Consider the following 112,017-nt stretch of genomic DNA (forward strand, 5'->3'; position numbering starts at 1 on the left):
CCTGATGGTCGCTGGCGCGGAAGGTGAAGGGCCCGAACGGCCCGTCGACGGCGAGGCCCGAAAAGGCGGCGACCAGCTTCTCGGTATCGGTGCTGCCCGCCTTCTCGATGCCGGCGGCAATGGACTTGATGGTGGTGTAGCCGACGATGGAGCCGAGCCGGGGATGGTCGCCATAGGCGGCCTGATAGGCATCTAGGAAGGCTTTATGCTCGGGCGTGGGGATGGCGTACCAGGGATAGCCCGTCACCACCCAGCCGGCCGGGGTCTCGTCCTTGAGCGGGTCGAGATATTCCGGCTCACCCGACAGAAGGCTGACCACGAAGGCGCCATCGAGCGCGCCGCGCGTGTTGGCCTCGCGCACGAAGCGGGCGAGGTCGGGGCCGAACAGCACGTTGAACACGGCGTCGGGCTTCGCGTCGGCGATGGCCTGCGTCACTGCGCCGGCGTCGATCTTGCCGAGCGGGGTGGCCTGCTCGGCGACGATTTCGACATCGGGCTGGGCGGCCTTGAGGAGCGTCTTGAAGGTCTCGGCGGCGGACTGGCCGTATTCGTAATTGGGATAGACCAGCGCCCAGCGCTTGCGCTTGGCTGCGGTCGCGGCCGGCAGCAGCATCGCCACCTGCATGTAGGTGGAGGGTCGCAGGCGGAAGGTGTAGCGGTTGCCGTCGCTCCAGGTGAGCTTGTCGGTCAGCGGCTCGGCGGCGAGGAAGAACACCTTGCGCCGCTTGGCGTAGTCGGCGACGGCGAGACCGACATGCGACAGGAAGGTGCCGGTGATGAGGTCCACCTTCTCGCGCGTCACCAGCTCTTCCGCCGCGCGCACCGCATCGCCCGGGTTGCCGCCGTCGTCGCGCGCGATCAGCTCCAGCGGCCGGCCGAGCACGCCGCCGGCGGCGTTCACCTGATCGAGCGCGAGCTGCATTCCCTTGCGATAGGGGTCGAGGAAGGCGGGCTGCGATTTGTAGCTGTTGAGCTCGCCGATTCGGATCGGCTCGGCCGCCCGGCCCGGCACAGTGTCGACGAGCAGGCCCGCCACCAGCGCGGCCGCACCGAAAAGCGCCGTGCGGAAGAAGCGCGAACGGCTCAAGCTCGTGGGACGCATGCGGACTCTCCGGTGAACGCGGCCGGCGGGGAGGGGAGATGTTGTCGACAGCCTAGCGTCTCCGGCCCACCGGTCCAGCCCCGTCTTGCCGCACCGGCGCCCTCACGGGCCGATTTCGACCTCGGGCTCGGGCACGGAGGAAGCGCGGCGGGAGGCGACGAGCGCGCCCCCGACGATGAGCGCCGCGCCGAGCAGCGTGCCGGCGGAAGGGATTTCGCCGAAGGCCAGCAGCCCGATGCCCACCGCCCAGACGAAGGCGGTGTATTCCAGCACGCCCAGCCGGCTGGCGTCCGCCCGTCCATAGGCCCAGGCCATGCACAGGTGCCCCGCCGTGCCGAGCGCGCCGATGGTGAAGAACACCAGCACCTCACCGAGCGTCGGCAGGGTCCATTGCACGATGCCGAGCGGAGCGAGCAGCGTGCCGGCGAAGGCGTTCTGCAGCAGCACGATGGTCGGCAGCGGATCGCGCGCGGCGCGGCTCTTCAGCGTCACCATGGCGAGCGCGTAGGTGATCGCCGAGGCGATGGCGGCGGCGAGGCCGAGCGCGTTGGTGTCGCCCCCCGCGTGCGCGGCGGGCTCGATCTCGCTCCACAGCACCACCAGCACGCCGATGAAGCCGAGCCCGAGGGCGATGAGGATGGAGCGCCCCGGCCGCTCGCCCAGCAGCGCGGCGGCGAACAGGGCGATGAAGATCGGCGAGGTGAAGGACAGCGCCAGCGCCACCGCGAGCGGCAGCACCGCCAGCGAGTAGAAGAAGAAGAACGCGGTAGCCGCGACCACGACGGAGCGCCAGGCGTGCGGGCGCACGATCTCCATGGAGGGCAGGGCGGTGCGTGTCGCGCGGAACACCGCGAACGCCACCAGCGCGCCGAAGCCGTAGCGCATCAGCGCGATCTGGCCGATTCCATGCGTGCCGGCGGCGTATTTGATCAGCCCGTCCATGACCGACAGGATGCCGATGCCGGCCACCGCCACCATGGCGGGGCCGGCCTGAAACCTGGCCATGTTCTCAGCTTTCCATCGCGGGCAGGGGCATCGCAGGCGGCGCGAGGGCGCGAGCCGGCGTCAGCCGGTAGGGATATTCGAAGGTGGCGGACAGGTCATGGCACTCCCGCGCGCCCGGCCCGCGAACGAAGCCGCAGGCCTCGTAGAAGCGGTGGGCGTCGGTGAAGCGGGTGTCGGTCCACAGCCGCACCTCACCGGCGCCGGCGGCTTCCGCACGGGCGAGCGCGGTCGCCATCAGCGCGCGGGCGACGCCGCGCCGGCGGGCGATGCGGGCGACGTAGACTTTGACGATCTCCATCGCCCCCTCGGGCGCGTCGGCGTCGCGGGCCGGCAAGAGGCCGAGCGAGCCGATGACCGTGCCGCCGTCCTCGGCGACCCAGATCGTGCCGCCGCGCGCGGCGAAATGGCCGGCGATGGCGTCGAGCTCGGGGAATTCGGCCGCGCGGTCGAACACGCAGCCCTCATATTCGGCAAAGGCCGCAGCGATGAGGCCGGCGATGGCGTCGCCATCGGCGTCCGTCGCCGCGCGGATGAGGAAATCATTCACCTGGGACACTCCGGCCCGACGCTCGGCCCATTTTTCCGCCACAGCTTGCGGAAGGTTCGACGTCGGGGCGCGGCCGGACTATGTTCGGCTGGCCTTCTGGCGTAAAGCTCAATCATTATGCTGGAGTCAGATTCCGGAGGGCTGTCGCGTCCGCGTCGCGTCGCCGTCCGGCAGCCATCCGTTCCGGAGTGCTCAATGATCGCATCCTACCGTGTCGTCCGCCTGGCTTTTCTCGCGGCTCTCGCGGCCATCCTCGCGGGCTGCGCGAGTTCGCCGGCCCCGCAGCGCGTGGAGCCGGCCATGCCGCGCTACACCTCGCCGATCACGCCGCAGCAGGTCGTGGGCAAGTGGGGTCTGGCCGCCTATCACCGGCCGGAGGACGCGGCGCGCACGGAAGCCCAGGCCCGGCAGGGCTGCCGCCAGCCCTATGTGATCAATGCCGGCCCGTCCGGTGGCTTCATGATGTATCTGGCCGACGATTCGCAGCCTTCCGAGGTGGTGTCGAAGCAGGTCGGCACCGGGCCGATCTATATCGGCCTGCCGAACGAGCCGCCCGGCGCGCAGTCCGACCGCGAGGTGGTGCGCTTCGACGGTCAGGTGCTGGTGCTCAAATGGCTCGACCCCGAAGTGGCCGGCCGCTACGGCACCATGGTCTATGTCCGCTGCCCCTGACGGCGACGGATCGAACGCGTTGCCACGCCGGCGCGGCAGTCGCCTGACGCGCCGGATTTCCCTGCGCTCCTAAGGGTCCATTAACCATAGGGTATCACCCTACGGTCAATTCCCTGGGGGCTGCAGCGACATGCGCGGTGATTCGATTTCCGCCCGGTTCCGATCCGGCCTGAGCGCGGGCGCCTCGCGGCGCAGCGCTTTGGTTCTCGCCACCCTCGTCGTGACGGCCGGCCCGGCGGCGGCGCAGAGCGGCGGCGGCATTTACGGTTACCAGTCCTCCTACCAGCTTTATTCGCGCGCTGCGGCCTCGGGCGGTTCGGGCTGGCGGCCCGGCGCCGGCCTCGTCTATCCCGGCGGCAATGTCTATCCGCCCCCGCGCCCGAGCGTCGATGTCGGCGTGCCCGATTCCGGCGGCGTGTACGGCTATGCCGGTGCGCCGGACGGCTCTCCCGGGGGCTATGCCGCGAGCCCGGCGCCATCTCCCGCTCCCGCGCGGACGCCTCCGCCGGCGCGCCCCGCCGGCAGCCGCACGGCGGCGCTCGCCACCGGCTACGCCGAGGTCGAGCCGGATTATTACGAGGAGGACGCCGCCCCGATGCCGGTCTACCGGCGGGCGACCGGCGCCAAGGGCGTCGACCGCAAGTTCGACCGCAAGCTGGTGCGCTACACCAGCGCCGACCCGGCCGGCACCATCATCGTCGATACCGGGGCGCGCTATCTCTATCTCGTGCAGGGCAACGGCACGGCGGTGCGCTACGGTATCGGCGTCGGCAAGGAAGGCTTCCAGTGGTCCGGCAGCGAGCGCATCGCCCGCAAGGCCGAGTGGCCGGAATGGCGCCCGCCGGCCGAGATGATCCAGCGCCGGCCCGACCTGCCGCGCGTCATGGCCGGCGGCGAGGACAACCCGCTGGGCGCGCGCGCCCTGTATCTGGGCAAGACGCTCTACCGCATCCACGGCTCCAACGAGCCGGAGACCATCGGGCAGGCGGTGTCCTCCGGCTGCATCCGCATGCGCAACGAGGACATCATCGACCTCTACGATCGGGTGAACATTGGCACGCTGGTGCGGGTCATCTGACGCCGCGCACCTTTTCCCCGCCCGTAACCACATCGGCCGCGCCCGCTTGGATGCGCGCGGCCACTCCGCTATGGTCCGCGCCGACTTCGCCTCGAACGCGGGAGCCGTGAGCAGATGGCTCAGGACAGTTTGGCCGACGGCGGCCGCACCGACACCCATTTCGGCTACCGGACCGTGCCGCTGGACGACAAGCAGCGCATGGTCGACGAGGTGTTCCATTCGGTCGCCCGCCGCTACGACCTGATGAACGACCTCATGTCGCTCGGCCTCCACCGGGCATGGAAGGACCTTCTGGTCTCCCGTCTGCGCCCGCCGCGCGGCGCCCGCCCGTTCCACCTGCTGGACGTCGCCGGCGGCACCGGCGATGTTTCGTTCCGCACCGTCGAGGCGGGCGGGCCGACCACCCGCGCCACCGTCGCCGACATCAATGGCGGCATGCTGGCGGTAGGCCGCGAGCGCGCGGCCTCCCTCGGCCTCGCCGACCGGGTGGAGTTCGTCGAGGCCAATGCCGAGGAGCTGCCGTTCCCCGATAAGAGCTTCGACGCCGCCACCGTCGCCTTCGGCATCCGCAACGTGCCGCGCATGGACAAGGCGCTCTCCGAGATGCGGCGGGTGCTGAAGCCCGGCGGCACGTGCTTCGTGCTGGAATTCTCGCGCGTCGATGTGCCGGTGCTGGACGCGATCTACGACGCCTATTCGTTCAAGCTGATCCCCGGCATGGGCAAGCTCGTCACCGGCGACGCCGATTCCTATCAGTACCTCGTCGAATCGATCCGCAAATTCCCCCCGCCGGAGGTGTTCGCGGAGATGATGCGGACGGCCGGCCTGCGCCGCGTTGCCTGGACGCCGCTCACCGGCGGCGTCGTCGCGCTTCATTCCGGCGTGCGGATCTAGCGGCGTGGCCACTCCCCTCGGCGATTATCTGCGCCTCGCCCGCGCCGGCTTCGTGATGGCGCGCGAGGGCGTCGCCACGCAGATCGACCCCGCCATGCGCCCGCCCGGCTCCGAGCCGCTCTTCGCGTTGGCGGGCCTCATCGCGCGGCGCGGTCCGGCCTCCAGCGCGGCCCGCCTCGGCGCCGCGCTGTCGCAATTGGGCCCGTCCTATGTGAAGCTCGGCCAGTTCCTCGCCACCCGTCCCGACGTGGTGGGACCCCGGATGGCGCACGACCTCGAACTGCTGCAGGACCGCATGCCGGCCTTCCCGCAGGAGGTGGCCGAGGCGACCATCGCGCGCAATTTCGACCGGCCGGCGAGCGTGGTCTATACCCGGCTCGGCCCGCCGCTCGCCGCCGCCTCCATCGCGCAGGTGCATCAGGGCGAGGTCATCGACCCCGACGGCATGGCGCGCCGCGTCGCGGTGAAGGTGCTGCGCCCGGACGTGCAGCGCCGCTTTCGCGTCGACCTCTCCTCCTTCTACCGCGCCGCTCGGCTCGGCGAGAGCGTGACGCCCGAGGGGCGCCGCCTGCGCCTTGTCGCCGTGGTCGACACGCTCGCCCGCTCGGTGACGATGGAGATGGACCTGCGGCTGGAGGCGGCCGCGCTCTCCGAGCTGGCGCAGAACACCGAGGCGGACGACGAATTCCGCGTGCCGGCGGTCGACTGGGACCGCACGGGCCGCGAGGTGCTGACCACCGAGTGGATCGACGGCGTCAAGCTGAACGACCTCGACGGGCTGCGTGCCGCCGGCCACGACCTGCCGCGCCTCGGGCGCATCGTCATGCAGTCCTTCCTGCGCCACGCGCTGCGCGACGGCTTCTTCCATGCCGACATGCACCCGGGAAACCTGTTCGTCGATGCCGACGGGCGGCTGGTGGCGGTGGATTTCGGCATCATGGGCCGGCTCGGGCCGAAGGAGCGGCGCTTCCTCGCCGAAATCCTGTTCGGCTTCATCACCCGCGACTGGCTGCGCACCGCGCAGGTGCATTTCGAGGCCGGGTACGTGCCGCCGCACCATTCGGTGGAGGATTTCGCGCAGGCGATCCGCGCCATCGGCGAGCCGATCCATTCGCGCCGCGCCGACCAGATCTCCATGGCCAAGCTGCTCACCCTGCTGTTCGAGGTGACGGCGCTCTTCGACATGAAGACGCGGCCGGAACTGCTGCTGCTGCAGAAGACCATGGTCGTGGTGGAGGGTGTCGCCCGCAATCTCGACCCGCAACTCGACATGTGGAAGACCGCCGAGCCGGTGGTGCGAAGCTGGATCGAGCGCAATCTCGGCCCGGCCGGGCGGATCGAGGAGGCGGCGGCCGGCGTCGGCGCGCTCGGCCGCTCGCTGCAGGCGCTGCCGGAGCTGATCGCGCAAGGCCAGCGCATCGCCGCCCAGCTCGACCTTGCCACCCGCGACGGCCTCACCTTGTCGCCGGAGACCACCGATGCCATCGGCCGCGCCGAGGGGCGTGGCAACCGCTGGATGACCATCGGCCTGTGGGCCATCGCGGCGCTGCTGGCGGGGCATCTGCTGTTCTGAGCGGGGAGGCGCTGCGATGAGCCTCGTGCACAACGAGCGGACGAAGCTGTCCGCGACCTATCTGAACGGCGTCGCCATTGCCGTAATGGCGTCGGCGGGCTTGGTCCGGTTGTGTCGGTTCTGAACGGTGGCGCCGCACCTGTGCTGGGTATCGCCGCCGTCAGCGTGATTTGCCTCGCAGGCAGCGTCGCCCTACATTTCCTTGCGAGGCGTCTCCTCGGGAGTCTCTTGCCATGACCACCGCGGACTTCCTGCTGCTGCTTATCATGCCGGTCGGCGCCCTTGTCGTCGGCGGCATCGTCTATCTTGTCGCCTCGCGCGGCCATCATCCCCACGCCGGTCCGGCCGAATGATTCCGGTTCTTCGTCCGGCTGCCTCTGGGCTGCTCCGCACGGCTGAGCTATAGGCCACGCAGGCAACAACAAGGCGCAGGCAAACCCGCATGCTCGCCGGCAAGCGCATCCTGCTCGTCATAGGCGGCGGCATCGCCGCCTATAAGAGCCTCGACCTGATCCGCCGGCTCAAGGAGCGCGGCGCGGGCGTGCGTGTCGTCATGACCGCCGCCGCCCAGCATTTCGTCACCCCGCTCGCCGCCGGCGCGCTCAGCCACGACCGGGTGTTCACCGAGCTGTTCGACCGCGAGGCCGAGCACGACATCGGCCATATCCGCCTGTCCCGCGAGGCCGACCTGATCGTCGTGGCGCCCGCCACCGCCGATCTCATGGCGAAGATGGCGCATGGGCTGGCCGACGACCTCGCCACCGCGGTGCTGCTGGCGAGCGACCGGCCGGTCCTGCTCGCCCCGGCGATGAATCCGCTGATGTGGGCGAACCCCGCCACCCGGCGCAATGCCGCGCAGCTTGCCGCCGACGGAATCGCCTTCGTCGGGCCCAATGCCGGCGCCATGGCCGAGCGCGGCGAGGACGGGCCGGGCCGCATGGCCGAGCCGCTGGAGATCGCGGCGGCGGCCGAGCGGCTGTTGGCGCCGGCCGGGCCGCTGAAGGGCCGGCACCTGCTCGTCACCTCCGGCCCGACCCATGAGCCGATCGACCCGGTGCGCTACATCGCCAACCGTTCCTCCGGCAAGCAGGGCCACGCCATCGCCGCCGCCGCCGCCCGCGCGGGCGCGCAGGTCACCCTGGTCTCCGGCCCGGTGAGCCTGCCCGATCCCGCCGGCGTCGATGTCCGTCATGTGGAGAGCGCGCGCGAGATGCTGGCGGCGGTGGAAGCCGCGCTGCCGGCGGACGCGGCCGTCTTCGCCGCCGCCGTCGCAGACTGGCGCGCCGCCAGCGAGGCCGCCGAGAAGATGAAGAAGGACGGCGGCACCCTGCCGCCGCTGACCCTTACCGAGAACCCGGACATCCTCGCCACCATCGCGCATCTGTCGAACCGGCGCCCGCGCCTTGTGGTCGGCTTCGCGGCGGAGACGCAGAACGTCGTGACCTATGCCCAGGCCAAGCGCGCCCGCAAGGGCTGCGACTGGATCGTCGCCAACGACGTCTCCCAGCGCAGCGGCATTCCCGGCGGAGTCATGGGCGCCGACAGCAATGAGGTGCATCTGATTTCCGCCGAGGGCGTCGAGCACTGGCCGCAGGCTTCGAAGGCTGACGTGGCCGAGCGTCTGGTCGGCCGCATCGCCGCCGCGCTCGGTCCGCTGGAGGCAAGCGCGTGAGCGTCGAGGTTCCCGTCCGCGTGCTGGCGCATGGCGAAGGCCTGCCGCTGCCGGACTACGCCACACCCGGCGCTGCCGGTCTCGATCTGATCGCCGCCCTGCCCGAGGGCGAGCCGCTGACGCTCGCCCCGCTCGCCCGCGCGGCGGTGCCGACCGGGCTCTGCCTCGCCCTGCCGGACGGCTATGAGGCACAGGTGCGCCCGCGCTCGGGCCTTGCGCTGAAGCAGGGGCTGACCGTGCTCAACGCACCCGGCACGGTCGATTCCGACTATCGCGGCGAGGTGAAGGTGCTGCTGGTCAATCTGAGCGATGCGCCCGTCGTGCTGGAGCGCGGCCAGCGCATCGCGCAGATGGTGGTGGCGCCCGTCACCCGGATTCATCTGGCCGAAGCCGGTAATTTAACCGAAACAACACGGGGCGATGGTGGATTCGGTTCGACGGGGCTCGACGGCCGGCAAATATCGCGCTAGCCAAGGGGCATGCCGCGCCTCTCCGACAAAAGCCTCCTCGCCATCGCCGCCGTCGTGGACGTCGCGCTGCATGCCCGCGGCATGCCCGTTGCGGCCAAGGCGCTGGCCGCCCGCCACGAATTGCCGCCCCGCCATCTCGAACCCGTCCTTCAGGCGCTGGTGCATGCCGGCGTGCTCAAGGGCGTGCGCGGTCCGCGCGGCGGCTATGAGCTGGCGCGCGAGCGCCGGCGCATCACCGTCGCCGAAGTGGTCCGCGTCGTCGAGGCGGAGAGCGACGCGGCGCTCGACGGCTTCCCGCCCATCGTGCGCGACATCGTGCAGCCCGCCGTTGCCGAGGCCGAACGCGCCTTCGAGGCGGCGCTCGACGCGGTGACGGTCGAGGATCTGTGCCGTTCAGCGGCGCAGAACACGCTGCGCCGTGGATTGCCCGAAGGCATCGATTTCACAATTTAGTTTCGTTTAAATTTTGTTTTCTCGACTTACTGTCGTGAATATGGTAGCCGACAGGGCGAAAATCGTTCGCCAATAAGGGGCAGGGCCGCCATGCGCCCGCCCCATACATGCTGGAGGCACCCATGACCGAGACCGTCGCGAAGAACCCCGGGCGGGGCCGCATCTACGGGTCGATCACCGAGACCATCGGCGACACGCCGCTGGTGCAGCTCAACCGGCTGCCGGCCGAGCGCGGCGTGAAGGCGAAGATCCTCGCCAAGCTGGAATTCTTCAACCCGATCGGCAGCGTGAAGGACCGTATCGGCGTCTCGATGATCCAGTCTCTGGAAGAGGCGGGACTGATTCGCCCCGGCACCGTGCTGGTCGAGCCCACCTCCGGCAATACCGGTATCGCGCTCGCCTTCGTCGCCGCCGCCCATGGCTACCGCCTCATTCTGGTGATGCCGGAATCCATGTCGGTCGAGCGCCGCAAGATGCTCGCCCTGCTCGGCGCCGAGCTGGTGCTGACCCCGGCGGCGCAGGGCATGCGCGGCGCCGTCGCCCGCGCCGAGGAACTGGTGAAGGACCTGCCGGACGCCATCATCCCGCAGCAGTTCCGCAACCCGGCCAACCCGGCCATCCACCGCCGCACCACGGCGGAGGAAATCTGGAACGACACGAATGGCGAGGTCGACGTGGTGGTCTCGGGCGTCGGCACCGGCGGCACCATCACCGGCATCGGCCAGGTGTTGAAGCCCCGCAAGGCGAGCCTGCGGATGGTCGCGGTGGAGCCGGAGGACAGCCCCGTGCTTTCCGGCGGCCAGCCCGGCCCGCACAAGATCCAGGGCATCGGCGCCGGCTTCGTGCCGGAAGTGCTCGACCGCTCGGTGATCGACGAGGTGGTGACGGTCGGCAACCAGACCGCTTTCGAGACCGCGCGCGCCATAGCCCGGCTGGAAGGCATCCCGGTCGGCATCTCCTCCGGCGCGGCCATCGCGGCGGCGCTGGAGATCGGCGCGCGGCCGGAAAACGAGGGCAAGACCATCGTGGTCATCATTCCATCCTTCGCCGAGCGCTATCTTTCTACTGCCCTGTTCGAGGGGCTCTGACAGCTCCCGCGCGGCGTCGGCGCGCCGGCCCTTCTAGTGCGACTCCGGCTTCGGTAAAGTCTCGGTGATTCGGCGCGCCCTCGCGGGCGCCGCCGGCCGGGGGACGGCAGTCGGCAAGGGGAGGCGGGCGCGGATGGCGCATCCGGCCGGCATGGGCGGAACGGTAGGCAATGGGCGTCGGGCAGCATCCGCCCGGGGCCGGCGTCTCCGCCACCCGATGGCCGCTGCGGCCCTGTCCGGAGCGCTGCCGCTCACGCTCACCCCGGCCCATGCGCAATCCGACCTGCACGGCGTCACCGCCGGCGCCTTTTCCGTGCTGGCCGGGCAGGACCCGAGCGCGCTGATCGGGCTGGCGCTGGTCGTCGGGCTCATCGTCTTCGCCACCACCACCGCCATCGTGCATCTGCGCTACCGGCGCCAGTCGCTGCGCCGCGAGGCCGAGGCGTTCGGCGAGATTTCCCGGCTGGAGTCGCAGATCGAGGAAGCGCGGGCGCTGCTGATGGCGGAGCCGCAGATCGTCGTGGTCTGGCGCGACCCTTCGGCCGACCCCGAGATCATCGGCAACACGCCCGCCTTCACCGGCGTCGCCGCGCCCTTGCGCATCCTTGCCTTCGGCGCCTGGCTGACGCCCGGTTCGGCGCGCGAGATCGAGGCGGCGGTGGAGCGCCTGCGTGCCCGGGGCACCCCGCTCGCCGCCACCCTCGCCACGCAGGACGGGCGCTTCGTCGAGGCGGATGGCCGACCGGTCGGGGCGGCCGTTGTGCTGCGCCTACGCGACATCACCGGCGTCCGGCTGGAGCAGGCGCAGCTCCAGGAGGCCTATCGCGCGCTCGATGGCGAGAGCTCGGCGCTGCGCACCCTGCTCGACGCGCTGCCCGCCCCCGTGTGGGTGGGCGACGAGGACGGCCGGCTGCGCTGGAGCAACGCCGCCTATGCCCATGCGGTGGAGGCCCGCGACGGCCGCGACGCCGCCGTGCGCGACCTCTTCCTGCTCGACCGGCAGAGCCGCGAGCAGGCGAAGAAGGCGCATGGCGACGCCTTGCCGTTCAAATCCCGCCTGCCTGTCGTGGTCGCCGGCTCGCGCCGCGTGCTCGACGTGCTGGAAGTGCCGACCGGCGGCGGCGCGGCGGGCATCGCGCTCGACGCCACGGAGGCCGAGAGCGTGCGGGCGGAGCTCGCCCATGTGGTCGGCGCGCACCGGCGCACGCTCGACCAGCTCGCCACGGCGGTCGCCATCTTCGGCGCCGACCGGCGCCTCGTCTTTCACAATGCCGCCTATGCCGGCCTGTTCGAGCTCGATCCCGCCTTCCTCGACGACCGGCCGGACGACGGCGCCGTGCTCGACCGGCTGCGCGCCGCCCGCCGCCTGCCTGAGCAGGCGGATTTCCGTGTCTGGCGCGAGGACCTGCACGCGGCCTACCGCGCCATCGAGCCGCGCGAGCACTGGTGGCACCTGCCGGGCGGGCGCACGCTGCGCGTCGTCACCGCGCCGAACCCGGAAGGCGGCGTCACCTATCTGTTCGACGAGGTGACCGAGCGCCTCGCGCTGGAGAGCCGCTACATCTCGCTGACCCGCATCCAGAGCGAGACGCTGGACGCGCTGGCCGAGGCGGTTGCGGTGTTCGGCAGCGACGGGCGGCTCGGCCTGTTCAACTCCGCCTTCCGCCGGCTCTGGCACCTCGACGCGGCGATGCTCGATGCCCGCCCGCATGTCGACAACGTGGCGCAGGCCTGCCGCCGCCTCACCACGGATGCCGCCGTCTGGGGCCGGCTTTCCGCCGCCGTCACCGGCATCGAGGCACGCGTGCCGACCGAGTTCCGCATGGAGCGCAACGACGGCGCCATCATCGACGGCTCGACCCAGCCGCTGCCCGATGGCGGCACGCTGGTGACGCTGCGCGACGTCACCGACACCGCGCAGGTCGAGCGCGCGCTGGTGGAGCGTAACGACGCGCTGGTCGCCGCCGACCACCTCAAGAGCACCTTCGTCAGTCACGTTTCCTACGAGCTGCGCTCGCCGCTGACCACGATCATCGGCTTCGCCCAGCTTCTCGACGACACCGGCGTCGGCCCGCTCAACCCCAAGCAGCGCGCCTATGTGAACCACATCACGGAGTCGAGCGCGGCGCTGCTGGCGATCATCAACGACATTCTCGACCTCGCCACCATCGACGCCGGCGCGATGACGCTCGATCTCGCCGAGGTCGATGTGCGCGCCGCCATGGAGGCCGCCGCCGAGGGTGTGCGCGACCGTCTGGCCGAGGGCGATATCCGCCTGTCCATCGAGCTGCAGAACGCCGCCGGCAGCTTCCGCGCCGATGCCAAGCGGGTGCGGCAGATCCTCTACAACCTGCTCTCCAATGCGGTCGGCTTCGCCCCTGACGGCTCAGCCGTCACGCTGTCGGCCGAGCGCCACGAGGACAAGGTGGTGTTCCGCGTGCGCGACCACGGCCCGGGCATCCCGCCCGAGATCGGCACGCGGGTGTTCGACCGCTTCGAGAGCCACACCGCCGGCTCGCGCCATCGCGGCGTCGGGCTCGGCCTGTCCATCGTGCGCTCGCTGGTGGCGCTGCACGGGGGCACGGTGAGCATCGGCCCGGCGCAGGGCGGCGGTACGCTCGTCACCTGCACCTTCCCGCTGGAAACCGGCGCCAGCCGGGACGCGGCGGAGTAGCGGCATGATCGACAGCCGCAGCACCGGCTCTGTCCCGACCAACCCTGTCGCCCATTGGGACGTGACCCTGCCCGACGAGGGCGCCACCGGCCGCCTCGCCATGGACCTCGCCGCCATGCTGCGGCCGGGCGATCTGGTGACGCTCGACGGCGATCTCGGCGCCGGCAAGACGACGCTGGCGCGCGCGCTGATCCGCGAATTGGCCGGCGACCCGGAGCTGGAGGTGCCGAGCCCCACCTTCACGCTGATGCAGGGCTACGATCTGCCGCGCCTGCGCGTCGTGCATGCCGACCTCTACCGGCTGGGCGACGCGTCCGAGCTCGACGAGCTCGGCTGGTCCGAGCAGACCGACGGCGCGGTCACGCTGGTCGAATGGCCGGAGCGTGCGGGCGGCGCCATCCTCCAGCCCGACCGGCTGGAAGTGCACATCGCCCTGCCCGTCGGCGGTCCCGAGACCCTGCGGCGGCTGCGGCTGTTCGGCTTCGGCCGGCTCGCCGGCGCGCTGTTCCGCATGAAGTCGATCCGCGCGCTGATCGACCAGACCGGCTTCGGCCCGGCCCATCGCCGGCATCTGCAGGGCGACGCCTCGACCCGCAGCTATGAGCGCCTCGTCGGTGCGCGCCGCAACGCCGTACTGATGAACGCGCCGCGCCGGCCGGACGGGCCTCCGGTGCGCGGGGGCAGGCCCTACAGCCAGATCGCCCATCTCGCCGAGGACGTGAAGCCCTTCGTCGCCATGGCGCGCGGCCTGCGCGAGCGTGGCTTCTCGGCGCCGGCGATCTATGGCGGCGATCTCGAAGCGGGGCTGCTGATCATCGAGGATCTCGGCGAGGAGGGCGTGCTCGGCGGCACCCCGCCCGCACCGCTGCCCGAGCGCTACGAGGCGGCGGTCGACGTGCTGGCGGCGCTGCACGCCATGGAGCTGCCCGACACGTTGCCCGTGGCGCAGGGCATCGACCACCACATCCCGGCCTACGACCTGCAGGCGCTGCTGATCGAGGCCGAGCTGCTGCTCGACTGGTATCTGCCCCATTCCGGCGTCTCGCTGGCCGCCGATGCGCGCCAGTCCTTCCGCCAGCTCTGGACCGTGGCGCTTGCCCCGGCGCTGGCGCAGAAGCCCGTCTGGGTGCTGCGCGACTATCATTCACCCAACCTGATGTGGTTGCCCGACCGCGACGGGCTGGCCCGCGTCGGCCTGCTCGATTTCCAGGACGCGGTAATGGGCCCGGCGGCCTATGACGTCGCCTCGCTCGGGCAGGATGCCCGCATCGACGTGCCGGAGGCGCTGGAACTCGCCTTGCTTGGGCGTTACGCGAAGGCGCGGCGCGAGGCGGATCCCGCCTTCGACGTGCGCGGCTTCGCGGCCTCCTACGCGGTGATGGGCGCCCAGCGTGCCACCAAGATCCTCGGCATCTTCGCGCGGCTCAACCACCGCGACCGCAAGCCCGCCTATCTGCGCCACCTGCCGCGCATCTGGAACTATCTCCAGCGTTGCCTCGCCTTCACCGAGCTGGAGGCGCTGGCGAGCTGGTACAAGGACCATGTGCCGGCGCCCGGCGCGCGGCCGCGCTTCGAGGCGGGCGCTGCCGGCCTCGCGACCCGCACGCCTGCGCCCCCGCCTCCGGCGTCCCCCTTGCCGGAGCCGGCGGCGCCTTCCGCTGCTGCCGCCCCCTCCGCCGAGGTTACCGCCGACGCTCCCGCGCCATCGACGCCCGAAACGCCGAACGATTCCAGCTCCACATGACCGCGATCACGACCGCCATGGTGCTCGCTGCCGGCCTTGGCAAGCGCATGCGCCCGCTTACCGACCGCATTCCCAAGCCCATGGTCGAGGTGAACGGCCGCCCGCTGGTCGATCACGTGCTGGACCGGCTCGCCGCCGCCGGCGTGACGAAGGCGGTGGTGAACCTGCACTGGCATGCCGATGTGCTGGAGCGCCATCTCGCCGGGCGCAAGAACCCCCGCATCGTCTTCTCCGACGAGCGGGGCGAACTGCTGGAGACCGGCGGCGGCATCCGCAAGGCGCTGCCGGAACTGGGCACGGAGCCTTTCTTCGTCGTCAACGCCGACACCATCTGGATCGAGGGCATCCGCCCGAACCTCGCCACGCTGGCGCGCAAATTCGATGCCCGGCGGATGGATTTCCTGCTGCTGCTGGCCCCCGCCGCCACCTCGATCGGCTATGAAGGACGCGGCGATTTCCTGATGGACGGCGAGAGCCGGCTCACCCCGCGTCCCGAGCGCGAGATGGCGCCATTCGTCTATGCTGGAGCCGCCGTGGTGGCGCCGGATGTCTTCGCACAGACGCCGGAGGGTTCGTTCTCGCTGAGCCGGCTGTTCGTTCGGGCCGCCGAGGCGGGGCGGCTCTTCGGCGAGCGGATGGAAGGGGTGTGGATGCATGTCGGCACGCCGGAGGCCATCGACGAGGCCGAGGACGCCATTGCGCGCTCCAAGGACTGAACGCGCCTCCGCGCCGGCCGCCGCCCGCGCGGAGGGCCGCCGGTGAGCCGCGCCACGCCGAACCTCTTCACCATCCCGCCGTCGGCGCCCTTCGTCGCGACGCTCGCCGACGCGCTGCTCGACGGTCGGCTGATCGAGGGCTTCGCCCCGCGCGGCGATCCGATGGAGCTGGCGGGCGCGACGATCTTCCTGCCGACCCGCCGCGCCGGCCGTCTGCTCGCCGAGGCGCTGCGCGAGCGCGCCGGCTGCGGCGTGACGCTGCTGCCGCGCATCGTGCCGCTGGGCGATGTCGACGAGGACGCGCTCGCCTTCGCCGAGAGCTTCACCGATCCACCGCGCGCCGTGCCGCCGACCACCCGCCGCCTTGCTCTCGCCAATCTGACGCGGCGCTGGCGCCGGGCACTGCGCGGCGATGACGGGCGCGTGGCGGTGGCGGCCGGGCCGGGCGCCGAATTCGCTCTCGCCGACGCGCTTGCCAAGCTGATCGACGAGATGGCGGCGCAGGAGGTGCCGTGGGAGCGGCTCGACACGCTGGTGCCCGGCGAGCACGACCGCTACTGGGACATGGCGCTCGACTTCCTCAAGATCGCCCGCGACTTCTGGCCGGCCTTCCTCGACGGTGAGGGCCTCGTCGACGCCAGCGTGCGCCGCGACCGGCTGATCTATGCCGAGGCGCGCCGGCTCGCCGCCCTGCCCGATGCCGGTCCGGTCATCGCCGCCGGCTCGACCGGCTCCATGCCGGCGACCGCCCGGCTGCTCGCCGCCGTGGCGCACCTGCCGAAGGGGTGCGTGGTGCTGCCGGGCCTCGACCTTTATCTCGACGCCCGCTCCTGGGAGGCGTTGACCGACGACGAGGCGTCAGCGCCGAGCCATCCGCAATATGGCCTTGCCCTGTTGCTGAAAGCCCATATGCGCGCCGGCCGTGAGGCCGTGCGCGAGCTTGCCCCGCCGGCGCCGCACGGACGCGAGCGGCTGCTCTCCGAGGCGCTGCGCCCGGTCGCCTCCACCGAGGCGTGGGCCAGCCTCGGCGAGCGGCTGGGACCCCCCGCCATCGACGCGGCGCTCGACGGCGTGAGCGTGGTCGAGGCGGACGATTCGCGCGAAGAGGCGCTCGCCATCGCCGTCGCGCTGCGCGAGGTGCTGGAGCTGCCGGGCCGCACCGCCGCGCTCATCACGCCCGACCGCGATCTCGCCCGCCGCGTCACCGCCGAACTGCTGCGCTTCGAGGTGGGTATCGACGATTCCGCCGGCGAGCCCCTGTCGGAGAGCGTGCCGGGCCGCTTCGCCCGCCTCGTCGCCGATGTCTGCCACCAGCGGCTGGCGCCGGTACCGCTCTCCGCGCTCTTGCGCCACGCGCTGACCCGCTTCGGGCTGGAGCGGCCCGCGCTCGACGTCGCAGCTGACGCGCTGGAACTCACCGTGCTGCGGGGCCCGCGCCCGCGCGCCGGGGCGGACGGACTGGTGGCGGCCATCGCCGGCTTCGACGCGAAAGACCATCACCCAAGCGATGCACGGGCCTCCGTGAGCGAGGAAGACCGCGCCCGCGCCGCCGATCTCGCCGCCCGCCTGGCCGGGGCGCTCGCCCCGCTTCTGGCGCTGGGGGAGGGCGAGCACGCCTTCGCCGCCCTGCTGGAAGCGCACCGCGCTGCCATCGAGGCCGTCTGGAGCGGCCCGGATGCCGCCGCGCCGGAGGAGGAGCCGGCGCTCGCCACGCTGGCCCGTGCCTTCGCCGCCCTTTCCGAGGGCGCGCCGCTGGCGCCCGCGATGACGCTGGCCGACTATGCCGCCGCGCTGCCCTTGTTGCTGGCCGACCAGCCGGTGCGCCCGCCGCTGGTGCCCGGCGCGCGGCTGCGCATCCTCGGCCCGCTGGAAGCGCGCCTCATCGGCGTCGATCGGGTGGTGCTTGCCGGCCTTGTCGAGCAGACCTGGCCGAACGCGGTGCGGGCCGATCCCTGGCTCAGCCGGCCGATGCGCGCGGCGCTGGGGCTGGAGGCGCCGGAGCGGCGCATCGGCCTGTCCGCCCACGACTTCGTGCAGGGCTGCGGCGCGCCCGAGCTCGTGCTGTCCTATCCGCGCAAGCTCGGCGGCGCGCCGAGCGTGCCCTCGCGCTTCCTCCAGCGCCTCGCGGCGGTGAGCGGGGACGCGCGCTGGCGGGCGGTGGTGGCGCGCGGCGACCGCTTCCGCCGGTTGGCCGGGCTGATCGAGGAGGAGCCGGCGGCCGCGCGTATCGCACGGCCGGAGCCCGCCCCGCCGGTCGAACTTCGCCCGACGCGGCTGAGCGTCACCGAGATCGAGACCTGGCTGCGCGATCCCTACACCATCTACGCCCGCCACGTGCTGGGGCTGCGCCCGCTCGACCTGTTCGACGAGGCGCCCGGCGCCGGCGAGCGCGGCACGGCGATCCACGACGCGCTCGGCAGCTTTGCGCAGGCCTTCCCCGAGGCGCTGCCGGAAGAGGCCGAAGCGGCGCTGCGGACGCTGGGACGGCGCGCCTTCGCCCCGCTCGAAGCCTTCCCGGCCGAGCATGCCCTGTGGTGGGCGCGCTTCGAGCGGCTGGTGCCGCGCTTCATCGCGTGGGAGCGCGGGCGTCGCCGCGCCGCACGGCGGCTGTTCGCCGAGCAATATGGCCGGCTGTCGCTGGCCGGCGGGCGCTTCACCCTGACCGGCCGCGCCGACCGCATCGAGCAGCTGCGCGAGGGCGGGCTCGCCATACTCGATTTCAAGACCGGCGCGGTGCCGACGGCGAAGCAGACTGCGGCGCATTATTCGCCGCAGCTCCCGCTGGAAGCCGCCATGGCGGCGGCGGGCAGCTTTCCGGACCTGCCGGCCGAGGAGGCCGCCGCGCTCGCCTATGTGAAGCTCGGCACGGCGGAGCTGAAGGAGGTGAGCGCCGTCGACAGGGACCAGAGCGCCGCCGGCCTTGCCGCCTCCACGCTGGAGCGGCTGGAACAGCTCGTCGCCGCCTTCGAAAATCCCTCGCGCGGCTATGCCTCGCTGGCCCGGCCGATGTTCCGCGCCCGCTTCGGCAATTACGACCATCTGGCGCGGGTGAAGGAATGGTCGACCGGCGGGGAGGGCGAGGAATGAGCGACCCGAACGTACTCGCCCCCGGCCCGCTGCGTGCCGCCACGGCCTTGCAGACCACCGCCTCCGATCCGATGCTGTCCGCCTGGGTCTCGGCAAATGCCGGCTCGGGCAAGACCCATGTTCTGGCGCGGCGGGTGATCCGCCTCCTGATGCGCGGCGTGCCGCCCGGCCGCATCCTCTGCCTTACCTACACCAAGGCCGCCGCCGCCAACATGGCGAACCGCGTGCTCGGCGAGCTGCGCCGCTGGACGACGCTCGACGACGAGGCGCTGGACGCGGAGATCGTGCGCACCGATGGCGGCTCGCCCGGCGCGCTGCGGCGGGCGCAGGCGCGCCGGCTGTTCGCGCAGGCGCTGGAGACGCCGGGCGGGCTGAAGATCCAGACCATCCACGCCTTCTGCGGCGCGCTGCTGCACGCCTTCCCCTTCGAGGCCGGGGTGCCGGCGGGCTTCGGCGAGCTGGAGGAGGCAGCGCGCCTCGAACTACTCGCGCGCGTGCGCGAAGAAGTGGTGCTGGAGGCCACCGGCGCACCGGACAGCGATCTCGGCCGCGCGCTCGCCCTGCTGGTCGGCGTCGCCTCGGATGAGGGCATCGGCGAACTGATCCGCGAACTGGTAGCCGATGCCGCCGCGCTGGAGGCGGAGGAGGAAGACCTTGCCGCCGCCGTGGGGCTCGATGGGCCGGTCGCAGCCAGCGAGATCGAGCGCGCCATCGTCGAGGACGCGCTCATTGCGCGCGGCGCGTGGCGGGGGCTGGGCGAGGCGCTGGCTCTTGAGGCCGGCAATGCCGCCCGGCGCGGGCGGGCGCTGATGGACGCCGCCGCCGCCCCGCCGGATGCGGTCGCCGACGCCTATGCCGGCGTGTTCCTCAAGGACGATGGCGAGCCCTATGGCGACAGCCAGTTCGGCGCCGCGCCGGTGCGCGCAAAATTCCCCCAGCTTCTTGCCGAACGCGACCGCATCGCCCCGCTGGCCCGCCGCCTCGCCGCTGCCCGCGCCTTCGAGCGCAGCCGCGCGGTGCTGGCGCTGGGGCGCGAGGCGGCGCGGCGCTATGAGCGCGCCAAGGCCGCGCGCGGCGTGCTCGACTTCACCGATCTGATCGACGCGGCGCGGCGCCTGCTCGCCTCGGGCGCCTCGGCCTGGGTGCATTACAAGCTCGATCAGGGCATCGACCATGTGCTGCTCGACGAGGCGCAGGACACCAGCCCCGAGCAGTGGGAGGTGATCCGCCCTCTGGTCGCCGAGTTCTTCGCCGGCGAGGGCGCCCGCGATGGCGCCGCCAGCCTGCCGCGCACGCTGTTCGTGGTGGGTGACGAGAAGCAGTCGATCTTCTCCTTCCAGGGCGCCGACCCGCGCCGCTTCGATCTGGTGCGGCGCGAGTTCCACGCGGCGGCGGGCGCGCGTTTCACCCATGTCGAGCTGCAGCATTCCTTCCGCTCGGCGCCGGGCATTCTGGAGGCGGTGGACGAGGTGTTCGGCGCCGAGGCCGCCTATCGCGGGCTTTCCGCCGAGGGCAAGCCGCCCGTCCATGCGCCGATCCACGCCGCGCTGCCCTCGCTCGTCGAGATGTGGGAGCCGGAGGCGCCGAGCGAGAAGGTGGATGTCGACGCCTGGCAGCGCCCGCTCGACGCGCCCGCTTCCGACGACCCGAAGGGCCGGCTCGCCCGCAAGATCGCCGCCCATATCGCGGCACGCATCCGCGACGGCTTTCCCGTTGCCGGCCGGCACGGCGCGCGGCCGGCGCGGCCGGGCGATTTCCTCATCCTCGTGCGGCGGCGCGATTCGCTGTTCGAGGCGATCATCCGCGAGCTCAAGCATGCCCGCGTCGCGGTGGCCGGTGCCGACCGGCTGGTGGTGGCCGAGCACATCGCGGTGATGGACCTGATGGCGCTGGGAGATGCGCTGCTCTCCCCGGACGACGAGCTGGCGCTGGCCTGCGCGCTCAAGAGCCCGCTGTTCGGCTTCGACGACGCCGACCTGATGGCGCTGGCGCCGCGCCGGGCCGCGCGGCTCGAACGGGTGCTCGCCGCCCGCGCCGGCGAGAATCCGCGCTGGGCCTCGGCGGCCCAGCGGCTGGCGCGGCTGCGCGGCGAAGCGCGGCGGCTGAGGCCGTTCGACTTCTACGCCCGCGTGCTGGGGCGCGAGCGCGGCCGCGCCGCCATGCTCGCCCGGCTCGGCCCCGAAGCCGCCGACGCGCTCGACGAGATGCTGGCGCTGGCGCGGGCCTATGAGAACATCGAGGCGCCCTCGCTTGCCGGCTTCCTCGCCTTCCTGCGGCGGGGAGGGGCCGAGGCCAAACGCGACATGGAGGCCGGCCGCGACGAGGTGCGCGTGATGACCGTGCACGGCGCCAAGGGGCTGGAGGCGCCCTATGTCATCCTCGCCGACACCACGTCCGGGCCGATGACCCGCCGCAGCGCCGGCCTCTTGCGCGTCGAGCGCCCGGACGGGCGGCGCGTGCTGCTGCACGCGCCTTCCAAGACCGCCGATACACCGGCCATGGCACTCGCCCGGCAGGCGGGCGACGCGGCGCAGCAGGACGAATATCGCCGCCTGCTCTATGTCGCGCTCACCCGTGCCGAGACCGCCCTCGTGCTGTGCGGAGCGGACGGCGTGCGCCGGCGCCCGGCCGATTGCTGGTACGAACTCGTGCGCGGGGCGCTGGAGCCGCAGGCGGCCGAGCACCCCGCCGCCGGTTTCCCCGGCACCGTACTGCGCTGGCGCGGGGCGCAGCCCGGCGGCGGCGAGGCGGGCAGCGCTGCGCCGGCTCCCGTCCCCGCCGCTCCCGCCGATACGCAGGAACGCGCGCTTGCCCGCGCGCTCGCCCGCCCGCTCGCCGAGACGGCGGCGGCCCGCCCGCGTCTGCGCCCTTCCGCACCCGGTCCCGATAACGAGGGGTCGCCGGATGCCATCGCCGCCCGCGCTATCGAGCGCGGCGACCTCCTTCACCGCCTGATGGCGGCGCTCGCCGGCCTCCCGGCGGCGGAGCGCGGGGCGCCCGGCCGCCGCCTGCTCGCCGCCGCCTCGGACTGGCCGGAGGCGGCGCGCGAGGAACTCTTGGCGGAGGCGCTCGGCGTGCTCGGACTGGCCGGTCTCGACGCGCTGTTCGCGCCCGGCAGCCTCGCCGAGGTTCCGCTCGCCGGCACGCTGGAGGACGGCACGCCGGTGACGGGGCGCATCGACCGGCTGGTCGTCGGTTCCGATCGTGTGCTGGTCGCCGACTTCAAGACCGACCGCCACGTGCCGCGCGTGCCGTCGGCGGTGCCTCCGGCCCATCTGCGCCAGCTCGGCCTCTATGCCGCCCTGCTGGCCCGGCTGTTCCCCGGCCGGGAGATCGCTGCGCAGCTCGTCTACACCGCCGGCCCGCTCGTCCACGCGCTCGACGCGGGCACGCTGGCGCGCGCGGTGGAAAGCGTCACTTCGCCGTGACGCTGCCTTGACGCGCGGGGGGGCGGATACCTACCTTGGCTGCAACTTCCCCTGAATTCTCAAGATTCTCGAAAGGTGTCCAAATGGGCGTCGAAAAGGTGTCGGATCAGAGCTTCGAGTCCGACGTGATCAAGTCCGATGGTCCGGTCCTCGTGGATTTCTGGGCCGAATGGTGCGGCCCCTGCCGCATGGTCGCTCCGGTGCTCGACGAAGTGGCGGGCGAACTCGGTGACAAGCTGAAGATCGTCAAGCTCAACGTCGACGAGAACCCCGCGACCGCTTCCAAGTACGGCATCATGTCGATCCCGACCCTGCTGCTGTTCAAGGACGGCCAGCTCGCCTCGCGCCAGGTCGGTGCGGCGCCGAAGGCCAAGATGCTGCAGTGGATCAACAGCGCGATCTGAGCGCACGATGATTCGCATGAGCCGATAAACACGCCCCGGCCGGGTCTCCCGCGCCGGGGTTTTTCATTTTCCCGCCCGCGCCCGTCCGCCTTGCCGGCGGCGAGAAGGCGCGTGGCCGATTCCCCTTCTGGAGCCTTCCATGTCGCTTTCCATGTATGACGCCTCCGTTCCCGTCTTCCAGCGCGGGCTCGGCAATCTCGATGCCATTCTGCGCAAGGCCGAGGAGCACGCCGCCGCCACCGGTCTCGACCTCGCGGAGCTGGCCGGCGCGCGGCTCGCGCCGGACATGTTCCCGCTGACCGGCCAGATCCAGAGCGCCACCGATTCCGCCAAGTTCGGCGCGGCCCGCCTCACCGGTACCAGCGCGCCGAGCTTCGCCGATACCGAGACGACCTTCGAGGAACTGCACGCCCGCATCGCCAAAACGCTCGACTATCTCGCCAGCGTCGATCCCGCCGGCTTCGAGGGCGCGCAGACCCGTGAGATCGTGCAGAAGTCGCGGCGCGGCGAACGGCATTTCGTCGGCACAAGCTATCTCCTGACCTTTGCGCTGCCGAACTTCTTCTTCCACGTCACCACTGCCTACGACATCCTGCGCCACAAGGGCGTGCCGGTCGGCAAGGCGGATTATCTCGGCGCATTCTGATCCGTGGACATATGCACCCCGCCCCGGTGCGCAGCCGGGGCGGGGTGGCGGTTCCCCGGCATTCGTGGAATGATTCCAGTCACGGGTGCGCCAACGGGGGGATCGTCATGTCGCGCGGATGGAAACCGGGCCTTGCGCTGGCCTTGGGGCTTGCTTTCGGGCTCGCGGCGTCTGCCCTCGGCCCGGCCGCCGCGCAGGCGCCGGCCCCGGAGCCCGACGATGCGGCGCTGGTGGCGCGCGGCGAATATCTCGCCCGCGCCGCCGACTGCATGCCCTGCCACACCGGCGATCCCAAGAAGCCCTATGCCGGCGGGCTGGCGCTGAACACACCCTTCGGCGCGATCTACTCGGTCAACATCACCTCGGACCAGACGACCGGCATCGGGAGCTGGAGCTTCGAGGACTTCCGCCGCGCGGTGCATGACGGCATCCGCAAGGATGGGGCCTATCTCTACCCGGCCATGCCGTTCGACGCCTATGCCGGCATCACCGGTGACGATCTGAAGGCGCTGTGGGCCTATGTGCGGCGCATTCCGGCGGTGGAATCGCCCAACCGCGAGAACGGCCTCTCCTTCCCCTTCGACGTCCGGCTCGGCATGCTGGCCTGGCGCGAGCTGTTCTTCCACCCGCAGACCTTCACGCCCGCCGCCGGCAAGAGCGAGGCGTGGAATCGCGGCGCCTATCTCGTCGAGGCGGTCGGCCACTGCTCGGATTGTCACAGCCCGCGCAACGTGATGGGCGCGATCAAGGGCAAGGCGATGTTCACCGGCGCCGAGATCGACGGCTTCTACGCGCCCGACATCGCCTCCGCCGCGCTGGCGAAGAACTGGACGCAGGACACGCTTGCCCAGTTCCTCAAGACCGGCTCGGCCCCGGGCAAGACCACCGTGTTCGGCCCGATGGCCGAAGTGGTGCATGACAGCCTCGCCTATCTCACCGACGCCGACATCACCTCCATCACAACCTATCTGCTCGACAGCCCGCCGCCCCCCGACGCGCCGGCCCCGCAGAAGGCCTCCGCCCTGCCGGCGGACGTCTATGCCCGCACCGCCCGCCTCTTCGTCGACAATTGCGCGGCCTGCCATCAGGCGCAGGGCACGGGCCTGCTCGGCGCCATTCCGCCGCTGGCGCACAATCCGGCGGTGACGGCGGCCGAGCCCTACAATGTCGTCGCGGTGGTGCTGCAGGGGCTGAAGGCGGATGCCCGCTTCGGTGCCATGCCCTCCTTCGCCGGCCGGCTCTCCGATCCGCAGATCGCCGACCTCGCCAACTATGTGCGCACGAGCTGGGGCAACGCGGCGGCGCCCAACGCTACCCCCGCCATGGTGGCGACCTGGCGGCAGACCATGAGCGTGCCGGACTATGGCACCCAGGCCGCCTCCGCCTTCGATTGCGCCGAGGTCGGCGGCGCGCCGGGCGCGGCGGGGCCGGACCCCAAGGCGGTCGCCGCGCTCAGCGCCGCCATCGCCGGCGGCAACCGCGACTTATCCTCGCTGGTCGCCAGCTATCAGGGCGCCGCGCCCGACGCCGCGCCGGCGCAGGTTGTCGACGCGCTGATGGCCGCCTACTGCCCGGTCGTGGCGGCCGGCGGCGGCGAGGCCTACCAGAAATACGCCCGGCTGCGCGCCTTCACTCTGCAGGCGGCGGCCGACGTGTCGTTCCGCACGCAGCCGAACCTGCCGGATGTGCCGGTGGTGTGGGCGAGCCCGGCCGGTAAATCGCTGGTGGCGCACCAGCCCCGCAGCCTCGCCGGCCCGCTGACATGCCCGGCGGCGACTGGCGTGCCGTCCGATCTGACATCTGCCGCGGCGCGCCTGCTCGGCTCGCCCGCCCTGCCTGTGCCGGACGGAAAGGGGAGCGACCTCGCCCGTGCGCTGGCGGCGCAGGAGCCGAAGACGCGCCTCGCCGACGTGGCGAACGCGCTGATCCTTTCCTATTGCGGTCTCGTTGCCGCCGGCCCGGGGCTGGAGGAGGCGCAGCAGCACGCCTATGTCGAGGGCTTCGGCCAGCAGGTCATCCAGACCCTCCAGGTCCAGCCCTGACCGACCATCGGGTCAGCACTCAGCGGCGCGGCGGGAAGGCGAGCACCTGCCTTGTATAGCTCTCCACCAGCGCGCTGAACGGCGTGCCGTCCGGCAGGGTCAGCACGGCGCGGTGCTCCAGCAGGAAGTCGGGGAGTTCCAGCGCGCCCGGCCCGTCCGGCGGCAGCGCCGCGCCGCTCTCCCATCCCTCGGGCAGCGGGCGCCACAGCAGGCGCGCGGCGAGCGTCGTGCGGCGGAAGTCGAGCGGGCGCACCACGCGGCCGAAGGAGGTGTCGGTGGTCTCCAACAGCCGGTTCATCTCCGGCGTGAGGCGGCCGGGCACATACCAGTTGTCGGCCTCCGACAGCACGCGCGCGCCGCAGCGCAGCCGCACCCGGCGGTAGCGCACCGGCTCCTCGGCGCCGACCTTCAGCAGCGCCCGGACGTCGTCGGTCGCCGGCTTGTCCTGCCCGCTCACCCGGTCGGCGAGGATGGTGGGCTCGCTCGCCAGCCGGTGCGCGGCGCACCAGCGGTCGAGGGTGAGGGTGGCGCTGGCATTGGCGAGCAGGTCGGCGTTCAGCGTCTGGATCAGCGCCAGCGCTTCCAGCCGGGCACGGAAATCATCCGGCCAGCGCGGCATCTCTTGTGCCGTATCCTGGGCCATCTCCTGCGCCCACGCCGCCGGCGATACCCACAGGCACAGGCCGAGCGCCACGGCCGCCGCGCCGCGCGCCTTTGCCTGCCGACGGCCCGCGAATCGTCCCGTGTCCATGAATCCCCCTGCGTGCCCGCGCGTCACCGAGGGCGGGATGACGTAAAAGCGCGAAATTGTCGAGCCGCCGCAAGGGGGCTGCGGTTTCAGCCGCCAAAACGTCTCGACAAACATATATATGTTCTTCTATATACGATAAGTCGATGAGTCTGACGTTAAGGGATGCGGCGGCGGCGATGAGCGAGGAATTGACGGCCCTGAGCGGTGGCGAGCAGGCGACGCTGATCGCGCGCCGCGAGATTTCCCCGGTCGAACTGGTCCGGGCCTATCTGGCCCGGATCGAGGCGTCCGACGACACCCTGCGCGCCTGGATCACGGTCGACGGCGAGCGGGCGCTTGCCGCCGCCAGGACAGCCGAAAGCGAGATCGCCGCCGGGCGCTATCGCGGGGCCCTGCACGGCATCCCCTACGGCGTGAAGGACCAGATGCACGCGGTCGGCTTTCCGACCACGCTGGCGACCCGCGTCCTCGATCCCGAGGAGATGGTCGCCCCTCACAACGCTGCGGTGATCGAGCGGCTCGACGCGGCGGGCGCCATCCTGCTGGGCAAGCAGAACCTGCACGAATTCGGCAAGGGCGGCACCATCGATTTCCCCTATGGCCAGCCGCGCAATCCGTGGAACCCCGCCTATTCGGCCTCCAGTTCCTCCACCGGCTCGGGCATCGCGCCGGCCGCGCGCATGTGCACCTTCTCGCTCGGCGAGGACACCGGCGGCTCGGTGCGCGGGCCGGCGGCGATGAACGGCGTGGCCGGGCTGCGCCCGACCTATGGCCGAGTCAGCCGCTACGGCGCGGTGATGGAGGCCTATACGACAGACACGATCGGGCCGCTGGCACGCTCCGTTGCCGATATCGCCACGGTTCTCGGCGCGATCGCCGGCCATGACCCGCGCGACCCGCTGACGAGCCCGCGCCCGGTCGAGGATTACGCCGCCGGGCTCGGCCGCCCGCTCAAGGGCCGGCGCCTCGCCATCGTGCGCGAGATCGCCTGGGGGCCGGGTACGACGGACGAGGTGAAGACCGTGTTCGCGGCGGCGGTCGAGGTGCTGCGCGGGCTCGGCGCCGAGATCGAGGAGGTTTCTCTGCCGCTCGCGCTCTATGCGGTGCCGCTGCAGCTTCTGAGCACGGACGCGGATGTCGCCGCCACCTTCGTGAAGAAGTATCTGCGCGAGCGCTATGAGCGCTTCGACACCGGCACGCGCACGCGCCTGGCGGCCTCCTCGCTCATTCCCGCGACCGTCTACAACCGCGCCATGCGCGCGCGGGCGATCGTGCGCCAGCAGGTGCTCGACGCCGTCCGCCGCTATGACGCGCTGATCGGTCCGACCATGATCCGCCCCACCAAGCCGATCGAGCAGGAGCAGGAGAAGGTCGAATCCTCCGACGAGGCGGTGATGCGGCTGATGGAGCGGCGCATCGGCGTCTATCCCTTCAGCCTCGCCAACGTGCCCGCGCTCTCGGTGCCGATGGGCTTCTGTGCCAACGGCCTGCCGCTGGCCCTGCAATTTGCCGGCAAGCCCTTCGACGAGGCGACCCTGCTCAACATCGCCTACGGCTATGAGCGCGAGGCGGGCTGGTGGCGGCAACTGCCCGATCTCGAACGGACACTGGCGCCGATGGCGGCTTGAGCGGAAAGGAGCGCATCCATGTATGAGGTTTCCGAGGAATATGTGCGCGCGGCGCTCGCGTTCCAGGGCGTTCCGGTGCCGCCCGACGAGCTGCGCAACGTTCATTTGCGCCTCTCCCTGTGGATGAAGGCCCTCAATGAAATCGAAGCCGTGCTCGGCGAGCAGATGAATGATGTGGACCCGATCCCGCCCGTCTATCCTCAAGAGGAATTCTGACGGGCGGACATGAGAATGGCGGACGCGGCAGAGGCGACGAAGCCTCTTTATCTGAGGATGCAGGAAGACCTGCTGCGCCGGGTGCAGAGCGGCGAGTGGCGTCCGGGCGAATTGCTGCCGAGCGAGAACGCGCTGGCGGCGGAATATGGCGTCAGCGTCGGCACCGCCCGCAAGGCCATCGAGGACCTCGCCGACCGCCGCCTGCTGGTGCGCCAGCGCGGGCGCGGCACCACGGTCGCCATGCACACGCACCGGCAGGAGGTGCTGCGCCATTACCGCCTGGTGAGCGCGACGGGCGAGCGCGTCAACGAGAACACCGCCTATCTCGACGTCACCCCGGCGCGCGCCTCGGCGGTGGAGGCCAAGGCGCTCGGCATCAACCGTGGAACGGCGGTCGCCCGGGTGCGCCGGCTGCGCACCTACCGCACCCAGCCCGTCGTCGTCGAATATCTGACGCTGCGGGAAGATCTGCTGCCCGGCATCGGCGCGCTGATCGACGCCAGCCGCCCCGAGGTGCTCTATTCGATGCTGGAGCGGCAGTTCCACATCATCATCGGCAAGGTGCAGGAAAAGGTGACGGCGGTGCGCGCCGAGGCCGCCGACGTCGAACTGCTCGGTGTCGAGCTCGGCGAGCCCATGCTGGAGATCGAGCGCATCGCCTTCGACCTGCGCAGCCTCGCGGTGGAGCGACGGATCATGCGGGCGCGCGGCGATACGCACTACCTCTCCGAATTCGCCTGATCCCACGACCGTTCAGCGGCCGACGTTTTGACCATCATGCCTGCGCCGTGCCCCGGCGCAGACGGAATTCCATTGTCCGCGGCCCCTCAACCCCCAAGGAGGCTCAGTCCGTGCAGTCGCCGACCTCACCGTCCATCCCCACCTATTCGCCCTCCACGTCTCTGCCGAGCTTTGCGGCGCTGCGGCCCGCGTATCTCGCCGGCACGCGCACCCCGCGCGAGGATATGGAGGCGACCATCGCGCGCGTGCTGGAGCGCGAGCCGAGCCTTTCCGCCTTCGCCCATCTCGATGTCGAGGCCTGCCGGCGGGCGGCCGACGCCTCCACAGCGCGCTATCGCGAGGGGCGGCCGCTCGGCTCGCTCGACGGCTGCCCGGTCGGCATCAAGGACATCATCGAGACCTTCGACATGCCGACCGGCTACGGCAACGCCGCCTTTGCCGGCCGCAGGGGCGAGCGCGACGCAGCCTGCGTGACCGCGCTGCGCGAGGCCGGGGCGATCCCCTTCGGCAAGACGGTGACGACGGAATTCGCCATAGGCGGTCCCGGACCGACGGTGAACGCACATGATCCCGCGCGCACGCCGGGCGGCTCGTCGAGCGGATCGGGCGCGGCGGTCGGCGCCGGGCTGCTGCCGCTCGCGCTGGGCACGCAGACGCAGGGCTCCGTGCTGCGGCCCGCCTCCTATAATGGATGCTTCGGCTACAAGGGCACGCTGGGCCTGCTGCCCACCGGCGGCGTGCACCCGCTCTCCGCCAGCCATGACCATCTCGGCCTGCTGGGCGGCGGGCTCGACGACATCTGGGCGGCGGCCAGCGCCATCGCCGCCATTGGCAGCCCGGGCCATGCCGGCCTGCCGGGCGCGGGTGGTCTGCCTCCCGTGCGCCGTTCCCGCCGGCTCGTGCGCCTGTATCTTCAGGGCTGGGAGGAGGTCGAGGCGGCGCATCGCGGCATCGTCGACGCGCAGTTCCGCGCGCTGGAGGAGCGCGGCGTCGAGATCGTCAGCCGCGAGACCAGCGACGCCGTGCATCGCCTGGAACGCCATCTCGACGACGGCATCGCCGGCTCGCTCGCCATCGTCGCCTATGAGATGCGGTTCCCCTATCGCGACTACGTGGCGCGTCACGGCACGGCGATCGGGCCGCGCATCCACGAACTGCTGGAGCGCTCGCGCGACATCGACGCGGGCCGATACGCGCAGCTTCTGGCGGAACAGGCCGCCGCGCGCGATCTCGTCGCACGGACCCTCGTCCATCTCGACGCCGATGCCTACGCCATGCCGGCGGCCTCCGGCCCGGCGCAGAAGGGTCACGCCTTCACCGGCAGCCGGACCTATCTGGCCTATTGGTCGTGGCTCGGCTTTCCCGCCTTCAGCCTGCCCCTGATGGTGGCGGACGGCATGCCCTGGGGCCTGCAACTGGCCGGCACGGCGCACGGGGATGCGCGGCTCTGTTCCCTGGCCCGCTGGGTCTGCGGGGAGGACGAGGCGTGACGCCGCCAAAGGCCGGCGATCCTCGCCTCCGCGACATCGCAGACCTCGCCGGGACGGCCAGCGAGGCCGACATCGAAGACGAGATCAGCGAGGAAATCGAACAGGAGATCGGGCGCGATCTCGACGCCGATCCGGACGTGCCGCCGCTGGCCCGGCGCCTCAACCGCCTGCCGGGCTGGCTGCGGGTCGGCATGGGCGGCGCACTGGCGCTGGCCGGCGGCTATGCCTTCCACCTCTGGCATGTGCCGCTGGCCTGGCTGCTCGGGGCGCTGTTCGGCACTGCGGCGCTCAGCATGGCCGGCGTGTCGCTGCCGATCCCGACCTTCGTGCGCCAGTATGGCCAGAGCGTCGCCGGCTTCGCCGTCGGCGTGTTCTTCACGCCGGAGGTCGGCCAGCGCGTTCTCGAACTGGGCGGCGTCATCGTGGCCGCGGGCGTGGCCTCCATTCTCGTCTCGGTCGTCCTTTCCGTGCCGCTGGCCCGGTTCGGCGGCTGCGACCGCCGCAGCGCCTTCTTCGCCACCATTCCCGGCGGGCTCGCCGAAATGGCGGGCTTCGCCCACCAGTTTGGGGCCGACATCACCACCGTCTCGGTGGTGCAGAGCCTGCGCGTCGTCGTCACCGTGCTGATGCTTCCGGCCGGGCTCGCGCTCTACATGCACCACGCTGTCGAAGCCGGCATCCGGCATCCCCCGGAAATGGCGACGCTGGCGCTCGCCGGCGGCGTCGTGGTTTCCATCGCGGCGGCGCATCTGCTGAACCGGCTGCGCATTTTTAATGCGTTCCTGCTCGGTGGGCTGGCAGTCGGCATCGCGCTCGGCCTTTATGTCGATGCTCCGGTCGCGGCGCCGGACTATGCCCGTGCGGTGGCGCAGATCGCCATCGGCGGGGCGCTCGGCGCGCGGTTCCACTGGCTCACCCTGCGCCGGCTTGGCCCACGGCTGGTGCCGGCGGCGCTCGGCTCGACGCTGCTGCTCATCGCCGCCAATGTGGGCATCGCCTGGGTCGTCTCGGGCCATGTCGGCTTCCCCACAGCCGTGCTCGCGGCCTCACCGGGTGGCATCGCCGAAATGTCGCTGAGCGCCGAGGCGCTTGGCCTGGCACCGCCGATCGTCGTCGCCTGGCATCTCGTGCGCATCGTGCTGGTGGCCCTGCTCACGGGGCCGCTGTTCCGCCTCATGGAACGGGGGCTCGATCGGACGCCGGATGAGGCCTCCGATGCCTGTGCTGTGCGCCGGGACGGCACGCGCCGCTGACTTCACCACTGGCGGATATTACCTCCCGCGCGCCGAAATGGCGCGCGGGGTTGCGCTGCCATGGCATGTTGCAATGCGGCGCGATTGCCTTCGCATCTGCATCATCTCGTTCCAGATGCGCAAATTTTACGCCGCCCATGCTCGTCATTCGGGCGTCGGGTGCGTTGACGCCTTCTCTTAAACACTAGATGTTAAACACTATAGAATTGCTGATGGGAGTGGTTCGATGAAGCTTGGAATCGGTTTGAAGTTGATGGCAGGGCTGGTGGCCGCCGCTCTCGCGGCAGGCCCGGCGCTGGCCGAGGGCACGTTGCGTGTCGCGATGACGCTGGCGGATATTCCGCTGACGGACGGCGCGCCCGATCAGGGCACCGAGGGCGTCCGCTTCGCGGGCTACACGCTCTACGATCCGCTGATCTCCTATGACCTGTCGCGCTCGGACAAGTCGGCGGACCTGCGCCCCGCGCTCGCCACCGAATGGCACACCGTCGAGGGCGACAAGACGAAATGGGTCTTCAAACTCCGCCAGGGAGTGAAGTTCCATGACGGTTCGGACTTCAACGCCGACTCCGTCATCTTCAATCTCGACCGCGCCTTCAACAAGGAATTCCCGGCCTACGACCCGTCCTTCGAGCGCCAGCTGAAGATCTACCTGCCGAGCCTGAAGAGCTGGCGCAAGATCGACGACTACACGGTCGAGCTGACCACCAAGGCGCCGGACTCGCTGTTCCCCTACCAGATGCCGCGCCTGCTGATCGCCTCGCCCGCGCAGTACGAGAAGCTCGGCAAGAACTGGGACGCCTTCCGCAGCCAGCCCTCGGGCACCGGCCCGTGGAAGATCGGCGAACTGGTGCCGCGCCAGCGGCTCGAACTGCTGCCGAACAAGGATTATTGGGACAAGGACCGCGTGCCGAAGCTCGACCGGCTCGTGCTGCTGCCGATCCCGGAGGTTTCCGCGCGCACAGCGGCGCTGCTGTCGGGCCGCGTCGACTGGGCGGAGAGCCCCTCGCCGGACACGGTGGAGAAGCTCACCTCGGCCGGGATGGTCATCTCCACCAACGCCATTCCCCACGTCTGGCCCTATACGCTCAGCGAACTGCCGGGCTCGCCCTTCGCGGACATCCGCGTGCGCAAGGCGATCAACCTCGCCATCGACCGCGAGGGGCTGGTGAAGGTGCTGAACGGCCTCGCCGTTCCCGCCGCCGGCAACGTCTCCAAGCAGAGCGCCTGGTTCGGCAAGCCGACCTTCGAGGTGAAGTACGATCCCGAGGAGGCCAAGAAGCTCCTCAAGGAGGCCGGCTACGGTCCCGACAACCCGCTCAAGATCAAGGCGGCGATCTCCACCTCCGGCTCCGGCCAGATGTATCCGCTGCTGATGAACGAGTTCATCCAGGAGAACCTGCGCGACGTCGGCGTCGAGCTGGAACTCGAAGTCTTCGAGTGGGAGGCCCTGCGCGGCCGCCGCCGCGTCGGCGCGCAGGCCCCGGAGAACGAGGGCATCGTCATCCTGAACAACAGCTACAGCACCAACGACCCGTATGTCGCGGTCCTGCGCTACCTCACCCCCGAGGAGATCGCGCCGAAGGGTTCGAACTGGGGCAGCATCCGCGACGAGGAAATCGAGCGCCTCGCCAAGGAGCTGCGCAACGAGTTCGACGCGAAGAAGCAGGACGAGATCATCGCCCGCATCCACCAGCGCTTCGTCGACCGCGCCGACTTCGTGTGGGTGGTCCACGACGTGGGTTCGCGCGCGCTGTCGCCGAAGGTGAAGGGCCATGTCCACGCCCAGAGCTGGTTCGTCGACTTCTCGCCGATCTCCATCGCCCCCTGATCGGAAACCCGGCCGATGCTCCTCTATATCCTCCGCCGCATCCTCTACGCGGTTCCGATCGGCATAGGCGTGACGTTCATCGTGTTTTCCCTGGTGCACATCGCACCGGGGGATCCGATCAGCGCGCTGCTGCCGAACGAGGCCACGCAGGAAATGGTCGAGGCGGCCCGCAAGGAGTTCGGCCTGGATCGGCCCTTCCTCGTCCAGTACGCGATCTGGCTGGGCAATGCCGCCATGGGCAATCTCGGCACGTCCATCGGCAGCGGCCGGCCGGTGGCGACCGAGGTGGCCAGCGCGGTCGGCAACACCTTCATACTCGCCGTGAGCGCGGGCCTTGTCGCCTGCGTGCTCGGCTTCCTGCTCGGCATCGTCGCCGGCCTGTGGCGCGACCGCCCGGTCGACCATGTGGTCAACCTCATCACCATCGCCGGCGTCAGCGTGCCCCATTACTGGCTCGCCATCCTGCTGGTGATCGTCTTCGCCGTCGATCTCAACTGGCTGCCGCCGCTCGGCATGGGACCCGACAGGTCGGGCGGCTGGCAGTTCGACTGGGCCCATATCAGCCACCTCATCCTGCCCACCATAGCCACCGCGGCCATCCCGATGGCGGTCATCGCCCGCACGCTGCGCGCCAGCGTGGTCGACGTGCTGGACCAGGATTTCGTCACGACGCTGCGCGCCAAGGGCCTGCCCCGCCAGCGCCTGCTCTGGCACGTCATCCGCAACGCGCTGCCGACGGCGCTGGCGGTGATGGGGCTTCAGCTCGGCAACATGCTGGGCGGCTCCGTGCTGGTCGAGACCGTGTTCGCCTGGCCGGGCACCGGCTTCCTCCTCGCCTCGGCGATCTTCCAGCGAGACCTGCCGCTGCTGCAGGGCACCATGCTCGTGCTGGCCATGTTCTTCGTCTTCCTCAACCTCGTCGTCGACCTCGTTCAGAGCGCGACCGACCCGCGCATCAGGAGGGCGTGATGCACGGTACCTTCGACAGCTCCGACATCGACGCGGTGATCGTGCCCGTGCGGCACTTCAGCTACCGCCGGGTCGTGCTGGGCCGCTTCATGCGCCAGCCCATCGCCATGACGGCGGCGCTCATCCTGCTCGCCATCGTGCTGGCGGCGATCTTCGCCAATGTCGTGGCCCCGGCCGACCCGTTCCAGACGCGGGTGGCGCGCCGTCTCGCCGTGATCGGCACCGAGGGGCGCTGGCTCGGCGGCGACGAGCTGGGCCGCGACGTGCTCAGCCGGCTGATCTATGGCGGGCGCATCTCGCTCTCCATGGCGGTGCTGCCGGTCGCCATCGGCCTGTTCGTCGGCGGCTTCCTCGGCATCCTCGCCGGCTATGCCGGCGGTCGCACCAACATGGCCATCATGCGTGCCATGGACGTGTTCTACGCCTTCCCCTCCATCCTGCTGGCGGTCGCCATCGCCGGCGCGCTGGGGCCGGGCATGATGAACGGCATCATCGCGCTGTCGATGGTCTTCATCCCGCCCATCGCCCGCATGGCCGAGAGCGTGACGACACAGGTGCGCTCCTACGAATTCGTCATCGCCGCCCGGCTGTCGGGCGCCTCGACCGGCCGGATATTGCGCGAGCACGTGCTCAGCAACGTGGCCGGGCCGATCCTGGTCTTCGCCTCCAGCCAGGTCAGCGTGTCGATCATCGCCGCCTCGGGGCTTTCCTTCCTCGGCCTCGGCGTCTCGCCGCCGTATCCCGACTGGGGGCTGATGCTCTCGGCGTTGCGCCAGTCGATCTACGTCAATCCGTGGGTCGCCGCGCTGCCCGGCGCGATGATCTTCATCTGCTCGGTCTGCTTCAATCTGGTGAGCGACGGCGTACGGCGCGCGATGGAGGTTCGTCGATGAGCGTCACCTTCAGCGCCATGCAGGCGCCGCTGCCGCCGATCGAGGATCGCGGCGGCCCCTCGCAGCCCCTGCTCATTGCCCGCGGCCTGCGCAAGGAGTTCCGCCTCGCCGACGGCCTGTTCGGCGGCCGCACCGTGGTGCACGCGGTCGACGACCTGTCGCTCACCGTGAACAAGGGCGAGACGGTCGGCATCGTCGGCGAATCCGGCTGCGGCAAGTCGACGGCCGCGCGCCTTATCGCCGGCATTACCCCCGCCGACGATGGCGAGGTGGTGTTCGACGGCGAGAGCTTCTGGACGCCACGCACCCGCATCGACGCCGAGCGGCGCCGCGCGATCCAGATGGTGTTCCAGGACAGCGCTTCCTCGCTCAACCCGCGCATGACGTTGACCGAGACGCTCGCCTTCGGTCCGCGCGCCCACGGCGTGCCGACGGCGGTAGCGCGGACCTATGCGCGCGACCTGCTCGCCGCCGTGGGGCTGCCGCCCTCGCGCTTCGCCGAGCGCTACCCGATCCAGCTTTCCGGCGGCCAGCGCCAGCGGGTGAACATCGCGCGGGCGCTGGCGATCCGCCCCCGCCTGCTGATCCTCGACGAGCCGGTCTCCGCGCTCGACAAGTCGGTCGAGGCGCAGGTTCTCAACCTGCTGGTGGCGCTGCGCGAGGAGCTCAGCCTCAGCTACGTCTTCATCTCCCACGACCTCAACGTGGTGCGCTACATCGCCGACCGCGTGGTGGTGATGTATCTCGGCCAGGTGGTGGAGGAGGCGACCTCGGCGCAGATTTTCGCGGCGCCGCGCCATCCCTATACGCGGGCGCTGTTCGCCTCCAAGCCCTCGCTCGATCCGCGCCGGCGCATCGAGGCGCCGCCGCTCACCGGCGATCCGCCCGATCCGGTGAACCCGCCGAGCGGCTGCCGCTTCCGCACGCGCTGCCCGATCGCCGAAGCGGTCTGCGCCGCCGCCAAGCCGCCGCTCGCCGCCGCCGCGCCGGAGGGGGAGGGGCACAAGGTCGCCTGCTGGGCGGCCCAGCCCGGCAGCGGCCACAGCCTTGCGCCGCGCCCCATGGGAGCCCTGCAATGAACGCGCTCGCCAGGATCATTTCGGAGGGGTCGGGCGCCGCGCCGTCCCCCATGCTGTCCATTGCCGGTCTCAACGTCGCCTATCGCGGCGGTGCCGGCTGGACACCCGTCGTGCGCGGCGTGGACCTCGCGCTGGCGCCGGGCCGCAGCCTCGTGCTGCTCGGCGAATCCGGCTCAGGCAAGAGTGTGACGCTGCGCGCGATCATCGGCCTGCTGCGCGAGGAGGGCGCGCGCGTCGACGGCGAGGTGCGCGTCGGCGGACGGGACGTCAACGCCATGGCGCCGGACGAACTGCTGAAGTTGCGCGGCAACGAGGTCGGCTTCATCTTTCAGGAGCCGATGACGGCGCTCGACCCGGTGTTCCGCATCGGCGACCAGATCGCCGAGACCATCGTCCAGCACCGGGGAACGAGCTGGCGGCAGGCGATGGCGACCGCCCGCGAGCTGTTCGATCTCGTGCAGATCCCTTCCGCCGAGCGTCGGCTGAAGGCCTATCCCAACGAGCTCTCCGGCGGCCTGCGCCAGCGCGCCATGATCGCCATGGCGATGAGCTGCGATCCCCGGCTGTTGCTGGCGGACGAGCCGACGACGGCGCTCGACGCCACGGTGCAGATCCAGGTGTTGCTCTTGCTGCGCGAGATACAGAAGGAGCGCGGCACCGCCATGGTGTTCGTCACCCACGATCTCGGCGTCGCGGCGGAGATCGCCGACGAGGTGGCGGTGATGTATGCCGGCCGCATCGTCGAGCAGGGCGACGCCGCGCAGGTGCTGCTGAACCCCAGCCATCCCTACACCCACGCGCTCACCGGCTGCGTCGTGCAGGGCAGCTATCGCGACCATCGGCTGGGCGAGCTCGCCGGCGCCCCGCCCGACCTCGCCCAGCTTCCGCCCGGCTGCAGCTTCGCCCCGCGCTGTGCACGCCGGCAGGAGGACTGCCGGCTCACCGATCCTGCCCGCCGGCCGGTTGCCCCCCGTCACGACGTCGCCTGCCTGCATGCCGCCGACCTTCCCGCCGGGACGGCGGGCGGGCGGTGACGACCCAAGGAAAACGGACATGAACATGCAGTTACGGGACGACCCCGCGCGCCTGACCGCCAGCGAAGCGCGCCGCCGGATCGACGGGGGTGCGCTTACCGCGACCCGGCTCGTCGCGGCCTGCCTCGAGCGGATCGAACGCCGCGAGCCGGACGTGCTCGCCTGGGAGCATGTCGACGCTAAGGGGGCGCTGGAGACGGCCGCGCGGCTCGACGCCGGCCCCACGACGGGGCTGCTGCACGGCATCCCGTTCGGCGTGAAGGACATTCTCGACACCTTCGACCAGCCCTCGACCTACGGTTCGCCGATCTATCGGGGCCATCGCCCGCCCTGGGACGCCGCCACGGTGGCGCTGGCGCGGGCGCAGGGCGGCATCGCGCTCGGCAAGACGGTGACGACCGAGTTCGCCAACCGCCACGCCGGCAAGACTCGCAACCCGCTCGATCCCGCACATACGCCGGGCGGCTCGTCCTCCGGCTCGGCCGCGGCGGTGGCGGACTTCCACGTGCCGCTCGCCATCGGCACCCAGACCGGCGGCTCGGTGGTGCGCCCGGCGGCCTATTGCGGCGTATACGGCTACAAGCCGAGCTTCCGCCTCCTCTCCAATACCGGCGTGCGGACCAATACCGAGCAGTTCGACACGGTCGGGCTGATGGCCCGCTCCGTCGAGGATGTCGCCCTGTTCAAGGCGGCCGTCGGCGAGCTTCCCTTCGTGCCGGTGGCGCCGGACGAGGTCTCCGCCCCCCGCATCGGCATCTGCTGCACGCCGCACTGGGACCAGACCGAGCCCGCCACCCGCGACGCGCTCGACGCCGCCGTCCGCGCGCTGGAAGCGGCTGGGGCGAGGGTTGTCAATGTGAGCTTGCCGGCATTCTTCGACGCACTCGACCGCGCCCACAAGCTGATCTGCGGCTTCGAAAGCCTGCGCAACTATGCCGACGAACTCACCCGCTGGCCGGATCAGGTGAGCGAGGATTTCAAGCGCGAGCGCGTCGAGGTGGGCACCGCTGCCAGTCTCGCCGAGTTCCGCGACGCGCTGCGGCTCGGCGAGCGGGCCCGGCGCTGGATGGACGCGATGATAGCCGAGCAGGCGCTCGACGCCTTGCTGACGCCGAGCGCGGCCGGGGAGGCGCCGGAGGGCCTCGCCTCCACCGGACAGGCGACCTTCAACTATCTCTGGACGCATCTGCACATGCCGGCGGTGACGCTGCCGCATTTCACCGGGCCGCGCGGCCTGCCCGTGGGCATCCAGCTCGTCGGCCCCCGCTACGCCGACGACCGCCACCTGTCGCTTGTCGCCTGGGCCGACCGCGTGCTTGCAGCCAGTTGAGGAAATCACCGTGAATCTCAGCATGACGGCGGCCCCTGCGGCCGCGACGGAACCCTGCGACCTCTCCGCGACCGAGGCGGCGGCCGCCATCGCCGCGCGCGAGCTGTCCTCGCAGGAACTGGTTGCAAGCTGCCTCAACCGCATCGCCCGGCGCGACGATGCGGTCCGGGCGTGGGCGCACCTCGATCCCGAGCAGGCACTCGCCCGGGCGCGTGCCGCCGATGCCCGCCCGCCGTCGGGACCGCTGCACGGCGTCCCGGTCGGGCTGAAGGACATCATCGATGTGGCGGGCATGCCGACCGGCTTCAACTCGCCGATCTATCCCGGCTATGTGCCGGCCGCCGATTCCGCCTGCGCGGCGATGATCCGCAAGGCCGGCGGGCTGATCCTCGGCAAGACGGTGACGACCGAGTTCGCCAACCGCCATCCCGGCCCCACCCGCAACCCGCACGACCCCGCCCGCACGCCCGGCGGCTCCTCGCAGGGCTCCTGCGCGGGCGTCGCCGACCGGCAGGTGCCGCTCGGCATCGGCACCCAGACCAGCGGCTCCATCGTCCGCCCCGCCGCCTTCTGCGGCATCGTCGGCTACAAGCCGAGCTTCGGCGAGGTCAGCCGCGTCGGCGTGAAGCCGCATTCCGGCTCGCTGGATACGCTCGGCCTGTGCGGACGCAGCGTCGGTGATGTCGAGCTGCTGCGTGCCGTGCTCGTCGGTGTGCCCTACCGCCCCGAGGCGCCCAGCTGCCTGTCGCTCCGGGTGGCGCTGTGCCGAGGCGAGAGCTGGGAAGCCGCCGAGCCCTGCTCGCGCCAAGCGGTCGAAGAGACGGCGGCCGCGCTCGTGCAGGCCGGGGCCGAGCTGCGGGAGCTGGAGCTGCCGCCGGCGATCTTCGGCGGCTGGCTCGACGACCACCGGCGGATCGCCAATTTCGAATCCGCCCGCAGCTTCGGCCATGAGAAGCGGCTGTTCGCCGACAAGCTCAGCCGCGATCTCTACGAGGGGCGGATCCGCGACGGCGAGCGCTGCACCGTGGACGACTACATTGCCGCGCAGCGGCGCGCCGAGGCCATGCGCGGCTGGATGGACGAGGCATTCGATAATTTCGACGTCGTCCTGACCGTCGCCGCCGCCGGCGAGGCGCCGCTCGGCCTCGCCCACACCGGCGACGCCCGCTTCAACTCGCTCTGGACCCTGCTCTACACGCCCTGCCTCACGCTGCCGCGCGGCACCGGTCCGAACGGCATGCCGCTCGGCATCCAGCTCGTCGGGCGGCGCTTCGAGGACGAGCGTCTCTTCGCGATCGCGGGTGGGGTAGAGCGCCTCATCGCCGCCGGCAGCTGAGCGAAAAGAAAGAACGGACGAACATCATGGCAAGCCTGGGATTGATCGGTCTGGATCAGTTCTTCCTTCTCGGCCTCATCGCCCTCGGCGGCTCCATACTGGGCGGCATCAGCAGCTTCGGCGCGGGGCTCATTGTCACCCCGTTCCTTATGCCGGTTGTCGGGGTGAAGGCGGTGGTGCCGGTCATGTCAATCGCCATGACGCTGGGCAATTTCTCGCGCATGTGGGTGTACCGGCACCAGATCGACCGCGCCACCGTGGGGAGGATCATGCTGCCGGCCTTGCCCTGCGTCATCGTCGGCACGCTGCTCTACAGCTACCTCCCGCAGACCGAGCTGGCGGTGCTGATCGGCGCGTTCCTGCTGGTATCGATTCCGTTGCGCCGCTACATGGCCCGACGGGCCGTCGCGCCGACAACCGGCGCCGTGCTGGGTTATTCCGGCATGTTCGGGCTGATCTCCGGCGCGCTGCCGGGCGGCGGCGTCATCCTCATGCCGCTGCTGCTCGGCCTCGGGCTGGTGCGCGGGGCCGTGGTCGGCACCGACGCGCTGATCGGCATGGTGGTGAACGTCCTCAAGATCGCCATGTTCGGCAAGCTCGACCTGGTGACATGGGAGCTTCTGATCGCCGGCCTGCTGATCGGCATGTGCATGGTGCCCGGCGCCTATGGCGCGCGCTGGCTGATCGACCGGATGCACGTGAAAGTGCACACCGCCATCGTGGAGGCGCTGGTCGTGCTGAGCGGCGTCTCCTTCATCTGGACGGGGCTGGCCGGCAGCTGAGGCAGGGGAGGGCGCTCCCCTGCGCTATTTCCAGCGGCCTCGCGTCGGAATTCCGCAACACGCCGGCGCAAACCCTTCACCCGGCCCTAACACCGGCACGCGGCCGGCCCGATTCCGGCCATTACCCGCAAGCCGCGCGAATCGGCGCCGTCCGATGGAGCGCGTCTTGAATGAAGGCAGCGGCACTCCGCGGGCACTAGAAATGCCGCCCGGCTGTCTCAATCCGAACTGCACAAACGGAAAGAGGGAAAGGATCCCGGCAGTTCTCAACTGCCGGACGCCACACATATCTGTGGCGTGATGGTGCCCAGGAGAGTGTGCCAGATTTAGGAGCGGTTTCAAGCGGTTCTTCCCATGTGCGGGCACAATCCCGTGTATTGAAAACAAAGAAGAATTTTCACTGCCGCCCACACCGAATGGGAGCCGCGAAGGCGGTCCACGACGAATTCTGTGGGGCCGTTTACGACGGTCGAGTGCGCCTCGGGTCAATCGAAAGCGCTGATGGCGGCTACCGGGCTCTCGACGCGAACGGGGCCTCGCTCGGCGATTTCCCAACGCTGAAAACTGCAACGGCAGCCGTGGCTCGGGAGAGCTGTCGATGAGCGTGGTCGTAGGCTTCCCCGGTGGAGACCGTCGCCATATCGCCGTGCATCGCTACGAGGGTGCGTTTGAGGATCGCTATCTCGTCGTCCTGGTTGAACCCGACGGCCGATGGTGGGAGCGAAGCGCCTATCTGCGCGATCGTGACGAGGCCGGCGAGATCGCGACCGCCTTGGCGGAGATGTTCGGGCTACGCCTCGAGCCGATCCCGATGCGAGCGGGCGTCTGGTCGGCGGGAGGCGTGGCATGAGCGCGCTCACCGTCGTCGACACCCTTCGCCTCGCTATTGGTCAGGCCAAGGGCGCTGCGGATCTCGACCGCCTCGCCGCTACCGTCTGGGAACAGTGGGGAGCCAAGCAGCTCTGCGATGATGAGGCGGAGGCGCTGGCGGGCCTCGTTGACGTCCGGCGCAAGCGGATCGGCGGCGGGCGGCCGAAGTCCGCGACTTTGACGCTAAGCCGTTTCACGCCGCGCCGGCGGCAGGCTTCGCCGGGTCGGGAGGCGTCCCGGCGCCGGCGGCGCGGGCTGGCCAGGTCCGCACCCATGCCGGCCACGCTCGCCAGCTTCTTCACCGAGAGCGAGGGAGCGGTGCTCGCGATCGTCGCCGGCGAGGTGAAGCACCACGGCACATGCGAGCTGCCCATCGATCAGATCGCGGCGCTCGCTGGCGTGTGCCGCACGTCGGTGCAGAACGCGCTGCATGAGGCGCGCCGGTTGGGCCTCATCCGCATCACCCATCGCCCCCAGTGCGGCCGCAAGCACCTGCCGAACGTGGTGGAGATCGTCTCGCCGGAATGGCGCGCCTGGCTCAAGCGCGGGCCAACGGTGCACCGGCCGATAGGGTCCAAAACGTCAGCACAAGTCAAAAATCTGAGCACCACGAAGAACACAGAGAAGACCTTAAGAGGTCGTTCTAGGTGGAGAGGGGCAGCGGCATCGTCGCCTGAACCCTCATCTCTCCCGCTTGGTGGTCCCGTCGCTGGCCTGCGGGATGATGACATATACCGTCGTGAGAGTAACTGAGAGAAACAGGCCTCTGTTCGAACGAACACGCTGAGCGCATAGAATCGTCTATGCAGCATCAGACCCTCATCAGCACCTCGGCTCGCCCGACCGCTTCGCCGCATGCCGAGCTGGCGCGCCGCGCCGTGTTCGGACTGCCGGACGATACATGGGTGTTCGTCGAGGCCGGCACGCTGGCCTGGCAGCAATGGTGCCGCTTCTGCCGCCGTGAGATCGGCCGCATGCCGGTCGCTGCCCACGTCTTCGCATCCCTGCCGGGTCGACCGCTGGGCCGCTATCGCGGCCGCAGCCTGCCGATGCTTCGCCCGCCGGGCGAGAGCGCGCTCGACCGCATGCGGATCGCCAGCGGCGAGCGCGAGGATGACATCGCATGACCCGGGGGTGGTTCGCGACTTCTCGCTAGGGGCGCCGGACCGCTTGGGGTCCACCGCGTGAGATAGAGGCTAAATAGGGTTTTTCAATATTTGTCAGTAGGTTAGTCGGGGTCAGAAGTGCTTCAGCGGCTCTCAGGATGGTTCAGGACGGCGAAGAGCATGGCGGCGGCGGATTCGGAGCTGCTGGCACAGCTCGGCGCGCTGCCTTCCGGCCTGTCCGTTGGAGCGGCCCAAGCCATGACCGTGCCGGCGGCGCAGTCGGCGATCCGGCTGATCTCGGAAGCCGCCGCCTGCCTCGAGCTGAAGGTGATGCGTCGGATCGGCAGCACGGAAGCCGAGGCGCCCGAACATCCCACCGCGCGGCTGCTGGCCGATCGCCCGAACGACTGGACGCCGCGCTTCGAGTTCATCCGCGACATGGTCGCCGCCGCGCTGATCAGCGACAAGGGCGCGCTGGCGCTGGCGAACAAGGTGGACGGGCGCACGATCGAACTGGTGCGCTATGAACCGGCGCACTTCGCGGTCGACTATTCCGGCGACGGGCGGCTCGAGCCAAGCTTCCGCATCAACAACGTCCCGGTCTCCGCCGACGACGTGGTGCACCTGCGCTCGCCCTTCGCCCGCTGCCCGCTGTCCCTCGCCGCGGATGCCATAGGCGTCGCCAAGCTAATGGAGGGCCATGCCGGTCGGTTGTTCCGCGATGGCGCGCGGCCGTCGGGCGTGCTGGCGCTGAAGGACCGCACCTCACGGGACGCCCTGAAGCGCATCCGTGAGGCCTGGCAGCTCGCCCATGGCGGCGGCAAGTCGGGCGGCACGGCGATCGTGGAAGGCGGCGCGGAGTACACGCAGCTCACGCTGAAGTCGACGGACGCTCAGTTCCTCGAGATGCGCAAATTCCAGATCATCGAGATTGCCCGCGCCTTTCGCGTGCCGCCGTCCATGCTCTACGAGCTGGACCGCGCGACCTGGTCCAACTCCGAGCAGATGGGCAAGGAGTTCCTGACCTACTCGCTGGAGCCGTGGCTGCGCGCGCTCGAGGGCGCCCTGCGCCGGGCGCTGTTCACGCCGGACGAGCGGCGCGAGTACCGGATCGTGTTCGATCGCGACGACCTCACCCGCGCCAGCCTCACCGAGCGGGCGGCGGCGATCTCTTCGCTCATCTCGGCGCGGGTGCTGAACCCCAATGAGGGCCGCGACTGGCTCGACCTGCCGCCGCGAACTGGGGGCGAGGAATACGCCAATCCCAACGTCACCGTCACCACCCGCACCACCGGGCCGGCCCGCCGTGAGGAAGACTGATGGAACGCGCCTTCTTCGAGACCAAGGTGCTGGCGGACGAGAGCGGGGCGATCTCCGGCCTCGCCTGGAAGTTCGGCTCGCCCGACCGCATCGGCGACTGGATCGAGCCGGGCGCCTTCAAGGGCCTCAAGCTGCCCCTGCCCATGCTTTTCGGCCACGACCTCAACGATCCCGTCGGCGCATGGGACCGGGTGGAGGAGAAGGCGGACGGCCTGCACGTCGCTGGCCGGCTGCTGGTCGACGAGGTGGCCCGCGCCCGCGAGGTCCGCGCGCTGGTCAAGGCCGGCGCGGTGCGCGGCCTGTCCATCGGCTTCGTCACCCGCAAGGCGGCTGCCCGCGCGGGCGGCGGGCGGACCATCAAGGCGCTTGAGCTTTTCGAGGTGTCGCTGGTGAGCGCGCCCATGCACCCCGGCGCGAAGGTCACTTCCGCCAAGTCCGCGGCGGGAGCCTTCGCCCTCGCCGAATCCATCCGCCGCGCGGAAGCGGCCATTCGAGGAAGCTGACGATGAAGCATACCTGCCTGCACGTGCTGGCGCCCGGCGCGGTCGAACTGAAGGGCGACAATGACGATCCCAATGAGGTCGTCACCAAGGCGCTCGACGCCCTCACCAAGACCGTCACCGACGGCCAGAAGGCGCTCGGCGACCGTATCGCCGCGCTGGAGGGCAAGGGCACCACGCCGGAGCCGAAGGACGATCCGCTGTCCAAGCTCACCGCGCGGCTCGACAAGCTGGAGGCCAAGGGCAACCGTCCAAACGGCACCGGCGAGACCAAGGGCGAGCCGAGCACCGAGCAGAAGGCGTTCGCCACCTATCTACGTCAGGGTGACCGCGCGCCGGAGACCGAGCTCAAGGTGCTCACCGTCTCGTCCGACACGCAGGGCGGCTATCTGGCGCCGACCGAGATGTCGAGCGAGTTCATCCGCGACCTCGTGGAATTCTCGCCGATCCGCACGCTCGCCACGGTGCGCACCACCACGGCGCCGGCGGTGAGCTATCCCAAGCGCACCGGCACAACCAACGCCAAGTGGAAGGGCGAGACGCAGCCTCAGGAGGGCAGCGAGCCGAGCTTCGGCCAGGTGGAAATCCCGATCCGCGAGGTCAATACCTTCGTCGACGTCTCCAATCAGCTGCTCGCCGATTCCGGCGGCACGGCGGAGGCGGAAATCCGGCTCTCGCTTGCCGAGGACTTCGGCCAGAAGGAAGGCCTGGCCTTCGTCTCCGGCAACGGCGTGCTGGAGCCGGAAGGCCTGCTCACCGCCGCCGGCATCGCCGAGACGCTGAACGGCCACGCGACGAACCTGTCAGCGGACCAGCTCATCGCGCTGATGTACGCGCTGCCGGAGGCGTACCGGTCCCGCGGCACCTGGCTGATGAATGGCGGCACGCTCGCCAAGCTGCGCACCATGAAGGACGGCCAGGGCAATTACCTTTGGACGCCCTCGTATCAGGAGGGACAGGCTGAACGTCTGCTCGGCCGTCCGGTGGTTGAAGCCGTCGACATGCCCGACGTCGCCGCAGGCGCCACGCCCATCCTGTTCGGCGACTTCGCCACCGCCTACCGGATCGTCGACCGCCTGGCGCTGTCGATCCTGGTCAATCCGTACATCCGCGCCACCGACGGCATCACCCGCATCCATGCCACCCGCCGCACCGGCGCCGGCGTGGTGCAGGCCCGCGCGCTGCGCAAGCTCAAGATGGCGGTTTCCTGACGGCCGGGGGGTCTCCCCAAATCTGGATAGACCCCCTGCTCAATTTTCAGCAACCCCCTGCGCAGTTTTGCGCTGGCCCCCTTTTCGCCACGAAGGATCCTGTCATGCGGGACATCATCAGCAATATCGCCGTCGCCTCGGTCATCGCGCCGGCGGCCTATGACGCCGACAACGTGCCGGCGGCGATCGACCTCAAGGGCTTCGATGCCGCCATGCTGGCGATCCATGTCGGCGCCGGCGGCATCAGCTTCAACGGCACCAACAAGATCGAGTTCAAGCTCACGCACAGCGACGACGATGCCACCTATGAGCCGGTGACGGACGCCGACCTGCAGGGCGTCTCGGGCGTCAGCTCCGGCATCGTGCTGGCGCTGAAGGCGGCGCATCCCGATCCGAGCGTGACCCGCGTCGGCTATGTCGGCAATCGCCGCTTCATCAAGCTGCTCGCCGACTTCTCCGGCACGCATGGCACCGCGACGCCGCTCGCCGCGACCGTCATCAAGGGCCACGCGCGCGAGCGCCCGGTGGCCTGATCGAATTCCGGTGCCGAACCTTGAGGGCACGTAGCGGCCTGCCCAACAACGGAAACTCCGCCTCTCCGGCACCACCTCCAAGCGGGGTTCATGGGAGGCAAGGCGGGGAAGGTCGCGAGCACCAGCCTGTACCCATAGGCAGGCCAAGGGCTCAACGGCGGGCGCAGCGGGAGGCTGCGTCCGCCCTCAATTCGAGGATGCATCATGCTCACGATCATCACGCCGGCGGCAAAACGCGACCTGACGACGCTCGATGCCGTGAACGCCGAGCTCGACCGGGTGACGGGGCCGGATGATATCTTCATCGGCCAGCTGATCAGCCAGGCGAGCCGGGCCGTCGAGAGCTGGTGCGGGCGCATCTTCGCCCGCGAGGACGTGCGCGAGAGCGTCCATCTCACCGAACCCGCCGGCGCGCTGCTGCTGAGCCGCTTCCCGGTCGCGGTGATCAATTCCGTCACTACCGAGGCTGGCTCGCTGCTGCCTGCGCTTTACGAGGCCGATTCCGACACTGGCATGCTCTACCGCCTCACCAGTTCCGGCGGGCGGTCCATCTGGGCACCGGGCCGGATCCTCGTCGATTACAGCGCCGGCTTTATCCTGCCAGATACCGAGGGGCGGAACCTGCCGGCCGATATCGAGCGCGCCGCCATCATCGCCGTGCGCAATGCCTATACCGGCCGGGGCCACAACCCGGCCCTGCGCAGCGAGGAGGTCGACGGTGTCGGCACCTTCTCCTACGGGCTGCCGGCCTCGCTCTCCACCGAAGTCACCGACCTCCTGGCGCCGTATCGGCTGCCGGGCTTTGCGTGAGGCCGTCATGCCGGTTCGCGCTCCTCGCATCTGCGGCTGCGGCCATCGCATCGCCTCCGGCGAGCACTGCCCTTGCGAGCGCAAGCGCAAGGCCGCCTATGAGCTGCGCCGCGTGTCATCGCGCGAGCGCGGCTATGACAGCAAATGGGACAAGGAGCGCGCGGCCTTCCTGAAGCTCAATCCGCGCTGTGCCCGGCCGGGCTGCGGCGCGCCGGCGTCCGTCGTCGACCACATCGTGCCGCACAAGGGCGATCAGCGCCTGTTCTGGTCGCGGTCGAACTGGCAACCGCTCTGCACCACGTGCCACAGCCGGTGGAAGCAGGCGCGGGAAAAGCGGGCGGCGAAACCGTCATGGGAGAGCTGATCCTCATGCGCGGTGCCAAGCCCTTCAGCATCGTTCCCGGATCCTCGCCGGTGCGCGGTCCGCTCGATCCGCCGGACTGGCTCTCGCCGGACGCCCGCGCCGAATGGGAGCAAGTGGCGCCGATCCTGATCGACGAGCGCCGCACCCTCACCATGACCGACGTCGCCACCCTGGCGAATTACTGCGTCGCGGTCGGACGCGCGGCGGAAGCCGAGCGGCTGATCTCGAAAGAGGGCATGATCTATCAGAGCAAGACCGGGCCGAAGAAGCACCCGGCGGTCGCGATCTCATCCGATGCGCAGACGCAGGCGCGCCTGCTCGCCGGCGAGCTAGGGCTGACCCCGGTCAGCCGTTCCCGGCCGGCGGCGCGCGGCGCGGCGGATGACGGCCAGGACGACTTGTTCGGCATGGGCGATTGACCATGGCCGGCTCGACCTATCCGGCGTGGATCTTCGACGGCAGCGAGATCCCCGATCCCATGGGGCGCGGCGAGCGGGCGGTGCGCTGGCTCGGCATGCTCAAGCATCCCAAGAGCACCTTGCCCGGCCGGCCGTTCCGGCTCGATCCCTGGCAGGAGCGGATCGTGCGCAGGATCTACGGCCCGCGCCATGAGGATGGCACCCGCATCGTCAAGACCGTGGTGCTGCTGCTGCCGCGCGGCAACCGCAAGACCAGCTTGGCGGCGGCTCTCGCGCTGCTGCACACGATCGGGCCGGAGCGAGTACCGGGCGGTGAGGTGATATCAGCCGCGGCCGACAGGAAGCAGGCGCGGCTCGCCTATGCCGAGGCGCTGGGGATCGTCCGCACCGTGCCGCAGGCTGCATCGAACACCCGCGTCGTCGACTACCGCAACCGCCTCACCTTTCCGCGCGATGGATCCTTCTATGAGGCGATCTCAGCGGATGCTGGCACACAGCACGGCCGCACGCCCGCCTTCGTTCTCGCCGATGAACTCCATGCCTGGCCCAAGCGCGACCTCTGGGACGTGCTGCGCTCCGGCCTGGTGAAGCAGAAGGGTTCACTGCTCATCGTCGCCACCACGGCCGGCCGGGGGCAGGAGAATGTCGCCTGGGACATCGTCGACGATGCCCGCAAGGTGGCGCGCGGCGAGGTCGACGATCCCTCCATCCTGCCGATCCTGTTCGAAGCCGAGCGCGACTGCGACTGGACGGATGAAGCGGTGTGGCACCGGGTGAACCCCGGCTTGGCCCTTGGCTATCCCGACATTGAAGGGCTGCGCCAGCTCGCCCGTGAGGGACAACGGCGCATCGGCGATCGCGAGGCCTTCCGCCAGCTCAACCTCAACATCTGGCTTGATCACTCGGCAGACCCGTTCGTCGACATGGGCGTCTATGACGAGGGCGCCGGCGCGGTCGACCTCGAGCTGCTCGCCGGCGAACCGTGCTGGCTTGGCGTCGACCTCTCCTCCAATCACGACCTCACCGCCGTGGTCGCCGCGTGGTGCGACGAGAAGGGCGGCTACATCGTCCACCCGTGGTTCTTCTGTCCGGAAGAGAACCTCCGTGTCCGTGCCGATCGCGACGGAGTGCCCTACACCACATGGGCGGAACAGGGCTTCATCATTCCCACACCCGGCAACGTGGTCGACTTTCGCGCCGTCGAAGACACGATCCGCGATCTCTGCTCGCGCTATGCCGTGCAGGAAATCGCCTTCGATCCGCACCTCGCCCGCAACATGCTCAACAACTTAGCTGAGGATGGGCTGCCGGCCGTCGAGATGCGGCAGGGCTGGGTGACCATGGCGCCGGCGGTAAAGGAGCTGGAGCGCGCCATTGTCGGGCGTCAGCTCGCCCATGGCGGGCACCCCGTCCTGCGCTGGTGCTTCGACAACATCGCCGTCCACACCGACAGCGCCGGCAACCGCATGTTCCACAAGGGCAAGAGCCGGGACCGGATCGACGGCGCCGTCGCCTGCGCCATGGCGGTTGCTCGAGCGAGCGCTGAGGGCGGGTCGAGCATATACGAGAGCGACGAGTGGTCGCCCGAGATGATGGTGCTTTAGCGCTGTTCACACGGTGGCTGCCAGGCGAAATAGAGGTTGATTGTGGAGAGAAATGAGACCACATTCCCACATAACGGGATTTGGAGTTGATTCCATGGCCGACGTGGATATGGGTGAGTTTATCGTCAGCGAGCTGACGGAAACGTTCCTTCGTGATTTTGACGAAGCTGCTCGTGCAGCGGGTCGGCTGGCGTTGGCCAAGGGGGCTGATCTCGATGTTACCGATCGCGATCGTTCCCGTGTTGTGGGCCAGATCCGCACCGCGGTGATCGAAAAAGGACTGCTCCGCGCTGCCGGTTCCGGCGGTTTTTCCGCGGCGGAGCGGGGTGCGATCGAAGGCACGGATCTTTTCGTCCATCAGGCGCACGCCAAGCTGGGGCGCGCGGTTGTCGTTCGTGCATCCATTTCAGTTCCGTCCACGCTGCCGGCGGCGAACAAGTCCCGCAAGAAGCTCGTAGAGCGCCTTAACCGCGTTGTGACCGCTACGGCCGATCTCTTCTCTCCCGCGGCGGTGCGGGAGCTCATCAACTCTGTAGCGGTCTTCCTCCTCGTCTGCCCGGATCGCCGGCAGCCCGACGGCATCGGGGAAATTGCCGTCGCTATCGTCGATCATCGGCATGACAATTTTGTATTCTATGAGTCCCTCGAAAAGGTGCTGGCCCGGTATGCCCCGGCACCGGCGCCGGTTGCAGAACCGCCCCTTGTGCGCAAGCGGGCCGGCGCCTATCAGCCTCCCGAAGAGATTTTGCCGGACGACGATAAGAAGCACGGCTGATCATTTGTATCGCGTAGCGCCCCCGATGCAGCTGCTTCGGGGGCTGGAGGGATTCTATGCGCCCCGGAACTCCTGGCTTCATCGCGCGCCGCCTCGTAGAAGCGAGGGAGGCACGTAGCCTCAATAGGCAGCTTGCCCTCGGCAATTTGATCGGCAAGCCGTCCAGCACAATCTCTCGTTGGGAAACCGGCGAAGTCACGCCCGAGCCGGAGGCCCTGGACGCGCTCGCGCGAGCGCTAAACGTCCGCAGAAGCTATTTCCTCCGCCCGATGCCGGATCATGGCGGTGGCGCATTCTTCCTTCGTGCGCGGAAATCCGTGGAGCCTGCCGTCCAAGCTCGGGAACGAGCGCGGCTGCGTTGGGCGCAGGATATCTCGCTGGTGCTTCAGCACTACTACGATTTTCCAAAGTATGACGTGCCTGATTTCCTGCACGGCCGGAGCTACGCGTCTCTGGCTGACGAAGACATCGAAGCGATCGCGGGCGACTTGCGGGCACATTGGAATCTCGGAACTGGCCCTATCGCCAGCATGATCTCCGTGCTGGAGATGCATGGGTTTGTTGTTGTCTATGATGTTGCCGATTCCGGTCGGCTCGATGGCGTCTGTAATTGGTCCCACGCAGATCAACGCCCCTATGTGCTCCTGGCGCGCGATAAGGAATCGTTTTTCAGATCCCAGATGGACGCGGCGCACGAGATGGCGCACGCGGTCCTGCACCGGCTGCTTACGCAAGAGCAGTTCGAGCAGGATTTCGACCGCATCGAGAGCCAGGCCTTTCGGCTGGCAAGTGCCTTTCTGATGCCTGCGACCAGCTTTGCAGTTGAGGTTCGGCAACTGACTTTGGCGGGTTTTTTGGCATTAAAGGAGCGGTGGCGTTGTTCAGTTAAGGCAATGATCATGCGTTGCAGTGATCTCAACCTGATCGATAAGGCGGCTGCGACACAGTTGTATAAGCATTATAGCTTCAAAGGTTGGAATCGCGGGGAGCCGCTTGATCGTGAATGGCCTCGTGACAATCCGAAGTTGATGGCACGCGCCATTCGCGATCTTGTCGAGAGCGGCGCTAGGTCAAAGCAGGACTTGCTAGAGACCGAGTTTGTTATCTCTGCTCGCGACGTTGAGGATCTTGTTTCGCTTCCTAACGGCTGGTTCGATGCGAACGGCACCGTCGTTTCGCTTCCGCTCATCCGCAAGACATCGATAGCCAGCGGTGGAGACGTGGTGAGGTTCCCGCCCCGTGACGCATCTTAAAGCACACCTCACGCCATGCCAGGACGGTGTGCGGCGCAACTGTACCGACAGCTGATTGCTGGCCGGCGGAGATCGGCGAGCCGCTGCACCGCGGCGCGTAGCCGCTCGACTTCGTCCTCCACCTCTATGAAATAGCCGAGATCATGTTACCGTTGCGGGGATCAGACTTGGGACCGGTACCAAAATATGACCGAATCTCCGAACGCTCATAACCGTCTAATAAATTTTAAAGTAATCGGACTATTTGGTGAGTTTACATATGAAATTCCTATTAATACCCAGCGGCACGTTACCGCTATTATTGCCCCGAATGGCGCAGGAAAAACTATATGCCTGCGACTTATACATGGTCTATTCGGCGCAAAATGGTCTATTTTTTCTGAAACAGATTTTTCAGAAATAAACTATGTTTTCTCCAACGGATACAAAGTTTTAATTAAAAAATCAGATTTGGGACCAAGTGAAGACGAAAATTCAGGCAGTGGTCCATTTACGATATTCGTAATATCAGCCGCCGGAACGCTAGAGGGTAAGTGGTCGCCGCGGGCGAATGACCAGCGAAGGCCGTTCCCTCTCGAAAGATATTTGCCGTTTGTTACTAGGTTGGGAGGGAATCGCTGGCGCCATGATCATTCGGGTGACGTTTTTAGCACGAATGATCTTCTTGAAATATACGGCGACGTCTTTCCAGATAATGTTAAGGATAATTTTTATGGCAAGAGAGACGAAGCGGTATCTAGAATAATCGGCAGCGTTGACTGTCGATTGATCGAGACGCAGCGCTTGCTGATATTGCGAGATCAGGTTGGAGATCGTGCATATTATGGATCTACGAAGCCCATATCAACCTTAGCTATCACGCAAAAGGCCCAGAAGCTTAAAGACATTATTGCCCAGGAAATCAGTCGTTACGCGACTCTATCTCAATTGCTAGATAGATCCTTTCCGCGGCGCGTTATCCAAAGTGGCAATTTCCTGACCCCTGAGCAGCTACAGGTCGCCCTGGAAGCTCTGGATGAAAAGAGGGCAGCCCTGACCGACGCGGGGATTCTCGACGTTGAAAGCGAAGCCACGGTTGAAATACCATCCGGCACCGTCGATAGTGCTATTGCACGCGTTTTAAGTGTTTATATAGACGACACGAGGGATAAGCTCGCATCTCTAGACGCTATTCTGGCCAAAGTGCGGCTTTTTAAATCGCTTATTGATGAGAGATTCTCGCCAAAAGAAGTGAGAATTAGCAAAAAAAGCGGCGTCGACGTTATATTTCACGGAGATATTGTTCCTCTTGGCGGTCTTTCGTCAGGAGAGCAGCATCAGTTAGTGCTATTTTTTGAGTTGCTGTTTGAGATTGGGGGGAATTCTCTTATTCTTATCGATGAGCCGGAACTTTCTCTTCATGTTTCGTGGCAAAAGAAATTTATAGCTGATTTGATGCAAATTATTAAGGTAAACAGTTTCGATGTTATTCTTGCCACTCATTCACCGCAACTCATAGGCCGTTGGAGTGATCTGGTGATCGAGCTTGGTCCTGTGGATGATGCGGAGTAGGACCTGCGAAATGCTGTCCATTGGCTCAGAATTGGATGAATACGACATTGCACAACAAGTAAGGCTCGAACGTCAAGCCCATAAGGGATCGTTTTTACTCCTAGAAGGTGCGGGAGACATCGATAAGCTCGAACCGTTTATTCAGCAGAAAAATTGTTCCATTATCAATTGCTATGGTCGAGGTAACGCGGTGGGGGCAATTGAGCTTCTGTATGATGAAGGCTTTGAAGGCGCGGTAGCCATCGTTGATGCCGATTTTGACCGCCTTGTTGGTGAGGTCGAGGTGCATGAGGGCTTAGTTTACACCGCCGGCCACGATCTAGATATGGACTTCGTGAATTCGACGGCGTTCGATATTTTTATTCTTGAACAATCTAGCGTCGAGAAACTGAATAATCTTGGAGGTGTCGGGGCCATTAGAGAAAAACTCCATCTCGCAATTAAGCCTCTTTCGGTAACAAGATACATAAATGTTGTTGGAATTATAAATTTTAAACTGTCGGATGTATTTATTGAGTGCTGTTGTATCGAAGGGCATGCGAAACCTGAGCGTATTGTTGCTGCGATATTCAACGGAAAGGCACCGGATACATCGCGTGATGAAATGCTTATAAATTTAATAGAGCGTCACTCGCGGCAATCATTCGATTATAATCAGCTCACAAACGGTCACGACTTCATAAGGTTATTGGGGATGTTTATGCAAAGCCAAATTGCAGAATGGCTTCCGTATTTTTGTACCGAGAAAAATATTATGGCTGAGATTTGTAGACGAATGTCTGACGATTATTTTTGCAAGCTTGCTATATTTCGGAATATCCGGGAGTGGGAGCTGGAATCCGGCAAATACAATATATTCCGAGCCGATCTTAACTGATCGACGTGGCGTGTCATCTGCCTCCCCTCTCTCTTGGTCTCAACCAATCAGATATCACCAATTCTAATTGCCATCGCGTCATACCCATGGCAGCACGAGTCGCTTCGAAGCCGCGCGCTAGGCTCATTGCCGTTTTCGTCGACGAAGGCCTCCTTGAGCGCGCGTTGGGTCGCCTCCACCGCGCGGGACCTCAGCTCCTCGCAAGCGCCTCTCGCGAGACAGGCGCGCCGATCACAGAAGGAGTTGTTGGCGCACTATGTTATTCGAGACGCCGTGATTCTGGACGTAGACTTCGCTGCGAGAACTTCGTGTCACATTCGTATAAATTTCGGCTCCGAGGGCATAATTATCCGACCAGAAAATGCTATCTCCAATCTCCCAGTCAGAGTCGGAGAGTAGCTCGACAATTGTGTATCCATCATCCTCGGTGAGGATGGCAACCATTCCCCGAGCCGGGTTAAACGCAGAAATGATACCTGATCTCGCCATGTTTCTTCCGATCAGCAGTCTGGCCAGCCGCGAGCTCGCCAATATCTGTTAATTTCACTTTCAAACCGGCCTTCGACAATATGGCGTGGCGCTATTTTCGAACGAAATTCAAGGTATTGGTTGTACCCTTTGTTCTCGATCCACGCGCGAAAGCTAGGAAACTAGGATAGTTTCCGACCTTCTTCACGTACCCAGTTTCGTTCATCCACTCAATGGCGAGATGCCTGATCACTCTCTCAGCTTCAGCCTTTAGCGCCATCAGGCTTTCCTTTTTTCAATCGAACGCCTGGCCCTTCGCCATTTTCATCGACGAAGAGGACGCCGGCGCTCTCTAGGGCAGCCTGGATCGCCTCGATGGTGCGGGGCAGTAGAACCTCGCCCTTCTCCAGCCGCGTGATCGTGTCGATCGAGACGCCGGCATGCTTCGCGAGGTCGCGCACACCCCAGCCGAGCGCGGCTCTGGCCATCCGGCATTGAACGGCTAACATAAGTACAGTGTCCTGATTTCCTGTTGACATACTGGCTTCTGTCCTGCTATCAGGACAATGCACTGAAATCAGTTCTATCACAGGAGCACGCACATGGGCACCCATGTCCGCGAACGGGAAAGCTATATCCCGGAATACGTGATGGTCGAGCAGTACCGGATTCGTCAGCGGGCAGAAGCTGCGATCGAGGGCCTGCTGGCCTTGCTTGATGAGCTCGAGGATCCCGACCTCGAGCCGGACAACGACGATGAGCCAACAATGGGGTGGTGCGAGGGGGCAGCTGGGTATGGTCTCTGCCCGACGTTGGCCGACGAGTGCGAGGACGGCGGCGACGCTGAGCATTCGCTCGGCTGGCGCGAGCAGATGGCCGGCCGGGGACAGTGCCACACGCACGTCGACGACGGGGAGGATGACGACCCGCGTGAATACACTGCGCTGGAAACTCGCGGGCGCGGATTTTTCCGTTCGGGCCCTGACGATGCCGAAGACGCCAACGATGCCGGGTGGGACACGGCGGACAGCGAGCCGAGCCTCGGCGCACCCGAGGCCGATTCGCTAACCCTCTCTCAGATCGGATGGGCGCGTGGTGCCGGGGACGATCTGGAAAGTGGGGTCATCTGACACGATTCTGGGTCCGATAACCTTCCTTATCGGACCCCAGGCCCAGAGGGGGAAGCGCACTGCCGATAGGGCATGGATCGTGTGCCGAGGCCGCAAAATGCACTACTGTGGGACAGAGCATCCACTTTCGTATTTTCGTATTGTATAGAGACGAAAATACGATATTGTCTCTGATGGGGAATCGGAGGCGAACATGTCCAAACCCACTTTTATTCGCTCGGCAGATCTTCAGGAAGCCACCGGTGCGTCACGCGGGGAACTCCTTGGTTGGCGCCAGTATCTCAAGTTCCCGATGGATAATGACGCGCCTGGCAAATCGGCTCGGTACTCGCTGATCAACGGAATCGAATACACACTCATGAAGGCATGCGTGATGCGCGGCATCCCGCATGACGTCGCAGCCGATTTCATTCATCGGCGTCTGACACTCGCGATCAACGGCGCCGATCACCACCGCCTGGCTATTGCGACTAGCGTCATCTCCCACCCTGCGGAATGGCTGGAAGGAACAGAGTTTGACGTGCTGGCGGAACCATGGTTTGGCGCCGAGCCGATCGATGCGGTGGCCTTCTGGTGCTTCGATCCGCAGAGAAACTTCAATGCAGAAGCGCTGCATGACTCCTACCTGCACGTCAAGGAGTGGGGTCCTCGATGGCAGGCTGAGCGTGATCGTCTCGACCTTCCGGAAGGTCATGGACCAATCTCTGATCCGCTTCAGGCGCTGAAGGAGAAGCTCTGCGCCGCCGCGGCAAACGGCGAGATCGTCGTTGAGGTCCGTGGGCCGATCCGCCGCTTCTATGCGTTCGCTTATGGAAGCATGTTCATCCCCGGTGATCGTCGGGTGGCTGGGGAGGGGCGGTAGCATGGCCTCTTCCGAAATCATTCGCGGCGCCAAGGCGATCGCTTACGAGCTGCGGGTCTCCGTGGCCACCCTCCACCGCATGAAGCCCAACCTCCCACTCCGCAAGGGCTGTGCGGGCGGCCGGACCTCGCCGCTCGAGGTGGACCGCAAAGACATCGAGGCGCTGAAGCGCGACCGAAAGGGTTGACGTATGTCCCGCACGCCTGCCCGTCATACCCAGGCCGATCTCGCGCGCGCCCTCAGGGCGGTGCGCGCGGCCGGCATGCAGGACATGGCGCAGGTCGAGATGCGGCCGGACGGGACGATCATCATCGCGCCGCTCGATGCCAAGCGCGCGGCCCCGAAGATGGAGCCGGAGCGCGACGGCAGCGAAATCCGTCTGTGAGGCACTGAATGCCGAAGAAGCGCCCGCCCTATCTCCATCACGAAAAGAACCGCCATGGTGTGTTCCGCTGGTATGTGCGCCGGCAACATGGCCCGCGCGTTCGGCTGACGGCCGAATACGATTCGCAAGAGTTCTGGGCGCAGTACCGGGCAGCGATCGAGGGTGCGGCACCGGAGAAGAAGGGGCCGAAAGCCGGCTCGCTGCGCTGGGCGATCGACCGCTACCGGGCGAGCTCGGCATGGGCGCGGCTCTCGGTGGCCACGCGCCGGCAGCGCGAGAACATCTATCGCCAGGTGCTGGAGAGCGCCGGCGACGTTGCCTTCGCCGACATCACGCAGAAGACCATCATCCTCGGGCGCGAACGCCGGCAGGACAGACCGCACGCGGCGAACAACTTCCTCAAGGCGATGCGCGGGCTGTTCGACTGGGCGGCGGGCGACGGCAAGCTGGTGAAGGTGAACCCGTGCATCGGCGTCAAGCTGCTGAAGGGCGCCAATGACGAGGTCGGCTTCCACACCTGGACCGACGAGGAGGCCGCCCGCTTCGAGGCCAAATGGCCTCTCGGTTCGCGGCAGCGTCTCGCCTTCGACCTTCTTCTTTATACGGGACTGCGCCGTGGCGACGTGGTGAAGCTCGGCCGACAGCATGTGCGCGAGGGCCTGATCACGCTCCGCACCGAGAAGACCAGCGAGGTGGTGGTGCTGCCCGTGCTGCCGCCCCTCGCCAAATCCATCGAGGCCACCAGGACGGGGGATCTGGCGTTTCTCGTTACCGAGCGCGGCCAGCCCTTCGTCAAGGAGAGCTTCGGCAACTGGTTCAAGAAGGCCTGCCGAGCGGCCGCATGCCCGGGTTCAGCTCATGGCCTGCGCAAGGCAGGTGCCACGAGGGCGGCGGAGAACGGCGCTACGGATCGTCAGCTGATGGCCTTGTTCGGGTGGACGACGGGCAAGATGGCGACCCATTACACGCGCGCCGCGGACCGGAAGCGGCTGGCCAGCGAGGCTGCGAAGCTGCTGCTGCCGAAACAACCCAAGAACAAAAACGCCCGCACCAAGCCGAAAAGTGCGGGCGGGAAACCGAAAACGTCTGCTAAAGCAGGAGATTAGAAAATGAGTGGTGCCCAGGAGAGGACTCGAACCTCCACGGTGTTACCCACTGGTACCTGAAACCAGCGCGTCTACCAATTCCGCCACCTGGGCACGTGCGCCTTGCGGGCACGGCGGCGACACATAGTCGGGCGGCCTCGCACTTGTCAACGCGCCTTTCGCTCACGAGGCCATCCGGCAGTGGAAATGTTTTGGACAGGGCCCCGGCATCGCCCTCCCGGCATCGGCCTCCCTGTCCGGGGGAGCGGCCAAAGGAGCTGCGCGCCGTGAGCCGGGGCGTAGCTTTGCCCACTATACACCCGTTAGCGCCCGGCGACGGCCCAGCCGGGCGCAGGAGCGCCTCACCTATGGACGCTGGGGCGGCGGCGCGCTAATCGTCTGGCATGCCAATCCGGGCCGGGAGAGAACCGATGGTCGACGCCGCCGAATCCAACGAGCTGCCGCTGGAGAGCGAGGGCGAACTGCTGAAGCGCGCCGCGCCGATGGAGCGGCTGGTGACGGTCTATGGCGGCTCGGGCTTCGTCGGCCGCCACGTGGTGCGCGCTCTGGCCAGGCTCGGCTGGCGCGTGCGCGTCGCGGTGCGCCGTCCCGATCTCGCCGGCCATCTCCAGCCGCTCGGCGCGGTCGGCCAGATCATGCCGGTGCAGGCCAATCTGCGCTACCCCGCCTCCGTGCTGCGCGCGGCGGAAGGCGCCGAGGTGGTGATCAACCTCGTCGGCATCCTGCATGAGAGCGGGCGTCAGAGCTTCGAGGCGGTGCAGGATTTCGGCGCGCGGCAGGTGGCACTGGCGGCGCGCGAAGTCGGCGCCCGGCTGATCCACGGCTCGGCCATCGGCGCCGATGCGCAGTCGGACGCCGTCTACGCGAAGACCAAGGCGGCGGGCGAAGCGGCCGCGCTGGCGGCGGTGCCGGAAGCTGTGATCTTCCGCCCCTCCATCGTGTTCGGGCCGGAGGACGGGTTCTTCAACCGCTTCGCCGCCCTCTCGCGCCTCTCGCCTGTGCTGCCGCTGATCGGCGGCGGCGCGACCCGCTTCCAGCCGGTCTTCGTCGGCGATGTCGCGAACGCCTTCGCCAAGGCGGTGGACGGGCTGGCGCGGCCGGGCACGGTCTATGAACTCGGCGGGCCGGAGGTGTTCACCTTCAAGCAGCTTCTGGAACTGACGCTGGCCGAGATCGGCCGCAAGCGCCTGCTGGTGCCGGTGCCGGACGCTATCGCCGCGCTGCAGGCCCGCATCCTCGAAATCCTGCCGAATCCGCTGCTGACCACCGACCAGGTGCGGCTGCTGCGCTACGACAACATCGTATCCGAGGCGGCGAAGGCGGAGGGGCGGACGCTCGAAGGGCTCGGCATCCAGCCGACGGCGCTCGGCGCCATCCTGCCCGGCTATCTCTGGCGCTACCGCAAGGCCGGCCAGTTCTCCAAGCCGGAAGCCGCCTGAGCTGGGAGCGCATACGAGATGCAAGGCCGCCGGCGCTACCGCCCCGGCGGCCTTTTTGTTGGCACGCAGTTCTTCGGCGCTCAGCCGACCAGCGCAAGCGCGACGAGGCCGACGCCGCCCACGGCGATGCGCCACCAGCCGAACGGCGTGAAGCCGTGACGGGAGACGAAGGCGATCAGCCCGCGCACCACGGTGATGGCGGCGATAAAGGCGGCGACGAAGCCGACGGCGATGAGGAGCGCGTCGTCCGAGTTCAGCGCGTCGCGGTTCTTGTAGAGGTCGTAGGCGAAGGCGCCGGTCATGGTCGGCAGGGCGAGGAAGAACGAGAATTCCGCCGCTGCCGGCTTGCTGGCGCCGAGCAGCAGCCCGCCGACGATGGTGGAACCCGAGCGCGAGACGCCGGGGATCATGGCGAGGCACTGGATGAAGCCGATCTTCAGCGCCAGCAGCGGGGGAAAAGCCATGGCGTCGTCATGCACAGGCTTGAGCTTGAGGGTATCGACCCACAACAGCACGATGCCGCCGAGGATCAGCATCACGCAGATCAGCGCCGGCGATTCGAACAGCACGCTCTTGATGAAGCCGTGCGCCAGCGCGCCGATCACCGCCGCCGGCAGGAAGGCGATGAGGATGCCGATGACGAAGTTGCGCGAGCGCGGGCTGGAGGGCAGCGTCAGCAGCACGTGCAGGAAACGGTGGAAATAGGCGACCACGATGGCGAGGATCGCGCCGAGCTGGATGACCACCTCGAACACCTTGCCCTGGCTCTCGAATCCGAGGAAATGCCCGGCAAGCAGGATGTGGCCCGTCGAGGAGACGGGCAGGAACTCGGTGAAGCCTTCCAGCAGGCCGAGAAGGAAGGCTTCGAGCAGGGTGCCGAACGACATGATGGGGGTCCGTGGGAGAGGGGCGCGCCGGGCGAAGGGGAAGAAGGGCGAGCGAGGGGAACGCGGGCGGGCGCATCCTGTCTGCTTCGCGGGCCGCGATCAACGTGACGCAATGGAAGGCGGGCCGGCACGCCTCGCCGGATGGAGGCGGACACCGAATTTCGCGGTGGGCTCCGCTGCGTCACGCCGCCAACATGAATCCGCCCAAGATGGTGGTTCCATTGGTCCCCGGTCGGCGTTGTCCGGTTACGGCAACGTTTGGGAGTCTTTCATGAGAAGTGTTTTCGCGGGCGCCCTGCTTGTGCTGGCGCTCGGCGGTTCTGCGTTCGCGCAGGATCGCGGGTTCGTCACGACGAATGTGAACCTGCGGGCGGGACCCGGCACCGAATATCCGCCGGTGGTGGTGCTCGGCGAGGGCACGCCGCTCGAGATCTTCGGCTGCCTGCAGGACTACAGCTGGTGCGACGTTGCCTGGGACGAGGTGCGCGGCTGGGTAGCCGCGCGCTATATCGAGGCGGATTACCGTGGCCGGCGGGTCGAGTTCTACGACTACGCCCCTACCATCGGCGTGCCGATCATCGCCTTCAGCTTCAACGACTACTGGGGCCGCTACTATCGCGGCCGGCCGTGGTACTCGACCTATGACCGCTGGGGCCCGCCGCCGCCGCCGCGCCGGCCGCCTCCCGGCGGTTGGGGTCCGCCGCCTCCGGGCGGGTGGGGGCCGGGCGGTCCCGGCTGGGGTGGTCCCGGCGGGCCGAAGCCGCCCCCCGGCGGTTGGGGTCCGGGTGGCCCCAAGCCTCCTCCCGGCGGCTGGGGGCCCGGCGGTCCCGGTAATCCGGGCGGTCCCGGCTGGGGCGGTCCTGGCGGGCCGAAGCCGCCTCCGGGCGGCTGGCCGGGCAACAAGCCACCGAAGATGCCGCAGGCGCCGGGCTGGCCGGACGGCCTGAAGCCGCCGCAATATGGCGGCAACAAGCCTCCGCAGGGCCAGAAGCCGCCACAGGGCGGCTGGCAGGGTGGCGGTGGTCCGGGCGGTCCCGGCTACAAGCCGCCTCAGGGTGGGCCGTCTCAGGGCGGCAGGCCGCCCCAGGGATGGCCGCAGGGCCAGAAGCCGCCGCAGGGCGGCGGCTGGCAGGGCGGTGGTGGCGGAGCCGGCGGCCAGCCGGGCATGGGGCGCCCGCCTCAGGGGCAGCCGGCGCAGGGGCAGCCCGGGCAGGGGCAGAGCCCCCCGCAGCAGGGCGGCCGTCCGCCGCAGTGCCCGCCGAACACCCCCTGTCCGCCCCCGCGGTAGGGATGCGAGACGAGCCGGCCCGGCGCCCCGCCTGTTTCGCGCGGGACGCCGGGCTGTCGCGCTCTTGAAATAATCGGCCCGCTCCTGTAGAGGGTGCGGCCTTCAAGAACCGCCCGGCTAAAAGGGCTGCCGTGGCGGTTCGAACGCTCACACTAGATTGGGCCGGATGTCCCTTCGGGGAAACTGCCGGCCGTGGAGATCGAGCCAAATGCCCAAGATGAAGACCAAGTCCGGAGCGAAGAAGCGCTTCAAGCTCTCCGGCACCGGCAAGGTGATCATGGCCCAGGCGGGCAAGCGCCACGGCATGATCAAGCGCACCAACAAGCAGATCCGCGACCAGCGTGGCACCACGGTCATGTCCGAGCGTGATGCCTTCAACGTTCGCAAGTTCTATCTGCCCAACGGCTGACGCCACCCTTAGCCAGTTCCAGGAGAGACTCCCATGGCACGTGTCAAGCGCGGCGTAACTTCCCACGCCAAGCACAAGAAAGTGCTCAAGGCGGCGAAGGGCTATTTCGGCCGCCGCAAGAATACCATCCGCGTCGCGAAGCAGGCCGTCGAGAAGGCGCAGCAGTACGCCTATCGCGACCGCAAGGTGAAGAAGCGCAATTTCCGCGCGCTCTGGATCCAGCGCATCAATGCCGCGACCCGTGAGCTCGGCTTCACCTATGGCCGATTTATCGACGGTCTCGGCAAGGCCGGGATCGAGGTCGACCGCAAGGTGCTCTCGGATATCGCCATCCATGAGCCCGCCGCCTTCGCGGCGCTGGTCGAGCAGGCCAAGGCCGCGCTGGAAAAGCAGGCCGCCTGATCTTTCCCGAACCGCCGGGACCGAAAGCTGGAAAGCCCCGCGCGCGAGCGTTGGGGCTTTTCTCGTTGGTGGCTTTGCGCGCCGCGTATGGCTCGCTATAAGCCGCCGCAGCTCATGCCTGACAACGTCATGGCCGGGCCTGTCCCAGCCATCCACGCCTTCCCCGCGCGCCGCGAAGCGGCGGAAAACGTGGATCCCCGGGCCGAGCCCGGGGATGACGCCGCTTAGTACCGAGGAGCCGTCATGTCCGTCGCCGCCCTTCCCGATCTCGCCTCGCTCGAGGCCGACCTCCTCGCCGCCATCGCCGCCGCTGCCGACGAGGCGGAGTTGGAGGCGATCCGTGTCGCCGCGCTCGGCAAGAAGGGCTCGGTCTCCGAGCTCTTGAAGAGCCTCGGCGGCATGAGCCCGGAGGAGCGCAAGAGCGCCGGCCCCGCCATCAACGGCCTGCGCGACCGGCTGAACGAGGCGCTCAGTGCCCGCCGCACTGACCTCAAGGCCGCCGCGCTGGCGAAACGCCTTGAGACCGAGCGCGTCGACGTCACGCTTCCCGTGCGCGAGACGCCCGCCGAGGCCGGCCGCCTGCACCCGATCAGCCAGGTGATCGACGAGCTCACCGCCATCTTCGCCGATATGGGCTTCTCGGTGGCGGAAGGGCCGGACATCGAGGACGATTTCCACAATTTCACCGCGCTGAACTTCCCGGAGGGACACCCGGCGCGCGAGATGCACGACACCTTCTACCTCCCCACCAAGGAGGACGGCTCGCGCCTCGTGCTGCGCACCCACACCTCGCCGGTGCAGGTGCGCACCATGCTCTCCAAGAAGCCGCCGATCCGCGTCATCTGCCCGGGCCGCACCTATCGCTCGGACAGCGACCAGACCCACACGCCGATGTTTCATCAGGTGGAGGGGCTTGTCATCGACAAGGGGTCGAATCTCGGCCACCTGAAGTGGATTCTGGAGGAGTTCTGCAAGGCGTTCTTCGAGGTGGACAATGTGAAGATGCGGTTCCGCCCGTCCTTCTTCCCCTTCACCGAGCCCTCCATGGAGGTCGACATCCAGTGCGACCGCTCGCGCCCGGGCGAAATCCGTTTCGGCGAGGGCTCCGATTGGCTGGAGATCCTCGGCTGCGGCATGGTGCACCCGAACGTGCTGCGCAATTGCGGGCTGGACCCGGACGAGTATCAGGGCTTCGCCTGGGGCATGGGCATCGACCGCATCGCCATGCTGAAGTACGGCATGCCGGACCTGCGCGCCTTCTTCGAGGCGGATGTGCGCTGGCTAGCCCATTACGGCTTCCGCCCGCTCGACTTCCCGACACTGGCGGGCGGGCTGAGCACGTGAGCAAGGCTCCCATCTGGACGGCCGAGCGGCTTGCCGCCATGGAGACGGCGCAGCTCAAGCAGCTTCTTGCCAATGCGCAGGCGCGTGGGGCCTCGGAACTGGCGGCACTCTGCGGCGAGACTCTCGCCGGGCGAGTCGGCGTGGCGAAGAAGCCAGCGACTTCCTCTTCTCCAGTGGGCAAGCGTACCGCGCGCGATGTCGTCTTGGAATTCCATTTCGTCTGCGAGAACGACCGCGGCGTTACCGCCGATGGCGAGGGCTTTTTCTGGACAGGATTGTGGATCGTGTCCGAAGACGAGGTCATCAAGAGTATGAAGGCCGGCGGCAAAGTGGCGCTGCACAGCTCGCACGCCGCGATGTCCTACCGCCAGGGCAAGATCCTCGACTACCGCAAGTCTGATCGAGACATGGTGAAGAAGCGCAATATCGGAATTGAGTTCCTTGTGGCCGCTGATGACGTCGCTCTCCCCTGGTTCGGCGATGGCACGGCCGAAAAGGGTTACAAGTGGGCCAGTGATGCGCCGAGTAACGAACAAGCAGAACGATAGGGCCGTCCGATGAAATTCTCCCTCTCCTGGCTGCGCGAGCATCTCTCCGGCGACTATGCGCTCGACGATGTGACCGGCGCGCTCAACCGTATCGGGCTGGAAGTGGAAAGCGTCGAGGACAAGGCGGCGAAGCTCAAGGGCTTCACCATCGCCTATGTCGTCTCCGCCGTTCAGCATCCGAACGCCGACAAGCTGCGCGTCTGCATGGTCGACACCGGCACCGGCGAGCCGGTGCAGGTTGTCTGCGGCGCGCCGAACGCACGCACGGGCATGAAGAGCGTGTTCTCCCCGCCCGGCACCTATATCCCCGGCAAGGACATGACGCTCGGAATCGGCAGCATCCGCGGCGTCGAGAGCCGGGGCATGCTGTGCTCGGCCGCCGAGCTGCAGCTTTCCGAGGACCATGACGGCATCATCGACCTGCCCGAAGACGCGCCGGTCGGCGCCAGCTATGTCGACTGGATCGGCCTCGACGACCCGGTGGTCGAGATTGCGGTCACGCCGAACCGCGCCGACGCGCTGGGCATCCACGGTATCGCCCGCGACCTCGCCGCCGCCGGCATCGGCACGCTGATCGAGACGCCGATTGCGCCGGTGAAGGGGCTGTATCCCTGCCCGGTCTCCGTCGCCATCGAGCCCGGCGCGCCGTGCCCGGCCTTCGCGCTGCGGCTCGTGCGCGGCGTGAAGAACGGTCCCTCGCCGGAATGGCTGCAGGCCAAGCTGCGGGCCATCGGTCTGCGTCCCATCAACGCGCTGGTCGACGTCACCAACTTCCTTACCTTCGACCGCAACCGCCCGCTGCACGTCTTCGACGCCGCCAAGGTTCACGGCAATCTCGTCGTGCGCCCGGCGAAAGACGGCGAGAGCCTGCTGGCGCTCGACGGCAAGACCTATGCGCTCGATTCCGGCATCTGCGTCATCGCCGACGACAAGGCCGTGGAATCGCTCGCCGGCGTGATGGGCGGCGAAGAATCCGGCTGCGACGAGGGCACGACCGACGTGCTCGTGGAATCGGCGCTGTGGGAGCCGATCAACATCGCCCAGACCGGCCGCCGGCTGGGGCTGAACTCCGACGCCCGCTTCCGCTTCGAGCGCGGCGTCGACCCCGCCTTCACCGTGCCGGGCGTCGAGCTGGCGACGCAGCTCATTCTCGACCTGTGCGGCGGCGAGCCCTCCGAGATCGTGCTCGCCGGTGCGATTCCGGACACCACGCGGGTGATCGACTTCCCGCTGGCGCTGACCGAAAAGCTGACCGGGCTGGTCGCCAGCGACGCCGAGCAGGTCGGGACGCTGGCCAAGCTCGGCTTCGCGGTCGAGGGCACGTCCGGCACGGTGCGCGTCACCCCGCCGAGCTGGCGCGGCGACATCGAGGGCAAGGCCGATCTGGTGGAGGAGGTCATCCGCATCGTCGGTCTCGACCGCGTGCCCTCCACGCCCTTCCCGCGCGACGAGAATGCCCGCAAGCCGGTGCTGACCACGCTCCAGCTCCGCACCCGCAAGTCGAAGCGCGCGCTGGCGGCACGCGGCCTCGTGGAAGCCGTCACCTGGTCCTTCGTGCCGAAGGCGCAGGCGGAGCTGTTCGGCGGCGGCCAGCCGGAGCTGGCGCTCGCCAACCCCATCGCCTCGGACCTCTCCGACATGCGCCCGAGCCTGCTGCCGGGCCTCGTCCGCTCGGCCCAGGCCAATGCAGATCGCGGCATTGGCGATGTCGCGCTGTTCGAGGTGGGGCAGGTATTCAAGGGTGAGCGCCCGCAGGACCAGTTCATCGCCGCCACGGCCATCCGCCGCGCCTTCGCCAAGCCGACAGGCGCGGGCCGGCACTGGGCGGGCAGGGCGACCGCCGTCGATGCTTTCGATGCCAAGGCGGATGCGCTGGCCGTGCTCGCCGCCGTCGGGGCGCCGGTCGCCAATCTCCAGATCTCGACCGACGCGCCGGGCTGGTTCCATCCCGGCCGCTCCGGCACTTTCCGCCTCGGCCCGAACGTCATCGGCCATTTCGGCGAGTTGCACCCTTCAGCGCTGGAGGCTCTCGATGCCGAAGGCCCGCTGGTCGGCTTCGAGGTGCTGCTGGACCGCGTGCCCGAGCCCAAGGCCAAGGCGACGCGGGTGAAGCCACTGCTGGAACTTTCCGCCTTCCAGCCGGTGGAGCGCGACTTCGCCTTCGTGGTCGCGCGCTCAGTCGCGGCCGGCGACATCCTCAAGGCGGCTGCCGGCGTCGACCGTAAGCTGATCACGGCGGTGAACGTGTTCGACGTCTATGAGGGGCCGGGGATCGACGCCGACGCCAAGTCGGTGGCGCTCTCGGTCACATTGCAGCCGCGCGAGAAGACACTGACCGACGCCGAGATCGAGGCGGTGGCGGGCCGGATCGTCGCCGAAGTCACCCGCAAGACCGGCGCGACGCTGCGCGGCTGAGGCGGGACGCCTCGGCGCCCCGACGGCGGGTTTTCGGCCTTACGCCGGCCCGCCGAGCAGCGCGAGCGCACGGCCGGCGGCCGCCTCGCCCGAGGTCCACGCGGCGCTGAGCGTGCCCCAGCCGGCTACCGGCACATATTCGCCGGCGAGGAAGATGCGGTTCTGCACCGCATCGGCGAAGACGCGGCGCTGGCCGCCCTGTCCGGGCGAGGCCGCCACCAGCGCGCCGCGGATCAGCGGATCGGTGCCCCAGCGCGAGCAGACCACTTCGCTCACGCGCTCCGCCGCAAGGCCGAAATTGAGGCTCAGATAATCGCGCGCGAGCCTCAGCGCCGAGGCTTCGCCCTTCTCGGCGATCTCGCGCGCCAGCGCGTCGGCGAAGGTCAACACATGCAGGTCCGAGCCGCCGATCCGGCCGCGCAGCAGCGCGGCGGGTGCCCTGCCGGCCCTGGCAAGCACCGCCTCGTTCGGCTGCAGCCCGAGCGGATTGCCCGGCAGCAGGAAGGCGGCCTGTTCCAGCGCGCCGGCGGGCAGGGCGCGCAGGGCATTCGTCAAGCGCGCGGGCAGCACCGGGTTGAAGCGCAGCGCGCCCGCCGCCAGCACGGGCGCAGGCACGGCGAGTACGATGGCGCGGGCGCGGATCGGCGTGCGCTGGCCACGGACCGTGATGGAATGGAAGCGCCCGCTATTGGTGATCAGCGTCACCGGCGTGTCGGTGCGGGCGTCGAGCTTCGCGCCCAGCGCCTCGATGAGCGCACCCACGCCGCCGGGCGCGGTCAGGTCGTCGACCGGGGCGTCGCGCTGCGACAGGTCGAGCGCGGAAAGAGTCGGCAGCGCGCGCCCGCAGCTGAGCGGTCCAAGAAGCTGAAGGACCGTCGCGGTCCAGATATCGGGCGGCAAGGGTGCCGACGAAGCCGGGGCGGGCGGCGCGGCGGTCAATGGCACCGAGGCCGCGACGTCCTTGCCGCCGTCGACCGCCGCCAGCATGTCGCGCCGCGCCTTGCCAAGCGCGGCGGTGAAGGCATCATAGGCGCTCTCCCGCGCCTCGTGGCCATCGACGAACAGCCGGCGGCCGGAGGGAAGGGGCGCGAGGGCGAGGCCATCCGCCTGCGCGCCGGCCGCCAGCGTGGCGCCGGTGCGGGAAAAGCCGCCGGCGCCGAGGTCGACATTCATGCCGAAGGCCGTCCGCGTCCGCGCCCGCCCGCCGAGCGTCGGGCCCGCCTCCAGCAGCACATAGGAGCGGCCGGAAGCAGCGACGCGGCGCGCCGCCGCGATGCCGGCTGCGCCCCCGCCGACGATGGCGACATCGACGTCGGACGGCAGGGCTGAAGCGGCCGGCCCGCCCGACTGGGCGAGCGCGGGTAGCGGCAGCAGCGCGGCGGAGGAGGCGGCGAGGAAGCGGCGGCGCGTCAGCGAGCCGGGAGGGAACGGCGGTCGGATCATGCGGCGAACTCGGAGAGGATGGCGCCACGCTAGCACGCCGGGGCGGGAGGGCGAAGCCGGGGCGACCCGGCGGCGTCCCAAGCCACGGCACCGGTATGCGAATCATGCTTTGTTCACGTTGGAACGAATCGCGACTCGTCAAGCGGCACGTAAAAAGCAAGCGCCGAATCGGCGTTGTTTCCAGTGGATGATGCGCGCGCCTTGAGGTGGCCGCCCGCCCGCCTTACCTAGAGGGCGACGAATGGGGAGCCTCATGCTGCGCGACGCCTTCACCGCCTTCGCCGAGACCTTTTCGGCGGCCTATCGCCCCGTGCTGCTGCGCTCCATCGGTCTCGCCGTGGGCCTGCTGATCGTGCTCGGCATTGGCGCGCACTACGCGCTCACCTATTTCGTGGCGCTCGACTGGCAGTGGGCGCAGATCACCGTCGACATCATCGCCGCCTTCGGCATCCTCATCGGCGCCGTCTTCCTGGTGCCGCCGGTGACCTCGCTGGTCGCCGGCCTGTTCGTCGACGACGTGGCGGCGCAGGTGGAGCGCACGGCGTTCCCCGGCGAGCCGGAAGGCCGGCCGCTGCCCGTCGGCCGCTCGCTGGTGCTGACGCTCCGCTTCTTCGGCGTCACGCTGGCGGTGAACCTTGTCGCGCTGCTCCTGCTGCTGGTGCCGGGCGTCAATCTCGTCGTGTTCTACGTCGCCAACGCCTATCTGCTCGGCCGCGAATATTTCCAGTTCGCGGCGCTGCGCTATCGCGGCGAGGACGAGGCGGCGCTGATGCGCCGGCATTACTCGGGCACCGTGTTCTTCGGCGGGCTGATCATCGCGGCCATCGTGTCGGTGCCGATTCTCAACCTCGTGACGCCGATCTTCGCCACGCTCTTCATGGTGCGGCTGCACAAGCGCCTGTCGCTTCGCGCCGATTAAGCGCCAAGCTCAGGCCGGCGTCTTTTCCGGCCAGCGGCACAGATCCGCGATCAGGCAGCGCGGGCAGTCCGGCTTCAGGGCCTTGCAGACGTAGCGCCCGTGCAGGATCAGCCAGTGATGGGCGTGAAGCTTGAAGCGGTCGGGAATGACGCGCTCAAGCCCCAGCTCAACCTCCAGCGGGTTCTTGCCGGGCGCCAGGCCGGTGCGATTGGCGACGCGGAACAGATGGGTGTCGACCGCGATGGTCGGCAGGCCGAAGGCGATGTTGAGCACCACATTCGCCGTCTTGCGCCCGACACCGGGCAGGGCCTCCAGCGCCGCACGGTCGGGCGGCACTTCGCCGCCGTGCTCGGCAATGAGCCGGCGCGAGAGTTCGACGACGTTCTTCGCCTTGCCGCGATAGAGGCCGAGCGTGCGGATATGGGCGGCGACGCCCTCCTCGCCGAGCGCGACCATCTTCTCCGGCGTCGGCGCGTCCTTGAACAGCCCGCGCGTCGCCTTGTTCACCCCGGTGTCGGTCGCCTGCGCCGACAGCACTACGGCGACCAGCAGCGTGAAGGGGTCGTGATATTCGAGTTCGCCTTCGGGTTCCGGGTTGGCCGCTTCGAAGCGCGAAAACGCCGCCTCGACCTCCGCTTCGCTCCACGCGCGGAAGGCGCCGCCCATGGCGGCGGCGGCCGCATTGGCGACCGCGCGGCGGCGGGCCGGGCGCGCCTGCGCCTGCTCGACCAGCGTCGCGGCGGCCTTGCTCTTGGCGCGCAGCTTCGCGGCCGGCTTGGCGGCCTTCACGGCGGCCTTGCCGCCCTTGCTCGCGGGCGTATTACGCCGCGACGAATCCTTGTCCCCGTCAGCCATTTTTGACCTATAATGCGGGCCCATGAACGCTGCCAAGACTGCCGAGCACCCCGGCGAGGAATGTGCCGCCGAGCCGACGCTTCTTTCGGTGCGCTACCAGCCGCACCGCTCGCTGAACCAGCGCGGCTTCATGATCGTCATGTTCATCGTCGCGGGCATCAGCTTCGTCTGCGGTGTCGCCTTCCTGATGATGGGCGCCTGGCCGGTCTTCGGGATGTTCGGGCTCGACGTGCTGGCGATCTGGCTGGCCTTCCGGCTGAATTTCCGTTCCGCCCGCGCCTGTGAGGAAATCCTCGTCACGCCCAGCCTCATCCGCTTGCGCCATGTCACGGCAGACGGCACGGTGTTCGAGGAGGAGCTGAACCCTTTGTGGACGCGGCTCAACCGCGAACTGCACGAGGATTTCGGCCTGCAACGCCTGACGCTGGAGATGCGAGGGCGCCCCTATGTGATCGGCGGCTTCCTGCACACCGCCCAGCGCGAGGAACTCGCCGACAACCTCGCCCTGGCGCTTGCCGAGGCCAAGCGCGGCGTTGCCCGCTCGGCCTTCTGAGTGCCCGCGTCGAAATCGGGTGGCTGGCGTTCATGGGGCATGATCGGATGGCGTCCAGCAGGAGGAGAAAGCCCGTGCTCGCCCCAAATCTCGACGCCGCCCATCCGCTTGAGATCGCCGCCGCCGATTATGAGATCGTCCGGCGGGCGGTCGAATATGTGAATCTGCGCTTCCGCGACCAGCCCGAGGTCGAGGAGATCGCCCGCGCCGCCGGGGTGCATCCGCGCGCGCTGACCGATCTGTTCCGCCGCTGGTGCGGGCTGACCCCGAAGGACTTCCTGCAGGCGGTGACGATCGACGCCGCCCGCCGCGTGCTGTCGGAATCCGACAATGTGCTCGACGCCGCCTATGAACTCGGCCTTTCCGGTCCCGGCCGGTTGCACGATCTCTTCGTGGTGCACGAATCCATGTCGCCCGGCGAGTGGAAGACCGGCGGCGCCGGTCTCGTCGTGCGTTACGGCTTCCACGCCTCGCAGTTTGGCAAGGCGCTCGCCATGGTCACGCCGCGCGGTCTGTGCGGCCTCGCCTTCGCCGACGACGGCGAGGAGGACAAGGCGCTCGCCGACATGCGCCGGCGCTGGCCGAACGCCATCTATATCGAGGACCCGCTGGCGACCGGCCCTTACGCGGCGCGCATCTTCGACCGCGGCACCTGGAGCCCGGACGATCCGCTGCGCATCGTCTTCATCGGCACCGATTTCGAGGTGAAGGTGTGGGAGACGCTGATGCGCATCCCGCTCGGCAAGGCCACCACCTATTCCAGCATCGCGAGCTGCGTCGAGAAGCCGAAGGCGGCGCGCGCCATCGGCGCGGCGGTGGGCAAGAACCCGATGTCCTTCGTGGTGCCGTGCCATCGCGTGCTCGGCAAGAACGGCGATCTCACCGGCTATCACTGGGGCCTGACCCGCAAGCGGGCGATCCTCGGCTGGGAGGCGGGGCAGATCACCGGAGCGCGGTGAGGGACTCCGCCGCGCCTACCGGCCCCCGGCGGCGGCGAGCGGCCGGGGCGCCTCGCGCAGCGGGAAGATCACGTCATAGGCCCAGTTGAACAGGAAGGCGTAAACGAGGAAGAAGCCCGCCAGCGCGAGGTCCATCAGGAAGGCCTCGACAAGCCCCATGTCGAGATACCAGGCGACGAAGGGCACCAGCACCGCCACAAGGCCGATCTCGAACAGCACCGCATGCGCCACGCGTAAGGCGAGCGTCTTGCGCACCGAGCCGCGCAGCCGCGCCAGCGCGTGGTCGAAGCCGAGATTGAACAGGTAGTTCCAGCTCGCCGCGATGAGTGCGGCGCCCGCGCCCACGGCTCCCATGTCGATCATCGGCACGCCGAACACCCACGCCCCGAGCGGGGTGATGATCGACAGGGCGATGATCTCGAAGCTGACGACGTGGCGGATGCGGTCGGCGGTGCCGCGCATGACGGTCTTCCCTTCACTGTCGGGCCGTCCCGGATGCGCTCCCGGAACGGGGGAAGCCGTCTTCACGTCGCTCATATGGGTCCGCTCTCGCCGCTGGCAAGTCAGCGGGTCGATCCGCCGCGTCAGCCGGCCAGGTCGACCACGCTCTCCACGGTGGAATCGGCCTTCAGCCGGTAGATCACCGGCGCGCCGGTGGCCAACTCACGCTTCATGATGCTCTCGGGCGTGTGCTTCTCCAGCACCATGATGAGCGCGCGCAGCGAATTGCCGTGCGCGGCCACCAGCACCCGGTTGCCCTGCAGCACCTTGGGCAGGATCTCGGTGACGTAATAGGGCAGGGTGCGCGCCACCGTGTCCTTCAGGCTTTCGCCGCCGGGCGGAGGCACGTCGTAGGAACGGCGCCACACATGCACCTGCTCCTCGCCCCATCTGGCGCGGGCATCGTCCTTGTTGAGGCCGGAGAGGTCGCCATAGTCGCGCTCGTTCAGCGCGATGTCCTTCACCACGGGCAGGTCGCTCTGGCCGAGTTCGCCGAGGGCGAGGGTCAGCGTCTTCTGCGCACGCGACAGGTTGGAGGTGAAGGCGATGTCGAACTGGTAGCCCTCGGCCTTCAGCCGCGTGCCGGCCTTCAGCGCCTCCTCGACGCCGAGCGCCGTGAGGTCCGGGTCGCGCCAGCCGGTGAACAGGTTCTTCAGGTTCCACTCGCTCTGGCCGTGGCGGACGAGCACGAGGAGGCGTTCGGTCATCGGGTCGGTCTCCGTTCGGTCAGAAGTCGTTGAGGCCCAGCACGTCGGTCATCGAATAGAGGCCGGGCTTGCGCCCGCGCGCCCAGCGGGCGGCGGCCAGCGCGCCGCGCGCGAAGATGCCGCGATCCTCCGAGCGGTGGCCGAGCTCGATGCGCTCGCCGGCGCCGGCGAAGATCACATTGTGCTCACCCACCACCGTGCCGCCGCGCAGCGTGGCGAAGCCGATGTCACCGGCCTTGCGCGGCCCGGTGACGCCGTGACGGGTGAACACGCCGTTCTCCTCCAGCGTCACGCCGCGCCCCTGCGCGGCCGCCTCGCCCAGCAGCAGCGCGGTGCCGGAGGGCGCGTCGATCTTGCGGTTGTGGTGCATCTCCACCACCTCGATATCGAAATTGTCGTCGAGCGCGCGCGCCACGCGCCGCACCACGGCGGCCAGCACGTTCACGCCGAGGCTCATATTCCCCGACTTCACGATGGCGGCATGGCGCGCGGCGGCGGCGATCTTCGCGTCCTCCTCCGGCGAGAAACCGGTGGTGCCGATCACATGCACGATCCTCGCCTGCGCGGCGAAGGCGGCATAGGCGACGGTGGCGGCGGGAATGGTGAAGTCGATCACGCCGTCGGCGGCGGCGAACAGGGTCAGCGGGTCGTCGGAGACCTTGACGCCAAGCGGCGGCAGCCCGGCGAGCTCGCCGGCGTCGCGGCCGAGGAAGTCGCTGCCGGGCTGGTCGACAGCGCCGACCAGCAGGAGGTCCGGCGCCTCGGCGATGGTTTGGATCAGCACACGGCCCATACGGCCCGATGCCCCGACGACGACTAGCCGCATCTGCGTCATGGAAGCTGAACTCCTCAAGCTTGGCGCGGTATAGCGGCCTTCCCGTGCCACGAAAAGTGCGCGATCGTCTTACATTCTTCGCGTAGCGTGGGCGTCGCGCTTGACGCCTGCGGCGCGTGGCTGTACAGGTCGCGCAACTTTACGAAGGAAGGGCGCTCCGATGCGCAAGAAAATTATCCTTATCGTAGGACGGCGCGTCGCCGCGGAGCTTGCCTGACGGCTGCTCCGCCTAACGGTGACGCGCGGAAAATGGCCCCTGACGGGGCCTTTTGATTTTCTGGACCTTCTTTCCGACCAAACGAACGACGAGTGTAAAAGGAACAAGACCATGTTGCGCGAGATGACCGGCGCCGAAATGGTGATGCAGGCGCTGATCGACCAGGGCGTCGAGCACATGTTCGGCTATCCCGGCGGCGCCGTGCTGCCGATCTACGATGCCATGTTCCACCAGAATCAGGTGAAGCACATCCTCGTGCGCCACGAACAGGGCGCGGTGCACATGGCGGAGGGCTATGCCCGTTCCTCCGGCAAGGTCGGCGTCGTTCTCGTGACCTCGGGTCCCGGTGCCACCAACGCCGTCACCGGCCTCACCGATGCGCTGCTGGATTCGATCCCGCTGGTCTGCATCACCGGCCAGGTGCCGACCCATCTCATTGGCTCGGACGCCTTCCAGGAGTGCGACACGGTCGGCATCACCCGCCCCTGCACCAAGCACAACTACCTCGTCCGCGACATCAACGACCTCGCCCGCGTCATGCACGAGGCGTTCTACGTCGCCCAGAACGGGCGTCCGGGCCCTGTCGTCGTCGACATCCCGAAGGACGTGCAGTTCGCCCGCGGCACCTATGTCGGGCCGGAGAATATCCAGCACCGCACCTATCAGCCGCGCCTGAAGGGCGACCCGGAGAAGATCCGCACGGCGGTCGAGATGCTGGCCAAGGCCAAGCGGCCGATCCTCTACACCGGCGGCGGCGTCATCAATTCCGGCCCCGAGGCGAGCCGGCTGCTGCGCGAATTCGCCCGCCTGTCCGGCTATCCCGTCACCTCGACGCTGATGGGCCTCGGCGCTTTCCCGGCCTCCGACAAGCAGTGGCTGGGCATGCTCGGCATGCACGGCACCTATGAGGCGAACATGGCGATGCATGACTGCGACGTCATGGTCTGCATCGGCGCGCGCTTCGACGACCGCATCACCGGCCGCGTCGACGCCTTCTCGCCAAACTCGAAGAAGATCCACATCGATATCGACCCGTCCTCGATCAACAAGAACATCAAGGTCGACCTTCCGATCATCGGCGACGTCAAGCACGTGCTGGAGGACATCCTCACCGTCTGGCGCGGCATGAAGGCCGAGCCCGACCGGCAGGCGCTCGCCTCATGGTGGGGGCAGATCGACCGCTGGCGCGCCCGCAAGTCGCTCTCCTTCAAGACGTCGGACCGCATCATCAAGCCGCAGCAGGCGATCAAGGCGCTGTACGATCAGGTGAAGGACAAGGACGTCTACATCACCACCGAGGTCGGCCAGCACCAGATGTGGGCGGCGCAGCACTTCCACTTCGAGGAGCCGAACCGCTGGATGACCTCCGGCGGCCTCGGCACCATGGGCTACGGCCTGCCCGCCGCCATCGGCGCGCAGGTGGCCCACCCCGACAGCCTCGTCATCGACATTGCCGGCGAAGCCTCGATCCAGATGTGCCTGCAGGAAATGTCGACCGCGCTGCAGTTCAACCTGCCGGTCAAGATCTTCGTGCTCAACAACGAGTATATGGGCATGGTGCGCCAGTGGCAGGACCTGCTGCATGGCGGGCGCTATTCGCACTCCTATTCGGAATCGCTGCCGGACTTCGTAAAGCTGGCCGAGGCCTATGGCGGCGTCGGCATCCGCTGCTCGAACCCGGCCGATCTCGACGGTGCCATTCACGAGATGATCAGCGTCAACCGGCCGGTGCTGTTCGACTGCCTCGTCGACAAGATGGAGAACTGCCTGCCGATGATCCCGTCGGGCAAGCCGCACAACGAGATGATCCTGCCCGACAATGCGGAGGCGCTCGACGAGGCCATCGACGAGGAAGGCAAGATGCTGGTGTGACGGGGCGTCCGTCGCCGTCGCCTCCTTTCCCTCATCCCCGGGCTTGACCCGGGGGCCCAGCGTCTCGGTGCGGCCGAGTTCTGGGCGGCCGGGTCAAGCCCGGCCATGAGGAAGGATGGTTGTTCCGCTTTTCAGCTGCCCGCTTTTCAGAGTGCCCCATGCCTCCCGTCAACGAGCCCGCCGAACGCCACACCCTCTCCATGCTGGTCGACAACGAGCCGGGCGTGCTTGCCCGCATCGTCGGCCTGTTTTCCGGGCGCGGCTACAATATCGACAGCCTGACCGTCTCGGAGGTCAGCCACGCCTCGCATCTCTCGCGCATCACCGTGGTGACGACGGGGGCGCCGCCGATCATCGAGCAGATCAAGAGCCAGCTCGACCGGCTGGTGCCGGTGCACCGGGTGGTCGACCTCACCGTGGTCGGCAAGGCGGTGGAGCGCGAGCTCGCGCTCATCAAGGTGCGCGGCAAGGGCGAGATCCGGCAGGAGGCGCTGCTGATCGCCGACAGCTTCCGCGCCCGCACCGTCGACACCACACTGGAGAGCTTCGTGTTCGAGATCACCGGCAAGCCGGAGAAGGTTGACCAGTTCGTCTCGCTGCTGGAGCCGCTCGGCCTCGTCGAGGTCTCGCGCACCGGCGTCGCTGCCATCGGGCGCGGTCCGGACGGCATGTGAGACGAGGCGCGGCGCTCGGCCCGCCGCGCGGAACGCTCAGCCGGCGAAGCCGCCGGCTTCGAGGAAGGCGTGCTCCTCGTCCGAGGAGGCGCGCCCGAGCACCGGGTTGCGGTGCGGGAAGCGGCCGAAGTCGCGGATGATGTCGCGGTGGACGACGGCGTGGTGCACGCCCTCGTCATCGTCGGAGGCCTCGCACAGCGCGACGCAGCGCTCCTGGTCCGCCAGTTCCTCCGAATGCATGAACGGCATGTAAATGAAGCGCCGCTCCGGCAGCTCGAAGGTGCGGTCGAAACCGCGTTCGACCGCCCGGTCCGCGATCGCGCGCGCCGCCTCGTCGGTGGCGAAGGCGCGCGGCGAGCCGCGGAACAGGTTGCGCGGGAACTGGTCGAGCAGCAGGATCAGCGCGTAGCTGCCCTCCGCCGTCTCCTGCCAGCCGTCGAGCTGCCCGGCGGCGGCCGCTTCATAGGCCGCGAGGAAGCGCGCGTGGATCGCCGCGTCGAACGCGTCGTCCTTCTCGAACCATTTCGTAGGTCCGGCCTCGCGCCAGAAGGTGAGGATGTCGGCGGGGCTGGGCAGTTCGCTCATGGCGCGTCTCCGTCGGCGGGTGGGGTCGGCAGGACGCTGACGGAGATAGCCCGCCCGGCCGAAATGTCGAGGGCCGGGCAGACCGCCGCCGTCTTTGCTTGCACCGGCCGGCGGGCTCCTGTACACGGAACCGTAACGTACGGTACGGACGGTTTCCGCTCGAATGACCACGCAGATCGACCTGCAAGGCGAGACGCTGACGGAGCGGCAGCAGGCCGTTCTCGACGCCGTGCTCGCGCTGATGGTCGAGCGCGGCGGCGATGTCACCATGACGGCGGTGGCGCGCCGCGCGAGTTGCTCGAAGGAAAGCCTCTACAAATGGTTCGGCGACCGTGACGGGTTGCTCAGCGCCACCGTGCGCTGGCAGGCCTCCAAGGTGCGCGCCGGCAATTACGATCGCCAGACGCTCGATATACTCGCGCTGCGCGACAGCCTCATCCGCTTCGCCGCCAACTGGCTCGGCGTCATCTCCAGCCCCACCTCCATCGCCCTCAACCGCTTCGCCATCGCGCAGGCCGGTGCCGGCGGCAGCAATCTCGGCGCCATCATGCTGGCGAACGGGCGCTTCGCTATCGGCGAGCGGCTGAAGCCGCTGCTGGACGCCGGCCGGGAGGCCGGCCTGCTCGACTTTGACGACACCGAGACCGCCTTCCGCAGTTTCATCGGCCTTGTCGGCCGGGATGTGCAGATCCGCCTTCTGCTCGGCGACGCGCTCGACCTGCCGCCGGCCGGCATCGAGCGCGACGCCGCGCGGGCCACCGACCAGTTTCTCACCCTCCACGGCACGGAAAAGACGCGCCGGGGCAAGATCAACGCGTGAATCAAGGAGACTCCCATGCGCGTTTATTACGATCGCGACGCCGACGTTAACCTCATCAAGGGCAAGAAGGTCGCCATTATCGGCTATGGCAGCCAGGGCCGCGCCCACGCGCTGAACCTCAAGGAATCCGGCGTCAAGGAACTCGCCGTCGGCCTGAAGCCGGGCTCGGCGACCGCCAAGAAGGTCGAGGCCGACGGCCTCAAGGTGATGACCGTCGCCGAGGCGGCCAAGTGGGCCGACCTGATGATGATGGCCACCCCGGACGAACTGCAGGGCGACATCTACAAGAACGAGATCGCCCCCAACATCCGCGACGGCGCGGCGATCGCCTTCGCCCACGGCCTCAACGTGCATTTCGGCCTGATCGAGCCGAAGTCCACCGTCGACGTGCTCATGGTCGCCCCCAAGGGTCCCGGCCACACCGTGCGCGGCGAATACCTGAAGGGCGGCGGCGTGCCCTGCCTCGTGGCCGTGCATCAGGACGCCTCGGGCAACGCGCTCGACCTCGGCCTCAGCTACGCCTCGGGCGTCGGCGGCGGCCGCTCGGGCATCATCGAGACCACCTTCAAGGAAGAGTGCGAGACCGACCTGTTCGGCGAGCAGGTGGTGCTGTGCGGCGGCCTCGTCGAGCTGATCCGCGCCGGCTTCGAGACGCTGGTGGAAGCCGGCTACGCCCCGGAGATGGCCTATTTCGAGTGCCTGCACGAAGTGAAGCTGATCGTCGACCTCATCTATGAGGGCGGCATCGCCAACATGAACTACTCGATCTCCAACACCGCCGAGTGGGGCGAGTACGTCTCCGGCCCCCGCATCATCACCGCCGAGACCAAGGCGGAGATGAAGCGTGTGCTCACCGACATCCAGACCGGCAAGTTCACCTCGGAATGGATGCAGGAATACAAGGCCGGCGCCGCCCGCTTCAAGGGCATCCGCCGCGTCAACGACGCCCACCAGATCGAGGAAGTCGGCGCCAAGCTGCGCGGCATGATGCCCTGGATTGAGAAGAACAAGCTCGTCGACAAGGCGAAGAACTGAGCTAGTTAACAAAATCTAACCCGCTCCGGACGCAGGTAACGACTCATTAACGTTATCGTTAATAGCTCTCGTCTATGGTCGGCTACTCGATTGGAGTTGGCAGCATGGGCGAGACGGACGACTTCGAGTGGGACGACGACAAGGATGCGGCGAACCGTGCCAAGCACGGTTTGCCGCTCCGCCTGGGCGAGTTCGTCTTCGACGGGCGATCGCGCTTCGAGCGTTCTTCGCCCAAGCTTGTGGCCGGCGAACCCCGTTTCGAGGCGATGGCCGCCGTGGCGGGGCGTGTTATATTGTGTGTCTTCGTCTGGAGAGGGTGCAAACGGCGCCTTATATCCGTGAGACGAGTCCACCGGAGCGAAAGACGTGTCTTCGCACAAGCCCTCGAAGGAAGCTGAACGTCTGCTGCGCGGTTTCGACTGGTCGAAGGTCGATGCGCTGACGGATGAGCAGATCATCGCGGCAGCGAAGGCCGATCCCGACAGTTCATTGCCCACCGAGGTCGAACTCGCCGAATTCGATCTTGTGCTTCCCGCCAAGGCGCGGCGGGAGAGGGCGGCGGAGAAGGCACGGGCCGAGCAGGCCGGCGAGGACAAGCCACCCAAGGAAGCCGCCGAATAGGCGAGCACGAAAAAGGGCGACCCGAGGGTCGCCCTTTCCGTTTCCAGGGTGTTTCGCCCTTGACTGAAAGTCGGGGGCTCCGGGGTGTCGGGGCCGACGTTACCGAGAAAACGCAAGCGCCTTCAATCGACGAGCATTCTCAATAACCTAGCGCCTTCATCGCGGCGGCGCCGGGAGCCAGCAACAGCAGGGCCCACAGCATGGCGGAGGCGATGTTGGCGATCTGGAAGCGCGTCTGCGGCATGGCGAACATGCCGGCGATAAGCGGGATCACCGCCCGCAGCGGGCCGAAGAAGCGGCCGATGAACACGCTCCACGTGCCGAAGCGGAAGAAGAACCGCTCCCCGCGCTCCATCAGCGCCGGGTAGAGCCGCAGCGGCCAGACGTGGCGGGCGCGGTCCTTGAAATGGAAGCCGAACCAGTAGGACACCGCGTCGCCCAGCGCGGCGCCGAGGGTTGCCGCCACCCATACCGGCAGGAAGGGCGCGCCGCCCGCCTCGATCAGCGCGCCGAGCCCCACCATCACGAAGGTGGCGGGGAAGAACAGCGAGATTACCGCGAGGGATTCGCCGAAGGCGAGGATGAAGGCGATCCATGGCGCCCAATAAGCGTGGGCCTCGACGAAATCGAGCACCTGCCTTGCATAGGCTTCAAGCTCCACCGCGTGCCCTCACAGCCGGTCGCGCAGGGCGTAGTAGCTCATGCCGGCCACCAGCAGCGGCCAGCGCATCAGCGGCCCGCCGGGGAAGGCGGGCACCGGCAGCCGCGCCAGCAGGTCGAACTCGCCGAGCTGGCCCTTCACCGCCTGCGCTAGCAGCCGGCCGAAATAGGGCGCCAGCATCACGCCTTGACCGGAATAGCCGGCGGCGGTCAGCACGCGCGGCGACAATTTCCGCACGAAGGGCATGCGGGTCATGGTGATGCCGAGAATGCCGCCCCAGCCATAGTCGATGCGGGCATCGGCGAGCTGCGGGAATATCTTGAGCATATAGGGCCGCACGAAGTCGCCGGGGTTCGGCCGCAGCCCGCGCCGGTAGCTCTCGCCGCCGCCGAACAGCAGCCGCCCGTCGCCAGAGAGGCGATAGTAATTGACCACGAAGCGGCTGTCGGCCACCGCCGCGTCGTTGGAGATGATCTCGCGCGCCCGCGCGCCCAGCGGCTCGGTGGCGGCGATGTAATTGCAGATCGGCATCACATGGGTGTCGACGCGCCGGTCGAGCCCGTCCTGCAGCCCATCGCCGCATTCGAGCACGAAATCCGCCTCCACCGCGCCGGCGGCGGTGACGACGCGCACCTTCGCGCCTTCCTCGATGCGCAGCGCGCGCGAGCGTTCGAACAGCCGGGCGCCGGCACCGGCCGCCGCCCGCGCGAGGCCGAGCGCGAGGTTGAGCGGGTGCAGATGGCCGCCGCCATGGTCGATCATGCCGCCGTAATAGGCGTCCGAGCCGACCATCGCGCGCAGTTCCTCGCGCGAGAGTGGCGCGGCGTGGGGATAGTCGTAGACCTCGTTCAGCTTGCGGGCATAGGCGTGGGAATGGGCGACATAGGCCGGCTTGTGGTCGGCGATGACGAGGCCGGGGCGCAGGTCGCAGTCGATGGCATGACGCGCGATGAGGTCGTGCAGCAGCGCCTTGGCGTCTTCCGCCAGCCGCCACAGGGCCTTGGCGTCGTCGAGCCCGACATGGGCTTCCAGCCAGTCCTGGTCGCGGCGCTGGCCGGTGTGAATCTGCCCGCCATTGCGGCCCGAGGCGCCGGAGCCGACGCGCCCGGCCTCCAGCAGCACCACGTCGAGCCCCGCCTCGGCCAGATGCAGCGCCGCGGACAGGCCGGTATAGCCGCCGCCGATGACGCAGACATCGGCACGCACCGTGCCGGCAAGCGAGGGAAAAGCGGGCAGGGGGTGCGCGGTCGCCGCGTACCAGCTCGCGGGATGGTCGGTTTCAACTGACATGCGCGGCTATCCTAGCCCACCCTTCAGCGCCGCGCGAAGAGGCGTTCGATATCGGCCAGTGCCAGGGTGACGAAAGTGGGCCGGCCGTGGTTGCACTGGGCAGCGTTCGGCGTCGCCTCCATCTCGCGCAGCAGGGCGTTCATTTCCTCGACGCGCAGGCGGCGGCCGGCACGCACCGAGCCGTGGCAGGCCATGGTGGCGGCGATGTGCAGCAGCCGGCGCTCCAGCGGCAGCGCGTCGTCCCATTCCGCCGCGTGCTCGGCGAGTTCGCGGAGCAAAGCGGTGACGTCCGCGTCGCCGAGCAGGGCGGGCACCTCGCGCACCAGCAGCGCGCCGGGCCCGAAGGGCTCGATGACAAGGCCGAGCTTTTCCAAGGCGTTCGCCCGTTCCGCAAGCCGGCCGGCCTCGGACGGGTCGAGCTCGACGACGAGCGGCACGAGCAGCATCTGACGGGCGAGGCCGTCGCGCTCCATGGCGGCTTTCAGCTTCTCGTAGACGATGCGCTCATGGGCGGCGTGCTGGTCGACCACCACCACGCCGTCGGCGGTCTGGGCGATGATGTAGGTGGCGTGAAGCTGGGCGCGGGCGGCGCCGAGCGGGCGCTCCATCAGGTCGGGCGCGGCCGGGGCGGCATTGGCGCGGGCATCCGCGCCGGGCGCGAGGGCGAGACCGAGACCGGGCGCGCCCGTGCCGCCGAAATCGAAGTCAAAGCCCCGGGATTTCTCATGAAATCCCGGAATGTCTCCGCCCGGCGCCCCGGCAGGGCGGTGTTGGCTGTCAGGGACATTTGGGTGAGACAGGTGGGACACGCCGCCTGACCCCTCCGGCGCGGCCCAGGAGCGGGTCCAGTCATAGTTCCCCGGACGCGGCTCGGCGCGGTAGCCGGCGAAATCGGGGCGGGCGAACTGCGCCAGCTTCTCCGCCGCCGTCGAGGCGGTTCGCGGCACGGCGAGGGCCAGCGCGTCGGTGAGCGTGCGCACGATCAGCGCGCGCACATTGCCTGCGTCGCGGAAGCGCACCTCGGTCTTGGCCGGGTGCACGTTCACGTCCACCTCGCGTGGATCGAGGTCGAGGAACAGCGCCGTCACGGGGTGGCGGTCGGAGGGCAGCAGGTCGGCGTAAGCCGCGCGGATGGCGCCGATCAGCACCTTGTCGCGCACTGGCCGTCCGTTGACGAAGAGGTATTGCGACAGCGAATTGGCCTTGGCGTAGGTCGGCAGGCCGGCGAGGCCGGAGAGCCGGGCACCCTCGCGCAGGCCGTCAATGTCGAGCGCGTTGGCGCCGACCTCGTGGCCGAGCACGTCGGCGATGCGCGCGCGCCGGCCGGCCGCATCGTCCGCGCGTGCCGGCCAGGTGACGGGCGCGCGCTCGTCGGTGACAAGGGTGAAGCCGACCTCGGGGCGGGCCAGCGCGAGGCGCTTCACCGCATCGACCGCCGCCGCCGTCTCGGCGCGCTCGGATTTCAGGAATTTCAGCCGTGCCGGCGTGGCGAAGAAAAGGTCGCGCACCTCGACGCGGGTGCCGAAGCCGAGCGCGGCGGGCTTCACCGGCCCCTTCGCGCCGCCCTCGACACGGATTTCATGGGCGGTCTCGGCGCCTTTCGTCCGGCTGGTGATGGAGAGCCGCGCCACCGCGCCGATGGAGGGCAGCGCCTCGCCGCGAAAACCCAGCGTGTGGATGGCGAGCAGGTCCTCGCTGTCGAGCTTGGAGGTGGCGTGGCGCTCGACCGCGAGGGCGAGCTCGCCCGCGTCCATGCCGCAGCCGTCGTCGGTGACGCGCATCAGGCGGCGCCCGCCGCCGTCGATGACGATCTCGATGCGCCGGGCCCCGGCGTCGAGCGCGTTCTCGACGATCTCCTTCAGCGCCGCCGCCGGGCGCTCCACCACCTCGCCCGCAGCGATGCGGTCGACGAGGGTGGAGGGGAGCAGGCGCAGCGGCATGGAGGTCTCGATTCGGGGCGGCGACGGCGCCGACTATAGCAGGGCAGGCAAGCGAACGCCGCCTGGTCGGGCTGGCCCGGTCCCCTTCCCGTGGGGGAGAGGGTTGGGGTGAGGGGGCTTCGCCGCTCCGCAACGGTGCCGCCCCTCACCGACCCGCTGCGCGGGCCACCTCTCCCCGACGGGGAGAGGGAGAGCTCGGGGCGGTGACCTCCACGTTTGCCGTCATCCCGGACGGCTGCAGGCCGATCCGGGATCGCGCAAACGTTGGAGAGCGATCCCGGCTCTCCGCTTCGCTCCGGCCGGGATGACGGCGAGGGGGCGGGGCCGGGATGGCGGGGCCGGGATGGGCCGGACGAAGGCGGCGGCGCCCCGCGACGGTTCCCGGCGCTCGGCCGGGACGACGGGGATGTCGATCCCCTACGCTTCCGCCGCCGCCATGCGCTCGGCCTTCTGGCGCTCCATCTCCTGCCGCTTGGTCATGACCGAGGCGATGATGACCACGACCGTGACGATGGCGATGAGGATGGTGCAGGCGGCGTTGATCTCCGGCGTCACGCCGAGGCGCACCTGAGAATAGATGCGCATGGGCAGCGTGGTGGCGCCGGGGCCGGTGGTGAAGCTGGCGATCACCAGATCGTCGAGCGACAGGGTGAAGGCCAGCATCCAGCCCGACACCACCGCCGGCAGGATGATCGGCAAAGTGATGACGAAGAAGGTGCGGAACGGCGTGCAGCCGAGATCGAGCGCCGCCTCCTCCAGCGAGCGGTCGAAGGTGACGAGGCGCGACTGCACCACCACCGAGACAAAGCACAGCGTGAAGGTGATGTGCGCCAGCGTGATGGTCCAGAAGCCGCGGTCGAGGCCGACGGCGACGAAGAGCAGCAGCAGCGACAGGCCGGTGATCACCTCCGGCATGACCAGCGGGGCGTAGACCATGCCGGAGAACAGCGTGCGGCCGAGGAAGCGGCCGTAGCGCGTCAGGGTGATCGCCGCCATGGTGCCGAGCACGGTGGCGACGGTCGCCGTGAGGAAGGCGACGCGCAGCGTCACCCAGGCGGCGTCGAGAAGCTGCTCGTTCTGGAAGAGCTGCCAGTACCAGTGGGTGGAGAAGCCGGCCCACACCGTCACCAGCCGCGAGGCGTTGAAGGAGTAGATCACCAGCAGCACGATCGGGATGTAGAGAAAGGCGAAGCCGAGCGCGATCGAGGTGACGTTGAACCAGGAGAGACCCTTGCGCATCTACCTTCCCTCCACTTCGCGGGCTTGCAGGTTCTGGTAGAAGACGATCGGTATCACCAGCACCATCAGCAGCAGCACCGCCACCGCCGACGAGACGGTCCAGGAGCGGTTCACCGAGAACTCGGTCCACAGCACCTTGCCGATCATCAGCGTGTCCGAGCCGCCGAGCAGGTCGGGGATGACGAATTCGCCCACCGCCGGGATGAAGCACAGAAGGCAGCCGGCAAAGACGCCCGGCAGCGAGAGCGGCCAGGTGATTTTCCAGAAGGCTGCGAAGGGCGGGCAGCCGAGGTCCGCAGCGGCTTCCAGCAGCGTCTCGTCCATCTTCTCCAGCGCCGAATAGAGCGGCAGGATCATGAAGGGCAGGTAGGAATAGACGATGCCGATATAGACCGCCGTGTCGGTGGCGAGGATCTGCAGCGGCGCATCCGGGCTGATGATGCCGAGCGCGATGAGAAGCTGGTTGAGCAGGCCTTCGGGCGAAAGGATGCCGATCCACGCATAAACGCGGATCAGGAACGAGGTCCAGAACGGCAGGATCACCAGCATCAGCAGGGTCGGGCGGATCGATTTCGGCGCCCGCGCCATGCCGTAGGCGATGGGATAGCCCACCAGCAGCAGCAGGATGGTGGAGATGCCGGCGATCCAGAGGCTGGAGCCATAGGCCTCGATGAACTCGTTGTCCCAGGAGAGAACGTAGCCGTAATTCTCGAAGGAGAGCTCGCCGAAGGCGTCCTTGAACGCCGCCCAGCCTTCCGACAGGTCGAAGGTCGGAAGATAAGGCGGCTGGGCGATGGCGTCCTGCGACAGGCTGATCTTGAAGACGATCAGGAACGGCACCAGGAACAGCGCCAGCAGCCAGAGATAGGGAATGGTGACGACCAGCCAGCGTCCGGATGATCTCGCCCCCGACTTCACCGCCATGGACGCCTCCTCAGCGGGTCAGGATCACGCCGGCATCCGGCGTGAAGGAGACATAGACCTTGTCTTCCCAGGTGATGGGACGCTCGACCATGCGCGTCAGGTTGGGCTTGGCCGCCTTCACCCGCGTGCCGTTCGGCAGCTCGACATGGTAGATCGACAGGTCGCCGAGATAGCCGATGTCCCAGATCGTGCCGGTGAGGCAGTTCACGTTGGGGTCGGCCGGCGGATCGAGCTCGACGCGCAGCTTCTCCGGCCGCAGCGCCAGCGCCACGCTCTCGCCGACCTTCGCCTCGCATTCCTGCGTCGCGGTCAGCTTCATGCCGGGCGCCGCCTCGGCCTCCAGCGTGACGAGGCCCGGCGCCAGCGCCGTCACCTTGGCGTCGAGTATGTTCACGTCGCCGACGAAATCGGCCACGTAGCGCGAATTGGGCTGCTCGTAGATCACCGCCGGCGGGGCGACCTGCACCAGCTTGCCGTGGTTCATCACCGCGATGCGGTCGGCCACCGTCATCGCCTCTTCCTGATCGTGCGTGACGATCAGGAAGGTCATGCCGAGCTCCATCTGGATGTCCATGAGCTCGAACTGGGTCTCCTCGCGCAGCTTCTTGTCGAGCGCGCCGAGCGGCTCGTCGAGCAGCAGCACCTTGGGGCGCTTGGCGAGCGAGCGGGCAAGCGCGACGCGCTGGCGCTGGCCGCCGGAGAGCTGGTGCGGCTTGCGTTTGGCGAACTTCTCCAGCTTGACGAGCTTGAGCATCTCCTCGACGCGGGCGGCGACGGCGCCCTTCTCCATGCGGTCCTGCCGCAGGCCGAAGGCGATGTTGTCCCACACGCTCATATGCGGGAACAGCGCGTAGGACTGGAACATCATGTTGGTCTGCCGCTTGTAGGGCGGCGTGCCGACGAGGTCCTGACCGGCCAGCGTGATCTGGCCCTCGGTCGGCTCCTCGAAGCCGGCGAGCATGCGCATCAGCGTGGTCTTGCCGCAGCCGGACGGACCCAGCAGGGCGAAGAACTCGCGCTCGTAAATGTCGAGGGACAGGTTGTCGACGGCGGTGAATTCGCCGAAGCGCTTGGTCACGTTCTGGTAGCGGATCAGCGGGACGGCCTGCGGGTCGTTCCAGGGAGCGAATGTGCGGCGGATGCCGCCGACGGTCTTCTGCGTCTTCTCGGCGACGCCGGTGCTCATGCTGACTGGTTCCCGTTGCCCGCCGGCTTGTCGCCGGCCCCTGCACTGACGCTAACCGGCTTCTCATGACGGCTCAACGGCACAATGCGAACAATTTTACCATGCACCGGAAAGGGGCAGCGACGCAGCGCCTTGACGGCCGGGAGGGGGCCGTGATTGCCTCGCGAGGCGCAGACCGCGCATCAGGAAGGCAATCATGTCCAAGAAGAAGCGTCCCGATAAGGACGTTGTCGGTTCACCCCGCGGCGTGACCTCGCTGGCCGAGGCCAAGGTCTGGATGGCCGCGCGCGGCATCACCGAGATCGAATGCGCCGTGCCGGATCTGGCCGGCGTCGGGCGCGGCAAGATCATGCCGGTGTCGAAGTTCCTGTCCGGCCCGACGATGAACCTGCCGCTCAGCGTGTTCTTCCAGACCATTTCGGGCGATTACCCGCCCTATGACGACCTCGTGGATTCGGTGGTCGCCGACAGCGATCTGGTGATGGAGCCGGATTTCTCCACCCTCGCCGTGGTGCCGTGGGCGCAGGACCCGACCGCCCAGCTCATCCACGACGCCTATCACCGCGACGGCCGCCCGGTGGAGCTCGCCCCGCGCCAAGTGCTGAAGAACGTCGTCAATCTCTACGCCAAGAAGGGCTGGAAGGCCGTCGTCGCGCCGGAGATCGAGTTCTATCTCGTCGAGCCGAACACCGACGCCGACTACCCGCTGAAACCCCCGATCGGCCGCTCGGGCCGGCCGGAGATCGGCCGCCAGTCCTATTCGATCCAGGCGGTGAACGAGTTCGACGCGCTGTTCGAGGACATGTACGACTACTCGGAAGCGCAGGGCCTCGAGATCGACACGCTGATCCACGAGGACGGCGCGGCGCAGATGGAGATCAACCTGCTGCACGGCGACCCGGTGACGCTCGCCGATCAGGTCTACCTGTTCAAGCGCACGATCCGCGAGGCGGCGCTGCAGCACAAGATCTATGCCACCTTCATGGCCAAGCCGATCGCCGACGAGCCGGGCTCGGCGATGCACATCCACCAGTCCATCGTCGATGCCGAGACGGGCAAGAACATCTTCTCGGACGCCGATGGCGACCCGACGCCGGAGTTCTTCTCCTTCATCGCCGGCCAGCAGCGCTATCTGCCGGCTGTCATGTCGATCCTCGCGCCTTACGTAAACTCCTACCGCCGGCTCACGCGCGATTCGATGGCGCCGATCAACGTGCAGTGGGGCTACGACAACCGCACGGCGGGCCTGCGCGTGCCGCCCTCCTCGCCGGCGGCGCGGCGGGTGGAGAACCGGGTGCCGTCCTCGGACGCCAACCCCTATCTCGTCATCGCCGCCTCGCTGGCCTGCGGCTATCTCGGCCTTGTCGAGGGCCTGCGCCCGACCGACCCGCTGGAATCCGACGCCAAGGGCCTCGATTTCGAGCTGCCGCGCGGCCTGCTCGAAGCGCTGGCGGCGATGCAGTACTCGGAGGAAATCTCCAACGTGCTTGGCCCGAGCTTCGTGAAGACCTACACGGCGGTGAAGCAGCAGGAGTTCGACACCTTCATGCGCGTCATTTCGCCCTGGGAGCGCGAGTATCTGCTGCTGAACGTGTGAGGGGCGCGCCGCTGCCCGTGCGGAGGGCGGCGAAGCACCTCCGGCGGAGACCTGCGCTGGGTCCCGGATCGGCGCTGCACTGTGTGCAGCTTGTCCGGGACACGGTGAGTGGCAGGCAGTTTCCCGGACAAGCGTAGCCGCAGGCGAAGCGCCGATCCGGGACCCAGCGCATAACACTCAGGCCGTATCTCTCCGGCCGAAATCGTGGATCCCCGGGCCAAGCCCGGGGATGACGTTGCGCTGGTGGGACGCCGCCTAAGCACCGCCGCGCCCTACGCCTCGACCGTCTCTTCGGACAGAAGCTCCCGCACGCGCGGGATGACCTTGGTGCCGTAGAGCTCGATGGCACGCATCATCTTCCCGTGCGACAGCGTGCCGGCGCTGTACTTCATGTCGAAGCGCTGCGCGCCCAGCGCCTTCACGGTCTTGGCGATCTTGCGCGCCACGGTCTCGGGCGAGCCGAGATAGAGCGAGCCATGCTCGATCTCGCGCAGGAAGGCGTCGCGGCCATAGGCCGGCCAGCCGCGCTCGGCGCCGATGCGGTCGTGCATGCGCTTGTAGTCGGCGTAGACCTCCTCGCGCGCCGCCTCGTCGGTCTCGGCGACATAGCCGTGCGAATGCACGCCGATGGGCTGCGGCGTGCCGCCGAGCTGCCCGGTCGCCTTGTGGTAGAGATCGACGTAAGGGGCGAAGCGCGCCGGGTTGCCGCCGATGATGGCGAGCATCAGCGGCAGGCCGTAGCGCGCGGCGCGCACCACCGATTCGGGGCTTCCGCCGACGCCGATCCACGTTTTCAGCGTGCCCGCCTCGACCGGCGGGAAGACATGCTGGCCCTTCAGCGGCGGGCGTCCCTTGCCCTGCCAGTTCACGCCGCCGGGCGCATTGTTGTCGCGCAGCAGGCTGGCGAACAGGTCGAGCTTCTCGCTGAACAGCGTCTCGTAATCCTTCAGGTCGAAGCCGAAGAGCGGGAAGGATTCGGTGAAGGAGCCGCGCCCGAGGATGACCTCGGCGCGGCCGTTCGACAGCGCGTCGACGGTGGAGAAGCGCTGGAACACGCGGATCGGGTCGTCCGAGGACAGCACGGTGACCGCCGAGCCGAGGCGGATGCGCTTCGTCCGTGTGGCGATGCCGGCCAGAATCACTTCGGGGGCGGAGACCGCGAAATCGTCGCGGTGATGCTCGCCGACGCCAATGAAGTCGACGCCGACCTCATCGGCCAGCACCGCCTCGTCGACGACATTGCGGAGCACCTGCGCGTGGGACAGCAGGGCGCCGTCCGCGCCGGCGGTCACGTCGCCGAAAGTGTCGAGTCCGAGTTCGATAGCCTGTGCCATGGGGTCCGCCTTTCCGCCGGCCGCTGGGGACCGCGCCGGCGCTCCCCATATGGACCGGACCGGCGCGGGACGCACCAGCGCCGCCTGCAAGGACGCTCTTTCGTGGCTGCAAGCTCGCGCGCCGGCACACAAGAACCGGCACACAAGAAAAAAGCCCGCTGGACGAACCAGCGGGCTTCAAGTCGACGACACGAGGGGGTCGATGTCGCCGTAGAGGGCGTTGCGGGGCGCGGGCGCGCGTCGCGTTCGTGAGCGTGCCGTTCGTGGGCGCTTCATGCGTCAGCCGCAGGAAATCAGGTCGTTGCGCGGCTTGGTCTCGGGGAAGGCCGCGTCCTGCCGGGCCGCCTCGCGCATGGCGCCGCGCACGGCCATGCGGCGGGCGGCGCGGCGTTCCACCGAGCGCACCACGAGCACGGCGGTCGGGTCCTGCCAGAGCGGGCCGGAGGTGGCGTCGCGCAGGTCCGCGCGCGTCAGGCCGATATCGCGCAGCATCCGGTCGTCGAATTCGCCGAGCTGGGCGAGGTGGCGGCGGCGGGCCAGCGCGGTGACGAACCGGCAGCTGCCGGCGAGGGCGGCGATCAGCACGCTGCTGGCGGCGGCGCCGAAAGAGTGGAACGCGGTTCTGCGGACTTCACCAAGATACGACATCGGTTCCTCCATGGTCGGCATGTGTCGGCCGCGCGGCGGTGGCGTTGGGCTTTCTGATCGCGCGGCGGCTCGCCAGCCACCCGAAATCGACACCACCCGTTCGCGGCAGGGACGTTATGATCCATGGGGATTGATCACACTAGCGAATGTTTCTTATCCGGAGTATCATTCCGATTGATGATAGGCCCTCGGGAGGCGATCCATGACCGTGCTGCTGGACATTGATCAATTAAGAACATTCATCGCGATTGCCGAAACGGGCAGTTTCACCAGAGCCGCCGATGTGGTCCACAAGACCCAGTCCGCCGTCTCGATGCAGATGAAGCGGCTTGAGGAGCGGGTCGGAAAGCCGATCTTCGCGCGTGACGGGCGCGCCTCGCGCCTTACCGACGAGGGCGACCGGCTGCTCGATTACGCCCGGCGCATCGTCAAACTGAACATGGAGGCGGTGGCCAGCCTCGCCTCCGCCGAGCTGTCCGGCCGGGTGCGTCTCGGCGTGCCGGACGACTATGCCGACCGCTATCTTCCCGAAATCATGGCGCGCTTCTCGGCCACCCATCCCAATGTCGAGCTGACCGTCGTCTGCGACCCCTCGACCGACCTGATCGACCGCATCGACACCGGCGATCTCGACCTCGCCATCATCACCGATTGCGAGACGGTCAACCGCGAGACCGAGATCATCCGCCGCGAGCAGCTTCTGTGGGTCGGGTCCTCCCGCCACCCCGTGCATCTGGAGACCCCGGTGCCGCTGGCGCTGGGGCGGCAGACCTGCAACTGGCGGCAGGAGGCGATCTCCATGCTGCAGGCGGTCGGCCGGCCCTTCCGAATCCTCTACACCTCGTCGAACTCGACGGCGGTCTCGGCGGCGGTGCTGTCGGGCCTCGCCATCTCGGTGCTGCCGGAATCGGGGCTGCGCCCCGGCATGCGGGTGCTCGGCCCCTCCGACGGCTTCCCCGCGCTGGCGCCCTGCCGCATTGGCCTGCTGCGCAACCGGCACGAGGCTTCCCCGCTCGCCGACGCGCTCGCCATCCACATCGTGCAGGGGCTCGACAACATCTCCGAAGCCGCCATCGCGGCGGAGTAGTCCGCCGCCGGCGACCGCCGGCGCGGTTCAGAACTGGACCTTGAGCGTCGCGTTGAAGCCGTTCTGGGTGGTGGCGTCGCCGAACTGGCCGGAATAGCTGGCGCCGAGGGTGACGGCGTCGGTGAGCATCACGTCGAGGCCGGCCTCCACCAGCGCGGCGTCCTCGGCGATGGGCACGCCCGTCACGGTGAACGGCACGCTGCCGCTGGCGAAGCTCTGCGTCGCCTCGGGCGTTATGTCGCCGAAGGCGTGCTGCCAGCCCAGCGCCCCGCGCAGCCGCGCCGCCGCCGTGCCGAGCGTGATGTCCTTCTCCATGCGGATGCCGAGCGTGGTGAAGCTGGTGTCCATGTCGGCGGAGGCCACGTCCAGCGCGGCGCTGCCGCCCTGCTCGGTGAAGCCGTCGCGGTTCAGCCGCACATAGGCGAGGGCGGCGAAGGGCTCGAAGGCGGCCCATGGCGTCTGGATCGCGTAGCCGATCTCGCCGAAGGCCTGGAACAGGCCGGCGTCGTAATCGGCCTTGAGCTGCTGGGCGATGCCGGGGAACAACACCGCGCGCTGGCTTTCGACGTCGTTCCAGCCATAGGCGAGGCCGGTGCGCAGGGCGAGCGGGCCCCAGGAATTACCGGCATAGGCGCCGAGCGACCAGCTGTCGGCCGAGCCGGAGCCACCCTCGCCGTCGAAGTCGAAGCTGGTGTAGCCATAGCCGCCGAAGACGCCGAGGCGCCAGCCCTGGCCCACGAGGGTGTCGGCGCCGATCAGCGCGCCGCCGGTGTCGGCGCTGTAGCCGGCCGCCTCGGCGGTGGAGCCGGCATCGGCCCATGAGCCGTAGCCGGTGCTCCACAGCGCGACGCCCCGTTCGGTGGTGGCGGGCAGGAGCGCGGCCTTGAGCGCGCGCCCGGCCGGGGTGGCTTCCGCCGCCGTGGGCGAGGCGGCGTAGCTGACCACGGGCTGGGCGGAAGCGCCCACCCCGCCGCCGGCGGCCCGCAGCCGGTCGAGCACCGCCTGGCGGGGGAAGCGGCTCGCATCGACGAACAGCCCCTCCACCGTGGCATGCTCCGCGCCCGAAAGCGCGTCATACGCCCCCCGCGCTGCGGCGCCATCGCCCAGCAGAACGAGCGCATTCCAGACCGGATTGGCGGGTGAGAGCGTGTCGAGGGCCGAGGCCGTCGCGCGCTGGTTCCGCGTGAACGCGACGTCGGCGAAGCCGACATCGTTGCGGGCGAAGGACAGTGCCACGTCGTTGCCGGTGCCGGCGTCGTATTCGACCGTGGTGTCGATGAACAGCAGGGTATCCGCCGGCAGCGGGGCGAAGCTGCCGTTCACCGCGTCGACGCCGTCATTCTCGATGATGAGGTAGGGGCTGCCGAGCAGCAGAGACCCGCTGATGCCGCCGGCAATGTCGAGCGAAAGCGTCGCGTCGGCCAGCGTGACCGTGCCGTTCTTGACGACGATCCTGTCGAAGCCGTCCGGGCCGCCCTCGATGACGAGCGTGCCGGCGTTGAAATAGTCGCCCGCCACGGTCTGCGAGCCGACCGAGTTGCCCGGCCCGTGGCTGCCGCCGGCGAGGATCTTCGTCGCCTCGACCAGGCCGGTGCCGGCGAGCGTCGCGCCGCTGGCGATCTCCAGCGAACCGCCGAGCATGCCGCTTCCTCCAACGCCAACCACCAGCGTGCCGGCGGAAACCTTGGTGCTGCCGGCAAAGGCGGAACTGTCGCCGGTGAGGTTCAGCACGCCGGCGCCGGTCTTTTCCATCGAGATGCCGGCGGCGCCCGAGATGGCGCCGGACTGGGTGGCCGCGCCGCCGGCGACGGCGAGGGTGAACGCGCCCTTGTCGACCGAGATCGCGTTGTCGCTGGCGATGGTGTCCGCGAAGGCCAGCGTGCCGCCGGTCGCGTGGACCGAGGCGGTGCCGAGCGCGTCGTCGTCGCCGAGCAGCAGCGTGCCGCTGGCAATGTCGACGCGCCCGCTGAACCGGGTGTTCGCCGCCGAAATCTCGGTCTCTCCCGCCAGCACCTTCAGCGTGCCGTCGCCGGCATTCTGGGAGGTGATGGAAGAAGCGAAGGCGTAGTCCTCGGTGGTGTGGTTGAAGACGATGGTGCCCTTGCCGCCGAGCTGAACGCCGGGCGCGTCGACGATGCCGGCCGCATCGGCCGCGTCGCCATCGGCCGCGCCGATGTTCAGCGTGCCGGCGCCGCCGGCGACGCTCACCATCAGGCCGGCCGGGCCGGTGACCTCGAGCGTGCCGCCATCGGACAGCGTCGCCTCGCCGGTGCCGAGGAAGCCGATCCACACCATGCTGGAGGCGGTGGCGGCAGAGCCCTCGCCGTCGATCAGCAGCGTTCCCTTGCCGGTGCCGGTCTGGCCGAGGCGCAGCTCCGTGCCGCTGAAGCTGCCGCCGGATTCGATCGTCATCGTGCCGGTGCCGCCATTGCCGACCTGCACCACGTCCGATGCCTCGAAGGCACCCTCATTGCTGATGAGCACGCTGCCGGTGGCCGTCAGCGTCTGGCCGATGTCGATCTGCTTGGCCGTCTCGAACAGGCTGCCCTCGCCGGAGATGACGATCTCGCCCGAGGCATTGGCATTGTTGCCGACGAAGGCGACGTTCTTCACCGAGACGACGGCGCCCTTGGTGACGTTTAGCTCGCCATGGCCGTAATCGCCGACATTGAAGATCCCGGAGGCGCCGCCCACCGTCCACTGGGTGTTCGCGCCCTCGATGTTCGCCGTTCCCGTCGCGCCGGACTGATAGCCGAGCGTGGTGGCATTATCCGTTGCCGTCGCGCCGTCGGAGAGGTTGAACGTGCCCTTGCCGGCGGCGCCGAAGACGGTGCCGCCCGTGCCGACGGCCCAGCTCGTGCCGTCGCCGGACACGTTGACGGTTCCCTCGGCGTCCTTGAGCCCGCCGGACCCGAAGGAATAGGAGGCCTCGAAAGAGGCGCCCTCGGTGATGGTGATGCTTCCGGTGCTGTACTGGCCGGCCATGACCGCATAGGCATCCCACTCGGCGGCGTCGCCGGTGATGATGATCGAGCCTTCCTGGTCTCCCTTCGAGCTGAAGCCGGAATCGCTGATGGTGCCGCCGCCGGTGGTGATGAGCACGCCTTCGACCGTCAGCGTCGCGCCGCCATCGGCCGTCGAGCCGACCCACAGCGAATCGACCTGTGCGGTCTCGCCCTTCCCGATGACCGGCATGCTGGAGCCGACGGGGGTGGTGACGACGGCGGTGCTGGACGAGCCCGGCACCGTGGCAGGATTCCAGTTGCCGGCCGTGAACCAGTCCGTATCGGTGCTGCCGGTCCAGGTCGCGGTCTGCGCCGCGGCGGGAGCGGGCAGGAACCCGCAGGCCAGCGCCAGCGAGGCTCCCGACAGCCCGGCCATCCAGCCCGACACGCGCCTTTCGCTGCGTCGGCCAGCCCACCGGGTGGCCCTCCCGCCGCCTGCGCCCTGCGTCTTCCCGTCCATGAGCCGATCCCTTACGCGCCACCCCGGACGCCCTGTTGCCCGCTATTGCGGCCATCGTGCCCTTGGCCAGGAATTGCCGGCGGCACGCGCGCTTCCCTGTTCCGGAGATGCGAGGATCAACGGACAGTAATTTTGAATTTCCATGTAAAACGGGACGACGCGTCGGTACGACAGCTCGTCGGAGGGCTATTTGATTCGGTCCGGTACAGCATCGTCCAGTAAGTGTAGCGTCGACAATTGGCGCAAAGCTTAACTGAGGGAGCCTGTCGCAAACCAGACTGCGGATGTTACGAGACGTCACGTGACGTTATGACTTGTTATGAAACACGTGTCGTTTCTGCCACAAGGGGAGCGAATCGACCGGCGAGCCGTCAGCCGAGCGGCGTGAGGCGCAGCGAGAGGCGCGTGCCTTCCGCTTCGTTGCTGACGATGTCGAACACGGCGCCGTGGGCATCGGCGATGCGCTGGACCAGCGAGAGGCCGAGCCCGGTGCCCTCGATGTCGGCGGCGTTGGAGGCGCGGTAGCCACGCTCGCGCACGCGCTCGATCTCGTCGGGCGGAATGCCGATGCCGGTGTCGGCCACCTCCAGGACGACGTGGCCGCCCGTGTCGAGGAAACACCGTACGCGCACCGGCCCGTTGCCCGGACCGGCGAACTTCACCGCATTGTCGATGAGGTTCATGAGCGCGGCGACGAGCAGTTCGGCATCGGCCGACACACGCACCGCGCCGGCGCCCTCGGCGACCTCCAGCTCGATGCCGGCCGACTGCGCCAGATCGCGCGCGCGGCCGACGGCGGTCTCCACGACCGTGCCCGCCGGCACGGGCGCCAGCGCCGGCCGGAAGGCGGCGCCCTCCAGCCGGCTGCGCGAAATGTGGAAGCGCAGCAGCTCGACGAGCCGGGCGACCGCCCGCCGGACGCGCCGGATGCGGTCGGCATTGGCGGTGTCGGACGGCGGTAGGCTGAGCGCGATGGTGTCGATGTTGCTGCCGATCGAGGCCAGCGGCGTGCGGTACTGATGCGACAGCACCTCCATGAAGCGCACCTCGCGCCTGCGCGCTTCGAGTTCCGCCTCCAGCGCCTCCTCCGCCGTCCGGCGGGCGGCGACCAGCTCGTCCGTGCGCTGGGCGACGAGGGCGTTCGCCCGGTCCTCCGCCTCGCGCGAGAGCGCCAGCGCGGCCTCTGCCATCTGCCGGTTCTGCACCTCGGCAAGGCGCAGCCGCGCGCCCAGTCCGCCGGTCAGCAGCAGCGTGTAGAGCAGCACGCCGATGCCATAGCTGTGCGTGACCCAGTTCGGCAGCGGGAAGAGGCCCATGCGCTGGACGACGGTGGCCACCAGGCCGAGCCAGAAGAGGACGTAGGCGATGGCCCGCAGGCTGGAGCCGAGCCCCTGTTCGCGCGCGCAGAACACCGCCCGCGCCGCCGCCACCGTGGAGAAGGCGGCGATCAGGATGTTGCCGGCGGGGATGACCATCCGGTTATAGCCGAGCAGCGCGGCCAGCCCGCCGAGGATGCCGAGCACCGCCGCGATGTCGAACAGCCGCCCCAGCCACGGCGTGCGCCGGCGCAGGTCGAGCACGCTCGCGGTGGTCAGCGACCAAAAGGTCACGCCGAGCCAGTAGGCCGTCATGTGGAACAGGTCGTGCCCGTTTCCCCCGCCGGGGAACCACAGCAGCCGGGCGACGCCGAGATTGGCGCAATAGACGAGGATGGTCGTCACGCTGCTCGCCGCCAGCAGCAGGTAGTATGCCTTGCGCTCGAAATGGAAGAAGACGAACTGGATCAGCACCAGTATCGCCATGCCGCCGAACCAGAAACCGTAGCCCAGCCCCATGAGCACGGCGCGCTGCGCCGCTTGCGCCGCCGGATAGAGGTCCAGCGACAGGTTCAGCGAGGTGTTCAGGCTGACGAGGCGCAGATAGACCAGCGTCGTCTCGCCATCGCGCAGGTCGAGCGGAAGTTCGCCGTAGAGCGTGGCGACGACCGCCGGCAGCGGACGGTGGTCGCCCAGCGCGAAGCTGTGGAAATCCTGCGCCCTCAGCCCGGGGCGGAGCTGTGCCACATAGGCGTCGACGATGTCGAAGGTGGCGGGCGAGAGTGCCAGCGCGCCCGCCCGCGTGGCGTAGGCCTTCGCCTCGACGCGCAGCCACACCACATCCGACGAGGTGCCGATGTTGATGCCGTTCGACGCGATGTGCTGGAACTGGTTCCCCCGCGCCAGCACGTCGTCCAGCGTCAGCGTGCCGGCGGGGTCGCGCAGCACGGCGAGCTCGGTATCGACCTCGAACCAGTCATTGGCGACGGTCCGCGCCGCCGCAGGCGATCCGCACGCGCAGAGAACCGCCAGCGCGAGGCACAGCGCCGGCAGCAGGCCGGCGATCGACGGGAGGCAGACCCGGCGCATGGTTGTCCGTCACTTCGATTGCTGGCAGTTTGTTGGTACCATCATGATCGAGCGGTGTCTGCCGTGCAAAGCATCTCCCCTTCGTCTTTTCCCGAGCCGGACAGGGACGCGCGGGCGCCCGCCGACGCGGCGCGCGTGCTGATGGTGGAGGACGATCCGGACCTGCGGGACGGGTTGAGCGAGTATCTTCGCCTGCGCGGGCTGGAAGTGACCGCCGTCGGCACCGGGCTCGCCTTCCTGCAGGCGTGGCGCGCCGGGGCTTTCGACGTCGTCGTGCTCGACGTGAACCTGCCGGACACCACCGGCTATGCGCTGGCCCGGACGCTGAGCGGGCAGCGGAACGAGATCGGCATCGTCATGCTGACCGCGCGAAGCGAGCGCGAGGACCGGGTGCGCGGCTACGAGGAAGGGGCGGATATCTATCTGGCCAAGCCCGCCGACAGCGAGGAACTCGTGCTGGCGATCCGCAACCTCGCGCGGCGGGTGGCGGCCGCGCGCAAGCGCGCCGCGCACGATGCGGCCAGCGTTCCGGCGATGGAGACGAGGAGCTGGCTGCTCGACCTCACGCGCCAGCGGCTGGTGACGCCGGGCGGCGCGGGCATGCATCTGACCGGGCGGGAGCAGGTGCTGGTGAAGGCCATTGCGCTGGCGGCGGGCGAGCCCGTGTCACGCCAGCATCTGGCGCGGCTGCTCGGTCACGCCGACCGCGACGTCGCCAGCCGTGCCGTCGACGCCATCCTGTTCCGCCTGCGCCGCAAGGCGGCTGAGCATGGGGTCGAACTGCCGCTGTCCGGCCTGCATTCCGTGGGCCTGCGGTTCACCGGCCCGGTGGTCGTGCACCCGGCGGAAGCGCGGGCCGGGACCGGCCCTGCCGGCTCCTTGCCGCCTCAGTAGGCGCATTCCTCGAAGAGCGGCTCCACCGAGCGGTTCCACTCTGTGTCAAAGCGGGCGAGCAGCACCTCGGCCGGGGTGAGGCCGGTGGCGAGGCTCTCCTCCAGCGGCTTGAGGAAGCGCGTCTCGTCGCGGCCCTGGCTGTCGCGCCTGTCGCGGCGGGCGAGGCCCGCGCGGGCGATGTCGACCACCTCGCGCGCGACCTCGATCAGCGGGCGGCCGGCGACCTGCGCCTTCAGGCCGAGCCTGGGCACGTCGTCGCGCAACTGCTGGCGCTCCTGCGCCGTCCAGCCCTCGGCGAGGTCCCAGGCGGCGTCGAGGCTCGCGCTGTCGTAATAGAGCCCGGTCCACAGCGCGGGCAGGGCGCACAGGTTCGCCCACGGCCCGCCATCGGCGCCGCGCATTTCGAGGTAACGCTTCAGCCGCACCTCGGGGAAGATGGTGGAGAGGTGGTTGGCCCAGTCCGAGACGGTGGCCGTCTCGCCCGGCACCGCCGGATGGCGCCCCGCCAGCAGGTCGCGGAAGGAGGAGCCGGCGACGTCGATATAGGTGTCGCCGCGCTTGATGAAGTACATCGGCACGTCGAGCGCATAGTCGACGTAACGCTCGAAGCCCATGCCCTCCTCGAAGGCGAAGGGCAGCATGCCGGAGCGGTTATTGTCGGTGTCGCGCCAGATCTCCGAGCGGTACGACAGGAAGCCGTTCGGCTTGCCCTCGGTGAAGGGCGAATTGGCGAACAGCGCGGTTGTGATGGGCTGCAGCGCGAGGCCGACGCGCAGCTTCTTCACCATGTCGGCTTCCGAGGCGAAGTCGAGATTCACCTGCACGGTGCAGGTGCGGAACATCATGTCGAGGCCGTGCGTGCCGATCTTCGGCATGTAGTCGGCCATGATGCGGTAGCGGCCCTTGGGCATCACCGGCGTCTGCGCCAGCGTCCATTTCGGGCTCATGCCGAGGCCTAGGAAGCCGAAGCCGAGCGGCGTCGCCACCTCGCGCACCTGTTCGAGATGCGAATTCACTTCGGCGCAGGTCTCGTGGACGGTCAGCAGCGGCGCGCCGGACAGCTCGAACTGTCCGCCCGGCTCCAGCGAGATCGCCCCGCCGCCCACATTGTCGGCGAGACCGATGATGGTCTCGCCTTCCATGATCGGCTCCCAGCAGTTCAGCGCCTGCATGCCTTCCAGCAGCGCGCGGATGCCGTTCTCGCCCTCGTAGGGCACGGGCTCGTGACCCTTCAGCGTGAAGGGAAACTTCTCGTGCTCCGTGCCGATGCGGAATTTCGACGGCGCCTTGTTGCCCGCTTCGAGCCAGGCGACGAGTTCGTCGCGGCGTTCGATGGGCTGCGTGTCGATCTGGTCTCGCGCCATGGAAAACTCCGGCCGGCGTGCTGGGGCGCGAGACCATACACAGGCGGACGGTGGACGCAAATCGCCGTAACTACCGATGGAAAACGGGGAATGCGCGCCGGCGCGCACTCCCTTGCGTCATGCCTCACTGCGCAGAGGCGTGGGCGAGCCAGGTCTTCACCGCGTTCAGCGCCTCGCTGCGGTTGCCGGTGCGGTGGGCGGCTTCCTGATAGACGGCGATCTGGATGTCGGCGCTGGTGCCGCCGCTGATGATGGTGCGCAGGTGGTTGAGCTCGTCGAGCCCGCCGAGCGCCTCCGCGTCGTCGTGCAGCCGGTCGATCAGCGCCTCCACCACCTGCGCCACCGGCACCGCCTCGCGGGCGTCGCGGTCGACGAAGCTGCCATGGATGCCATAGCGCTGGGCGCGCCACTTGTTCTCCACCGCGATGGCGCGGTCCACCGCGTCGATGCCGGCATTGAGCTTCCGGTCACGCACGAGATGGCGCACCAGCGCGCGGTAGAGCGCGGCGATGGCGACCGAATCCTCCACCCGCGTGCAGCTGTCGGGCGCGCGCAGCTCCAGCGTCGGGTGCTTTTCCGAGGGGCGGATGGTCCACCAGACATAGCTCGAATCGCGGATCGCCCGCGCGGCCACCAGCGCGTCGATATAGTCGCGATAGTCCTTGGCGCTCTCGAACAGCTCGGGCAGGCCGGTGCGCGGCAACTCGTCATAGGCGGCGAGCCGGTAGCCCATCAGCCCGGTGCGCTTGGATTCCCAGAAGGGCGAGGAGGTCGACAGCGCCACGAAGACCGGCAGATAGGGCAGGATGCGGCGCATGACGTCGATACGCAGGTCGGCGTCCGGCAGTTCGACATGCACATGCATGCCGCACAGCATGTTGCGCTCGCCGAGCATCTGCAGGTCGTGCATCAGCCCGTCATAGCGCTGCGTCGGCGTGCGCTTGCCGGTCTGCCAGCTTGCGGTGGGGTGGGTGCCGGCGGCGAGAAAGGCGAGGTCGAAGCCGCCCGCCACCTCGGAAAGCCCGCGCCGCAGCCCGTGCAGTTCGCGCCGCGCCTCGCCCGCGCTGATATGCGGGGCGGTCATCACCTCGATCTGCGACTGCAGCATCTCGCCGGTCACGGCGCCGCCGAGCGCGCCCTTCACCTGGTCCATGAAGGCGGCCGGCATGCGGCGCACCGCGCTCTTGGTCTCGCCTTCGATGATGAAATATTCTTCCTCGATGCCGATACGGTATTCTTCCGTCGCCATGGCGTGGTTCCCCGCACTCTTCGCGCCGCGACCCGGTGCAGCATGCGTGTTTCATGCTTAGCCGACGCAGAATCGGCCTGATCGCGATTCGACAGCGTGATGATGGAAAAGTAAGACCGGAGTGTGACCTGCGGACGAGGCGAGTTCTTGTCTTAAAACACGTGTTTTTATTACAATTATCGAGTTACAGGACGCGTACTACCTGCGGCTGCGCATGTTTCACTCCGGTGCGCCCGGACGCGGTGCCCGTAAGGAGCGGCCGATTCACGGGAGTCTCGGTGCCCGCTAACGCGCCCGGCCTCAGCGGGTTCCCTCCGCCGGGAGCGGGGCGGCGGCGCCCTGACGGGCGGCTTCCACCAGCGCGAGGGCGGCGACGGCGGCGGTGTCGGCGCGCAGGATGCGCGGGCCGAGCGACAGCACGATCGTGCCCGGCCGGGCGGCGAGCTGGCGCCGCTCGGCGTCGTCGAAGCCGCCCTCGGGTCCGATCAGCACCGCGAGCGGGCCGGCGACCGCCGCCTTCAACGGGGCGAGCGGATCGGCGAGCGGGGCCGCCTCGTCGCAGAACACCACCCGGCGGGCGGGCTCCAGCGCGTCGAGCCAGCGGGCCAGCGTCACCGGCTCCAGCACCGCCGGCAGGCTGAGTATGCCGCACTGCTCGGCCGCCTCGATCGCGTTGGCGCGCATGCGCTCGGTGTTGACCCGGCTCGCCTGCGTGCGGCGGGTCATGACGGGCACCAGCCGGCCCGCGCCCATCTCGACCGCCTTCTGCACCATGTAGTCGAGCCGGGCGTGCTTGAGCGGGGCGAACACATAGTCGAGATCGGGCGGCGGGCTCTGCCGGCGCAGCCGTGCCTCGACGCGCAGCAGCGCCTCGCGCCGCCCGCCCGCCTCGCGCCGCGCCCGCCATTCGCCATCGCGCCCGTTGAACAGATGGATGTGCCCGCCGACCTCCAGCCGGATCACATCACCGACATAATGGGCCCGCTCGCGGTCCAGCGCGACCAGCGCGCCTTCCGCCAGCGCGTCCTCGACGAACAGCCGCTGGGCGCGGAAATCATAGGGCTCGGTCGAATCTTCATGCGGGCGGGCCATGATGCGGGCCATTTTCTTCGCTAGGCCCGCAGGCAACGGGCGCCGTGATGTTGCCCAATCTTTAATGCCTCTGTATCACCCTTGGTCAACACTACGGCGCCAGCCGACGGCTCGAAGGAGAGATTCGACCTTGGAAGCTCGCCAGATGCGCTCGCTCCCGACTGCCCGCGCGGCGCTTTTCGCCGGGATCACGCTCGCCGCGACGCTGGCCGCCCTGCCGGCCGGCGCGCAGTGGATCGGCGCGGCCGGCGGCTCGGGCGACACCTCGCCCAGCGCCTCGGCCCCCGCCGCCGTCACCATCGAGCCGATGCCGCAGAGCGGGGCCATGCAGCCGGGCGCCATGCAGCCGGGCGCCACGCAGCCGGCCAGCCCGGGCTTTTCGCCGGGCCTTGGGATGGGCGGCATGGGCGGGGCCCCCGGCGCGGCGCCGATGGGCGCGCCTCCGCAGGCCAATCCCAACATGGCCGAATGCCAGTCGCAGGTCGAGAAGCTGCGCACCACGCTGGAAGGCAGCGGCGAGGGTCTCCAGAAGGCGGTGAAGAACAAGCGCCCGCCTTCCGAGCTCTGCCCGATGTTTCGCAACTTCGCCTCGGCGCAGCAGAACTTCTACAAGTTCCTGAGCTCCAACAAGACCAAGTGCGGCGTGCCGGACGACGTGCTGAAGAAGATCAAGACCAACGCCGATTCCGTCGCGAGCACCCGCAACAAGGTCTGCGAAGTGGCGAAGGCGCAGGAGAGCGGCATGGCCCCCGGCGGCGGCAATGCCGGCCCGTCGGGCCCGCCGCCGCAAGGCTCGGTCTCGGCTGGCCTCGGCCTGCCCAGCGGCCTGCCGACGCTCGGCGCCCCTCCCGGCGGCGTGTTCGACACGCTCGGCGGCGACGCGCTGCGCTGAGCTGAGCCCCATGACGTCCGCCGCGCCCGCGCCGGCCGATTCCGCCGGCAACTGGGTCGACCGGCACGCGCCGTCTTTCCTGCGCCCCTTCCTGCGCCTCGCCCGCGCCGACCGGCCGATCGGCAGCTGGCTGCTGCTGATCCCGTGCTGGTGGTCGGTGGCGATGGCGCTGGGCGTGCAGGCACGGATGGGCGCGCCCGACACCCTTTCCGCGCTCGCCTATGCCGCGCTGTTCGCCATCGGCGCCGTCGCCATGCGCGGGGCGGGCTGCACCTGGAACGACATTCTCGACCGCGACATTGACGGGCGGGTCGAGCGCACCCGCTCGCGCCCGTTGCCGGCCGGGCAGGTGACGCTGGCCGGTGCCTTCGTCTTCCTCGCGCTGCAGTGCCTCGCCGGCCTCGTGGTGCTGCTCTGCCTGCCGGCCTTCGCCATTGTGGTGGCGCTGTCCTCGCTCGGGCTGGTGGCGGTGTATCCGCTGATGAAGCGGATCATCTGGATTCCCCAGCTCGTGCTCGGCCTCGCCTTCTCCTGGGGCGCGCTGATGGGTTATGCCGCGCTCATCGGCACGCTGCCGGGCTCCGCCTTCCTGCTCTACGCCGGCTCGGTGCTGTGGGTGGTCGGCTACGACACCATTTATGCCCATCAGGACCGCGAGGACGACGAGGCGGTCGGGGTGAAGTCCTCCGCCCGCCTGTTCGCCGGCGCGACGCGCGGCTGGCTGGTCGGGCTCTATGGCGCGACGGTGGTGCTGATCGGCCTCGCCATCGGCTTCGCCGGCGGCGGCGTCTTCGCCTGGCTCGGCCTTGCCGCCTTCGCCGCGCATCTGGGCTGGCAGATCGCGCGCGTCGACATCGATGACCGCGAGAACTGCCTCACCGTGTTCCGCTCCAACCGCGACGCCGGGCTGATCCTGCTCGCCGGCCTTATCGCGCAAGCGCTTCTGGGCTGAGCCGTGTTGCTGAGCCGTGTTGCCCGGGCGGCCCCGGCGGTGCTAAGCAGCGGCAACTCTTGAAAGCACGGTTCCCATGAGCATCCGCCTGCATCGCGGCGACCTGGTCGACCTCTCCCGCTACGCGCCCGAGAACGCCCCCTTCGTCGCCATCGACACCGAGACGCTGGGTCTCAATCCGCATCGCGACCGGCTCTGCGTCGTCCAGCTGTCGCCGGGCGACGGCACCGCCGACGTGGTGCAGATTCCCGCCGGCGCCGGCCCCGGCAGCGCGCCCAATCTGGAGCGGCTGCTCACCGATCCGCGCAGCGTGAAGCTGTTCCACTTCGCCCGCTTCGACGTCGCGGTGCTCGGCAAGACCTTCGGGCTGACGGTGACGCCGGTGTGGTGCACCAAGATCGCCTCGCGGCTGACGCGCACCTACACCGACCGTCACGGGCTGAAGGAGCTGACGCGCGAGCTGCTCGGCATCGACCTGTCCAAGCAGCAGCAGAGCTCGGACTGGGCGGCGGAGGAACTGAGCGACGCCCAGCTCCAGTACGCCGCCTCCGACGTGCTGCACCTGCACGCGCTGCAGGCGAAGCTTGCCGCGATGCTGGCGCGCGAGGGGCGCGGCGGGCTGGCGCAGTCCTGCTTCGACTTCCTGCCGACGCGCGCGGCGCTCGACCTCGCCGGCTGGCCGGACGAGGATATTTTCGCGCATACCTGACGCGGCAACCGCGTTCCGGCCGCCGGAGCGCCATGCTGCGGCCCTCCTGTACCGGTATCCCGGCGGTATCCCGGCCCCTGCTTGCGCGCGGGCACGGAAGCCGCCATCTTAACGCCGGGTTACCGGGTGGGGTTCAGTCGCAAGTCGGGGAAACGCCCTCAGGCATGAACAAGCACGTCGAACCTCCCGAGCGTCTCGACACGCGGGCGGGCGAATCGCTGCGGCAGCGCGGCGGGCTTTCCGCGCAGCGCAGCGCGGAGCGTTTCAAGGACGCGCGCCGCAACAGCCGGCGTGTGCGCTTCTTCCGGCGCGCGCTGCCGCTTGCCGTGCTGCTGGCGGCCGGTGGCACGCTGGCGGTGAACTATCTCGATCCCTTCAGCATCGCCGTCGACCTGCCCTTCGACCTCGGGCGCGTATCGCTGTCGGGCACGCAGGTGAAGATGGAGTTCCCGCGCCTGCACGGCTTCACCGCCGACAATCGCGGCTATTCGGTCTCGGCGGAATCGGCCGAGCAGGACCTGACCCAGCCCAACAGCATCGGGCTGCACAAGATCGTCGCCAAACTGGAAATGGCCGACAAGGGCTGGGCGGACCTCACCGCCAGCACCGGCCATTACGACACCAAGACCGAGATGCTGGATCTGGGCGGGGGCGTGCGCTTCCAGACCTCGGCGGGCTATGGCGGCGACTTCGAGGACGCCCAGATCGAGATCAAGAGCGGCAAGCTGACCTCCGACAAGCCGGTGAAGCTTACCTATCTCGACGGCCAGCTCACCGCCGACCGCATCGAGGTATCGCAGAAGGATTCGCGCGCGTTGCTCACCGGCAATGTGCAGCTCGATTTCCGCATGCCGCCGGCCGACGGCACCGCCGCGACGCCGGAACTGCGCGGCGGCACGCCGTCCCCGTCCTCGACCGGCGCTATCGCTGGGGCGGCTCCCTGAGATGCGGCACCCTGAGATGCGGCGTTGAACGCCCGCCCCGGCACGGCTAGACATGCACTCATGAACGCGATCCCCCGCCTCGCCGGCTCCGGCTTCCTCCTCCTCGCGCTCGCCGCCGGCACCGCCGCGCCGGCACTGGCGCAGCAGGCCCGCAACGTGCCGAACGCCCTGCAGGGCTTCGCCACCAACCGCGACGAGCCGATCCGCATCAACGCGAACAGCCTGGAAGTGCGCGACCAGGAGAAGCAGGCGGTGTTTTCCGGCAATGTGGTGGTGCAGCAGGGCGACACCACGCTGCGCTGCCGCGAGCTGGTGGTCTATTACGACGGCAAGAAGACTGGAGCGGCTGCGGACGGCGCCAAGGACGGCGCCAAGGGTGGCGCGACCCCCAATGCCGAGGCGCTTGCCGCCGGCAGCCCGATCAATTCCTCCGCCATCCGCCGGCTGGAGATCATCGGCTCGGTGGTCGTCACCACCAAGGAGCAGACCGCCACCGGCGACAAGGGCGTGTTCGAGACCGCCGCCAACACCATCACGCTGGTCGGCAACCCGGTGGTGCTCACCTCGGGCCCGAACGTCATCCGCGGCAAGCAGCTCACGGTGGATCTCGCGAGCGGCCTGTCGCGCTTCGACGGCGGGCGCATCGAAAGCCTCATCGTGCCGGGCAGCGTGAAGCAGATGGAAGCGCCCAAGCCGGGCGAGGCCAAGCCTGCCAAGCCTGCCAAGCCTGCGCCCAAGCCGGCGCAATAGCGCGGTTTATCCGGGCGCCCGCCGCTTTTGTTGGTGGGCAAGCGAGATTTCGTAAGTGTGATGCGCCACCGCCGCCATCGCGGCCCGGTTTTTGCATCCATCATTTGCCAGTCGCGTGCGGAGCGTCTATCACCTTCCGGGTGGTGATTTCACCACGGAGGTGCGCGTGGGACTTTTCTCGTCGATCATCGGTCGCGGCAAGTCGGTGCCGCCGGGCTCGCACGGTGAAGGCGCCCGCCGGCGCGGCTTCGGCAGCGCGGCCGGCAAGGGCGAGGCTCCCGGCGATGCCCGCTCCAGCGATTACGGTGCGAAGGACGGCGCCGACGATCTGGAAGCCGCGTTCGAAGCCGAGTTCGAGGCGGCGCTGGCCGCCGAGTTCCGTCACCCCGCCGCACCCGAACCGGCGCGGCCCGAGGTCTATTCCCCGCCTCCCGCCGTCCATCCGTCCGCCAGGCACGCGCCGGCCGTCTCCGCGCCTGCGGTGCACGCCCGCGCGCCCCACGCGCCGCAATTGCACGCGCCATCCGCTTATGCGCAAGCGGCCCATGCTGTCGCGCCCCAGACGATCGCGAAGGGCAGCCTCGCCGCCATCGGCGTCGCCAAGAGCTATGGCGGGCGCAAGGTGGTGCGCGACGCCAGCCTGAACGTGCGGCGCGGCGAGGCGGTCGGCCTGCTCGGCCCCAACGGCGCCGGCAAGACGACGATCTTCTACATGATCACCGGGCTGGTGAAGGCCGATGCCGGCCGTATCGAGCTCGACGACCACGACGTCACCCACCTGCCGATGTACCGGCGCGCCCGCCTCGGCGTCGGCTATCTCCCCCAGGAAGCCTCGATCTTTCGCGGCCTGTCGGTGGAGAACAACATCCGCGCCGTGCTGGAGATGGTGGAGCCGAACCGCCGCGAGCGCGAGCGCCAGCTCGACGAATTGCTGACGGAGTTCCGCATCACCCATGTGCGCAAGTCGCCCTCCATCGCCCTGTCGGGCGGCGAGCGGCGGCGCGTCGAGATCGCCCGCGCGCTGGCCTCGCGCCCGACCTTCATGCTGCTCGACGAGCCCTTCGCCGGCATCGACCCGATCGCGGTGGGCGACATCCAGGCGCTGGTGCGCCAGCTCACCGAGCGCGGCATCGGCGTGCTGATCACCGACCACAATGTGCGCGAGACGCTCGGCCTCATCGACCGCGCCTACATCATCCATTCCGGCACCGTGCTCATGGAAGGCTCGCCCGAGGAGATCGTGGCGAGCGAGGATGTGCGCCGGCTCTATCTCGGCGAGGAGTTCCGTCTCTAGCATGGACCCGCGTTGCCCGCCCGTTGCCGTCCTGCCGTCCGCCGCCGCTGGGGAGTGCGCGCCATGTCGCTGAGTCCGCGTCTCGAATTCCGCCAGACCCAGTCGCTGGTGATGACGCCGCAGCTCATGCAGGCGATCAAGCTGCTGCAGCTCTCCAATCTCGACCTCGTGGCCTATGTCGAGGCCGAGCTCGAACGCAACCCGCTGCTGGAGCGCCAGGTCGAGCCGGAGGGCGAGCGTACCGCCGAGGGCGAGCGCGGCCAGGAAGGCGAGGGCGACGGCGAGGCCCACCCGGGCGCCGGCTTCGAGGCGGCGGAAGCGGCCGGCGGGCGCGAGGAGCGCGCCGACTGGATGGAGGAGCGGCTGGAATCCGGCCGCGCCATCGAGGACCGGCTCGACACCAATCTCGAAAACGTGTTCCCCGACGACGTGCCCCGCGAGCCGGTCGGCGGCCCGCCCGGCGGCGAGGCGCCGGCCTATTCGGAATGGTCCGGCGTCGGCTCGGGCGGGCGGGACGATGACGGCTACAATCTGGAGGCCTTTGTCTCCGCCGAGACGACGCTGGGCGACCATCTGGAGAGCCAGCTCGCCCTCGCCTTGACCGATCCGGTGGAGCGGCTGATCGGCCAGAACCTCATCGACCTGATCGACGAGGCGGGCTACCTCACCACCGATCTCGCCAGTGTCGCCGAACGCCTCGGCGCGCCGCTGGCGAGCGTCGAGCGGGTGCTCGGCGTGGTGCAGGGCTTCGATCCGCCGGGCATCGGCGCGCGCTCGCTTTCCGAATGCCTCGCGATCCAGCTGCGCGAGCGCAACCGTTTCGATCCCTGCATGGCGGCGCTGCTGAACCATCTGGAGCTGCTCGCCCGCCGCGAGTTCGCCACGCTCAAGCGCGTGTGCGGCGTCGACGACGAGGATCTGGCGGAGATGGTCGCCGAGATCCGCCGCCTCAACCCCAAGCCGGGCCTCGCCTTCGGTTCCGGCGTCATCCAGCCCATCGTGCCGGATGTGTTCGTGCGTGGCGCGCCGGACAACTGGCTCATCGAGCTGAACGCCGACACGCTGCCGCGCGTGCTGGTGAACCAGACCTATTATGCGCGGGTCCAGAAGACCACGCGCAACGAACGTGAGAAGGCCTTCCTGTCCGACTGCATGCAGACGGCGACCTGGCTCACCCGCTCGCTCGACCAGCGGGCCCGCACCATATTGAAGGTGGCGACCGAGATCGTGCGCCAGCAGGACGCTTTCCTGACGCTGGGCGTGCAGCATCTGCGGCCGCTGAACCTGCGCATGGTGGCGGACGCCATCGGCATGCACGAATCCACCGTCTCGCGCGTGACATCCAACAAATACATGGCGACGCCGCGCGGAATCTTCGAGATGAAATATTTCTTCTCGTCTTCTATTTCCTCCTCCGACGGCGGCGAGGCGCATTCTGCGGAATCGGTGCGCTTCCGCATCAAGCAGATGATCGACGCGGAAAGCCCGGACGACGTGCTCTCCGACGACACGCTGGTGCAGCGGCTGCGCGAGGCGGGAATCGATATCGCCCGCCGCACGGTCGCCAAATACCGCGAGGCGATGCGGATTCCTTCATCCGTGCAGCGCCGGCGCGAGAAGCAGGCTGCGCTTGCGGCCGGCTGAGCGGCCCGTGGAAGGGATCACCGCCACGCTATCCACTGCCCCTCGTTGACACATTCCCTCGCGGCTCCTACCTCTTAAGGGCACCGGCCGGGCATGTAGGGGGTTCGGGCAGGGCAGGGGCGGAAACGATCGACCGCCCCAGGCCTCGCCCCAGCAGAGGGACTAGTCACGATGCCGCTGCGGGTTTCTGGAAAAAATCTCGACGTGGGCGAGGCGCTCAGGCAACGGGTCTCCGACCGTGTGGCCGGCGCCATGGGCAAGTACTTCGACGGTGGCTGGTCCGGCCACGTCACCGTGGCCCGCGAGGGCTCCGGCTATCGCTCGGACTGCGCGCTCCACCTCGACAGCGGGACCATCCTGCAGGCGCATGCCGATGCGCAGGACCCCTATTCGAGCGCCGACGCCGCCGTCGAGCGGATCGAGACGCGGCTGCGCCGCTACAAGAGCCGCATCAAGCGCCGCGCCGGCACGGGCGAGGGGGAGAGCGAGCCGAGCGCCGAGACGGTGCCGCTCACCGTGTTTTCCGCCCCCGAGCATGACGAGTTCGAGCTGATCGAGGGCTGGAGCCCGACCGTGGTGGCCGAGGCGACCGCCAGCCTGCCGCGCCTCTCGGTGAGCGACGCGGTGCTGGAGCTCGACTTCACCGGCGCCGCCGCCCTCGTCTTCCGCCATGCCGGCCACGGGCGCATCAACGTCGTGTACCGGCGCGGTGACGGCCATGTCGGCTGGGTCGACCCGCCGACCGGCGCCGTGTCGGAAGACGTGCATTGACCGCTCATCATTCCCGGAAACGCGCGGCGGCGAGGCCCGTCCGCGCGCTTTCCCTCGCCTCGTCCACCGCCTGTCTCGTCACGCCGCGGATTCTCTCATGGCCCTGAACGACATTCTGGCGTTGTCCGCGGTCTTCCCGACCCTGCGGGTCGGCAGCAAGAAGCAGGCTCTGCAGGAACTCGCCGCCCACGCGGCCGAGCTTCTGAAGCGGGACGAGCGGGAAATCTTCGAGACGCTGAACCAGCGCGAGCGGCTCGGCTCCACGGGCGTCGGCAACGGCATCGCCATCCCGCACGGCAAGCTCGCCAAGATGGACAGGCTGTTCGGCATGTTCGCCCGGCTCGACAAGCCGATTGACTTCGAATCGCTGGACGGCGAGCCGGTGGACCTGATCTTCCTGCTGCTGGCGCCGGAGGCGGCGGGCGCCGACCATCTCAAGGCGCTGGCGCGCGTCGCCCGTCTGCTGCGCGATCCGGAGGTCGCCAAGAAGCTGCGCACCTCGCGTGATGCCGCCTCGATCCACGCCATCCTCACCGGCACCCCGGCGACCGACGCGGCCTGAGTTGCCATTACCGCGCCGGGCGATCTGGCATCGCCAGCCTTCGTCGCCCGTGACAGCACGACGGCGGCGCCCTATCTCATCGGGGTGAAGCCCTCAGGAGATATGTCCATGGCCGACACGCCGGTCCCCGCCAATCTCGCCGTCAGCCCCGAGCAGGTGCGCGCTGCCCGCGCCGTGCTCAACTGGAGCCCGCAGGAACTCGCCGAGCGGGCGCGGGTGACGCCGGACTGGCTGCACGAATTCGAGCAGGGCCGCGAGCCGGGCGTCGATGCCGACCCCGGCGAGGCCGAGCGCCTGCGCCGCGCGCTGGAGGAGGCCGGCATCGACTTCCTCGACGCCGGGGAGGCGAGCAGCGGCGGCGGGCCGGGCCTGCGCCTGCGGCAGAAGGGCGGCTACATCGCCCCCGAGCAGCTCAGCTCCGCCAACGACGTGTGAGGGGGGCTCTTCCCTGTTTCCCGGACAAGCCGTGCGACGCACGGCGCCGATCCGGGACCCAGGTGGAGGGATCGGCAAAGCCGCCGAGCCCCTGTGCGAGGCGTCTCGATCCGACGCACCTCGGCGTCGAAGCGCCTTCGGCGGCGTTTTCCGCTGGGTCCCGGCGCCGCGCTCCGCCTCCGGCTCCGCTGGGCCGGGATACGGGCGGGGCCGCCGGGAGCCCGCCGTTCAGGGCGTGATCGCCACCTTCAGCACGCCGTCGCGCTGGTGCGAGAACAGGTCGTAGGCGGCCTCGATGTCGTCCAGCCTGAAGCGGTGGGTGACCAGCGGCTTGAGGTCGACGCGGCCGGAGGCGATGACGTCGATCAGCCGGCGCATGCGCTCCTTGCCGCCGGGGCACAGCGTGGTGACGATCTTGTTGTCGCCCAGCCCCGCCGAGAAGGCGCCGAGCGGGATGGTCAGGTCGCTCGAATAGACGCCGAGCGAGGACAGCGTGCCGCCCGGCCGCAGCACGCGCAGCGCCGATTCGAAGGTGTTCTGCGTGCCCAGCGCTTCGATGGAGACGTCGACGCCGCGCCCGTCGGTCAGCGCCATGATCTGCCCGACCACGTCGCCCTGCCTGAAGTCCACCACGTCGCTGCAGCCGAGCTGGCGGGCGATGGCGAGGCGCTCGGGCACCGTGTCGACGCCGATGATGCGGGTGGCGCCCTTGAGCTTCGCGCCGGCCACCGCGCACAGGCCGATGGGGCCGAGCGCGAACACCGCCACCGTGTCGCCGATCTGCACCGCGCCGCTCTCGGCGCCGGAGAAGCCGGTCGACATGATGTCCGGGCACATCAGAACTTCTTCGTCCGACAGTTCGTCCGGCACCGGGGCGAGATTGGCGAGGGCGTCGGGCACCCGCACATATTCGGCCTGCGTGCCGTCGATGGTGTTGCCGAACTTCCAGCCGCCCATCGGCCTGAAGCCGTGCTTCATGCCCGGTCCGTCCTGCGAGCCGCAGCCGCACAGGCAGGCATAGGAGGTGCCGCTCGGGGTGATGGCGCCGGCGATGACGCGCTGGCCTTCCGTGTAGCCCGTCACCTGCGCGCCGAGCTTCTCGATGATGCCGACCGGCTCGTGGCCGATGGTCAGCCCCTTTTCCACCGGGTACTCGCCCTTGAGGATATGGACGTCGGTACCGCAGATCGTCGTGGTGGTGATGCGGATCAGCGCGTCGAGCGGCCCGATCTCGGGAACCGGCTTCTCGTCGAGCACGATGCGGCCGGGCTCAACGAAGATGGCCGCTTTCATCTTGGGCATGGAAACTCTCCTGCAGTGGATGCGGCAGGAGAATGCGCGCCCGTGGCCCGGTCGCCATGACCGGGGTCAAAAGCCGGCCAATGGAGTCGAGGCGAAGGCGGGCTAGAACGCGATGCCGCGCTCGGCCATCAGCCGCACCACGGCGGCGCGCAGCTCCGCAATGCCCTCGCCCTCGCGGCTGGAGGTCGGGAAGACGAGAGGGAAGGCGGCCGGGCGGCGGGCGAGAGCGGCCTGCGTGGCGTCGATGCGCGCGGCGAGCTCGCCCTTCTTGAGCTGGTCGGCCTTGG

The 112,017-nt window shown here is 68.7% G+C and carries 105 protein-coding genes and 1 tRNA gene (2 of these 106 only partly in view); 78 read left to right on the forward strand and 28 right to left on the reverse strand.

Annotated features, from left to right (window positions below; translation table 11 throughout):
• The 3 genes from MWN33_RS05495 to MWN33_RS05505 all read right to left on the reverse strand — a co-directional run.
• On the reverse strand, window positions 1-1,102 hold the 5' portion of the coding sequence (locus MWN33_RS05495) for an ABC transporter substrate-binding protein (protein ID WP_247199418.1). 137 nt of this gene lie to the left of the window's left edge; 1,102 of the gene's 1,239 nt are visible here — the first part of the coding sequence; its start codon is at window positions 1,100-1,102; its stop codon lies off the left edge, out of view.
• A 102-nt stretch (window positions 1,103-1,204) separates the two neighbouring features.
• The gene (locus tag MWN33_RS05500) at window positions 1,205-2,107 is read right to left on the reverse strand and encodes a DMT family transporter (protein WP_247199420.1); all 903 of its coding nucleotides are present in this window, start codon (window positions 2,105-2,107) and stop codon (window positions 1,205-1,207) included.
• Between the two features lie 4 nt (window positions 2,108-2,111).
• Complete coding sequence (locus MWN33_RS05505) at window positions 2,112-2,654, reverse strand: GNAT family N-acetyltransferase (protein WP_247199422.1); 543 nt, start codon at window positions 2,652-2,654, stop codon at window positions 2,112-2,114.
• A gap of 195 nt (window positions 2,655-2,849) precedes the next feature.
• On the opposite strand from MWN33_RS05505, the gene MWN33_RS05510 reads away from it, so the two are divergent.
• The 16 genes from MWN33_RS05510 to MWN33_RS05585 all read left to right on the forward strand — a co-directional run bounded on the left by MWN33_RS05510 (window position 2,850) and on the right by MWN33_RS05585 (window position 25,295).
• Complete coding sequence (locus MWN33_RS05510; RefSeq protein WP_247199424.1) at window positions 2,850-3,326, forward strand: hypothetical protein; 477 nt, start codon at window positions 2,850-2,852, stop codon at window positions 3,324-3,326.
• Window positions 3,327-3,525: 199 nt separating this feature from the next.
• Window positions 3,526-4,404, forward strand: coding sequence for a L,D-transpeptidase (locus MWN33_RS05515; protein ID WP_247199425.1), 879 nt, complete (start codon window positions 3,526-3,528; stop codon window positions 4,402-4,404).
• 114 nt (window positions 4,405-4,518) lie between these two features.
• Window positions 4,519-5,298: a bifunctional demethylmenaquinone methyltransferase/2-methoxy-6-polyprenyl-1,4-benzoquinol methylase UbiE gene (gene ubiE, locus MWN33_RS05520; protein ID WP_247199427.1), complete on the forward strand. Its 780-nt coding sequence runs from the start codon at window positions 4,519-4,521 to the stop codon at window positions 5,296-5,298.
• A 4-nt stretch (window positions 5,299-5,302) separates the two neighbouring features.
• The gene (gene ubiB, locus MWN33_RS05525) at window positions 5,303-6,871 is read left to right on the forward strand and encodes a 2-polyprenylphenol 6-hydroxylase (RefSeq protein ID WP_343312509.1); all 1,569 of its coding nucleotides are present in this window, start codon (window positions 5,303-5,305) and stop codon (window positions 6,869-6,871) included.
• A 442-nt stretch (window positions 6,872-7,313) separates the two neighbouring features.
• The gene (gene coaBC, locus MWN33_RS05530; protein ID WP_247199429.1) at window positions 7,314-8,543 is read left to right on the forward strand and encodes a bifunctional phosphopantothenoylcysteine decarboxylase/phosphopantothenate--cysteine ligase CoaBC; all 1,230 of its coding nucleotides are present in this window, start codon (window positions 7,314-7,316) and stop codon (window positions 8,541-8,543) included.
• Window positions 8,540-9,013, forward strand: coding sequence for a dUTP diphosphatase (dut, locus tag MWN33_RS05535; protein WP_247199430.1), 474 nt, complete (start codon window positions 8,540-8,542; stop codon window positions 9,011-9,013). Before coaBC ends, dut begins: the two co-directional genes overlap by 4 nt.
• A gap of 9 nt (window positions 9,014-9,022) precedes the next feature.
• Window positions 9,023-9,466 carry an RrF2 family transcriptional regulator gene (locus tag MWN33_RS05540; RefSeq protein WP_247199431.1) on the forward strand — a complete coding sequence of 148 codons (444 nt, stop codon included), beginning with the start codon at window positions 9,023-9,025 and terminating at the stop codon, window positions 9,464-9,466.
• Window positions 9,467-9,588: 122 nt separating this feature from the next.
• Window positions 9,589-10,554, forward strand: coding sequence for a cysteine synthase A (gene cysK, locus MWN33_RS05545; RefSeq protein ID WP_247199432.1), 966 nt, complete (start codon window positions 9,589-9,591; stop codon window positions 10,552-10,554).
• Window positions 10,555-10,687: 133 nt separating this feature from the next.
• Window positions 10,688-13,228, forward strand: a complete 2,541-nt coding sequence (locus tag MWN33_RS05550) for a PAS domain-containing sensor histidine kinase (protein WP_425531955.1) — start codon at window positions 10,688-10,690, stop codon at window positions 13,226-13,228.
• Between the two features lie 4 nt (window positions 13,229-13,232).
• Entirely contained in the window at window positions 13,233-14,972 is a 1,740-nt protein-coding gene (tsaE, locus tag MWN33_RS05555; protein WP_247199434.1) for a tRNA (adenosine(37)-N6)-threonylcarbamoyltransferase complex ATPase subunit type 1 TsaE, read from the forward strand.
• On the forward strand, window positions 14,969-15,688 hold the full coding sequence (locus MWN33_RS05560; RefSeq protein WP_247199435.1) for a nucleotidyltransferase family protein: 720 nt from the start codon (window positions 14,969-14,971) through the stop codon (window positions 15,686-15,688). Before tsaE ends, MWN33_RS05560 begins: the two co-directional genes overlap by 4 nt.
• 42 nt (window positions 15,689-15,730) lie before the next feature.
• On the forward strand, window positions 15,731-18,775 hold the full coding sequence (gene addB / locus MWN33_RS05565; protein WP_247199436.1) for a double-strand break repair protein AddB: 3,045 nt from the start codon (window positions 15,731-15,733) through the stop codon (window positions 18,773-18,775).
• Window positions 18,772-22,203: a double-strand break repair helicase AddA gene (gene addA, locus MWN33_RS05570; protein ID WP_247199437.1), complete on the forward strand. Its 3,432-nt coding sequence runs from the start codon at window positions 18,772-18,774 to the stop codon at window positions 22,201-22,203. The genes addB and addA overlap by 4 nt, the downstream gene beginning before the upstream one ends.
• Window positions 22,204-22,286: 83 nt before the next feature.
• Window positions 22,287-22,607 (forward strand): thioredoxin, encoded by a 321-nt coding sequence (gene trxA / locus MWN33_RS05575; protein WP_013165144.1) that lies wholly within the window; start codon window positions 22,287-22,289, stop codon window positions 22,605-22,607.
• Between the two features lie 139 nt (window positions 22,608-22,746).
• On the forward strand, window positions 22,747-23,253 hold the full coding sequence (locus MWN33_RS05580) for a DUF1993 domain-containing protein (protein ID WP_247199438.1): 507 nt from the start codon (window positions 22,747-22,749) through the stop codon (window positions 23,251-23,253).
• A gap of 107 nt (window positions 23,254-23,360) precedes the next feature.
• Window positions 23,361-25,295 carry a c-type cytochrome gene (locus tag MWN33_RS05585; RefSeq protein WP_247199439.1) on the forward strand — a complete coding sequence of 645 codons (1,935 nt, stop codon included), beginning with the start codon at window positions 23,361-23,363 and terminating at the stop codon, window positions 25,293-25,295.
• 19 nt (window positions 25,296-25,314) lie between these two features.
• Here the strand turns inward: MWN33_RS05585 and MWN33_RS05590 are convergent, their stop codons facing one another.
• Complete coding sequence (locus MWN33_RS05590; RefSeq protein ID WP_425531956.1) at window positions 25,315-26,046, reverse strand: hypothetical protein; 732 nt, start codon at window positions 26,044-26,046, stop codon at window positions 25,315-25,317.
• A 143-nt stretch (window positions 26,047-26,189) separates the two neighbouring features.
• Here MWN33_RS05590 and MWN33_RS05595 point away from each other — a divergent pair, with 143 nt between their 5' ends.
• From MWN33_RS05595 to MWN33_RS05730, 28 genes are all read left to right on the forward strand, one after another.
• Window positions 26,190-27,674 (forward strand): amidase, encoded by a 1,485-nt coding sequence (locus tag MWN33_RS05595; RefSeq protein WP_247199440.1) that lies wholly within the window; start codon window positions 26,190-26,192, stop codon window positions 27,672-27,674.
• An 18-nt stretch (window positions 27,675-27,692) separates the two neighbouring features.
• Window positions 27,693-27,890, forward strand: a complete 198-nt coding sequence (locus MWN33_RS05600) for a hypothetical protein (RefSeq protein WP_247199441.1) — start codon at window positions 27,693-27,695, stop codon at window positions 27,888-27,890.
• A 15-nt stretch (window positions 27,891-27,905) separates the two neighbouring features.
• Entirely contained in the window at window positions 27,906-28,631 is a 726-nt protein-coding gene (locus tag MWN33_RS05605; RefSeq protein WP_247199442.1) for a GntR family transcriptional regulator, read from the forward strand.
• A 110-nt stretch (window positions 28,632-28,741) separates the two neighbouring features.
• Window positions 28,742-30,121, forward strand: coding sequence for an amidase (locus MWN33_RS05610; protein WP_247199443.1), 1,380 nt, complete (start codon window positions 28,742-28,744; stop codon window positions 30,119-30,121).
• A complete protein-coding gene (locus tag MWN33_RS05615) occupies window positions 30,118-31,374 on the forward strand; it encodes an AbrB family transcriptional regulator (protein WP_247199444.1) in 1,257 nt (418 codons plus the stop codon). Before MWN33_RS05610 ends, MWN33_RS05615 begins: the two co-directional genes overlap by 4 nt.
• 226 nt (window positions 31,375-31,600) lie before the next feature.
• Window positions 31,601-33,205 carry an ABC transporter substrate-binding protein gene (locus MWN33_RS05620; protein WP_247199445.1) on the forward strand — a complete coding sequence of 535 codons (1,605 nt, stop codon included), beginning with the start codon at window positions 31,601-31,603 and terminating at the stop codon, window positions 33,203-33,205.
• Between the two features lie 15 nt (window positions 33,206-33,220).
• The gene (locus tag MWN33_RS05625) at window positions 33,221-34,174 is read left to right on the forward strand and encodes an ABC transporter permease (RefSeq protein ID WP_247199446.1); all 954 of its coding nucleotides are present in this window, start codon (window positions 33,221-33,223) and stop codon (window positions 34,172-34,174) included.
• The gene (locus MWN33_RS05630) at window positions 34,174-35,067 is read left to right on the forward strand and encodes an ABC transporter permease (RefSeq protein WP_247199447.1); all 894 of its coding nucleotides are present in this window, start codon (window positions 34,174-34,176) and stop codon (window positions 35,065-35,067) included. Before MWN33_RS05625 ends, MWN33_RS05630 begins: the two co-directional genes overlap by 1 nt.
• Window positions 35,064-36,146 (forward strand): ABC transporter ATP-binding protein, encoded by a 1,083-nt coding sequence (locus MWN33_RS05635; RefSeq protein ID WP_247199448.1) that lies wholly within the window; start codon window positions 35,064-35,066, stop codon window positions 36,144-36,146. The genes MWN33_RS05630 and MWN33_RS05635 overlap by 4 nt, the downstream gene beginning before the upstream one ends.
• Window positions 36,143-37,180 (forward strand): ABC transporter ATP-binding protein, encoded by a 1,038-nt coding sequence (locus MWN33_RS05640; protein ID WP_247199449.1) that lies wholly within the window; start codon window positions 36,143-36,145, stop codon window positions 37,178-37,180. Before MWN33_RS05635 ends, MWN33_RS05640 begins: the two co-directional genes overlap by 4 nt.
• 19 nt (window positions 37,181-37,199) lie before the next feature.
• Entirely contained in the window at window positions 37,200-38,510 is a 1,311-nt protein-coding gene (locus tag MWN33_RS05645; RefSeq protein WP_247199450.1) for an amidase, read from the forward strand.
• A gap of 10 nt (window positions 38,511-38,520) precedes the next feature.
• Entirely contained in the window at window positions 38,521-39,846 is a 1,326-nt protein-coding gene (locus MWN33_RS05650; RefSeq protein ID WP_247199451.1) for an amidase, read from the forward strand.
• Window positions 39,847-39,872: 26 nt separating this feature from the next.
• Window positions 39,873-40,628 carry a sulfite exporter TauE/SafE family protein gene (locus MWN33_RS05655; RefSeq protein ID WP_247199452.1) on the forward strand — a complete coding sequence of 252 codons (756 nt, stop codon included), beginning with the start codon at window positions 39,873-39,875 and terminating at the stop codon, window positions 40,626-40,628.
• 598 nt (window positions 40,629-41,226) lie between these two features.
• Entirely contained in the window at window positions 41,227-41,478 is a 252-nt protein-coding gene (locus MWN33_RS05660; protein WP_247199453.1) for a hypothetical protein, read from the forward strand.
• Window positions 41,475-42,251, forward strand: a complete 777-nt coding sequence (locus MWN33_RS05665; protein WP_247199454.1) for a hypothetical protein — start codon at window positions 41,475-41,477, stop codon at window positions 42,249-42,251. Before MWN33_RS05660 ends, MWN33_RS05665 begins: the two co-directional genes overlap by 4 nt.
• 50 nt (window positions 42,252-42,301) lie before the next feature.
• Window positions 42,302-42,625 carry a hypothetical protein gene (locus tag MWN33_RS05670; RefSeq protein ID WP_247199455.1) on the forward strand — a complete coding sequence of 108 codons (324 nt, stop codon included), beginning with the start codon at window positions 42,302-42,304 and terminating at the stop codon, window positions 42,623-42,625.
• Window positions 42,626-42,784: 159 nt separating this feature from the next.
• Window positions 42,785-43,924: a phage portal protein gene (locus MWN33_RS05675; protein ID WP_247199456.1), complete on the forward strand. Its 1,140-nt coding sequence runs from the start codon at window positions 42,785-42,787 to the stop codon at window positions 43,922-43,924.
• Window positions 43,924-44,427 (forward strand): HK97 family phage prohead protease, encoded by a 504-nt coding sequence (locus MWN33_RS05680; protein WP_247199457.1) that lies wholly within the window; start codon window positions 43,924-43,926, stop codon window positions 44,425-44,427. Before MWN33_RS05675 ends, MWN33_RS05680 begins: the two co-directional genes overlap by 1 nt.
• Before the next feature lie 2 nt (window positions 44,428-44,429).
• Window positions 44,430-45,635, forward strand: coding sequence for a phage major capsid protein (locus MWN33_RS05685; protein WP_247199458.1), 1,206 nt, complete (start codon window positions 44,430-44,432; stop codon window positions 45,633-45,635).
• Window positions 45,636-45,739: 104 nt separating this feature from the next.
• Window positions 45,740-46,168 carry a hypothetical protein gene (locus MWN33_RS05690; RefSeq protein ID WP_247199459.1) on the forward strand — a complete coding sequence of 143 codons (429 nt, stop codon included), beginning with the start codon at window positions 45,740-45,742 and terminating at the stop codon, window positions 46,166-46,168.
• Between the two features lie 204 nt (window positions 46,169-46,372).
• Window positions 46,373-46,978, forward strand: coding sequence for a head-tail connector protein (locus tag MWN33_RS05695; protein WP_247199460.1), 606 nt, complete (start codon window positions 46,373-46,375; stop codon window positions 46,976-46,978).
• Between the two features lie 7 nt (window positions 46,979-46,985).
• Entirely contained in the window at window positions 46,986-47,342 is a 357-nt protein-coding gene (locus MWN33_RS05700; protein WP_247199461.1) for an HNH endonuclease signature motif containing protein, read from the forward strand.
• Window positions 47,330-47,761, forward strand: a complete 432-nt coding sequence (locus MWN33_RS05705) for a phage terminase small subunit P27 family (RefSeq protein WP_247199462.1) — start codon at window positions 47,330-47,332, stop codon at window positions 47,759-47,761. Before MWN33_RS05700 ends, MWN33_RS05705 begins: the two co-directional genes overlap by 13 nt.
• Before the next feature lie 2 nt (window positions 47,762-47,763).
• Window positions 47,764-49,365, forward strand: a complete 1,602-nt coding sequence (locus MWN33_RS05710) for a terminase large subunit (RefSeq protein ID WP_247199463.1) — start codon at window positions 47,764-47,766, stop codon at window positions 49,363-49,365.
• Between the two features lie 94 nt (window positions 49,366-49,459).
• Window positions 49,460-50,140, forward strand: coding sequence for a hypothetical protein (locus MWN33_RS05715; RefSeq protein WP_247199464.1), 681 nt, complete (start codon window positions 49,460-49,462; stop codon window positions 50,138-50,140).
• A 56-nt stretch (window positions 50,141-50,196) separates the two neighbouring features.
• Window positions 50,197-51,393, forward strand: a complete 1,197-nt coding sequence (locus tag MWN33_RS05720) for a helix-turn-helix domain-containing protein (RefSeq protein WP_247199465.1) — start codon at window positions 50,197-50,199, stop codon at window positions 51,391-51,393.
• A 186-nt stretch (window positions 51,394-51,579) separates the two neighbouring features.
• Window positions 51,580-52,944 (forward strand): AAA family ATPase, encoded by a 1,365-nt coding sequence (locus MWN33_RS05725; protein ID WP_247199466.1) that lies wholly within the window; start codon window positions 51,580-51,582, stop codon window positions 52,942-52,944.
• A 10-nt stretch (window positions 52,945-52,954) separates the two neighbouring features.
• Window positions 52,955-53,821: a DUF4435 domain-containing protein gene (locus MWN33_RS05730; RefSeq protein ID WP_247199467.1), complete on the forward strand. Its 867-nt coding sequence runs from the start codon at window positions 52,955-52,957 to the stop codon at window positions 53,819-53,821.
• Window positions 53,822-54,552: 731 nt separating this feature from the next.
• Here the strand turns inward: MWN33_RS05730 and MWN33_RS05735 are convergent.
• A complete protein-coding gene (locus tag MWN33_RS05735) occupies window positions 54,553-54,798 on the reverse strand; it encodes a helix-turn-helix domain-containing protein (protein WP_247199468.1) in 246 nt (81 codons plus the stop codon).
• 93 nt (window positions 54,799-54,891) lie between these two features.
• Here MWN33_RS05735 and MWN33_RS05740 point away from each other — a divergent pair, with 93 nt between their 5' ends.
• The 5 genes from MWN33_RS05740 to MWN33_RS05760 all read left to right on the forward strand — a co-directional run bounded on the left by MWN33_RS05740 (window position 54,892) and on the right by MWN33_RS05760 (window position 57,772).
• Window positions 54,892-55,419: a hypothetical protein gene (locus tag MWN33_RS05740; RefSeq protein ID WP_247199469.1), complete on the forward strand. Its 528-nt coding sequence runs from the start codon at window positions 54,892-54,894 to the stop codon at window positions 55,417-55,419.
• Window positions 55,420-55,612: 193 nt separating this feature from the next.
• Window positions 55,613-56,281, forward strand: a complete 669-nt coding sequence (locus tag MWN33_RS05745; protein ID WP_247199470.1) for a hypothetical protein — start codon at window positions 55,613-55,615, stop codon at window positions 56,279-56,281.
• A gap of 1 nt (window position 56,282) precedes the next feature.
• Window positions 56,283-56,468 (forward strand): hypothetical protein, encoded by a 186-nt coding sequence (locus MWN33_RS05750; protein ID WP_247199471.1) that lies wholly within the window; start codon window positions 56,283-56,285, stop codon window positions 56,466-56,468.
• Window positions 56,469-56,471: 3 nt separating this feature from the next.
• A complete protein-coding gene (locus MWN33_RS05755; RefSeq protein WP_247199472.1) occupies window positions 56,472-56,666 on the forward strand; it encodes a hypothetical protein in 195 nt (64 codons plus the stop codon).
• 8 nt (window positions 56,667-56,674) lie between these two features.
• Window positions 56,675-57,772 (forward strand): tyrosine-type recombinase/integrase, encoded by a 1,098-nt coding sequence (locus tag MWN33_RS05760; RefSeq protein ID WP_247199473.1) that lies wholly within the window; start codon window positions 56,675-56,677, stop codon window positions 57,770-57,772.
• An 8-nt stretch (window positions 57,773-57,780) separates the two neighbouring features.
• Here the strand turns inward: MWN33_RS05760 and MWN33_RS05765 are convergent.
• Window positions 57,781-57,865 (reverse strand) — tRNA-Leu (locus MWN33_RS05765).
• 389 nt (window positions 57,866-58,254) lie between these two features.
• Between MWN33_RS05765 and MWN33_RS05770 the strand changes: the two genes are divergently transcribed.
• The gene (locus MWN33_RS05770; protein ID WP_425531970.1) at window positions 58,255-59,211 is read left to right on the forward strand and encodes a complex I NDUFA9 subunit family protein; all 957 of its coding nucleotides are present in this window, start codon (window positions 58,255-58,257) and stop codon (window positions 59,209-59,211) included.
• Between the two features lie 80 nt (window positions 59,212-59,291).
• Here MWN33_RS05770 and MWN33_RS05775 read toward each other — a convergent pair whose 3' ends face one another.
• Window positions 59,292-60,098: an undecaprenyl-diphosphate phosphatase gene (locus MWN33_RS05775; protein ID WP_247199475.1), complete on the reverse strand. Its 807-nt coding sequence runs from the start codon at window positions 60,096-60,098 to the stop codon at window positions 59,292-59,294.
• A gap of 271 nt (window positions 60,099-60,369) precedes the next feature.
• Here MWN33_RS05775 and MWN33_RS19000 point away from each other — a divergent pair, with 271 nt between their 5' ends.
• From MWN33_RS19000 to pheT, 6 genes are all read left to right on the forward strand, one after another.
• Window positions 60,370-61,386, forward strand: a complete 1,017-nt coding sequence (locus MWN33_RS19000; protein WP_281493573.1) for an SH3 domain-containing protein — start codon at window positions 60,370-60,372, stop codon at window positions 61,384-61,386.
• A gap of 208 nt (window positions 61,387-61,594) precedes the next feature.
• Window positions 61,595-61,795, forward strand: a complete 201-nt coding sequence (rpmI, locus tag MWN33_RS05785; RefSeq protein WP_152304301.1) for a 50S ribosomal protein L35 — start codon at window positions 61,595-61,597, stop codon at window positions 61,793-61,795.
• 33 nt (window positions 61,796-61,828) lie between these two features.
• Window positions 61,829-62,197, forward strand: a complete 369-nt coding sequence (gene rplT / locus MWN33_RS05790) for a 50S ribosomal protein L20 (protein ID WP_013165152.1) — start codon at window positions 61,829-61,831, stop codon at window positions 62,195-62,197.
• Window positions 62,198-62,440: 243 nt separating this feature from the next.
• A complete protein-coding gene (gene pheS / locus MWN33_RS05795; protein ID WP_247199476.1) occupies window positions 62,441-63,541 on the forward strand; it encodes a phenylalanine--tRNA ligase subunit alpha in 1,101 nt (366 codons plus the stop codon).
• On the forward strand, window positions 63,538-64,089 hold the full coding sequence (locus MWN33_RS05800) for a hypothetical protein (protein ID WP_247199477.1): 552 nt from the start codon (window positions 63,538-63,540) through the stop codon (window positions 64,087-64,089). Before pheS ends, MWN33_RS05800 begins: the two co-directional genes overlap by 4 nt.
• Window positions 64,090-64,098: 9 nt before the next feature.
• Complete coding sequence (gene pheT / locus MWN33_RS05805) at window positions 64,099-66,504, forward strand: phenylalanine--tRNA ligase subunit beta (RefSeq protein WP_247199478.1); 2,406 nt, start codon at window positions 64,099-64,101, stop codon at window positions 66,502-66,504.
• Between the two features lie 39 nt (window positions 66,505-66,543).
• Here the strand turns inward: pheT and MWN33_RS05810 are convergent, their stop codons facing one another.
• Entirely contained in the window at window positions 66,544-67,947 is a 1,404-nt protein-coding gene (locus tag MWN33_RS05810) for a flavin monoamine oxidase family protein (protein ID WP_247199479.1), read from the reverse strand.
• 253 nt (window positions 67,948-68,200) lie between these two features.
• On the opposite strand from MWN33_RS05810, the gene MWN33_RS05815 reads away from it, so the two are divergent.
• Window positions 68,201-68,866 (forward strand): sulfate transporter family protein, encoded by a 666-nt coding sequence (locus MWN33_RS05815; RefSeq protein WP_247199800.1) that lies wholly within the window; start codon window positions 68,201-68,203, stop codon window positions 68,864-68,866.
• A 9-nt stretch (window positions 68,867-68,875) separates the two neighbouring features.
• Here the strand turns inward: MWN33_RS05815 and nth are convergent, their stop codons facing one another.
• The gene (gene nth / locus MWN33_RS05820) at window positions 68,876-69,721 is read right to left on the reverse strand and encodes an endonuclease III (RefSeq protein ID WP_247199480.1); all 846 of its coding nucleotides are present in this window, start codon (window positions 69,719-69,721) and stop codon (window positions 68,876-68,878) included.
• 22 nt (window positions 69,722-69,743) lie between these two features.
• On the opposite strand from nth, the gene MWN33_RS05825 reads away from it, so the two are divergent.
• Window positions 69,744-70,274, forward strand: coding sequence for a DUF2244 domain-containing protein (locus MWN33_RS05825; RefSeq protein WP_247199481.1), 531 nt, complete (start codon window positions 69,744-69,746; stop codon window positions 70,272-70,274).
• A 74-nt stretch (window positions 70,275-70,348) separates the two neighbouring features.
• The gene (locus tag MWN33_RS05830; protein ID WP_247199482.1) at window positions 70,349-71,233 is read left to right on the forward strand and encodes a methylated-DNA--[protein]-cysteine S-methyltransferase; all 885 of its coding nucleotides are present in this window, start codon (window positions 70,349-70,351) and stop codon (window positions 71,231-71,233) included.
• A 15-nt stretch (window positions 71,234-71,248) separates the two neighbouring features.
• On the opposite strand, the gene MWN33_RS05835 is transcribed toward MWN33_RS05830, so the two are convergent.
• The 3 genes from MWN33_RS05835 to dapB form a co-directional block, all read right to left on the reverse strand.
• Window positions 71,249-71,695: a PACE efflux transporter gene (locus MWN33_RS05835; RefSeq protein WP_247199483.1), complete on the reverse strand. Its 447-nt coding sequence runs from the start codon at window positions 71,693-71,695 to the stop codon at window positions 71,249-71,251.
• Window positions 71,696-71,817: 122 nt separating this feature from the next.
• Window positions 71,818-72,441, reverse strand: coding sequence for a 2,3-bisphosphoglycerate-dependent phosphoglycerate mutase (locus tag MWN33_RS05840; RefSeq protein WP_247199484.1), 624 nt, complete (start codon window positions 72,439-72,441; stop codon window positions 71,818-71,820).
• Between the two features lie 19 nt (window positions 72,442-72,460).
• On the reverse strand, window positions 72,461-73,276 hold the full coding sequence (dapB, locus tag MWN33_RS05845) for a 4-hydroxy-tetrahydrodipicolinate reductase (protein WP_247199485.1): 816 nt from the start codon (window positions 73,274-73,276) through the stop codon (window positions 72,461-72,463).
• Between the two features lie 328 nt (window positions 73,277-73,604).
• Here dapB and MWN33_RS05850 point away from each other — a divergent pair, with 328 nt between their 5' ends.
• Together MWN33_RS05850 and ilvN are read left to right on the forward strand one after the other, a co-directional pair.
• Window positions 73,605-75,365 (forward strand): acetolactate synthase 3 large subunit, encoded by a 1,761-nt coding sequence (locus MWN33_RS05850; RefSeq protein ID WP_247199486.1) that lies wholly within the window; start codon window positions 73,605-73,607, stop codon window positions 75,363-75,365.
• 158 nt (window positions 75,366-75,523) lie between these two features.
• Window positions 75,524-76,039 (forward strand): acetolactate synthase small subunit, encoded by a 516-nt coding sequence (ilvN, locus tag MWN33_RS05855; protein WP_247199487.1) that lies wholly within the window; start codon window positions 75,524-75,526, stop codon window positions 76,037-76,039.
• A 36-nt stretch (window positions 76,040-76,075) separates the two neighbouring features.
• Here the strand turns inward: ilvN and MWN33_RS05860 are convergent, their stop codons facing one another.
• Entirely contained in the window at window positions 76,076-76,624 is a 549-nt protein-coding gene (locus tag MWN33_RS05860; protein ID WP_247199488.1) for a DUF924 family protein, read from the reverse strand.
• A gap of 163 nt (window positions 76,625-76,787) precedes the next feature.
• On the opposite strand from MWN33_RS05860, the gene MWN33_RS05865 reads away from it, so the two are divergent.
• The 4 genes from MWN33_RS05865 (at window position 76,788) to MWN33_RS05880 (ending at window position 79,100) form a co-directional block, all read left to right on the forward strand.
• Window positions 76,788-77,444, forward strand: a complete 657-nt coding sequence (locus MWN33_RS05865; RefSeq protein ID WP_247199489.1) for a TetR/AcrR family transcriptional regulator C-terminal domain-containing protein — start codon at window positions 76,788-76,790, stop codon at window positions 77,442-77,444.
• A 15-nt stretch (window positions 77,445-77,459) separates the two neighbouring features.
• On the forward strand, window positions 77,460-78,479 hold the full coding sequence (ilvC, locus tag MWN33_RS05870) for a ketol-acid reductoisomerase (protein ID WP_152304313.1): 1,020 nt from the start codon (window positions 77,460-77,462) through the stop codon (window positions 78,477-78,479).
• Window positions 78,480-78,583: 104 nt separating this feature from the next.
• Window positions 78,584-78,877, forward strand: a complete 294-nt coding sequence (locus tag MWN33_RS05875; protein WP_247199490.1) for a BrnT family toxin — start codon at window positions 78,584-78,586, stop codon at window positions 78,875-78,877.
• Window positions 78,846-79,100 carry a hypothetical protein gene (locus MWN33_RS05880; RefSeq protein ID WP_247199491.1) on the forward strand — a complete coding sequence of 85 codons (255 nt, stop codon included), beginning with the start codon at window positions 78,846-78,848 and terminating at the stop codon, window positions 79,098-79,100. Before MWN33_RS05875 ends, MWN33_RS05880 begins: the two co-directional genes overlap by 32 nt.
• A 139-nt stretch (window positions 79,101-79,239) precedes the next feature.
• Here MWN33_RS05880 and MWN33_RS05885 read toward each other — a convergent pair whose 3' ends face one another.
• From MWN33_RS05885 to MWN33_RS05910, 6 genes are all read right to left on the reverse strand, one after another.
• Window positions 79,240-79,761, reverse strand: a complete 522-nt coding sequence (locus MWN33_RS05885; protein WP_247199492.1) for a DedA family protein — start codon at window positions 79,759-79,761, stop codon at window positions 79,240-79,242.
• Between the two features lie 9 nt (window positions 79,762-79,770).
• A complete protein-coding gene (locus MWN33_RS05890; RefSeq protein ID WP_247199493.1) occupies window positions 79,771-81,051 on the reverse strand; it encodes an NAD(P)/FAD-dependent oxidoreductase in 1,281 nt (426 codons plus the stop codon).
• A 23-nt stretch (window positions 81,052-81,074) separates the two neighbouring features.
• The gene (gene mutL, locus MWN33_RS05895; RefSeq protein WP_247199494.1) at window positions 81,075-82,991 is read right to left on the reverse strand and encodes a DNA mismatch repair endonuclease MutL; all 1,917 of its coding nucleotides are present in this window, start codon (window positions 82,989-82,991) and stop codon (window positions 81,075-81,077) included.
• A gap of 417 nt (window positions 82,992-83,408) precedes the next feature.
• Window positions 83,409-84,230 (reverse strand): ABC transporter permease subunit, encoded by an 822-nt coding sequence (locus MWN33_RS05900; protein ID WP_247199495.1) that lies wholly within the window; start codon window positions 84,228-84,230, stop codon window positions 83,409-83,411.
• Window positions 84,231-85,154 carry an ABC transporter permease gene (locus MWN33_RS05905; protein ID WP_247199496.1) on the reverse strand — a complete coding sequence of 308 codons (924 nt, stop codon included), beginning with the start codon at window positions 85,152-85,154 and terminating at the stop codon, window positions 84,231-84,233.
• 10 nt (window positions 85,155-85,164) lie between these two features.
• Window positions 85,165-86,340 carry an ABC transporter ATP-binding protein gene (locus MWN33_RS05910; protein WP_247199497.1) on the reverse strand — a complete coding sequence of 392 codons (1,176 nt, stop codon included), beginning with the start codon at window positions 86,338-86,340 and terminating at the stop codon, window positions 85,165-85,167.
• A 196-nt stretch (window positions 86,341-86,536) separates the two neighbouring features.
• On the opposite strand from MWN33_RS05910, the gene MWN33_RS05915 reads away from it, so the two are divergent.
• Window positions 86,537-87,937: a glutamine synthetase family protein gene (locus MWN33_RS05915; RefSeq protein ID WP_247199498.1), complete on the forward strand. Its 1,401-nt coding sequence runs from the start codon at window positions 86,537-86,539 to the stop codon at window positions 87,935-87,937.
• 272 nt (window positions 87,938-88,209) lie between these two features.
• Here MWN33_RS05915 and MWN33_RS05920 read toward each other — a convergent pair whose 3' ends face one another.
• Together MWN33_RS05920 and MWN33_RS05925 are read right to left on the reverse strand one after the other, a co-directional pair.
• Entirely contained in the window at window positions 88,210-89,271 is a 1,062-nt protein-coding gene (locus MWN33_RS05920) for an LLM class flavin-dependent oxidoreductase (RefSeq protein WP_247199499.1), read from the reverse strand.
• Between the two features lie 279 nt (window positions 89,272-89,550).
• On the reverse strand, window positions 89,551-89,919 hold the full coding sequence (locus MWN33_RS05925) for a DUF1127 domain-containing protein (RefSeq protein ID WP_247199500.1): 369 nt from the start codon (window positions 89,917-89,919) through the stop codon (window positions 89,551-89,553).
• 202 nt (window positions 89,920-90,121) lie between these two features.
• Between MWN33_RS05925 and MWN33_RS05930 the strand changes: the two genes are divergently transcribed.
• The gene (locus MWN33_RS05930) at window positions 90,122-91,006 is read left to right on the forward strand and encodes a LysR substrate-binding domain-containing protein (protein ID WP_247199501.1); all 885 of its coding nucleotides are present in this window, start codon (window positions 90,122-90,124) and stop codon (window positions 91,004-91,006) included.
• A 27-nt stretch (window positions 91,007-91,033) separates the two neighbouring features.
• On the opposite strand, the gene MWN33_RS05935 is transcribed toward MWN33_RS05930, so the two are convergent.
• Both MWN33_RS05935 and MWN33_RS05940 read right to left on the reverse strand, forming a co-directional pair.
• Window positions 91,034-94,399 (reverse strand): autotransporter family protein, encoded by a 3,366-nt coding sequence (locus MWN33_RS05935; RefSeq protein WP_247199502.1) that lies wholly within the window; start codon window positions 94,397-94,399, stop codon window positions 91,034-91,036.
• A gap of 443 nt (window positions 94,400-94,842) precedes the next feature.
• Entirely contained in the window at window positions 94,843-96,876 is a 2,034-nt protein-coding gene (locus MWN33_RS05940) for a sensor histidine kinase (RefSeq protein ID WP_247199503.1), read from the reverse strand.
• 63 nt (window positions 96,877-96,939) lie between these two features.
• On the opposite strand from MWN33_RS05940, the gene MWN33_RS05945 reads away from it, so the two are divergent.
• Window positions 96,940-97,770: a response regulator transcription factor gene (locus tag MWN33_RS05945; RefSeq protein WP_247199504.1), complete on the forward strand. Its 831-nt coding sequence runs from the start codon at window positions 96,940-96,942 to the stop codon at window positions 97,768-97,770.
• Here MWN33_RS05945 and MWN33_RS05950 read toward each other — a convergent pair.
• The 3 genes from MWN33_RS05950 to MWN33_RS05960 form a co-directional block, all read right to left on the reverse strand.
• On the reverse strand, window positions 97,764-99,134 hold the full coding sequence (locus MWN33_RS05950) for a glutamate--cysteine ligase (protein WP_247199505.1): 1,371 nt from the start codon (window positions 99,132-99,134) through the stop codon (window positions 97,764-97,766). The two genes, MWN33_RS05945 and MWN33_RS05950, sit on opposite strands and share 7 nt — an antisense overlap.
• A 124-nt stretch (window positions 99,135-99,258) precedes the next feature.
• The gene (locus MWN33_RS05955; protein ID WP_247199506.1) at window positions 99,259-100,383 is read right to left on the reverse strand and encodes a carboxylate-amine ligase; all 1,125 of its coding nucleotides are present in this window, start codon (window positions 100,381-100,383) and stop codon (window positions 99,259-99,261) included.
• Window positions 100,384-100,683: 300 nt separating this feature from the next.
• Window positions 100,684-101,475, reverse strand: a complete 792-nt coding sequence (locus tag MWN33_RS05960; RefSeq protein ID WP_247199507.1) for a 16S rRNA (uracil(1498)-N(3))-methyltransferase — start codon at window positions 101,473-101,475, stop codon at window positions 100,684-100,686.
• A 145-nt stretch (window positions 101,476-101,620) separates the two neighbouring features.
• Here MWN33_RS05960 and MWN33_RS05965 point away from each other — a divergent pair, with 145 nt between their 5' ends.
• The 10 genes from MWN33_RS05965 to MWN33_RS06010 all read left to right on the forward strand — a co-directional run bounded on the left by MWN33_RS05965 (window position 101,621) and on the right by MWN33_RS06010 (window position 110,428).
• The gene (locus MWN33_RS05965) at window positions 101,621-102,367 is read left to right on the forward strand and encodes a hypothetical protein (RefSeq protein ID WP_247199508.1); all 747 of its coding nucleotides are present in this window, start codon (window positions 101,621-101,623) and stop codon (window positions 102,365-102,367) included.
• Window positions 102,368-102,377: 10 nt separating this feature from the next.
• Complete coding sequence (ubiA, locus tag MWN33_RS05970) at window positions 102,378-103,319, forward strand: 4-hydroxybenzoate octaprenyltransferase (protein WP_247199509.1); 942 nt, start codon at window positions 102,378-102,380, stop codon at window positions 103,317-103,319.
• A 76-nt stretch (window positions 103,320-103,395) separates the two neighbouring features.
• Window positions 103,396-104,028, forward strand: coding sequence for a ribonuclease D (locus tag MWN33_RS05975; RefSeq protein WP_247199510.1), 633 nt, complete (start codon window positions 103,396-103,398; stop codon window positions 104,026-104,028).
• 164 nt (window positions 104,029-104,192) lie between these two features.
• Window positions 104,193-104,972, forward strand: coding sequence for an LPS export ABC transporter periplasmic protein LptC (gene lptC / locus MWN33_RS05980; protein ID WP_247199511.1), 780 nt, complete (start codon window positions 104,193-104,195; stop codon window positions 104,970-104,972).
• A 60-nt stretch (window positions 104,973-105,032) separates the two neighbouring features.
• Complete coding sequence (locus MWN33_RS05985; RefSeq protein WP_247199512.1) at window positions 105,033-105,722, forward strand: LptA/OstA family protein; 690 nt, start codon at window positions 105,033-105,035, stop codon at window positions 105,720-105,722.
• A gap of 166 nt (window positions 105,723-105,888) precedes the next feature.
• Window positions 105,889-107,016 (forward strand): LPS export ABC transporter ATP-binding protein, encoded by a 1,128-nt coding sequence (lptB, locus tag MWN33_RS05990; protein ID WP_247199513.1) that lies wholly within the window; start codon window positions 105,889-105,891, stop codon window positions 107,014-107,016.
• A gap of 63 nt (window positions 107,017-107,079) precedes the next feature.
• Window positions 107,080-108,660: an RNA polymerase factor sigma-54 gene (rpoN, locus tag MWN33_RS05995; protein WP_247199514.1), complete on the forward strand. Its 1,581-nt coding sequence runs from the start codon at window positions 107,080-107,082 to the stop codon at window positions 108,658-108,660.
• Between the two features lie 171 nt (window positions 108,661-108,831).
• On the forward strand, window positions 108,832-109,431 hold the full coding sequence (hpf, locus tag MWN33_RS06000; protein ID WP_247199515.1) for a ribosome hibernation-promoting factor, HPF/YfiA family: 600 nt from the start codon (window positions 108,832-108,834) through the stop codon (window positions 109,429-109,431).
• Between the two features lie 97 nt (window positions 109,432-109,528).
• A complete protein-coding gene (ptsN, locus tag MWN33_RS06005) occupies window positions 109,529-109,993 on the forward strand; it encodes a PTS IIA-like nitrogen regulatory protein PtsN (RefSeq protein WP_247199516.1) in 465 nt (154 codons plus the stop codon).
• 108 nt (window positions 109,994-110,101) lie between these two features.
• Complete coding sequence (locus MWN33_RS06010; RefSeq protein WP_247199517.1) at window positions 110,102-110,428, forward strand: helix-turn-helix domain-containing protein; 327 nt, start codon at window positions 110,102-110,104, stop codon at window positions 110,426-110,428.
• A gap of 228 nt (window positions 110,429-110,656) precedes the next feature.
• Here the strand turns inward: MWN33_RS06010 and MWN33_RS06015 are convergent, their stop codons facing one another.
• Together MWN33_RS06015 and yihA are read right to left on the reverse strand one after the other, a co-directional pair.
• A complete protein-coding gene (locus MWN33_RS06015) occupies window positions 110,657-111,730 on the reverse strand; it encodes an NAD(P)-dependent alcohol dehydrogenase (RefSeq protein WP_247199518.1) in 1,074 nt (357 codons plus the stop codon).
• 102 nt (window positions 111,731-111,832) lie between these two features.
• On the reverse strand, window positions 111,833-112,017 hold the 3' portion of the coding sequence (gene yihA / locus MWN33_RS06020) for a ribosome biogenesis GTP-binding protein YihA/YsxC (RefSeq protein ID WP_247199801.1). Its footprint extends 478 nt past the window's final position; 185 of the gene's 663 nt are visible here — the last part of the coding sequence; its start codon lies beyond the right edge, outside the window; the stop codon is at window positions 111,833-111,835.

This window comes from Ancylobacter koreensis, from assembly GCF_023016525.1.
Classification (GTDB): Bacteria; Pseudomonadota; Alphaproteobacteria; order Rhizobiales; family Xanthobacteraceae; genus Ancylobacter; species Ancylobacter koreensis.

What these genes read in the sequence shown, in the direction of transcription:
- MWN33_RS05500 (WP_247199420.1), bottom strand. Translation starts at nt 2,107, where the DNA reads ATGGCCAGGTTTCAGGCCGGCCCCGCCATGGTGGCGGTGGCCGGCATC.
- MWN33_RS05510 (WP_247199424.1), top strand. Translation starts at nt 2,850, where the DNA reads ATGATCGCATCCTACCGTGTCGTCCGCCTGGCTTTTCTCGCGGCTCTC.
- ubiE (WP_247199427.1), top strand. Translation starts at nt 4,519, where the DNA reads ATGGCTCAGGACAGTTTGGCCGACGGCGGCCGCACCGACACCCATTTC.
- coaBC (WP_247199429.1), top strand. Translation starts at nt 7,314, where the DNA reads ATGCTCGCCGGCAAGCGCATCCTGCTCGTCATAGGCGGCGGCATCGCC.
- MWN33_RS05540 (WP_247199431.1), top strand. Translation starts at nt 9,023, where the DNA reads ATGCCGCGCCTCTCCGACAAAAGCCTCCTCGCCATCGCCGCCGTCGTG.
- cysK (WP_247199432.1), top strand. Translation starts at nt 9,589, where the DNA reads ATGACCGAGACCGTCGCGAAGAACCCCGGGCGGGGCCGCATCTACGGG.
- MWN33_RS05550 (WP_425531955.1), top strand. Translation starts at nt 10,688, where the DNA reads ATGGCGCATCCGGCCGGCATGGGCGGAACGGTAGGCAATGGGCGTCGG.
- tsaE (WP_247199434.1), top strand. Translation starts at nt 13,233, where the DNA reads ATGATCGACAGCCGCAGCACCGGCTCTGTCCCGACCAACCCTGTCGCC.
- MWN33_RS05560 (WP_247199435.1), top strand. Translation starts at nt 14,969, where the DNA reads ATGACCGCGATCACGACCGCCATGGTGCTCGCTGCCGGCCTTGGCAAG.
- addA (WP_247199437.1), top strand. Translation starts at nt 18,772, where the DNA reads ATGAGCGACCCGAACGTACTCGCCCCCGGCCCGCTGCGTGCCGCCACG.
- trxA (WP_013165144.1), top strand. Translation starts at nt 22,287, where the DNA reads ATGGGCGTCGAAAAGGTGTCGGATCAGAGCTTCGAGTCCGACGTGATC.
- MWN33_RS05580 (WP_247199438.1), top strand. Translation starts at nt 22,747, where the DNA reads ATGTCGCTTTCCATGTATGACGCCTCCGTTCCCGTCTTCCAGCGCGGG.
- MWN33_RS05585 (WP_247199439.1), top strand. Translation starts at nt 23,361, where the DNA reads ATGTCGCGCGGATGGAAACCGGGCCTTGCGCTGGCCTTGGGGCTTGCT.
- MWN33_RS05590 (WP_425531956.1), bottom strand. Translation starts at nt 26,046, where the DNA reads ATGGACACGGGACGATTCGCGGGCCGTCGGCAGGCAAAGGCGCGCGGC.
- MWN33_RS05595 (WP_247199440.1), top strand. Translation starts at nt 26,190, where the DNA reads ATGAGTCTGACGTTAAGGGATGCGGCGGCGGCGATGAGCGAGGAATTG.
- MWN33_RS05600 (WP_247199441.1), top strand. Translation starts at nt 27,693, where the DNA reads ATGTATGAGGTTTCCGAGGAATATGTGCGCGCGGCGCTCGCGTTCCAG.
- MWN33_RS05605 (WP_247199442.1), top strand. Translation starts at nt 27,906, where the DNA reads ATGGCGGACGCGGCAGAGGCGACGAAGCCTCTTTATCTGAGGATGCAG.
- MWN33_RS05620 (WP_247199445.1), top strand. Translation starts at nt 31,601, where the DNA reads ATGAAGCTTGGAATCGGTTTGAAGTTGATGGCAGGGCTGGTGGCCGCC.
- MWN33_RS05625 (WP_247199446.1), top strand. Translation starts at nt 33,221, where the DNA reads ATGCTCCTCTATATCCTCCGCCGCATCCTCTACGCGGTTCCGATCGGC.
- MWN33_RS05630 (WP_247199447.1), top strand. Translation starts at nt 34,174, where the DNA reads ATGCACGGTACCTTCGACAGCTCCGACATCGACGCGGTGATCGTGCCC.
- MWN33_RS05635 (WP_247199448.1), top strand. Translation starts at nt 35,064, where the DNA reads ATGAGCGTCACCTTCAGCGCCATGCAGGCGCCGCTGCCGCCGATCGAG.
- MWN33_RS05640 (WP_247199449.1), top strand. Translation starts at nt 36,143, where the DNA reads ATGAACGCGCTCGCCAGGATCATTTCGGAGGGGTCGGGCGCCGCGCCG.
- MWN33_RS05645 (WP_247199450.1), top strand. Translation starts at nt 37,200, where the DNA reads ATGAACATGCAGTTACGGGACGACCCCGCGCGCCTGACCGCCAGCGAA.
- MWN33_RS05655 (WP_247199452.1), top strand. Translation starts at nt 39,873, where the DNA reads ATGGCAAGCCTGGGATTGATCGGTCTGGATCAGTTCTTCCTTCTCGGC.
- MWN33_RS05660 (WP_247199453.1), top strand. Translation starts at nt 41,227, where the DNA reads ATGAGCGTGGTCGTAGGCTTCCCCGGTGGAGACCGTCGCCATATCGCC.
- MWN33_RS05665 (WP_247199454.1), top strand. Translation starts at nt 41,475, where the DNA reads ATGAGCGCGCTCACCGTCGTCGACACCCTTCGCCTCGCTATTGGTCAG.
- MWN33_RS05670 (WP_247199455.1), top strand. Translation starts at nt 42,302, where the DNA reads ATGCAGCATCAGACCCTCATCAGCACCTCGGCTCGCCCGACCGCTTCG.
- MWN33_RS05675 (WP_247199456.1), top strand. Translation starts at nt 42,785, where the DNA reads ATGGCGGCGGCGGATTCGGAGCTGCTGGCACAGCTCGGCGCGCTGCCT.
- MWN33_RS05680 (WP_247199457.1), top strand. Translation starts at nt 43,924, where the DNA reads ATGGAACGCGCCTTCTTCGAGACCAAGGTGCTGGCGGACGAGAGCGGG.
- MWN33_RS05685 (WP_247199458.1), top strand. Translation starts at nt 44,430, where the DNA reads ATGAAGCATACCTGCCTGCACGTGCTGGCGCCCGGCGCGGTCGAACTG.
- MWN33_RS05690 (WP_247199459.1), top strand. Translation starts at nt 45,740, where the DNA reads ATGCGGGACATCATCAGCAATATCGCCGTCGCCTCGGTCATCGCGCCG.
- MWN33_RS05695 (WP_247199460.1), top strand. Translation starts at nt 46,373, where the DNA reads ATGCTCACGATCATCACGCCGGCGGCAAAACGCGACCTGACGACGCTC.
- MWN33_RS05700 (WP_247199461.1), top strand. Translation starts at nt 46,986, where the DNA reads ATGCCGGTTCGCGCTCCTCGCATCTGCGGCTGCGGCCATCGCATCGCC.
- MWN33_RS05705 (WP_247199462.1), top strand. Translation starts at nt 47,330, where the DNA reads ATGGGAGAGCTGATCCTCATGCGCGGTGCCAAGCCCTTCAGCATCGTT.
- MWN33_RS05710 (WP_247199463.1), top strand. Translation starts at nt 47,764, where the DNA reads ATGGCCGGCTCGACCTATCCGGCGTGGATCTTCGACGGCAGCGAGATC.
- MWN33_RS05715 (WP_247199464.1), top strand. Translation starts at nt 49,460, where the DNA reads ATGGCCGACGTGGATATGGGTGAGTTTATCGTCAGCGAGCTGACGGAA.
- MWN33_RS05720 (WP_247199465.1), top strand. Translation starts at nt 50,197, where the DNA reads ATGCGCCCCGGAACTCCTGGCTTCATCGCGCGCCGCCTCGTAGAAGCG.
- MWN33_RS05725 (WP_247199466.1), top strand. Translation starts at nt 51,580, where the DNA reads ATGACCGAATCTCCGAACGCTCATAACCGTCTAATAAATTTTAAAGTA.
- MWN33_RS05730 (WP_247199467.1), top strand. Translation starts at nt 52,955, where the DNA reads ATGCTGTCCATTGGCTCAGAATTGGATGAATACGACATTGCACAACAA.
- MWN33_RS05735 (WP_247199468.1), bottom strand. Translation starts at nt 54,798, where the DNA reads ATGTTAGCCGTTCAATGCCGGATGGCCAGAGCCGCGCTCGGCTGGGGT.
- MWN33_RS05740 (WP_247199469.1), top strand. Translation starts at nt 54,892, where the DNA reads ATGGGCACCCATGTCCGCGAACGGGAAAGCTATATCCCGGAATACGTG.
- MWN33_RS05745 (WP_247199470.1), top strand. Translation starts at nt 55,613, where the DNA reads ATGTCCAAACCCACTTTTATTCGCTCGGCAGATCTTCAGGAAGCCACC.
- MWN33_RS05750 (WP_247199471.1), top strand. Translation starts at nt 56,283, where the DNA reads ATGGCCTCTTCCGAAATCATTCGCGGCGCCAAGGCGATCGCTTACGAG.
- MWN33_RS05755 (WP_247199472.1), top strand. Translation starts at nt 56,472, where the DNA reads ATGTCCCGCACGCCTGCCCGTCATACCCAGGCCGATCTCGCGCGCGCC.
- MWN33_RS05760 (WP_247199473.1), top strand. Translation starts at nt 56,675, where the DNA reads ATGCCGAAGAAGCGCCCGCCCTATCTCCATCACGAAAAGAACCGCCAT.
- MWN33_RS05770 (WP_425531970.1), top strand. Translation starts at nt 58,255, where the DNA reads ATGGAGCGGCTGGTGACGGTCTATGGCGGCTCGGGCTTCGTCGGCCGC.
- MWN33_RS05775 (WP_247199475.1), bottom strand. Translation starts at nt 60,098, where the DNA reads ATGTCGTTCGGCACCCTGCTCGAAGCCTTCCTTCTCGGCCTGCTGGAA.
- MWN33_RS19000 (WP_281493573.1), top strand. Translation starts at nt 60,370, where the DNA reads ATGAGAAGTGTTTTCGCGGGCGCCCTGCTTGTGCTGGCGCTCGGCGGT.
- rpmI (WP_152304301.1), top strand. Translation starts at nt 61,595, where the DNA reads ATGCCCAAGATGAAGACCAAGTCCGGAGCGAAGAAGCGCTTCAAGCTC.
- rplT (WP_013165152.1), top strand. Translation starts at nt 61,829, where the DNA reads ATGGCACGTGTCAAGCGCGGCGTAACTTCCCACGCCAAGCACAAGAAA.
- pheS (WP_247199476.1), top strand. Translation starts at nt 62,441, where the DNA reads ATGTCCGTCGCCGCCCTTCCCGATCTCGCCTCGCTCGAGGCCGACCTC.
- pheT (WP_247199478.1), top strand. Translation starts at nt 64,099, where the DNA reads ATGAAATTCTCCCTCTCCTGGCTGCGCGAGCATCTCTCCGGCGACTAT.
- MWN33_RS05810 (WP_247199479.1), bottom strand. Translation starts at nt 67,947, where the DNA reads ATGATCCGACCGCCGTTCCCTCCCGGCTCGCTGACGCGCCGCCGCTTC.
- MWN33_RS05815 (WP_247199800.1), top strand. Translation starts at nt 68,201, where the DNA reads ATGCTGCGCGACGCCTTCACCGCCTTCGCCGAGACCTTTTCGGCGGCC.
- nth (WP_247199480.1), bottom strand. Translation starts at nt 69,721, where the DNA reads ATGGCTGACGGGGACAAGGATTCGTCGCGGCGTAATACGCCCGCGAGC.
- MWN33_RS05825 (WP_247199481.1), top strand. Translation starts at nt 69,744, where the DNA reads ATGAACGCTGCCAAGACTGCCGAGCACCCCGGCGAGGAATGTGCCGCC.
- MWN33_RS05835 (WP_247199483.1), bottom strand. Translation starts at nt 71,695, where the DNA reads ATGCGCGGCACCGCCGACCGCATCCGCCACGTCGTCAGCTTCGAGATC.
- MWN33_RS05840 (WP_247199484.1), bottom strand. Translation starts at nt 72,441, where the DNA reads ATGACCGAACGCCTCCTCGTGCTCGTCCGCCACGGCCAGAGCGAGTGG.
- dapB (WP_247199485.1), bottom strand. Translation starts at nt 73,276, where the DNA reads ATGACGCAGATGCGGCTAGTCGTCGTCGGGGCATCGGGCCGTATGGGC.
- MWN33_RS05850 (WP_247199486.1), top strand. Translation starts at nt 73,605, where the DNA reads ATGTTGCGCGAGATGACCGGCGCCGAAATGGTGATGCAGGCGCTGATC.
- ilvN (WP_247199487.1), top strand. Translation starts at nt 75,524, where the DNA reads ATGCCTCCCGTCAACGAGCCCGCCGAACGCCACACCCTCTCCATGCTG.
- MWN33_RS05860 (WP_247199488.1), bottom strand. Translation starts at nt 76,624, where the DNA reads ATGAGCGAACTGCCCAGCCCCGCCGACATCCTCACCTTCTGGCGCGAG.
- MWN33_RS05865 (WP_247199489.1), top strand. Translation starts at nt 76,788, where the DNA reads ATGACCACGCAGATCGACCTGCAAGGCGAGACGCTGACGGAGCGGCAG.
- ilvC (WP_152304313.1), top strand. Translation starts at nt 77,460, where the DNA reads ATGCGCGTTTATTACGATCGCGACGCCGACGTTAACCTCATCAAGGGC.
- MWN33_RS05875 (WP_247199490.1), top strand. Translation starts at nt 78,584, where the DNA reads ATGGGCGAGACGGACGACTTCGAGTGGGACGACGACAAGGATGCGGCG.
- MWN33_RS05890 (WP_247199493.1), bottom strand. Translation starts at nt 81,051, where the DNA reads ATGTCAGTTGAAACCGACCATCCCGCGAGCTGGTACGCGGCGACCGCG.
- mutL (WP_247199494.1), bottom strand. Translation starts at nt 82,991, where the DNA reads ATGCCGCTGCGCCTGCTCCCCTCCACCCTCGTCGACCGCATCGCTGCG.
- MWN33_RS05900 (WP_247199495.1), bottom strand. Translation starts at nt 84,230, where the DNA reads ATGCGCAAGGGTCTCTCCTGGTTCAACGTCACCTCGATCGCGCTCGGC.
- MWN33_RS05905 (WP_247199496.1), bottom strand. Translation starts at nt 85,154, where the DNA reads ATGGCGGTGAAGTCGGGGGCGAGATCATCCGGACGCTGGCTGGTCGTC.
- MWN33_RS05910 (WP_247199497.1), bottom strand. Translation starts at nt 86,340, where the DNA reads ATGAGCACCGGCGTCGCCGAGAAGACGCAGAAGACCGTCGGCGGCATC.
- MWN33_RS05915 (WP_247199498.1), top strand. Translation starts at nt 86,537, where the DNA reads ATGTCCAAGAAGAAGCGTCCCGATAAGGACGTTGTCGGTTCACCCCGC.
- MWN33_RS05920 (WP_247199499.1), bottom strand. Translation starts at nt 89,271, where the DNA reads ATGGCACAGGCTATCGAACTCGGACTCGACACTTTCGGCGACGTGACC.
- MWN33_RS05925 (WP_247199500.1), bottom strand. Translation starts at nt 89,919, where the DNA reads ATGTCGTATCTTGGTGAAGTCCGCAGAACCGCGTTCCACTCTTTCGGC.
- MWN33_RS05930 (WP_247199501.1), top strand. Translation starts at nt 90,122, where the DNA reads ATGACCGTGCTGCTGGACATTGATCAATTAAGAACATTCATCGCGATT.
- MWN33_RS05940 (WP_247199503.1), bottom strand. Translation starts at nt 96,876, where the DNA reads ATGCGCCGGGTCTGCCTCCCGTCGATCGCCGGCCTGCTGCCGGCGCTG.
- MWN33_RS05950 (WP_247199505.1), bottom strand. Translation starts at nt 99,134, where the DNA reads ATGGCGCGAGACCAGATCGACACGCAGCCCATCGAACGCCGCGACGAA.
- MWN33_RS05955 (WP_247199506.1), bottom strand. Translation starts at nt 100,383, where the DNA reads ATGGCGACGGAAGAATACCGTATCGGCATCGAGGAAGAATATTTCATC.
- MWN33_RS05960 (WP_247199507.1), bottom strand. Translation starts at nt 101,475, where the DNA reads ATGGCCCGCCCGCATGAAGATTCGACCGAGCCCTATGATTTCCGCGCC.
- MWN33_RS05965 (WP_247199508.1), top strand. Translation starts at nt 101,621, where the DNA reads ATGCGCTCGCTCCCGACTGCCCGCGCGGCGCTTTTCGCCGGGATCACG.
- ubiA (WP_247199509.1), top strand. Translation starts at nt 102,378, where the DNA reads ATGACGTCCGCCGCGCCCGCGCCGGCCGATTCCGCCGGCAACTGGGTC.
- MWN33_RS05975 (WP_247199510.1), top strand. Translation starts at nt 103,396, where the DNA reads ATGAGCATCCGCCTGCATCGCGGCGACCTGGTCGACCTCTCCCGCTAC.
- lptC (WP_247199511.1), top strand. Translation starts at nt 104,193, where the DNA reads ATGAACAAGCACGTCGAACCTCCCGAGCGTCTCGACACGCGGGCGGGC.
- MWN33_RS05985 (WP_247199512.1), top strand. Translation starts at nt 105,033, where the DNA reads ATGAACGCGATCCCCCGCCTCGCCGGCTCCGGCTTCCTCCTCCTCGCG.
- rpoN (WP_247199514.1), top strand. Translation starts at nt 107,080, where the DNA reads ATGTCGCTGAGTCCGCGTCTCGAATTCCGCCAGACCCAGTCGCTGGTG.
- hpf (WP_247199515.1), top strand. Translation starts at nt 108,832, where the DNA reads ATGCCGCTGCGGGTTTCTGGAAAAAATCTCGACGTGGGCGAGGCGCTC.
- ptsN (WP_247199516.1), top strand. Translation starts at nt 109,529, where the DNA reads ATGGCCCTGAACGACATTCTGGCGTTGTCCGCGGTCTTCCCGACCCTG.
- MWN33_RS06010 (WP_247199517.1), top strand. Translation starts at nt 110,102, where the DNA reads ATGGCCGACACGCCGGTCCCCGCCAATCTCGCCGTCAGCCCCGAGCAG.
- MWN33_RS06015 (WP_247199518.1), bottom strand. Translation starts at nt 111,730, where the DNA reads ATGCCCAAGATGAAAGCGGCCATCTTCGTTGAGCCCGGCCGCATCGTG.